Source organism: Herbidospora sakaeratensis (genome assembly GCF_001570525.1).
In the GTDB taxonomy this organism is placed as follows: Bacteria; Actinomycetota; Actinomycetes; order Streptosporangiales; family Streptosporangiaceae; genus Herbidospora; species Herbidospora sakaeratensis.
On the sequence record NZ_BBXC01000007.1, the window covers coordinates 103,085 to 214,618 of the forward strand.

Annotated in this window: 119 protein-coding genes, 1 tRNA gene and 2 pseudogenes (1 of these 122 running past the window's edge); 65 read left to right on the forward strand and 57 right to left on the reverse strand. The window is 70.8% G+C overall.

From position 1 onward, the window contains the following. Positions 1-49 precede the first annotated feature (49 nt). The gene (locus AW271_RS00505) at positions 50-838 is read left to right on the forward strand and encodes a class I SAM-dependent methyltransferase (protein WP_062330225.1); all 789 of its coding nucleotides are present in this window, start codon (positions 50-52) and stop codon (positions 836-838) included. Here AW271_RS00505 and AW271_RS00510 read toward each other — a convergent pair. Then, positions 789-1,400, reverse strand: a complete 612-nt coding sequence (locus tag AW271_RS00510) for a DUF4126 domain-containing protein (RefSeq protein WP_062330227.1) — start codon at positions 1,398-1,400, stop codon at positions 789-791. The two genes, AW271_RS00505 and AW271_RS00510, sit on opposite strands and share 50 nt — an antisense overlap. A 39-nt stretch (positions 1,401-1,439) precedes the next feature. Further along, positions 1,440-2,102 (reverse strand): acyltransferase, encoded by a 663-nt coding sequence (locus AW271_RS00515; RefSeq protein WP_245652875.1) that lies wholly within the window; start codon positions 2,100-2,102, stop codon positions 1,440-1,442. Between the two features lie 142 nt (positions 2,103-2,244). Between AW271_RS00515 and pyrG the strand changes: the two genes are divergently transcribed. The 13 genes from pyrG to AW271_RS00580 all read left to right on the forward strand — a co-directional run bounded on the left by pyrG (position 2,245) and on the right by AW271_RS00580 (position 15,434). Further along, positions 2,245-3,906, forward strand: coding sequence for a CTP synthase (gene pyrG, locus AW271_RS00520; RefSeq protein WP_062330231.1), 1,662 nt, complete (start codon positions 2,245-2,247; stop codon positions 3,904-3,906). Further along, positions 3,903-4,514 carry an NUDIX domain-containing protein gene (locus AW271_RS00525; protein WP_062330233.1) on the forward strand — a complete coding sequence of 204 codons (612 nt, stop codon included), beginning with the start codon at positions 3,903-3,905 and terminating at the stop codon, positions 4,512-4,514. Before pyrG ends, AW271_RS00525 begins: the two co-directional genes overlap by 4 nt. Positions 4,515-4,529: 15 nt before the next feature. Then, positions 4,530-5,447, forward strand: coding sequence for a site-specific tyrosine recombinase XerD (gene xerD / locus AW271_RS00530; protein ID WP_062330234.1), 918 nt, complete (start codon positions 4,530-4,532; stop codon positions 5,445-5,447). 103 nt (positions 5,448-5,550) lie between these two features. Further along, positions 5,551-6,441: a ParA family protein gene (locus tag AW271_RS00535; RefSeq protein WP_062330236.1), complete on the forward strand. Its 891-nt coding sequence runs from the start codon at positions 5,551-5,553 to the stop codon at positions 6,439-6,441. Positions 6,442-6,481: 40 nt separating this feature from the next. Beyond that, positions 6,482-7,306, forward strand: a complete 825-nt coding sequence (locus AW271_RS00540) for a segregation and condensation protein A (RefSeq protein ID WP_062330238.1) — start codon at positions 6,482-6,484, stop codon at positions 7,304-7,306. Continuing rightward, on the forward strand, positions 7,299-7,841 hold the full coding sequence (scpB, locus tag AW271_RS00545) for an SMC-Scp complex subunit ScpB (protein ID WP_062330240.1): 543 nt from the start codon (positions 7,299-7,301) through the stop codon (positions 7,839-7,841). The genes AW271_RS00540 and scpB overlap by 8 nt, the downstream gene beginning before the upstream one ends. Then, a complete protein-coding gene (locus AW271_RS37930; protein ID WP_063817809.1) occupies positions 7,838-9,751 on the forward strand; it encodes a pseudouridine synthase in 1,914 nt (637 codons plus the stop codon). Before scpB ends, AW271_RS37930 begins: the two co-directional genes overlap by 4 nt. A 32-nt stretch (positions 9,752-9,783) precedes the next feature. Continuing rightward, positions 9,784-10,143: a chorismate mutase gene (gene aroH, locus AW271_RS00555; protein ID WP_062330241.1), complete on the forward strand. Its 360-nt coding sequence runs from the start codon at positions 9,784-9,786 to the stop codon at positions 10,141-10,143. 16 nt (positions 10,144-10,159) lie between these two features. Then, the gene (locus tag AW271_RS00560) at positions 10,160-11,248 is read left to right on the forward strand and encodes a prephenate dehydrogenase (RefSeq protein WP_062330243.1); all 1,089 of its coding nucleotides are present in this window, start codon (positions 10,160-10,162) and stop codon (positions 11,246-11,248) included. 65 nt (positions 11,249-11,313) lie between these two features. Continuing rightward, on the forward strand, positions 11,314-11,991 hold the full coding sequence (gene cmk, locus AW271_RS00565; RefSeq protein ID WP_245652876.1) for a (d)CMP kinase: 678 nt from the start codon (positions 11,314-11,316) through the stop codon (positions 11,989-11,991). A 16-nt stretch (positions 11,992-12,007) separates the two neighbouring features. After that, positions 12,008-13,414, forward strand: a complete 1,407-nt coding sequence (gene der / locus AW271_RS00570) for a ribosome biogenesis GTPase Der (protein ID WP_083975875.1) — start codon at positions 12,008-12,010, stop codon at positions 13,412-13,414. A 134-nt stretch (positions 13,415-13,548) separates the two neighbouring features. Beyond that, positions 13,549-14,796 (forward strand): sensor histidine kinase, encoded by a 1,248-nt coding sequence (locus tag AW271_RS00575; RefSeq protein ID WP_062332888.1) that lies wholly within the window; start codon positions 13,549-13,551, stop codon positions 14,794-14,796. After that, complete coding sequence (locus AW271_RS00580) at positions 14,787-15,434, forward strand: response regulator transcription factor (protein ID WP_062330245.1); 648 nt, start codon at positions 14,787-14,789, stop codon at positions 15,432-15,434. Before AW271_RS00575 ends, AW271_RS00580 begins: the two co-directional genes overlap by 10 nt. Here the strand turns inward: AW271_RS00580 and AW271_RS00585 are convergent. The 5 genes from AW271_RS00585 to AW271_RS00605 all read right to left on the reverse strand — a co-directional run bounded on the left by AW271_RS00585 (position 15,431) and on the right by AW271_RS00605 (position 20,501). After that, positions 15,431-17,278: a multicopper oxidase family protein gene (locus AW271_RS00585; RefSeq protein ID WP_062330247.1), complete on the reverse strand. Its 1,848-nt coding sequence runs from the start codon at positions 17,276-17,278 to the stop codon at positions 15,431-15,433. The genes AW271_RS00580 and AW271_RS00585 overlap by 4 nt on opposite strands. After that, entirely contained in the window at positions 17,275-17,727 is a 453-nt protein-coding gene (locus AW271_RS00590; RefSeq protein ID WP_062330249.1) for a DUF6220 domain-containing protein, read from the reverse strand. The genes AW271_RS00585 and AW271_RS00590 overlap by 4 nt, the downstream gene beginning before the upstream one ends. 147 nt (positions 17,728-17,874) lie before the next feature. Further along, a complete protein-coding gene (locus AW271_RS00595; RefSeq protein ID WP_245652877.1) occupies positions 17,875-19,365 on the reverse strand; it encodes an MFS transporter in 1,491 nt (496 codons plus the stop codon). A gap of 16 nt (positions 19,366-19,381) precedes the next feature. Beyond that, positions 19,382-20,020: an LppX_LprAFG lipoprotein gene (locus tag AW271_RS00600; protein WP_062330251.1), complete on the reverse strand. Its 639-nt coding sequence runs from the start codon at positions 20,018-20,020 to the stop codon at positions 19,382-19,384. A 25-nt stretch (positions 20,021-20,045) separates the two neighbouring features. After that, positions 20,046-20,501, reverse strand: a complete 456-nt coding sequence (locus AW271_RS00605; protein WP_062330252.1) for a MarR family winged helix-turn-helix transcriptional regulator — start codon at positions 20,499-20,501, stop codon at positions 20,046-20,048. Between the two features lie 60 nt (positions 20,502-20,561). Between AW271_RS00605 and AW271_RS00610 the strand changes: the two genes are divergently transcribed. Next, on the forward strand, positions 20,562-21,500 hold the full coding sequence (locus AW271_RS00610) for a cation diffusion facilitator family transporter (RefSeq protein WP_083976123.1): 939 nt from the start codon (positions 20,562-20,564) through the stop codon (positions 21,498-21,500). Here the strand turns inward: AW271_RS00610 and AW271_RS00615 are convergent. Beyond that, positions 21,497-22,135: a 4'-phosphopantetheinyl transferase family protein gene (locus tag AW271_RS00615; RefSeq protein ID WP_062330256.1), complete on the reverse strand. Its 639-nt coding sequence runs from the start codon at positions 22,133-22,135 to the stop codon at positions 21,497-21,499. The two genes, AW271_RS00610 and AW271_RS00615, sit on opposite strands and share 4 nt — an antisense overlap. Positions 22,136-22,213: 78 nt before the next feature. On the opposite strand from AW271_RS00615, the gene AW271_RS00620 reads away from it, so the two are divergent. Beyond that, positions 22,214-22,888 carry a L,D-transpeptidase family protein gene (locus tag AW271_RS00620; protein WP_169806253.1) on the forward strand — a complete coding sequence of 225 codons (675 nt, stop codon included), beginning with the start codon at positions 22,214-22,216 and terminating at the stop codon, positions 22,886-22,888. Here AW271_RS00620 and AW271_RS00625 read toward each other — a convergent pair. Continuing rightward, complete coding sequence (locus AW271_RS00625; protein WP_062330260.1) at positions 22,882-24,207, reverse strand: aminopeptidase P family protein; 1,326 nt, start codon at positions 24,205-24,207, stop codon at positions 22,882-22,884. The two genes, AW271_RS00620 and AW271_RS00625, sit on opposite strands and share 7 nt — an antisense overlap. A gap of 134 nt (positions 24,208-24,341) precedes the next feature. Here AW271_RS00625 and AW271_RS00630 point away from each other — a divergent pair, with 134 nt between their 5' ends. Then, positions 24,342-24,770 carry a CBS domain-containing protein gene (locus AW271_RS00630; protein ID WP_062330262.1) on the forward strand — a complete coding sequence of 143 codons (429 nt, stop codon included), beginning with the start codon at positions 24,342-24,344 and terminating at the stop codon, positions 24,768-24,770. A 48-nt stretch (positions 24,771-24,818) separates the two neighbouring features. Here the strand turns inward: AW271_RS00630 and AW271_RS00635 are convergent, their stop codons facing one another. Continuing rightward, positions 24,819-28,124 (reverse strand): S8 family serine peptidase, encoded by a 3,306-nt coding sequence (locus AW271_RS00635; protein WP_245652878.1) that lies wholly within the window; start codon positions 28,122-28,124, stop codon positions 24,819-24,821. 119 nt (positions 28,125-28,243) lie between these two features. On the opposite strand from AW271_RS00635, the gene AW271_RS00640 reads away from it, so the two are divergent. Both AW271_RS00640 and AW271_RS00645 read left to right on the forward strand, forming a co-directional pair. After that, positions 28,244-28,501: a Smr/MutS family protein gene (locus tag AW271_RS00640; RefSeq protein WP_062330266.1), complete on the forward strand. Its 258-nt coding sequence runs from the start codon at positions 28,244-28,246 to the stop codon at positions 28,499-28,501. After that, positions 28,498-28,782 carry a VOC family protein gene (locus AW271_RS00645; RefSeq protein WP_062330268.1) on the forward strand — a complete coding sequence of 95 codons (285 nt, stop codon included), beginning with the start codon at positions 28,498-28,500 and terminating at the stop codon, positions 28,780-28,782. The genes AW271_RS00640 and AW271_RS00645 overlap by 4 nt, the downstream gene beginning before the upstream one ends. Before the next feature lie 11 nt (positions 28,783-28,793). Here the strand turns inward: AW271_RS00645 and AW271_RS39300 are convergent, their stop codons facing one another. The 11 genes from AW271_RS39300 to AW271_RS00695 form a co-directional block, all read right to left on the reverse strand. Continuing rightward, a complete protein-coding gene (locus tag AW271_RS39300; protein ID WP_157553835.1) occupies positions 28,794-28,964 on the reverse strand; it encodes a PIN domain-containing protein in 171 nt (56 codons plus the stop codon). A gap of 160 nt (positions 28,965-29,124) precedes the next feature. After that, positions 29,125-30,099: a hypothetical protein gene (locus AW271_RS00650; RefSeq protein WP_157553836.1), complete on the reverse strand. Its 975-nt coding sequence runs from the start codon at positions 30,097-30,099 to the stop codon at positions 29,125-29,127. Positions 30,100-30,174: 75 nt separating this feature from the next. Continuing rightward, positions 30,175-30,549 (reverse strand): cupin domain-containing protein, encoded by a 375-nt coding sequence (locus tag AW271_RS00655; RefSeq protein WP_062330272.1) that lies wholly within the window; start codon positions 30,547-30,549, stop codon positions 30,175-30,177. Between the two features lie 11 nt (positions 30,550-30,560). Continuing rightward, entirely contained in the window at positions 30,561-30,941 is a 381-nt protein-coding gene (dhaM, locus tag AW271_RS00660) for a dihydroxyacetone kinase phosphoryl donor subunit DhaM (RefSeq protein WP_062330274.1), read from the reverse strand. Continuing rightward, the gene (gene dhaL / locus AW271_RS00665) at positions 30,941-31,528 is read right to left on the reverse strand and encodes a dihydroxyacetone kinase subunit DhaL (RefSeq protein ID WP_157553837.1); all 588 of its coding nucleotides are present in this window, start codon (positions 31,526-31,528) and stop codon (positions 30,941-30,943) included. Before dhaL ends, dhaM begins: the two co-directional genes overlap by 1 nt. Next, complete coding sequence (dhaK, locus tag AW271_RS00670; protein WP_062332894.1) at positions 31,528-32,520, reverse strand: dihydroxyacetone kinase subunit DhaK; 993 nt, start codon at positions 32,518-32,520, stop codon at positions 31,528-31,530. The genes dhaL and dhaK overlap by 1 nt, the downstream gene beginning before the upstream one ends. A 55-nt stretch (positions 32,521-32,575) precedes the next feature. Continuing rightward, positions 32,576-33,133: a class F sortase gene (locus tag AW271_RS00675; RefSeq protein WP_218007902.1), complete on the reverse strand. Its 558-nt coding sequence runs from the start codon at positions 33,131-33,133 to the stop codon at positions 32,576-32,578. Beyond that, the gene (locus AW271_RS00680; RefSeq protein WP_062330275.1) at positions 33,130-33,735 is read right to left on the reverse strand and encodes a hypothetical protein; all 606 of its coding nucleotides are present in this window, start codon (positions 33,733-33,735) and stop codon (positions 33,130-33,132) included. Before AW271_RS00680 ends, AW271_RS00675 begins: the two co-directional genes overlap by 4 nt. A 79-nt stretch (positions 33,736-33,814) precedes the next feature. Then, a complete protein-coding gene (locus tag AW271_RS00685; RefSeq protein ID WP_062330278.1) occupies positions 33,815-34,477 on the reverse strand; it encodes a response regulator transcription factor in 663 nt (220 codons plus the stop codon). Further along, a complete protein-coding gene (locus tag AW271_RS00690) occupies positions 34,474-35,868 on the reverse strand; it encodes a sensor histidine kinase (protein ID WP_062330279.1) in 1,395 nt (464 codons plus the stop codon). The genes AW271_RS00685 and AW271_RS00690 overlap by 4 nt, the downstream gene beginning before the upstream one ends. 12 nt (positions 35,869-35,880) lie before the next feature. Continuing rightward, positions 35,881-36,162 (reverse strand): hypothetical protein, encoded by a 282-nt coding sequence (locus AW271_RS00695; RefSeq protein ID WP_157553838.1) that lies wholly within the window; start codon positions 36,160-36,162, stop codon positions 35,881-35,883. A 120-nt stretch (positions 36,163-36,282) separates the two neighbouring features. Here AW271_RS00695 and AW271_RS00700 point away from each other — a divergent pair, with 120 nt between their 5' ends. The 8 genes and pseudogenes from AW271_RS00700 to AW271_RS00735 form a co-directional block, all read left to right on the forward strand. Next, the gene (locus tag AW271_RS00700; RefSeq protein ID WP_062330283.1) at positions 36,283-37,056 is read left to right on the forward strand and encodes a cyclase family protein; all 774 of its coding nucleotides are present in this window, start codon (positions 36,283-36,285) and stop codon (positions 37,054-37,056) included. A gap of 41 nt (positions 37,057-37,097) precedes the next feature. Continuing rightward, entirely contained in the window at positions 37,098-38,747 is a 1,650-nt protein-coding gene (locus AW271_RS00705) for a thiamine pyrophosphate-binding protein (RefSeq protein ID WP_062330285.1), read from the forward strand. Positions 38,748-38,775: 28 nt separating this feature from the next. After that, positions 38,776-39,525 (forward strand): lysophospholipid acyltransferase family protein, encoded by a 750-nt coding sequence (locus tag AW271_RS00710; RefSeq protein ID WP_062330287.1) that lies wholly within the window; start codon positions 38,776-38,778, stop codon positions 39,523-39,525. A gap of 78 nt (positions 39,526-39,603) precedes the next feature. Continuing rightward, positions 39,604-40,995 carry an FAD-dependent monooxygenase gene (locus AW271_RS00715; protein ID WP_062330289.1) on the forward strand — a complete coding sequence of 464 codons (1,392 nt, stop codon included), beginning with the start codon at positions 39,604-39,606 and terminating at the stop codon, positions 40,993-40,995. Between the two features lie 33 nt (positions 40,996-41,028). Continuing rightward, positions 41,029-41,247, forward strand: coding sequence for a winged helix-turn-helix domain-containing protein (locus AW271_RS00720; RefSeq protein ID WP_062330290.1), 219 nt, complete (start codon positions 41,029-41,031; stop codon positions 41,245-41,247). Between the two features lies 1 nt (position 41,248). Next, on the forward strand, positions 41,249-41,710 hold the full coding sequence (locus AW271_RS00725) for a hypothetical protein (RefSeq protein WP_062330292.1): 462 nt from the start codon (positions 41,249-41,251) through the stop codon (positions 41,708-41,710). Further along, on the forward strand, positions 41,707-42,651 hold the full coding sequence (locus AW271_RS00730) for a serine hydrolase domain-containing protein (protein ID WP_062330295.1): 945 nt from the start codon (positions 41,707-41,709) through the stop codon (positions 42,649-42,651). The genes AW271_RS00725 and AW271_RS00730 overlap by 4 nt, the downstream gene beginning before the upstream one ends. A 189-nt stretch (positions 42,652-42,840) precedes the next feature. Further along, positions 42,841-43,134, forward strand: a pseudogene (locus AW271_RS00735) (alpha/beta hydrolase domain-containing protein); the annotation flags it as partial. A gap of 4 nt (positions 43,135-43,138) precedes the next feature. Here the strand turns inward: AW271_RS00735 and AW271_RS00740 are convergent. Next, a complete protein-coding gene (locus tag AW271_RS00740) occupies positions 43,139-43,885 on the reverse strand; it encodes a hypothetical protein (RefSeq protein WP_157553839.1) in 747 nt (248 codons plus the stop codon). A gap of 260 nt (positions 43,886-44,145) precedes the next feature. Between AW271_RS00740 and AW271_RS43035 the strand changes: the two are divergent. Then, positions 44,146-44,903, forward strand: a pseudogene (locus AW271_RS43035) (transposase); the annotation flags it as partial. A 53-nt stretch (positions 44,904-44,956) separates the two neighbouring features. Here AW271_RS43035 and AW271_RS42085 read toward each other — a convergent pair. Continuing rightward, the gene (locus tag AW271_RS42085; protein ID WP_157553840.1) at positions 44,957-45,793 is read right to left on the reverse strand and encodes a hypothetical protein; all 837 of its coding nucleotides are present in this window, start codon (positions 45,791-45,793) and stop codon (positions 44,957-44,959) included. 454 nt (positions 45,794-46,247) lie between these two features. Between AW271_RS42085 and AW271_RS00755 the strand changes: the two genes are divergently transcribed. Genes AW271_RS00755 through AW271_RS00775 form a run of 5 tightly spaced genes read left to right on the forward strand, consistent with a single transcriptional unit; the run spans position 46,248 to position 52,240 of the window. Next, positions 46,248-48,425: a discoidin domain-containing protein gene (locus AW271_RS00755; protein WP_245652880.1), complete on the forward strand. Its 2,178-nt coding sequence runs from the start codon at positions 46,248-46,250 to the stop codon at positions 48,423-48,425. Positions 48,426-48,483: 58 nt separating this feature from the next. Then, on the forward strand, positions 48,484-49,761 hold the full coding sequence (locus AW271_RS00760) for a DUF1996 domain-containing protein (protein ID WP_218007904.1): 1,278 nt from the start codon (positions 48,484-48,486) through the stop codon (positions 49,759-49,761). After that, a complete protein-coding gene (locus AW271_RS00765; protein WP_063817810.1) occupies positions 49,758-50,303 on the forward strand; it encodes a DUF305 domain-containing protein in 546 nt (181 codons plus the stop codon). Before AW271_RS00760 ends, AW271_RS00765 begins: the two co-directional genes overlap by 4 nt. Positions 50,304-50,322: 19 nt before the next feature. Next, positions 50,323-51,183, forward strand: coding sequence for an LLM class F420-dependent oxidoreductase (locus AW271_RS00770; RefSeq protein ID WP_062330306.1), 861 nt, complete (start codon positions 50,323-50,325; stop codon positions 51,181-51,183). Positions 51,184-51,238: 55 nt separating this feature from the next. After that, complete coding sequence (locus AW271_RS00775; RefSeq protein ID WP_063817811.1) at positions 51,239-52,240, forward strand: YihY/virulence factor BrkB family protein; 1,002 nt, start codon at positions 51,239-51,241, stop codon at positions 52,238-52,240. Here the strand turns inward: AW271_RS00775 and AW271_RS00780 are convergent. Further along, on the reverse strand, positions 52,224-52,655 hold the full coding sequence (locus tag AW271_RS00780) for a DUF3592 domain-containing protein (RefSeq protein ID WP_062330307.1): 432 nt from the start codon (positions 52,653-52,655) through the stop codon (positions 52,224-52,226). The genes AW271_RS00775 and AW271_RS00780 overlap by 17 nt on opposite strands. 9 nt (positions 52,656-52,664) lie before the next feature. After that, positions 52,665-53,717: an aldo/keto reductase gene (locus AW271_RS00785; RefSeq protein ID WP_062330309.1), complete on the reverse strand. Its 1,053-nt coding sequence runs from the start codon at positions 53,715-53,717 to the stop codon at positions 52,665-52,667. Positions 53,718-53,793: 76 nt separating this feature from the next. On the opposite strand from AW271_RS00785, the gene AW271_RS00790 reads away from it, so the two are divergent. Further along, on the forward strand, positions 53,794-54,318 hold the full coding sequence (locus tag AW271_RS00790) for a TetR/AcrR family transcriptional regulator (protein ID WP_062330311.1): 525 nt from the start codon (positions 53,794-53,796) through the stop codon (positions 54,316-54,318). On the opposite strand, the gene AW271_RS00795 is transcribed toward AW271_RS00790, so the two are convergent. Then, the gene (locus AW271_RS00795) at positions 54,315-54,698 is read right to left on the reverse strand and encodes a pyridoxamine 5'-phosphate oxidase family protein (RefSeq protein ID WP_062330313.1); all 384 of its coding nucleotides are present in this window, start codon (positions 54,696-54,698) and stop codon (positions 54,315-54,317) included. The genes AW271_RS00790 and AW271_RS00795 overlap by 4 nt on opposite strands. Before the next feature lie 163 nt (positions 54,699-54,861). Between AW271_RS00795 and AW271_RS00800 the strand changes: the two genes are divergently transcribed. Then, positions 54,862-55,350 carry a DoxX family membrane protein gene (locus AW271_RS00800; protein ID WP_062330315.1) on the forward strand — a complete coding sequence of 163 codons (489 nt, stop codon included), beginning with the start codon at positions 54,862-54,864 and terminating at the stop codon, positions 55,348-55,350. On the opposite strand, the gene AW271_RS00805 is transcribed toward AW271_RS00800, so the two are convergent. Then, the gene (locus AW271_RS00805; protein WP_218007905.1) at positions 55,343-56,188 is read right to left on the reverse strand and encodes an ROK family protein; all 846 of its coding nucleotides are present in this window, start codon (positions 56,186-56,188) and stop codon (positions 55,343-55,345) included. The two genes, AW271_RS00800 and AW271_RS00805, sit on opposite strands and share 8 nt — an antisense overlap. A gap of 15 nt (positions 56,189-56,203) precedes the next feature. Then, a complete protein-coding gene (gene pruA, locus AW271_RS00810) occupies positions 56,204-57,856 on the reverse strand; it encodes an L-glutamate gamma-semialdehyde dehydrogenase (RefSeq protein ID WP_062330317.1) in 1,653 nt (550 codons plus the stop codon). 38 nt (positions 57,857-57,894) lie between these two features. On the opposite strand from pruA, the gene AW271_RS38140 reads away from it, so the two are divergent. Beyond that, a complete protein-coding gene (locus AW271_RS38140; RefSeq protein WP_218007906.1) occupies positions 57,895-59,163 on the forward strand; it encodes an RNA-guided endonuclease InsQ/TnpB family protein in 1,269 nt (422 codons plus the stop codon). Here the strand turns inward: AW271_RS38140 and AW271_RS00815 are convergent. Further along, entirely contained in the window at positions 59,139-60,110 is a 972-nt protein-coding gene (locus AW271_RS00815) for a proline dehydrogenase family protein (protein ID WP_083975889.1), read from the reverse strand. The genes AW271_RS38140 and AW271_RS00815 overlap by 25 nt on opposite strands. Positions 60,111-60,193: 83 nt before the next feature. On the opposite strand from AW271_RS00815, the gene AW271_RS00820 reads away from it, so the two are divergent. Beyond that, on the forward strand, positions 60,194-61,207 hold the full coding sequence (locus tag AW271_RS00820) for a PucR family transcriptional regulator (RefSeq protein ID WP_245652881.1): 1,014 nt from the start codon (positions 60,194-60,196) through the stop codon (positions 61,205-61,207). Positions 61,208-61,442: 235 nt separating this feature from the next. Here AW271_RS00820 and AW271_RS00825 read toward each other — a convergent pair whose 3' ends face one another. From AW271_RS00825 to AW271_RS00835, 3 genes are all read right to left on the reverse strand, one after another. Next, on the reverse strand, positions 61,443-62,486 hold the full coding sequence (locus AW271_RS00825) for a glycosyltransferase (RefSeq protein ID WP_062330320.1): 1,044 nt from the start codon (positions 62,484-62,486) through the stop codon (positions 61,443-61,445). Positions 62,487-62,601: 115 nt separating this feature from the next. Further along, positions 62,602-63,408, reverse strand: a complete 807-nt coding sequence (locus tag AW271_RS00830) for an MEDS domain-containing protein (RefSeq protein WP_062330322.1) — start codon at positions 63,406-63,408, stop codon at positions 62,602-62,604. Positions 63,409-63,417: 9 nt separating this feature from the next. Continuing rightward, on the reverse strand, positions 63,418-65,193 hold the full coding sequence (locus AW271_RS00835) for a SpoIIE family protein phosphatase (protein ID WP_062330324.1): 1,776 nt from the start codon (positions 65,191-65,193) through the stop codon (positions 63,418-63,420). Between the two features lie 68 nt (positions 65,194-65,261). On the opposite strand from AW271_RS00835, the gene AW271_RS00840 reads away from it, so the two are divergent. Then, on the forward strand, positions 65,262-65,972 hold the full coding sequence (locus AW271_RS00840) for a GAF and ANTAR domain-containing protein (protein WP_245652882.1): 711 nt from the start codon (positions 65,262-65,264) through the stop codon (positions 65,970-65,972). Here the strand turns inward: AW271_RS00840 and AW271_RS00845 are convergent. Next, on the reverse strand, positions 65,969-66,310 hold the full coding sequence (locus AW271_RS00845) for an STAS domain-containing protein (protein WP_232320143.1): 342 nt from the start codon (positions 66,308-66,310) through the stop codon (positions 65,969-65,971). The genes AW271_RS00840 and AW271_RS00845 overlap by 4 nt on opposite strands. 185 nt (positions 66,311-66,495) lie before the next feature. On the opposite strand from AW271_RS00845, the gene AW271_RS00850 reads away from it, so the two are divergent. The 3 genes from AW271_RS00850 to AW271_RS00860 all read left to right on the forward strand — a co-directional run bounded on the left by AW271_RS00850 (position 66,496) and on the right by AW271_RS00860 (position 69,140). Then, the gene (locus AW271_RS00850; RefSeq protein ID WP_062330329.1) at positions 66,496-67,263 is read left to right on the forward strand and encodes a SigB/SigF/SigG family RNA polymerase sigma factor; all 768 of its coding nucleotides are present in this window, start codon (positions 66,496-66,498) and stop codon (positions 67,261-67,263) included. 100 nt (positions 67,264-67,363) lie between these two features. Beyond that, the gene (locus AW271_RS00855) at positions 67,364-67,786 is read left to right on the forward strand and encodes an ATP-binding protein (protein WP_062330331.1); all 423 of its coding nucleotides are present in this window, start codon (positions 67,364-67,366) and stop codon (positions 67,784-67,786) included. A 19-nt stretch (positions 67,787-67,805) separates the two neighbouring features. After that, complete coding sequence (locus AW271_RS00860; RefSeq protein WP_062330333.1) at positions 67,806-69,140, forward strand: NAD(P)/FAD-dependent oxidoreductase; 1,335 nt, start codon at positions 67,806-67,808, stop codon at positions 69,138-69,140. Here the strand turns inward: AW271_RS00860 and AW271_RS00865 are convergent. Next, the gene (locus AW271_RS00865; RefSeq protein WP_062330335.1) at positions 69,124-69,675 is read right to left on the reverse strand and encodes a 1,2-dihydroxy-3-keto-5-methylthiopentene dioxygenase; all 552 of its coding nucleotides are present in this window, start codon (positions 69,673-69,675) and stop codon (positions 69,124-69,126) included. The genes AW271_RS00860 and AW271_RS00865 overlap by 17 nt on opposite strands. A gap of 100 nt (positions 69,676-69,775) precedes the next feature. Here AW271_RS00865 and AW271_RS00870 point away from each other — a divergent pair, with 100 nt between their 5' ends. After that, positions 69,776-70,312, forward strand: a complete 537-nt coding sequence (locus AW271_RS00870; protein ID WP_062330337.1) for a GNAT family N-acetyltransferase — start codon at positions 69,776-69,778, stop codon at positions 70,310-70,312. Here AW271_RS00870 and AW271_RS00875 read toward each other — a convergent pair. Further along, complete coding sequence (locus AW271_RS00875; protein ID WP_062330340.1) at positions 70,300-70,908, reverse strand: DNA-3-methyladenine glycosylase family protein; 609 nt, start codon at positions 70,906-70,908, stop codon at positions 70,300-70,302. The two genes, AW271_RS00870 and AW271_RS00875, sit on opposite strands and share 13 nt — an antisense overlap. A gap of 17 nt (positions 70,909-70,925) precedes the next feature. On the opposite strand from AW271_RS00875, the gene AW271_RS00880 reads away from it, so the two are divergent. Continuing rightward, on the forward strand, positions 70,926-71,615 hold the full coding sequence (locus AW271_RS00880) for a GNAT family N-acetyltransferase (RefSeq protein ID WP_063817812.1): 690 nt from the start codon (positions 70,926-70,928) through the stop codon (positions 71,613-71,615). On the opposite strand, the gene AW271_RS00885 is transcribed toward AW271_RS00880, so the two are convergent. Then, positions 71,576-74,299, reverse strand: coding sequence for a hypothetical protein (locus AW271_RS00885; RefSeq protein ID WP_062330342.1), 2,724 nt, complete (start codon positions 74,297-74,299; stop codon positions 71,576-71,578). The genes AW271_RS00880 and AW271_RS00885 overlap by 40 nt on opposite strands. Before the next feature lie 133 nt (positions 74,300-74,432). Between AW271_RS00885 and AW271_RS00890 the strand changes: the two genes are divergently transcribed. Together AW271_RS00890 and AW271_RS00895 are read left to right on the forward strand one after the other, a co-directional pair. Then, positions 74,433-74,927 carry a beta-class carbonic anhydrase gene (locus AW271_RS00890; protein WP_062330344.1) on the forward strand — a complete coding sequence of 165 codons (495 nt, stop codon included), beginning with the start codon at positions 74,433-74,435 and terminating at the stop codon, positions 74,925-74,927. 1 nt (position 74,928) lies between these two features. Further along, positions 74,929-75,300: a hypothetical protein gene (locus AW271_RS00895; RefSeq protein WP_062330346.1), complete on the forward strand. Its 372-nt coding sequence runs from the start codon at positions 74,929-74,931 to the stop codon at positions 75,298-75,300. Here AW271_RS00895 and AW271_RS00900 read toward each other — a convergent pair. Then, positions 75,297-76,136 (reverse strand): LLM class oxidoreductase, encoded by an 840-nt coding sequence (locus tag AW271_RS00900; protein WP_062330348.1) that lies wholly within the window; start codon positions 76,134-76,136, stop codon positions 75,297-75,299. The two genes, AW271_RS00895 and AW271_RS00900, sit on opposite strands and share 4 nt — an antisense overlap. A 129-nt stretch (positions 76,137-76,265) precedes the next feature. On the opposite strand from AW271_RS00900, the gene AW271_RS00905 reads away from it, so the two are divergent. From AW271_RS00905 to AW271_RS00920, 4 genes are read left to right on the forward strand one after another with little or no spacing between them, the layout of a single operon-like run. Continuing rightward, complete coding sequence (locus AW271_RS00905; RefSeq protein ID WP_062330350.1) at positions 76,266-77,120, forward strand: amino acid ABC transporter permease; 855 nt, start codon at positions 76,266-76,268, stop codon at positions 77,118-77,120. Continuing rightward, positions 77,117-77,869: an amino acid ABC transporter ATP-binding protein gene (locus tag AW271_RS00910; RefSeq protein ID WP_062330353.1), complete on the forward strand. Its 753-nt coding sequence runs from the start codon at positions 77,117-77,119 to the stop codon at positions 77,867-77,869. Before AW271_RS00905 ends, AW271_RS00910 begins: the two co-directional genes overlap by 4 nt. A 28-nt stretch (positions 77,870-77,897) precedes the next feature. Next, positions 77,898-78,878, forward strand: coding sequence for an ABC transporter substrate-binding protein (locus AW271_RS00915; RefSeq protein ID WP_062330355.1), 981 nt, complete (start codon positions 77,898-77,900; stop codon positions 78,876-78,878). Continuing rightward, positions 78,878-79,552 carry a GNAT family N-acetyltransferase gene (locus tag AW271_RS00920; protein ID WP_062330357.1) on the forward strand — a complete coding sequence of 225 codons (675 nt, stop codon included), beginning with the start codon at positions 78,878-78,880 and terminating at the stop codon, positions 79,550-79,552. Before AW271_RS00915 ends, AW271_RS00920 begins: the two co-directional genes overlap by 1 nt. On the opposite strand, the gene AW271_RS00925 is transcribed toward AW271_RS00920, so the two are convergent. The 3 genes from AW271_RS00925 to AW271_RS00935 form a co-directional block, all read right to left on the reverse strand. Next, positions 79,503-80,621 carry an AAA family ATPase gene (locus tag AW271_RS00925; protein ID WP_062330360.1) on the reverse strand — a complete coding sequence of 373 codons (1,119 nt, stop codon included), beginning with the start codon at positions 80,619-80,621 and terminating at the stop codon, positions 79,503-79,505. The two genes, AW271_RS00920 and AW271_RS00925, sit on opposite strands and share 50 nt — an antisense overlap. Beyond that, positions 80,618-81,235 (reverse strand): nicotinamide riboside transporter PnuC, encoded by a 618-nt coding sequence (pnuC, locus tag AW271_RS00930; protein WP_062330361.1) that lies wholly within the window; start codon positions 81,233-81,235, stop codon positions 80,618-80,620. The genes AW271_RS00925 and pnuC overlap by 4 nt, the downstream gene beginning before the upstream one ends. A gap of 118 nt (positions 81,236-81,353) precedes the next feature. After that, the gene (locus AW271_RS00935) at positions 81,354-81,698 is read right to left on the reverse strand and encodes a hypothetical protein (RefSeq protein WP_062330363.1); all 345 of its coding nucleotides are present in this window, start codon (positions 81,696-81,698) and stop codon (positions 81,354-81,356) included. Between the two features lie 244 nt (positions 81,699-81,942). Between AW271_RS00935 and AW271_RS00940 the strand changes: the two genes are divergently transcribed. Beyond that, positions 81,943-83,670 (forward strand): ABC transporter ATP-binding protein, encoded by a 1,728-nt coding sequence (locus AW271_RS00940; protein WP_245652883.1) that lies wholly within the window; start codon positions 81,943-81,945, stop codon positions 83,668-83,670. On the opposite strand, the gene AW271_RS00945 is transcribed toward AW271_RS00940, so the two are convergent. The 7 genes from AW271_RS00945 to AW271_RS00975 all read right to left on the reverse strand — a co-directional run bounded on the left by AW271_RS00945 (position 83,645) and on the right by AW271_RS00975 (position 87,990). After that, positions 83,645-84,031, reverse strand: a complete 387-nt coding sequence (locus tag AW271_RS00945; protein ID WP_062330367.1) for a VOC family protein — start codon at positions 84,029-84,031, stop codon at positions 83,645-83,647. The two genes, AW271_RS00940 and AW271_RS00945, sit on opposite strands and share 26 nt — an antisense overlap. Beyond that, positions 84,028-84,309: an ArsR/SmtB family transcription factor gene (locus AW271_RS00950; RefSeq protein WP_218007907.1), complete on the reverse strand. Its 282-nt coding sequence runs from the start codon at positions 84,307-84,309 to the stop codon at positions 84,028-84,030. Before AW271_RS00950 ends, AW271_RS00945 begins: the two co-directional genes overlap by 4 nt. Positions 84,310-84,331: 22 nt before the next feature. Further along, entirely contained in the window at positions 84,332-85,246 is a 915-nt protein-coding gene (locus AW271_RS00955; protein ID WP_062330369.1) for an N-6 DNA methylase, read from the reverse strand. Positions 85,247-85,395: 149 nt separating this feature from the next. Continuing rightward, complete coding sequence (locus AW271_RS00960; RefSeq protein ID WP_063817813.1) at positions 85,396-86,595, reverse strand: exonuclease domain-containing protein; 1,200 nt, start codon at positions 86,593-86,595, stop codon at positions 85,396-85,398. 98 nt (positions 86,596-86,693) lie between these two features. Next, positions 86,694-86,885: a hypothetical protein gene (locus AW271_RS00965; RefSeq protein ID WP_030450147.1), complete on the reverse strand. Its 192-nt coding sequence runs from the start codon at positions 86,883-86,885 to the stop codon at positions 86,694-86,696. Positions 86,886-86,890: 5 nt separating this feature from the next. Beyond that, positions 86,891-87,421, reverse strand: a complete 531-nt coding sequence (locus AW271_RS00970; RefSeq protein ID WP_062330373.1) for a hypothetical protein — start codon at positions 87,419-87,421, stop codon at positions 86,891-86,893. After that, positions 87,421-87,990 (reverse strand): hypothetical protein, encoded by a 570-nt coding sequence (locus tag AW271_RS00975; RefSeq protein ID WP_062330375.1) that lies wholly within the window; start codon positions 87,988-87,990, stop codon positions 87,421-87,423. Before AW271_RS00975 ends, AW271_RS00970 begins: the two co-directional genes overlap by 1 nt. Before the next feature lie 92 nt (positions 87,991-88,082). Between AW271_RS00975 and AW271_RS00980 the strand changes: the two genes are divergently transcribed. Continuing rightward, complete coding sequence (locus tag AW271_RS00980) at positions 88,083-88,316, forward strand: DUF6458 family protein (protein WP_063817814.1); 234 nt, start codon at positions 88,083-88,085, stop codon at positions 88,314-88,316. On the opposite strand, the gene AW271_RS00985 is transcribed toward AW271_RS00980, so the two are convergent. Further along, a complete protein-coding gene (locus AW271_RS00985) occupies positions 88,313-88,729 on the reverse strand; it encodes a hypothetical protein (protein ID WP_062332911.1) in 417 nt (138 codons plus the stop codon). The two genes, AW271_RS00980 and AW271_RS00985, sit on opposite strands and share 4 nt — an antisense overlap. Positions 88,730-88,812: 83 nt before the next feature. Here AW271_RS00985 and AW271_RS00990 point away from each other — a divergent pair. From AW271_RS00990 to AW271_RS42770, 6 genes are all read left to right on the forward strand, one after another. After that, positions 88,813-88,889 (forward strand) — tRNA-Pro (locus AW271_RS00990). A gap of 143 nt (positions 88,890-89,032) precedes the next feature. Continuing rightward, complete coding sequence (locus AW271_RS00995; RefSeq protein ID WP_062330379.1) at positions 89,033-89,326, forward strand: hypothetical protein; 294 nt, start codon at positions 89,033-89,035, stop codon at positions 89,324-89,326. A 125-nt stretch (positions 89,327-89,451) separates the two neighbouring features. Further along, complete coding sequence (locus AW271_RS39310) at positions 89,452-89,595, forward strand: hypothetical protein (RefSeq protein ID WP_157553841.1); 144 nt, start codon at positions 89,452-89,454, stop codon at positions 89,593-89,595. A 232-nt stretch (positions 89,596-89,827) separates the two neighbouring features. Further along, positions 89,828-90,763 carry a phosphotransferase family protein gene (locus AW271_RS01000; protein ID WP_083975894.1) on the forward strand — a complete coding sequence of 312 codons (936 nt, stop codon included), beginning with the start codon at positions 89,828-89,830 and terminating at the stop codon, positions 90,761-90,763. A 469-nt stretch (positions 90,764-91,232) separates the two neighbouring features. Then, a complete protein-coding gene (locus AW271_RS42765; protein ID WP_062330383.1) occupies positions 91,233-91,592 on the forward strand; it encodes a Tn3 family transposase in 360 nt (119 codons plus the stop codon). 13 nt (positions 91,593-91,605) lie between these two features. Then, positions 91,606-91,836 (forward strand): Tn3 family transposase, encoded by a 231-nt coding sequence (locus AW271_RS42770; RefSeq protein ID WP_275935750.1) that lies wholly within the window; start codon positions 91,606-91,608, stop codon positions 91,834-91,836. Between the two features lie 338 nt (positions 91,837-92,174). Here the strand turns inward: AW271_RS42770 and AW271_RS01010 are convergent, their stop codons facing one another. Continuing rightward, positions 92,175-93,062: a hypothetical protein gene (locus AW271_RS01010; RefSeq protein ID WP_157553842.1), complete on the reverse strand. Its 888-nt coding sequence runs from the start codon at positions 93,060-93,062 to the stop codon at positions 92,175-92,177. A 434-nt stretch (positions 93,063-93,496) separates the two neighbouring features. On the opposite strand from AW271_RS01010, the gene AW271_RS39320 reads away from it, so the two are divergent. The 3 genes from AW271_RS39320 (at position 93,497) to AW271_RS01020 (ending at position 95,736) form a co-directional block, all read left to right on the forward strand. Next, positions 93,497-93,931: a hypothetical protein gene (locus AW271_RS39320; RefSeq protein ID WP_157553843.1), complete on the forward strand. Its 435-nt coding sequence runs from the start codon at positions 93,497-93,499 to the stop codon at positions 93,929-93,931. Beyond that, the gene (locus AW271_RS39325) at positions 93,924-94,544 is read left to right on the forward strand and encodes a hypothetical protein (protein ID WP_157553844.1); all 621 of its coding nucleotides are present in this window, start codon (positions 93,924-93,926) and stop codon (positions 94,542-94,544) included. Before AW271_RS39320 ends, AW271_RS39325 begins: the two co-directional genes overlap by 8 nt. Before the next feature lie 694 nt (positions 94,545-95,238). Next, positions 95,239-95,736, forward strand: a complete 498-nt coding sequence (locus AW271_RS01020) for a hypothetical protein (RefSeq protein WP_157553845.1) — start codon at positions 95,239-95,241, stop codon at positions 95,734-95,736. A gap of 178 nt (positions 95,737-95,914) precedes the next feature. Here the strand turns inward: AW271_RS01020 and AW271_RS43040 are convergent, their stop codons facing one another. Then, complete coding sequence (locus AW271_RS43040; RefSeq protein ID WP_083976130.1) at positions 95,915-96,145, reverse strand: tetratricopeptide repeat protein; 231 nt, start codon at positions 96,143-96,145, stop codon at positions 95,915-95,917. A gap of 296 nt (positions 96,146-96,441) precedes the next feature. Between AW271_RS43040 and AW271_RS01025 the strand changes: the two genes are divergently transcribed. Then, positions 96,442-97,743, forward strand: a complete 1,302-nt coding sequence (locus tag AW271_RS01025; protein ID WP_218007908.1) for an MFS transporter — start codon at positions 96,442-96,444, stop codon at positions 97,741-97,743. 217 nt (positions 97,744-97,960) lie between these two features. Here AW271_RS01025 and AW271_RS01030 read toward each other — a convergent pair whose 3' ends face one another. Then, positions 97,961-98,818 carry an SDR family NAD(P)-dependent oxidoreductase gene (locus AW271_RS01030; RefSeq protein ID WP_062330394.1) on the reverse strand — a complete coding sequence of 286 codons (858 nt, stop codon included), beginning with the start codon at positions 98,816-98,818 and terminating at the stop codon, positions 97,961-97,963. 222 nt (positions 98,819-99,040) lie between these two features. Here AW271_RS01030 and AW271_RS01035 point away from each other — a divergent pair, with 222 nt between their 5' ends. Then, complete coding sequence (locus AW271_RS01035; RefSeq protein WP_062330395.1) at positions 99,041-99,931, forward strand: helix-turn-helix domain-containing protein; 891 nt, start codon at positions 99,041-99,043, stop codon at positions 99,929-99,931. A gap of 189 nt (positions 99,932-100,120) precedes the next feature. Here the strand turns inward: AW271_RS01035 and AW271_RS01040 are convergent, their stop codons facing one another. The 6 genes from AW271_RS01040 to AW271_RS01065 form a co-directional block, all read right to left on the reverse strand. Next, complete coding sequence (locus AW271_RS01040) at positions 100,121-103,873, reverse strand: NACHT and WD repeat domain-containing protein (protein ID WP_062330398.1); 3,753 nt, start codon at positions 103,871-103,873, stop codon at positions 100,121-100,123. 27 nt (positions 103,874-103,900) lie between these two features. Beyond that, positions 103,901-104,302 (reverse strand): hypothetical protein, encoded by a 402-nt coding sequence (locus AW271_RS01045; protein ID WP_062330401.1) that lies wholly within the window; start codon positions 104,300-104,302, stop codon positions 103,901-103,903. Positions 104,303-104,568: 266 nt separating this feature from the next. Further along, positions 104,569-104,925 carry a VOC family protein gene (locus AW271_RS01050; protein ID WP_062330403.1) on the reverse strand — a complete coding sequence of 119 codons (357 nt, stop codon included), beginning with the start codon at positions 104,923-104,925 and terminating at the stop codon, positions 104,569-104,571. Between the two features lie 222 nt (positions 104,926-105,147). Beyond that, on the reverse strand, positions 105,148-105,345 hold the full coding sequence (locus AW271_RS01055) for a hypothetical protein (protein WP_062330405.1): 198 nt from the start codon (positions 105,343-105,345) through the stop codon (positions 105,148-105,150). A gap of 160 nt (positions 105,346-105,505) precedes the next feature. Continuing rightward, positions 105,506-105,958 (reverse strand): GNAT family N-acetyltransferase, encoded by a 453-nt coding sequence (locus AW271_RS01060; RefSeq protein WP_062330407.1) that lies wholly within the window; start codon positions 105,956-105,958, stop codon positions 105,506-105,508. Next, positions 105,958-107,325 carry an MFS transporter gene (locus AW271_RS01065; protein WP_062330410.1) on the reverse strand — a complete coding sequence of 456 codons (1,368 nt, stop codon included), beginning with the start codon at positions 107,323-107,325 and terminating at the stop codon, positions 105,958-105,960. The genes AW271_RS01060 and AW271_RS01065 overlap by 1 nt, the downstream gene beginning before the upstream one ends. 113 nt (positions 107,326-107,438) lie before the next feature. Between AW271_RS01065 and AW271_RS01070 the strand changes: the two genes are divergently transcribed. The 3 genes from AW271_RS01070 to AW271_RS01080 form a co-directional block, all read left to right on the forward strand. Next, complete coding sequence (locus AW271_RS01070; RefSeq protein ID WP_157553846.1) at positions 107,439-108,002, forward strand: TetR/AcrR family transcriptional regulator; 564 nt, start codon at positions 107,439-107,441, stop codon at positions 108,000-108,002. Between the two features lie 1,090 nt (positions 108,003-109,092). Then, positions 109,093-109,632, forward strand: a complete 540-nt coding sequence (locus AW271_RS01075) for an RICIN domain-containing protein (RefSeq protein ID WP_062330415.1) — start codon at positions 109,093-109,095, stop codon at positions 109,630-109,632. 331 nt (positions 109,633-109,963) lie between these two features. After that, positions 109,964-111,534, forward strand: the 5' portion of a protein-coding gene (locus AW271_RS01080; protein ID WP_157553847.1) for an FG-GAP-like repeat-containing protein. The gene runs 1,579 nt beyond the window's last position; only the first 1,571 of its 3,150 coding nucleotides appear in the window; the start codon lies at positions 109,964-109,966; its stop codon lies beyond the right edge, outside the window.

A 111,534-nucleotide genomic window follows, 5' to 3' on the forward strand; every position in this document is an offset into this window, starting at 1 on the left:
CGCGTGGCCGGGGGTCGGTGCGTCCGGCCCACCTGATGGGGGAGCTGCGATGAAACGGGTCGACTATGACCGGGAGCAGTACCGCGACTACGCGCGCGGCCGGGCGCTGACCGAGCGGCAGCGGCAGGTGTGGATCAGCGCCTTCGCCGCCGTGCTGCCCGATCGGCGGCCGCTCGACGGGCTTGACGTCGGCTCGGGGACCGGGCGGTTCACGCCCGCGCTGGCCGAGGAGTTCGGGCCGGTCGTCGGGGTCGACCCGTCGGTGCGCATGCGGGAGGTCGCGCAGGAGCAGTCGCGGCATCCCGGGGTGCGTTATCTGGCCGGGTCCGCCGAGGACCTGCCCGTGGAGTCCGAAAGCGCCGACTACGCGCTCATGTTTCTCTCCTGGCACCACGTCCAGGACAAGCGGCGGGCGGCGCGGGAGCTGGCGCGGGTGCTGCGGCCCGGCGGGCGGTTGCTGCTGCGCGCCAACTTCAGCGACCACCACCCCCGGCCGTGGTGGCTGGAGCACTTCACCCGGGGTTTCGAGATCGACGCCGCCCTGTTCCAGCCGCTCCACGAGGTCATCGAGATCTTCACGTCGGCGGGGTGGCGGGTGGCGAGCTTCGGCACGGTGGTGCAGCCGTCGTCCGGCAGCCGTCAGGAGGTGCTCGAACGGTTGCGGCTGCGGACGTTGTCGTTCTTCGCCCAGCTGGGCCCCGAGGAGCTGGAAGAGGGCTTCGAGCGGCTGGAGAGGGCCGTGGCGGCCGATCCGGACGCGCCGGCGCCGGAGTTCGCCGACACGCTGCTCACTCTCGAGCGGTCCTCGACGCCTTCGCCAGGGCCCGCGTCCTCCTGAAGCGCGCGAGTCTGCGCAGCGCCACCCAGCCGATCGCGATCATCCCCGCCAGGAAGACCAGCACCAGCACGGGCGTGAACACCGCCACGAGGCTGAGCGAGAGCGACCCCGCGTCCTCCACGGTGCTCACGACGGGCGCGCCGACGCCGGCCGTGGTGGCGTTCACCACCGGGCGGGCGCCCGACTTGACCAGGTGGACGATCAGCGCCGTCACGATGCCCAGGATCCAGCCGACCGCCGGGTGTTCGGCCATCCACGTCGAGTTGTCGAGCTGCGAGGCCGCCGAGGTCGCGCTGAAGACCACGCCGCCCGCCGCGGGCCGCACCGCGGTCTGGATCATGTCGTTGACGTGGTCGACGACCGGGACCTTGTCCAGGACGAACTCGGCCAGCAGCAGCACGCCGATGACGCCGAGCACCCAGCCGTTCGACAACCACGCGTACTCCGACGGCAGCCGCACGGCGTCGGTCACGTTGGCCAGCACGCCGACGACCATGAGCGGGATGTAGGCGTTCAGGCCGGCCGCCGTGGAGAGCCCTAAGCCGGTCAGTGTCGCGAACACAGCAGATCGACCTCCCTTCGAGGGGACAACGACCCACTATTACGAAATATCCCCGGAACTTCCCGCGATCCGCATCAACCGGACTTCCGGCGCCACCCAGCCCTCCTCGGGGGAGTACCGCCGCACGATCTTGGCGGGCACTCCGGCGATCACGCAGTGGTCGGGGAACTCGCCCCTGACCACCGCCCCACCGGCCACGACGCACTGCCGGCCGATCCTGGTGCCCGGGAGGATGATCGCCCCCGTCCCGAGCCAGGAGCCCTCGCCGATGCTGACCGGATTGTTACGCGGCCACTGCCGCCCGACCGGCACCGAAGGGTCGTCGTAGACGTGGTTCTGGTCGGTGATGTAGACGTACGGGCCGGTGAAGACGTGGTCGCCGATGTCGATCGACTGGTGGCCGACGATGTGGCTGCCCCGGCCGATCGAGCAGGAGCCGCCGATCCGGACGAGGGAGTCGGGGCCGAGGTCGACCCCGGGGCCCATCCCGGCCGAGATCGAGACCCGTTCACCGATCAGGGTGTGGTCGCCGATCTCGATCCACTGCTCGCCGAAGATGGCCCCGACCGGGAACGCGATGCAGACGCCGTCGCCCAGTTTGCGGAACCGGTAACCGGCCGGGGAGAGGGGGGTGAGGGCCCCGGCCTCGCGGATGTACGCCCACATCCGGTGGATCAGACGGCCCATCAACCGTTGCCGCATCGACATAACGGATCAAGTTACCTTCTTGTGAAATCCCCGCCCATGGCGGGTTACCGCACGTGGGTGAGCTGGGGACACCAGGATTTGATAGGCTCGAAGCCCGTGGACATGGCCGACACTTTTTCGGACCACGGGAGACCCCTTGCGCAACGCCGTTAGCACCAAACATCTGTTCGTCACCGGCGGCGTCGCCTCCAGCCTCGGCAAGGGCCTCACGGCCTCGAGTCTCGGCCGGCTGCTCAAGCTCCGTGGCCTTCGCGTGACGATGCAGAAACTCGACCCTTACCTGAACGTCGACCCCGGAACGATGAATCCGTTCCAGCACGGTGAAGTCTTCGTCACCGACGACGGAGCCGAGACCGACCTCGACGTCGGCCATTATGAACGTTTCCTCGACACCGAGTTGCACGGTTCGGCGAACGTCACGACCGGGCAGGTCTACTCCAACGTGATCGCCAAGGAGCGGCGCGGCGAGTACCTCGGCGACACCGTCCAGGTGATCCCGCACATCACCAACGAGATCAAAGACCGCATCCGCGGCATGGCCGGCCCCGACGTCGACGTCGTCATCACCGAGGTCGGCGGGACCGTCGGCGACATCGAGTCGCTGCCCTTCCTCGAAGCGGTGCGCCAGGTGCGCCACGAGGTGGGCCGCGACAACGTCTTCTTCCTGCACGTCTCGCTGCTGCCCTACATCGGGCCGAGCGGCGAGCTGAAGACCAAGCCGACCCAGCACTCCGTCGCCGCCCTGCGCAGCATCGGCATCCAGCCCGACGCGATCGTGTGCCGGTCCGACCGGCCGATCACGACCTCGCTCAAGCGCAAGATCAGCCTGATGTGCGACGTCGACGAGGACGCGGTCGTCTCGGCCGTCGACGCCCCCTCGATCTACGACATCCCGAAGGTGCTGCACGCCGAGGGGCTCGACGCCTACGTCGTGCGCCGCCTGGGCCTGCCGTTCCGCGACGTCGAGTGGACCGAGTGGGACCAGCTCCTCAAGCGGGTGCACAAGCCGTCGAAGGAGGCCACCATCGCGCTGGTCGGCAAGTACGTCGACCTGCCCGACGCCTACCTGTCGGTCACCGAGGCCCTGCGCGCGGGCGGCTTCGCCAACGACGCCCGCGTGAACATCCGGTGGGTGACCAGCGACGACTGCCAGAGCCCCGAAGGGGCGGCCCGCGAGCTCGACGGCGTCGACGGGGTGCTCATCCCCGGCGGCTTCGGCGTGCGCGGCATCGAGGGCAAGATCGGCGCGATCCGGCACGCCCGCGAGAACAAGATCCCGCTGCTCGGCATCTGCCTGGGCATGCAGGGCATGGTCATCGAGGCGGCCCGCAACCTGGCCGGCATCGAGGAGGCCAACAGCGCCGAGTTCGACCCCGACGTCAAGCACCCGGTCATCTCGACGATGGCCGACCAGGAGGACGTCGTCGCCGGCGAGCGCGACATGGGCGGCACGATGCGGCTGGGCATGTACACCGCCAAGCTCGGCGAGGGCTCGCTGGCCCGCCAGCTCTACGGCAAGGCCAAGGCCGACGAGCGCCACCGCCACCGCTACGAGGTCAACAACGCCTACCGCGAGCGCCTGGAGAAGGTCGGCGTGGTCTTCTCGGGCCTGTCGCCCGACGGCCGCCTGGTCGAGTACGCCGAGCTGGCCTCCGACCTGCACCCGTTCTTCATCGGCACGCAGGCGCACCCCGAGTTCCGCTCGCGCCCGACCCGGGCCCATCCGCTGTTCCGCGGCCTGATCGCGGCCTCGATCGCGCACGCCGAGAGCCGCGCGAAGGCGGTGAAGGCCAAGTGACCGTGGCCGACGTGCGCGAGCGGTGGGAGGTCACCGCCTCGCGCGAGCGGTTCTCGGCCCGGATCATCTCGGCCGTGACCGACACGGTCGTCATGCCGGGCGGCGAGACCGCCGACCGCGACTACGTGAAGCACCCCGGCTCGGTGGCCGTGGCCGCGGTCGACGACGCCGGGCGGGTGCTGCTGCTGCGGCAGTACCGCCACCCCGTACAGAGACTGCTGTGGGAGCTCCCGGCGGGCATCCGCGACGTGCCGGGGGAGCCGCTGGTCGACTGCGCGGCGCGCGAGCTGGCCGAGGAGGCCGGATACCGCGCCCGCACGTGGCACACGCTGGTCGACCTCTACACCTCGCCCGGCATGAGCGACGAGCGCATCCGCGTCTTCCTGGCCAGGGATCTGGAAAGGATTCCTGACGAAGAGAACACCTACGTCCGGCATCACGAAGAGATCGACATGCCGGTGGAATGGGTACCTCTGGACGAAGCGGTAGAGAAGGCGCTGGCCGGAATGATCCACAATTCCCCCGCCATCGCCGGTATTCTCGCCGCGTACGCCGCATCCTCCGACGACTACAAGGGCCTGCGGGCCGCGAGCGCGCCGGAGGCCTGAACCAGGGGACCTACGCTGAGCTCGCCGGAAGCCGTACTCACCAGCTACCTCGCCCACCTGGCGGTGGAGCGGGGCCTTTCGGCGAACACGCTGGCCTCATACCGCCGTGACCTGCGTCGTTACGTCGACCACCTGACCTCGCGCGGCCTGGCCTCCATCGGCCAGGTCGCCGAGGCCGACGTGGTGGCGTTCCTGGCCGCGCTGCGGGAGGGCGACGACGAGCATCCGGCCCTGGTCGCCAGTTCGGCGGCCAGGGCCGTCTCGGCCGTCAGGGGGCTCCACCGGTTCGCGCTGCGCGAGGGCGTCTCGGGGCACGACCCGGCCAACCAGGTGCGGCCCCCGCGCACGCTGCGCCGGCTCCCCAAGGCGATCACCGTCGACGACGTGGAGCGCCTCATCGCCGCGTCGGGTCCCGACGAGTCGCCCCTGACGTTCCGGAACCGGGCCCTTCTGGAGGTCCTGTACGGAACCGGCGCCCGCATCTCCGAAGCGGTGGGCCTGGCCGTCGACGACATCGCCACGGCCTCGCAGGTGGTGCTGCGCGGCAAGGGCGGCACGACCAGGATCGTGCCCCTCGGCCGCTACGCCCGGTCGGCCCTCGACGCCTACCTCGTGCGTGCGCGTCCTCAGATCGCCTCTCACGGCCGGGGAACCCCCGCGCTGTTCCTGAACGCCCGGGGCGGCCGGCTGACCCGTCAGGGCGCCTGGGAGGTCCTCCAGTCGGCGGCCGAGCGGGCCGGCCTGTCGGGGGTCTCGCCCCACATGCTGCGCCACTCGTTCGCCACCCACCTGCTCGACGGCGGCGCCGACGTCAGGGTGGTGCAGGAACTGCTCGGCCACGCCTCGGTGACGACCACCCAGGTTTACACCCTCGTGACGGTCGACAAGCTCAGAGAGGTGTACGCCGCCGCCCATCCCCGTGCCCGCAGGTGATTCAGTTCCGTTACCCTGGCTTTGCTTGGGCGCGGCGCCTTGCCGCATACGTGACTACCCTCTAGATTCGGTCCGATTCGGGACCGTCAGGGAGGATCAACAGGTGACTGCGACCACAGACGAGACGTGGACCGCGGGGAGCCCGGGTGCCCTGGGTCCGACCGGGCGCCCCCGTCCCGTCTTCCCCGAGCCGCCCACGCCCGAGAGCCACGGCCCGGCGCGGGTCGTCGCCATGGTGAACCAGAAGGGCGGCGTCGGCAAGACGACCACCACGATCAACCTCGGCGCCGCGTTAGCCGAGGTCGGGCAGAAGGTTCTGCTGGTCGACTTCGACCCGCAGGGCGCCCTGTCGGTGGGCCTGGGCATCGACCCCCGCCCCCTCGAGACGACGATCTACGACCTCCTAATGGAGGAGCCCGACGTCACCGCCGAAGACGTGCTGCTCGGCACCAGCGTCGAGGGCATGGACCTGCTGCCCAGCAACATCTTCCTGTCCGGCGCGGAGATCCGGCTGGTCAACGAGGTCGCCCGGGAATACGCCCTCCAGCGCAGCCTGGAGCCCCTGCTCCCGTACTACGACATCTGCCTGATCGACTGCCAGCCCTCGCTCGGCCTGCTGACGGTCAACGCGCTGACCTGCGCCCACAGCGTCATGATCCCCCTGGAGTGCGAGTTCTTCGCGCTGCGCGGCGTGGCCCTGCTGATGGAGTCGATCTCCAAGGTCCAGGAGCGCCTCAACAAGAACCTCGAGATAGACGGCCTCCTCGCCACCATGTACGACCCCCGCACCCTCCACGCCCGCGAGGTGCTGGCGACGATCATGCAGGGCTTCGGCGACAAGGTCTTCCACACGGTGATCAACCGCACCGTGCGCTTCCCCGACGCCACCCTGGCCGGTGAGCCGATCACCCAGTTCGACCCGGGTTCGATGGGCGCCACCGCCTACCGCGAGCTGGCCCGCGAGGTGCTGGCCCGCTGGCCCGCGCGCTTGTAGTTCACGCGAACCTGCCTCGAATACGCGCGACAATGGCTCGATGACCGAGCCGGAGACCACCGCGCCAGCCGAAGGGTTCCACGTCCACCTCGAGGTGTTCGAGGGGCCCTTCGACCTGCTGCTCGGGCTGATCGCCAAGCACAAGCTCGACATCACCGAGGTCTCGCTCAGCAAGGTCACCGACGAGTTCATCTCCTACATCCGGTCGCGCGGGCCCGAATGGGACCTCGACCAGACCAGCCACTTCCTGCTGGTCGCGGCCACCCTGCTCGACCTCAAGGCGGCCCGGCTGCTGCCGACCGGCGAGGTGGAGGACGAGGAGGACCTCGCCCTCCTGGAGGCCCGTGACCTGCTGTTCGCGCGGTTGCTGCAGTACCGGGCGTACAAGGAGGTCGCGAAGATCTTCTCCGGCCGCATGGCCGAGGAGGCGCTGCGGTTCCCGCGCCTGGTGCCGCTGGAGCCCGCGTTCGCGAACCTGCTGCCGGAGCTGGTGCTCGGGATCGGGCCCGAACGGCTGGCCGAGATCGCCCGCCGGGCGTTCACCCCGAAGTTGCCGCCGACCGTTTCCGTCACCCACATGTACCAACCACTCGCCTCGGTACGCGAACAGGCCGCTATCCTGGTCGAGCGGTTGCGCCGGGCGGGCACCGCGACGTTCCGGGCGCTGACCTCCGACTGCGCCGGCCCTTTCGAAGTGGTGGCGAGGTTCCTCGCCGTTCTGGAGTTGTTCCGCGAGGCGGCGGTCTCCTTCGAGCAGGCCGAGCCGCTGGGAGACCTCTACGTGACCTGGACCGGAACCGCCGACGGCACCGTGCTCGTCGGCGACGACTACGACGAGACCCGACAGGGGGAGAACGATGTCTGAGCTGACCATGGGCCTCGAGGCCATCCTGCTCGTCGTCGACGAACCCGTCGCGGAGATCACCCTCGCGCAGGTGCTCGAACGGCCGACCGCCGAGATCGCGGCCGCCCTGCGCGACCTGTCGGCGGAATACACCTCCGCCGGGAGGGGTTTTGACCTGAGAGAGGTCGCCGGAGGATGGCGCCTCTACACCCGCGCCGAATGCGCCCCCCTGGTGGAGCGGTTCGTGCGCGACGGCCAGCAGGCGCGGCTGACCCAGGCCGCGCTCGAGACCCTCGCCGTGGTCGCCTACCGGCAGCCCGTCAGCCGGGCCCGGGTGGCGGCGATCCGCGGCGTCAACAGCGACGGCGTCATGCGCACGCTCGCCGCCCGCGGCCTCGTCGAAGAGGCCGGGACCGACCCGGAGAGCCAGGCCGTGCTCTACCGGACCACCAGCTACTTCCTGGAGAGGTTGGGCCTGCGGGAGCTGTCGGAGCTCCCCGAACTGGCGCCCTTCCTCCCCGACGACGTTGACACCCTTGAGGAGCAACCCAAGTGAACAAGCGCAGCACCCCGTCCGGTGATGGACGCGGTCGAGGCAACTCCTTCCGCGCGGGCCGATCAGGCTCCCGCGGCACCGGCTCGGGCGGCCCCGCCAAACGCGGCGGGTTCGGCGGCGGCTCGTCGGGCGGCGGCTCCGGCTCCCGCGACGACCGGGGCGGCCGCGACTTCCGCGCCCGCGACGACCGCGCCCCGCGCGGCGACAGGAGTTACGGATCCCGCGACGACCGGGCTTCCCGTGGTCCGCGCGACGACCGAGGCTACGGCTCGCGCGACGACCGCCCGCAGCGTTCCTCCCGCGACGACAACCCGCGCTCCGACCGGCCCTACGGCGACCGGCCCCAGCGCTCCTACGGCGACGACCGCCCCGCCCGCTCCTACGGCGACCGCCCGCAGCGGCCCGGCGGTTCTTACGGTGACCGGCCCCAGCGGTCGGGCGGTTCTTACGGTGACCGCCCGCAGCGGTCCGGTGGTTCTTATGGCGACCGCCCGCAGCGGCCCTCCGGCGATGACCGTCCCGGCCGTTCCTTCGGTGACCGGCCCCAGCGTTCCTACGGCGACGACCGCCCGCAACGTTCTTACGGCGACCGGCCCCAGCGCTCCTACGGCGACGACCGTCCCGCCCGTTCCTACGGCGACCGGCCGCAGCGGCCCTCCGGTGACGACCGTCCCGGTGGCTTCCGCTCGGACCGCCCCTCCGGCGGCGACCGGCCCCAGCGTTCCTACGGCGACGACCGCCCCGCCCGCTCCTACGGCGACCGGCCGCAGCGGTCCGGCGGATCTTACGGCGACCGGCCCCAGCGGTCCGGCGGGTCTTACGGCGACCGGCCGCAGCGGTCCGGTGGTTCCTACGGCGACCGCCCGCAGCGGTCCGGTGGTTCCTACGGCGACCGCCCGCAGCGGTCCTTCCGGGATGACCGGCCCGCTCGTGACGACCGGCCCGAGCGGTCCTTCGAATCCCGTGACGACCGCGGCAACCCGGCCGCCAAGGGCTCCCGGGCGCGGTTCGGCAAGGTCGAGCGGCCGATGCGCGCCGACCGGGGCGGGCGTCGTGACGACGTGCAGACGGTCGGGAAGCCGGTCCGTCCCAAGGCCCAGCCCTTCAAGACGTCCGCCCAGCCGAAGCGGGACCCCGACTTCTGGGAGCCCGGCTACAAGGACGAGCGCGACACCACCGAGATCCCCGGCGGCGAGCGGCTGCAGAAGGTGCTCGCCCAGGCGGGCGTCGCCTCGCGGCGCGCGTGCGAGGACATGATCGGCGAGGGGCGCGTCACCGTCGACGGCCAGGTGGTCCGGCGGTTCGGGGCGCGGGTCGACCCGGCCAAGCAGGTCATCCACGTCGACGGCAAGCGCATCCCGACCGCGCCCGACCTCGTCTACTACGCCCTGAACAAGCCCATCGGCGTCGTCTCCACGATGGAGGACCCGGAGGGGCGGCCGTGCCTGGCCGACTTCGTCCAGGAACTGGCTCCGCGGCTGTTCCACGTCGGGCGGCTCGACACCGAGACCGAGGGGCTGCTGCTGCTCACCAACGACGGCGAGCTGGCTCACCGGCTGACGCACCCGAGCTACGGCGTGCCGAAGAAGTACTGGGCGAAGGTGCCCGGCCCGGTCCCGCGCGACCTGCACCGCACGCTGCGCAAGGGCGTCGAGCTGGAGGACGGGCTGGCCAAGGTCGACTCGTTCACGATCGTGCAGGAGCACGGTCAGCAGGCGCTCGTCGAGGTCGTCCTGCACGAGGGGCGCAAGCACATCGTGCGCCGCCTCCTGGAGGAGACCGGGCACCGCGTGATCGACCTGGCCCGCATCGAGTTCGGGCCGGTCAAGCTCGGCCGGCTCAAGCCCGGGACGATCCGCGCGCTCAGCCTGCACGAAGTCGGCGAACTCTACGCATCGGTCAAGCTGTAGCCTTTGCGGACGATCAGATAGGAGTCAGGCATATGGTCAGGGCGGTCCGCGGCGCGATCCAGGTTGACGGGAACGACCGTGAGTCGATCATCACGGGAACGACCGAGCTGGTCACCGAAGTGATGGAGCGAAACCGGCTCACCACCGACGAGGTGATCAGCGTGATCTTCACCGCGACACCCGACCTGACCGCCGAGTTCCCCGCTCTGGCCGCCCGTAAGCTGGGATTCCACGACGTGCCGCTGCTCTGCGCGTCGGAGATCGGCGTCCCGGGCGCGCTGCCCCGCGTGGTGCGGCTGATGGCCCACGTCGCCGTCGACCGCCCGCGCCAGGAGATCCACCACGTCTACCTGCGCGGCGCGGTCGCGCTGCGGGTCGACATCGCTCAATAGATCACCGAGGAAATCCATGACCGAGGGTGGCTCACTCAGCAGTGCTCTGGTCGTCGGCACGGGCCTCATCGGCACGTCGCTGGCGCTGGCGCTGCGCCGCCGTGACATCAGGGTGCTGCTGACCGACCGCGACCCGGGGGCCGTACGGCTGGCCAGCGAACTGGGCGCCGGCGAACCCTGGGACGGCGGCGAGCGGGCCGACGTCGCGGTCATCGCGGTGCCGCCGCAGTTCGTCGCCGACCAGCTGCTCGAACTGCAGAAGAACGAGGCGGCCCGGTTCTACACCGACGTGGCCAGCGTGAAGGCGCTGCCGATCGCGCAGGCCGCGGTGCTCGGGTGCGACCTGTCGGTCTTCGTCGCGGGCCATCCGCTGGCGGGGCGGGAGAAGTCCGGCCCCGGGGCGGCCCGCCACGACCTGTTCCTCGGCCGCCCGTGGGCGCTGTGCCCGACGATCGAGTCGGGCCCGCGCGCCCGGGAGGCGGTGGCCGAACTGGTCGCCCTCTGCGGGGCGAACGCCGTCACCATCGGGGCCCAGGAGCACGACCGGGCCGTGGCGGTGATCTCCCACGCGCCTCACGTGACGGCGGCGGCGGTGGCCGCCCGGCTGGCCGAGGCCCCCGAGACGGCGCTCGGCCTCAGCGGGCAGGGCGTCCGCGACGTGACCCGCATCGCGGCCAGCGATCCCGCCCTGTGGACGGGCATCCTGTCCGGGAACGCCGCCCCCGTGGCGGAGGTCCTGGAGGCGGTCGCCAACGACCTCAACGTGGCGGCCCGGTCGCTGCGCGAGTTCGCGATCGACGGCACCTCGATGGACGAGGTCATCGACCTGCTCCAGCGGGGCGTGGCCGGCACCGGCCGCATCCCCGGCAAGCACGGCGGCCCCGCGCGCACCTACGCGGTGGTCCAGGTGGTCATCGGCGACCGTCCCGGCGAGCTGGCGCGGTTGTTCCAGGTGGCCGAGCAGGCGGGGGTCAGCATCGAGGACGTGCGGCTGGAGCACGTGCCCGGGCTGCCCCTGGGCGCGGTGGAGCTGTCGGTGCAGCCCGAGGCGGCCGAGATCTTCGCGACCGCGCTGCGGGCGCAGGGCTGGCAGCTGCAGGGCTGAGGCCGGGTCTGAGCCCCGGTAGCCTTTCTGGGGTCGCAACACACACGAGAACAGGGGAGTGGACCGTGCCGGGTCTGGTCGTCGCCATGGACGGGCCTTCGGGGTCGGGCAAGTCGAGCGCGTCCCGCGGGGTGGCCCGCGCGCTGGGCCTGCGTTATCTCGACACGGGGGCGATGTACCGGGCGCTCACCTGGTGGGTGCTCGACCAGGGCATCGACCTGGCCGACGCCGAGACCATCGCGGCGCGGGCCGTCGAGCCGGTGCTGGAGATGTCCACCGACCCGGAGAACTCCGGCGTCACGATCGACGGGATCGACGTCAACGGCCCGATCCGGGAGGCGACCGTGACCGGCGCCGTCTCGGCCGTCGCCGCGGTCCCCGAGGTCCGGGCCCACCTGGTCGCCCTCCAGCGGGCGCTGATCGCCGCGACCCCCGAGGGCATGGTCGTCGAGGGCCGGGACATCGGCACCGTCGTCGCCCCCCACGCCCCCGTCAAGATCTACCTGACCGCCAGCGCCGAGGCCCGCGCGCGCCGGCGCAACGCCGAGCTGACCGGGTCGACCGTCGAGGCGCAGGTGGCCGACATGGCCCGCCGCGACACGCTCGACTCCACCCGCAAGGCCGACCCGCTGACCATGGCCGCCGACGCGGTCGAGGTCGACACCACTGAGCTGGGGCTCGACGAGGTGATCGCCGAGATCCTGCGGCTCGTGAAGGAGCGCGCCCCGATCGAGGCGCGCTGACAGGAGGAATGCCGCGATGAGCGCGGAGTACGACGACGACGGCTGGATCGAGGCCGAACTGGCCACCCTCGACGTCGAGGGAGGCCACGACGACGAGCCCGATTCGGGTCCGCTGCCCGTCGTGGCGGTGGTGGGTCGCCCCAACGTGGGCAAGTCGACCCTGGTCAACCGCATCATCGGCCGCCGGGAGGCGGTCGTCGAAGACGTCCCCGGCGTGACCCGCGACCGGGTCACCTACGACGCCAACTGGCGGGGCCGCCGGTTCACGCTGGTCGACACCGGCGGGTGGGACCCCGACGCCACCGGCATGGCGCTGAAGATCGCCGAGCAGGCGCAGGTGGCGGCCGAGCTGGCCGACGTGATCCTGTTCGTGGTCGACGCCACGGTCGGCATCACCGACTCCGACGAGGCCGTCGGCGGGGTGCTCCGCAAGGCGGGCAAGCCGGTCGTGCTGGCCGCCAACAAGGTCGACAACGCCCTCCAGGAGCTGGAGGCCAACGAACTGTGGTCGCTCGGCCTCGGGCAGCCCTACCCGGTGTCGGCCCTGCACGGCCGCTCCAGCGGCGACCTGCTCGACGTGGTGCTCGACGCGCTGCCCGAGACCCCGCCGCTGAAGTTCGGCGAGCAGCGCGGCCCGCGCCGGGTGGCCCTGCTCGGCAAGCCCAACGTGGGCAAGTCGTCGCTGCTCAACCGGGTCGCCGGCGAGGAGCGGGTGCTGGTCGACCCGATGGCCGGCACCACCCGTGACCCGGTCGACGAGCTGATCGAGCTCGGCGGGGTGCCGTGGCGCTTCATCGACACCGCCGGCATCCGGCGGCGCGACCGCGAGCTCAAGGGCGCCGACTTCTACGCCGCCATGCGCACCCGCGCGGCCCTGGAGCGGGCCGAGGTGGCGATCGTGCTGATCGACGCCTCCGAGGTGCTGACCGAGCAGGACCTGCGCATCATCGGGCTGGTCATCGAGTCGGGCCGGGCCATGGTGGTGGCGTTCAACAAGTGGGACCTGGTCGACGAAGACCGGCGTTACTACCTGGAGAAGGAGATCGAGCGCCAGCTCGTCCGCACCCCGTGGGCGCTGCGGGTGAACATCTCCGCCAAGACCGGGCGTCACGTCGAGAAGCTGGTCCCGGCGCTGGAGCGGGCGATCGACTCGTGGACGACCCGGGTGCCGACCGCCCGGCTCAACCAGTTCCTCACCGAGCTGGTGCAGGCGACGCCGCCGCCCGTGCGGGGCGGCAAGCAGCCAAAGATCCTGTTCGCGACGCAGGCCGCGACCGAGCCGCCGAAGTTCGTGTTGTTCACCTCCGGCTTCCTGGAGGAGACCTACCGGCGCTTCATCGAGCGGCGGCTGCGCGAGGAGTTCGGCTTCGAGGGCTCCCCGATCGAGGTCACCATGAAGATCAGGGAGAAGCGCAAGAAGTAGCACGTTCTCCACGGGCCGCGCCTCCGGGCGCGGCCCGTGGCGGTTCAGGCGCCTGTGATGGTGGTGCCAGCCCTACCATCGGTCGGGTGTACGCGGGATCGTGAGGAAAGCCGCCGATTTCTAAGTTGATGGGCATGAGAACACATCTGCGCCGCCTGGCCGCCGACACCGGCTACCTGATGCTGGGCTTCCCCCTGGCGACGGTCGCGTTCTGCCTGATGGTCGCCGGACTCTCCGCCGGAGCCGGGACCGTCGTCGTCGGAGTCGGGGTGGCCGTCCTGGCGGTCACCCTGCTCATCGCCCGTCTGTTCGGCGACCTCGAACGGGGTCGCATCGCGCTGGTCCTGGAGCGGCCGGTGCAGCGTCCGCGTTATCCGGCGCCGCCGGTGGGCGCGGGCTGGGTCCGGCGGCTGGTCAACCCGATCATGACCCCCCAGTCCTGGCTCGACGTGCTGCACCAGGTGATCGTCTTCCCGATCGCGGTCGCGACGTTCTCGGTGACGATCGCGATGTGGGGGCTGGTGCTGGGCGGGGTGACCTATCCCATCTGGGGCTGGTTCACCAGCCAGATCCCCGGCAACGTCGAGCTGCCCGAACTGCTCGGCTTCAGCGGGACCTACCTGTCCAACACCCTGTTCTACGCGGTGCTGGGCGTGTTCGCGACGGTGGTGCTGTTCCCGGTCATCCGGTTCATGGCGACGCTCCAGGCCAACCTCGGCCGGACGCTGCTCAGCGGCATGGCCGAGCTGCAGGGCCGCATCGACGACCTCACCGAGGGCCGGCACGCCGCCGCCCACGCCGAAGCCGACGCGCTGCGCCGCCTGGAGCGGGACATCCACGACGGCCCGCAACAGCGGCTCGTCCACCTGGCGATGGAGTTGTCGCGGGCCCAGCGGCTGCTGGAGCGCGACGCGGTGGCCGCGTCGACGACGATCGGGCAGGCGATCACCGCCACCCGGGAGACGCTCGACGAGCTGCGGGCCCTGTCGCGGGGCATCGCCCCGCCGATCCTGGCCGACCGGGGGCTCAACCCGGCGCTGTCGGCGCTGGCGGCCCGCTGCACCGTGCCGGTCGAGCTCGACGTCCGGATCGAGGAGCGGTTCGCGGCGCTGGTCGAGAACACCGTCTACTTCGTCACCGCCGAGGCGCTCACCAACGTTGCCAAGCACAGCCGGGCCACCGTGTGCCGGGTCATGCTCGACCGCACGGGCGACTCGCTGCTGCTGACCATCGGCGACGACGGAGTCGGCGGCGCCCATGTCGCCAAGGGCCACGGGTTGTCCGGTCTGGCCGACCGGCTGCGCGCGGTCGACGGCGAGTTGTCCGTTCAGTCCCCCACCGGGGGGCCGACCCTGATCGTGGCGGAGGTTCCGTGCGGGTAGTGGTGGCCGACGACGCCGTGCTCATCCGGGAGGGTCTGGTACGCCTCCTCGAAGAGTTCGGTTGTGAGGTGGTCGCGACGGTGGGGACGGGCGATGAGCTCGTGTCCGCCGTCGCGGCGCATCGGCCTGACGTGTCCGTGGTCGACGTGCGCATGCCGCCGACCTTCACCGACGAGGGCCTGCGCGCCGCCGTGGCGGCCCGCAAGGAGGTGCCCGGGGCGCCGGTCCTCATCCTGTCGCAGTACGTCGAGGTCTCCTACGCCGACGACCTGCTCGCCGACGCCCGGGGCGGGGTCGGCTACCTGCTGAAAGACCGCGTGGTCGACGTCGAGGAGTTCATGGCCGGGCTGCGCGGCGTCGCCTCCGGCGGCACCGTCTTCGACCCGCAGGTGATCTCCCAGCTGATGGTCCGGCGGCGGCGCGACGACCCGGTGGCCCTGCTGACGCCCCGGGAGCGCGAGGTGCTGGCCCTGATGGCCGAGGGCCGCTCCAACCCGGCGATCGGGCGTCACCTCGTGGTGAGCGAGGGCGCGGTGGAGAAGCACATCCGCTCGATCTTCGCCAAGCTCGGCCTGTACGCCGACGACGCCGACCAGCACCGCCGGGTGCTCGCGGTGCTGGCCTTCCTCCGTTCCTAGGCCGGGTGGTTGCCCGCCGGGCCGCCGATGTCGAACGGGGTCGTGATCCCCTCGTACGCCAGATGGAACTCCATGCCCTGGACGGCGTGGGCCAGGTCGTGGCAGTGGGACATCCACAGGCCCGGGTTGTCGGCCGTCAGGGCCACCACCCAGACCTCGCCCGGTTCGACGTCGAAGGTGTCGACGAGCATGCCGTTGGCGGGCCGCCCGTCGCGTGACAGCACCTCGACGTGGTGGCCGTGGGGATGCATCGGGTGCAGGTCGCCCGACCGGTTCACAATCGTGATCTTGACCCGGTCGCCCTCGCGCACGACCGGCGTCGGGATGTTCGGATAGCCCTTCCCGTTGACCGTGTGGGCCAGCCTCGGCACCCCGCCGACCATGGCGAAGGTCTTGTCGAGCACCCAGACGATCTCCCGGTCGAACTCCTCCCGCAGGCCGGGCAGCGTGCCGTAGCGGGTGACGTCGAGCAGGTCGCCGGTCGCGGGCGCGGCCCGGCCGTTCAGGGCCAGGCCCGGATGGCCGTCGACGCTCAGCATGACCGGGCCGTCGGGCATCGTGAAGGTCAGGTCGTACCGGCCGCCGGCGGCGAGCTTGAGGCGGCGGTCGCGCAGCGGCGTGGCGCTGGCGACGTCGCGGGCGTCGACCGACCGCAACCGGAAGTCCACGCCCGACAGGCCCAGGGTCACCGGCAGGCTGTTGGTGTCGGCGATGCGCAGCCGGACCGGCGTGCCGGGCGGGAGGTCGGCCGTGACCAGGCCGTCGGCGGGGGCCCGGTCGTCGAAGGAGAGGGTCTGGACGTCGCCGTAGGAATGGATCGCCACCGTGTGGTCGCCCTCGGCGGGGTCGACGATCAGCAGCCCGAACAGGCCCTTGGCGACGGCGACGCTGGAGTTCTGGTGGGAGTGGTACCAGTACGTGCCGGGATCGTCGGCCCGGAAGCGGTAGACGTGCTCGCCGCCGGGTTTGACCGCGTCCTGGGTGACGCCGGGCACGCCGTCCTCACCGGCGGGCAGGTCGTAGCCGTGCCAGTGGATCGTCACGCCCTGGTCGCCGGGCAGTTCGTTGCGCAGCGTCACCTCGATCGTCTCGCCCTGCTTGACCCGCAGGGTCGGGCCGGGGTTCTGGCCGTTGAACGACCACGTCTCCACCCTCCGGCCGCCGACGGTCAGGCTCGACGCCTTCGCCGTCAGGGTGTACCGGCGCGCGGCGGGGTCGGCCGGGCCGCGCAGGGAGGCCACCGATACGCCCTCGGCGGCGACGCCGTGGCCCGCGTGCATCGGCGGGCCCGAGAAGCTGCCGGTGATCGCCCACACGACGCCGGTCAGCGCCACCGCGAACCCGGCGATCCGCCACCGGTCGCCGCCCTTGCGGGCGACCAGCCGCCACGCCAGGGCCGCCGCGCCGCCCCCGACGAGCATCACGACCAGCGCCGACGACAGGGTCACCGGGTAGGAGACGAGCACGTCGCAGGCCAGCCCGGCGACCGCGCCGATCGCGGTCAGGATCAGCGGGTAGGCCCGTCTCGGGTCCCGGTCACGCCGCAGCAGCGCCGGGACGGTGGTCGTGAGGGCGTACACCATCGGGACCAGCAGCAGCGGCAGGGCCAGCAGCACCTTCTCGGCGGCGAACCACCACCCCGCCTCCAGGAGCCGCACGGTCAGCGCCACCCGCAGCCCGCTCACGACGACCGCCCCGGCGCTCAGCGCCAGGGCGGCCAGGTGGAACCGAGGGTCGTGCGGCGGCCGGAACGCCGCGACGGCGAACCCGGCCGCGGCGGGCCACAACACGGCGGCGACGACCAGGACGATCTGGTCGAGGCCGCCGGCGAGCGCGGTGGTCACGCGACGGCGGCCTGGGGCGCGGGCGCCGCGGCCCTGGTCAGGTCACGGGCCTTCTTCATCAGCACGACCGACGCCCACAGGATCGCCACGCCGTCGAGGGCGTGGAAGCCGAGCACGACCAGGCTCGCGGTGGTGGTCGTGTCCGTTCCGGCGCCCGCCAGCCCGGCCAGCTCGAAGATCACGAACAGCTGCACGACGACCAGCAGCAGCGGCGTGATCGACAGCAGGATGAGCCGCCCCCCGGCCTTCGCGACGGCGGCCACGATCGTGGTCAGGATCGACAGGAGCGGCAGGACCATCGTGCCGTTGAGGATGTGCGGCATGATCGCGGCGTCCTCCGCGCCGAAGGCGGGCGCGGGCCGCTCGAAGGCGCCGAACGTGGCGAAGTAGAACTGGGCGATCACGGAGATGAACATGATCACCGTGAACCCGAAGAAGACCTTACGCATGTGGGATCCCCCAGACAGAGTGGTGTCGCTGGCGCCAACTGTGGGCCAAGGGGTGTCCCGAGCACATGGGACCGGCGTCCTGAACGCCCGGGATCGCGCCCCCTTGCGATGGTCGCCCCGCTCTGTCGAGGTGGCTTGAGTATCCCCCTACTCCATGGCGAGCGCCACCACGGCCCCGATGCCGCAGAGCACCGCGGTGATGAGGAAGATCTCGGAGTACTCGGTGTGCAGGGCCGCCTGCACCGCCTGGGTGTAGACGTCGAGCTGCTTTTGGTACGTCTCGGGCGACACCCCGAACGGCAGAGGGGTGTCGAGGTCGGCGGTGAGGGTCTGGAACCGGTGGAACCCGTAGGCCGACAGCGCCGCCACCCCGAGCAGCATGCCCATCATGCGGGCCACCACGACGGCGGCCGAGGCGACGCCGTGCTGCGCGGCCGGGATGGTCTTCAGGACGGCCGAGCTGACCGGCGCGATGACCAGGCCCAGCCCGAGCCCGGCGACGACGAGGTCGACGTCCATCGACAACCCGCCCGGCGCCACCGGCCACCGGCTGATCAGCACGTAGCCGGCGGTCGCCACGACCATGCCCGCCACGGTGACCGGCCGTTCGCCGAACCGGCGCGCCAGCGCGCCCCCGGCGAACGCGGCGACGGCGAGCGCGACCAGGAACCGCGTGAGCACCAGCGCCCCGCCGGTCGCGTCGGTGCCGAGCAACGTCTGGGCCACCAGCTGCACGTCGACCAGCGTGACCAGCAGCGCCGCCCCGGCCAGGAAGCTGACCGTCAGCGTGGCGAACACCGGCCGTTTGGGGATGCCGGTGAGGTCGAGGATGCGGGTCCGGGTGCGCAGCTCCCAGACGACGAACACGACCAGGACGACCGCCCCCGCGATCACCGCCGGGACGCCCCACGAGGGGAGGACCTGCTTGTCGGGCTCGGGGTTGTAGAGCCCGGCGACGAGCAGCCCCAGCCCCAGGGCCAGCAGCACCCCGCCCGGCACGTCGACCCTGGTGGCGGTCCGGGTTCCGGCCGGGACGTAGCGGTGCACCGCCACCGCCGCCAGCGCGGTCAGCGGGAGGTTGATCCAGAAGATGGTGCGCCAGCCGTCGAGGAAACCGACCTGCACGAGCGCCAGCCCCGCGCCGTAGAGCGGACCCAGGACCGCGCCGAGCTCTTGCGCCGCCCCGACCGCGCCCAGGGCGGTGGGCCGCCTGCGGACGTCCCACAGGTCGCCGATGAGGGCCATGGTGATCGGCAGCAGCGCGCCGCCCGCGATGCCCTGGATCGCCCGCCCGGCGGTCAGCAGGGGGATCGAGGCGGCCAGCGCCGTGATCAGCGACCCGAGGGCGAACCCGGCCAGGCAGACCTGGATGACCGCCCGCCGCCCGAACCGGTCGGAGAACTGCCCGAGCAGGGGCATCGCGGCGACGTAGCCGAGCAGGAACCCGGTGACCACCGGCGTGACCCGCTCCAGCCGGTTGACCGGCACGTTCGCCGACGCCGCGATGTCGACCAGGACGGTGACGACAACATAGGCGTCGAGCGCCGCCAGCAGCACGGCCGCGCCGGTGACCCCGAGCACGACGCGCCGGTTCGACCGTGCCGCCACGACCCGGGGCTCCTGCTCCACGGACTCCACGGGAGACTCCACGGGGTCAGACCGCCGGGGCTTCGATCGTCACCGGGGCGTCGTAGTCGGTGAGGGCCACCTTGACCGTGCCGCCGTTCAGCGGCAGGTCGATGGCCGTCACGCGGCTGGTCGCCTTGTCGATCATCAGGGTGCCGGGCTGGTCGCCCGTCACGCCCGGCACGATCTTCTTCAGCGGGTCGCCCGGCAGGGTCACCTTGACCGTGTAGACGCCGTTTTGCTCGCCCTCGATCGTCGCGCCCTTCGCCGACGACAGCAGGGTCGGCACCGCCGTCACCACCGCGCTCGGGTCGTAGAGCGCCGCCAGCTGGGCCCGGGACATCGACTTCTGGAAGCCGCCCGTCGGGCCCTTGATGTAGACGGCGTCGCCGGCCAGGACGAACTCCAGCTCCTGGAGCGCGCCGATCATGATCTGGAGCTTGCCCTTGGCGTCGCCCTCGCGGGTCAGGTCGCCCTCGGCGGTCTTCACGGGGATCGGCGGGTTGCCCTCGGTCGTCAGGGAGAAGGCCACCGTCTTGACGGCCCCCATGGCCGCCGCCGACTTCTTCAGGACGTCGGGCGCCGCCGGGAGGCCGCCTTCGGTCGTCGCGGAGGAGCAGGCCGTGACAAAGGCCACCAAGGCCGCCAAGCACAGGATTCTTCTCACGCCAGGGATGCTAGCCGCCCGGGCGCTACCTCCCCTGGAGATGTGCCACGACGGGTGTGTAGATCTCTTCGACCTTCTGGATCTGTTCGGGATCGAGCAGGTCGATGAAGTGGGCGCGCACCCCGGCCACGTGGTCGGGGGCCACCCGCTCGATCGTGTGGTAGCCGAGAGAGGTGAGCACCGCGAACGTTCCACGGCGGTCGTCTTCGCACAGTTCCCTGCTCACCAGGCCCGCCTGCTCCATGCGGGAGATCTGGTGGGACAGGCGGCTGCGCGACTGGACGGTCGCGTCGGCCAGGTCGCTCATCCGCATGCGGTGGTCGGGGCTCTCCGACAGGTTGACCAGGATCTCGTAGTCGTTGAACGACAGCCCGTGTTCCTGCAACTCGCGGTCGAGGCGGTGGGTGAGGAGCCGGTGGGCCGTGAGATGGGCCCTCCAGGCTCTCTGCTCGTCGGCCGTCAGCCAGCGGGGGTCTGCCATCCCACCAGTCTAAAGATCGTCTGTCACGGTCGTACACGCGAGCATGACACGATGTCGAACATGAACGACAAAACCGATGGCGGTGACTCCCTCCTTACGGTCATCGTCGCAGGTGGGGCCAATCTCGCCATCGCGGTCGCCAAGTTGGTGGCGGGGTTGGTGAGCGGCTCGGCGTCCATGTTGTCGGAGGCCGCGCACAGCGCCGCCGACACGGTGACCGAGGTTCTGCTCTTCACCGCGATCAAACGCGGCGAGCGGCCCGCCGACCGGCGCCACCCCCTCGGCTACGGCAACGCCGCGTTCCTGTGGGCGCTGATCGCGGCCTGCTTCACCCTGGTGGTCGGGGCCGGGTTCTCCGTCACCCACGGGTTCCACACGATCTTCGACGGCGAGGAGCTGACCGACTTCACCGTCTCCTACGTCGTGCTCGCGGTCTCGTTCGCGCTCGAGAGCGTCTCGATGTTCCAGGGGCTGCGGCAACTGCGCCAGTCGGCCACCCGGTGGGAGACGCGGCCGTTCGCGCTGCTCAGACGCACCTCCGACACCATGCTGAAGGCCGTCGTCCTGGAGGACAGCGCGGCGCTGGCCGGCATCCTGATCGCGTTCGGCGGGCTCGGCCTGACCCAGCTCACCGGCAACACCGCGTGGGACGGCGCGGGGTCGGTCGCGATCGGCCTGCTGCTGCTGTTCGTGGCGGTCACCCTGATCAGGGCCAACGCCAGCCTGCTGCTCAACCGGTCGGCCTCGCCCGGCCTGGAGCGCCGGATCCTCGCCCATCTCCAGGCGTTTCCCGAGGTCGAGCGGGTGGTCGAGCTGCTGACCGTCGTCATCGGGCCCAACCGGATGCTGGTCGCGGCGCGCATCGACTTCGTCGACGAGGCGACCGGGGCCGCGCTCGAAGCGGCCTCGGCCGAGGTCGAGCGGCGGTTGCGGCGGGAGTTCCCGGAGATCCGCGAGGTGTTCCTCGATCCGACCTCCTCGGCCGAAGACCGGTTCTAGCCGCCGATGATCTGCAGGTCGCCGGGCTCGTCGAAGATCGCGGTGGCGATCACGGTCCCGGCGGTCCACTCGACCAGGTGACGGCCCTCCCATTGGTGGGTGCGCCCGTCGAACGGCAACTTCGACAGGTCGGCGTCCCGCAGCCGGTCGAGGGCCAGCTCGCCCCGCTTGACCAGCGCCTCCTTGCGCACCCACTGGCGGATCAGCCGCCGGTTGTCCATGCCGACCAGCCCCGCCTCGGCCGGCGTGAGGGCCAGCGCGACCAGGTTCTCGTCGGCCTGCCCGCCGGTCGCGTGCTCGGCGTCCACGCCGACCTTGCCGGCTCCGGCGGCGGCGGTGACGTAGCCGGCGGTGTGGGCCAGGCTGACCGAGAGCTCGGGGGCCTCGGTGATGAAGGGACGGCCGTGCGGGCGGCCGCAGCGGTCGCAGCGCTGTTCGAGGGTGAGCACGCAGGCCCGCATGTCGAGGATCTTCGCCGCGCAATACCGGACCAGCAGGTGGGCGGCCACGAAGTCGAGCCGGTCCTGCTCCCGGGTGAACCGGTCGGCGCGGGCCCGCTCGGTCTCGGTGAGCGTCCCGCCGACGGCGTCCAGGACTTCGTCGGTGTAACCGGCGACGGCCAGAGGGGCGCGCATCACCTCAGCGTATTGGAGGTATATGTCGATCAAGTGAACTACGGGGGGTAAGCAATGAGCCGTTCGAAATGTCTGGTTGTGCTGGTCGGAGCCGCTGTGGGCGCGGCGCCGGTGGCCGTGGCGCACGCCGAGCGGTGGCCCATCAAGGTGACCCAGCGTCACCAGGCCGACGTGCCGAAACCGGGCACGACGAGCGCGGCGAACCGGCGGCTGCAGAAGGACCTGTCCGCGCTGGGGTACTTCACCGGGCCGTGGAACGGCTACTACGGCCCCGACATGGCGCAGGCGATGTTCGCCGTGCAGAAGGTCAACGGGCTCAGGACCGACGCCCGGTGGAGCGAGGAGGTCGAGCGGAAGATCCGCAGGGGCTTCGTGCCCGTCGCGCGCAGCACCAGCGGCGACCTCGTCGAGGTCGACATCGGGCGGCAGCTGCTCATGGTCGTCAGGAACGGCAAGGTGGTGAAGGTCTTCAACACCTCCAGCGGGAACGGCAAGCCGTACGGCGGCGGCAAGATCGCCAACACGCCCCGGGGCGTGTTCACCGTGCAGCGGCAGGTGAACAAGATGGAGAAGTCGCCGCTGGGCCTGCTCTACCGGCCCAAGTACTTCAGCGGCGGCTACGCCATCCACGGGTCGGGGCGCGTCCCGCCCAAGCCGGCCTCGCACGGGTGCGTGCGGGTGTCGTACGAGGCCATGAACTGGTTGTGGAAGACGAACAGCCTGCCGGTCGGCGGGCGGGTGTGGATCTACTGAAGCCCGTCGAGCCACGCCTCGATCGCGTCGGCCGAGCGGGGCAGCCCGCCGGACATCAGGCGCGCGCCGTCGGCGGTGATCACCAGGTCGTCCTCGATCCGCACCCCGACGCCGCGCAGCTCCGGCGGCAGCGTCAGGTCGTCGGGCTGCAGGTAGAGGCCGGGTTCGACGGTCAGCACCATGCCCTCTTCGAGCACGCCGTCGAGGTAGGTCTCGGCGCGGGCCCTGGCGCAGTCGTGCACGTCGAGGCCCAGCATGTGGCCGCTGCTGCACAAGGTGTAGCGGCGGTAGAGACCCGTCTCGAAGTCGGACTTCAGGCCCCAGCCGGCCAGCCCGTCGGCGATCACCCGCATCGCGGCCAGGTGGAAGTCGCGGAAGCGGGCCCCCGGCCGCAGGGTGGCGATGGCGGCGTTCTGGGCGTCGTACACGAGGTCGTAGACCTGGCGCTGGATCGGCGAGAACCGGCCCGACAGCGGGAAGGTGCGGGTGACGTCGGCGGTGTAGAGGCCGTCGGTCTCCACCCCCGCGTCGAGGAGCAGCAGGTCGGCGGGGTTCAGCGGGCCGTCGTTGCGGATCCAGTGCAGCACGCAGGCGTGCGCGCCCGAGGCCACGATCGAGTCGTAACCGGTCGCGTTGCCCTCCAGCCGCGACCGCAGGCCGAAGATCCCCTCGACGTAGCGCTCGCCCCGGGGGTGCGCGAGCGCCTGGGGGAGGGCCCGGACGACGTCCTCGAAGCCCCGCGCGGTCGCGTCGACGGCGTGCTGGAGCTCGGCGATCTCGTGCTCGTCCTTGATCAGCCGCATCTCCGAGAGGTACGAGGTGAGCTCGGCGTCCTGGTCGAGGGTGCGCCCGCCGGGGCGCAGGTCGTCGATGTGGGCGGTCTCCAGGCCGTACAGGGAGGAAGCCTCCTGGAGGTCGGGGCGGCGGCCCACCCAGAACTCCCCGAACCGCCGGTCGCGGTAGAACTCCTCGCCCTGCGCCCGGGGCGAGCGGGGCCGCAGGTAGAGCACGGCCTCGCCGGACGGCTCGATGACCAGCACGTCGGCGGGCTCCTGCGCGCCGGTCAGATAGGTGTACGCGCTGTGCGCCCGGAACCGGTAGTCGCTGTCGTTGCTGCGGACCTTCAGCTCGCCGGCCGGGATCACCAGCCGCTCACCGGGGAACCGCTGGGCCAGCCGGGCCCGCCTCTTCCGCGTGTACGCCGCCACGGGCAGCTGCGGCAGATCGTCGTGCCGCGTGTCGGCCCAGCCCGTCGTCATGAACGCGGCCAGCTCCGGCGTGATGGGGAGGTCATGGGAACCGGTGTTCTCGGTCGTCATGACCTCGCATGGTATTTCACATTCCATCGCGACATTAAGAGTGATTTCGGAGAAGGGGAAAAATCCGGTCCCGCTCTTGACGCAGCGTCACCACAGGTTGTTGCCTGAGGAGACAAGCAGAAGGGTGGTGTCGATTGCTCATCGGGACGATCGTGCAGGGAAAGGGCGCCCACGTGGTGACCGTTCCCCCGGATGCCAGTGTGACCGACCTGCTCAGCCTGCTGGCCGAGCACAACATCGGCGCCGTGGTCGTCTCCGCCGACGGCCAGACGATCGCGGGCATCGTGTCGGAGCGGGACGTGGTCCGGCACCTGCACATGCGAGGCGGAGCGGTGCTCGGCGAGCCCGTCTCCAGCATCATGACCGTCGAGGTCCGCACCTGCGGCCCCGACGAGAACGTCGACGATCTACGCAAGACCATGACCGTTCACCGATTCCGGCACGTTCCGGTCGTCCAGGACGGACGCCTCATCGGCATCGTCAGCATCGGCGACGTCGTCAAGAGCGCGATCGAGGAACTGGAGACCGAGCGCGCCCACCTCGTCGGCTATCTGCACGGCTGACCTCCTGGGAAGACGGCCCGGCGGCACGCCCGCCGGGCCGTCGCCTTTCTACTGGACGGTGATCTTGTCGACCTCGACGGTCACGCCCTTCACCTTCTCGGTGGAGGTCGCCGTCGTGACCGTGCCCTCACCCGCCGACACGCCCTTGACCTTCAGGGTGTACGTCAGCGACTCGCCGGGCGCCCCCGGCGTGCTGGTGACCCGGTAGTCGGAGGCCGCGCCGGCGCCCGCCGGGATCCGGCCGCCCCGGGTGCCGTCGACGTTCTCAGCCCCGATCGTCAGCCCGTAGGCGTCGCCCGGGTAGGCGATCGGCGACGGGTAGGCGAAGACGACGTCCTCCGGCCCGTTGACCCCGATCCACGACTGGAACGTCTTCAGGTCGCCCGTGCCGAACAGGTTGACCCGCCACTCGACGACGATCCACGACGACACGCCGTCGGTCAGCGTCGCGACGTAGACGCCGGGCGCGCCGGTGCCGTCGAGGTCGGTCCAGAACGGGGCCAGCACCGCGTTCGGCCGCGCCGGGTCGGGCAGGTTCTGTGGCACGAAGGCGACGTCCTGCGTCCCGTCGGTGCCGCCCGCGACCAGATATCCGTTGGACGTGACGCCCAGGCGGGTGAAGGTCTGGCCGGCGAACCGGAAGCCCGGGACGGTGAAGTCGAGCGCCTCCTCGTCGCCGATCGGGACCGGCGTGACGCCGAAGGCGTCGAGCGGGAGGTAGCCGAACAGCGTGTCCGGGGCGATCGACGGCGCGTCCGGCTCGCGGCCGGCCAGCGTCTTCTTGGCGGTGGCGACCTGGGTGCCGACCTTCGTGGCCCCGGTGACCGTGTTGAGCCGCAGCCGCGCGTTGAGCGTGCTCAGCGCGGTGACCTCGGTGTCGTCGAGGGTGTCGTTCCGGACCGTCACCGTGCAGGTCGACTCGCCGGTGTTACGCGGGATCGACGCGGGCGCGCAGGTCTGCTCGACCCCCACGGCGCCCTCGCCGCGGACGAACGCCACCGGCAGGTGCTGCTGCCGGGAGCCGCCGACCTGCTTGAGGTCGACCTGCCCGAAGTACTGCCCGTCGGGCAGGTCGGGGGCGGCGATCACGATCTGCACGGTCTGCGTCTTGCCCGGCTTGACCGTGAACACCGGCGGCACCACCACGATGGACGCCCCGGTGACCGTCTTGCCGGTCGCGGTGTAGGTCAGGGTCGCGTTCGTGACGTTGGTGAAGGTGCGCTTGGCGGTGATGAGGCCCGGCATCGTGGTGGCGTTCACCGACGGCAGGTTCAGGTCGATCCGGTTCAGCGGGTCGGCCGCCGAGGCGGCGAAGTTCTCCGCCGACTCGTCGAGGGTCAGCGCGGCGTCGCCGGCCTTCGTCAGGTCGATGCGGCCGCCGCCCATGTCGAACGCGTCGGCCGGAGTCGTGCCGTTCTGCTTGACGACCGAGGTCTTGGCCGTCGTCTCCAGGGCGGTCTTGACCTGGCCGGGCGTCCACGTCGGGTGCAGCGCGAACAGCAGCGCCGCCGCGCCCGCCACGTGGGGCGAGGACATCGAGGTGCCCGCGATCGACATGTAGAGGTTGCCGGGCGGCCCTTCGAGCGGCGACTCGGGAGTGGGCGTGGTGCCGGCCAGGATGTGCAGGCCCGGCGCGGTCACGTCGGGCTTCAGGAAGTCGCCGCCCGGCCCGCGCGAGGAGAACGTGGTGATCACGTCGCCCTGCCAGGTGGCCTTGGCGCCCCGGGTGAACGACGCCGTGCCCGCCGGGTTGGCCGCCTTCCAGGCGAGCAGCTGGTCGGTGGCCGGCTTGTCGATGTGCACGGTGGGCAGCCAGTGGTTGTCGGTCATCACGTCGAGCGGCTCGGCGTTGTAGAGGATCATGCCGGCGGCGCCGCCCTGACGTACCGAGAAACCCTTCAGCACCCGGTTCGGCCCGCGCTGACAGGCCACGATCTTCCCGGTGAACAGTCCAGGAGGCGCGGGGGTGAGGCACAACGCGTCGCCGTACGGCGGCGCCGACGCCAGCACCACCGGCAGGTTCCCGGCCACCCCCTCGGTCACGCTCGCGCCCTTGAGGGCAGTCCCGCCCGACAGGGAGATCGTCGACTGGTAGGTCCGCGTCTGCGTCGAGGCCGCCACGGTCGTCACCCACGGGCTCAGGTGGTCGGCGGTCGCCGCCCCGGGCCCGGCGTTCCCGGCGGAGGCCGCCACGAACACCCCCGCCGCGTAGGCGTCGAGGAACGCCAGCTCGACCGGGTCGCTGTACGGATCGGCGCCCCCGCTGATCGAGAAGTTGATCACCCGCACCCCGTCGAGGACCGCCTGCGCGACGGCCTGCGCCGAGTCGGACTGGTAACACCCCTCGGCCCCGCACACCTTGTAGACCGCCACGTGCGCGGCCGGCGCGACGCCGTGGATCGGCCCGCGCGAGATGCCGAGCGGGTTGGCGTCGGCCACCGGCCCGCCGGCCGAGGTGGTCGCGGTGTGCGTGCCGTGCCCGTTGGAGTCACGCGCGCTGTCGCCGTAGACCTCGCCGCCGACGACGGCGTTGTAGGTGTCGAGGAAGGGTTGCCCCGAGATCAGCTTGTGGTTGCACACGAACACGTCGGCCGCCGGAGTCAGCGGATTGTCGCCGAAGTCGCAGGTCCGGGCCGTGCCGTCGGCCTTGGCGGGCGGAGCGGGAACGTTCGCGGACGCGGCGAACTGCGGATGCTCCGGCCACGCGCCGGAGTCGAGGACACCGACGACGACCCCCTTGCCGGAGTTCGGCGCCCCGCCCAGCTTCGAGTAGACGGCCGGCGCCCCGATGAAGGCCGGGCTGGAGTCGGTGAGCGGCTGCACCATCTTGTCCTCCTGGACGGCCGCCACCCCCTTGATCTTCAACAACTCGGCGGCCTTGTTCGCCGGCACGGTCAGCGCGACCCCGCCGTAGACGGTCCGCAACCGCTGGCCCACCTTCGCGCCCCCCACCCGCTTGGGCAGCTCGGCGAGGAAGCCGTTCTCGATGCCCTCGATGTGCTTCAGGTAGTTCCTGGCGGCCGTGCTGCGCAGGTCGAGCGCCTTGCCGGTGACGGAGGGGGAGGTGCCCGCCAGCCCGTCGACCCCGCCCTCGTAGGCGGCCAGCGCGTCGTAGTCGAGCTTGACCACGACGTTCACGGGGGTGGACGCCCGCGACCGGATCAGCGCCGGGTCGCTCTGGGCGAGCTGACCGGTGGGAGACTTGGCGCCGGTGACCCGCTCGGGGTTGGTCAGCGGGGTGGCGGTGAGCGTGGGGCTCGGTGAGGGAGAAGGGCTCGCGGTCGCCGGGGGTGAGGCCGCGACCACCAGACTCAGTGCTGCGGCTACGGCGGCTAACCGTGACTTCTTTGACACGTAACCTCCCATAGGGGCTGCGGGGCGGGGTTTGGAACGGTCTAATCTGAGCCGGAGTCTAACTAGAGAGGTTGACGCCGCCTAGTGTCCACATGTGGCCGCGACCTAGACTCCTGACCATGAAGCTGAAGCTGGACCTGCACGACATCTTCAACAAGGGCGACCAGATCGACCGGGCCCTGCGCGGGATCATCCAGGAGGCCATCGACAAGAAGGCGACCGAGGTCGAGATCATCCCGGGGAAGGGATCGGGCCAGCTGAAGAAGAAGGTGCTGCGTTTCCTGGACCAGAAGGAGATCAAGGCGCTCTACCACCGGATCGACAAGGACGCGAAGAACCACGGACGCCTGTTCGTGTACTTCCGGCACAACAAGTGATCGACCTGGTCGTCGTCTACACCGACCGGCTCGACGAGTGCCACGCCTTCTACACGGCCCTCGGCCTGACGTTCACGAAGGAACGGCACGGCGCCGGGCCCGAGCACTTCGCCGCCCAGCTCGGGCCGGCCGTTTTCGAGCTCTATCCGGCGGCCGGCAAACCCCCGACGGGCCGCCTCCGCCTCGGCCTGACCCTCCCGCCGGGCCACGGCCGGGAACCCGGCCTGCACACCGTGACCGACCCCGACGGCCGGACGATCGCCCTCACCGTCACCTCCTGAGCGGGGGATGACTAAAGGTCGGGATGGATCAGCAGCACGCCGAAGTGCTTGGAGATCTTCTGGAAATCGCTGAGGTCCTGGGTCACGATCGGCAGCGGCGGTGATTGGCTCAGGGCGCAGGCGGCGGTCCACAGGTCGTTGGCCCCGCCTGACTTGAGATGGCCCTGAAGCTTCGCGGACATGGCAGCTCGCCGACGGTGGCGAAGCTCATGCAGAGCAGATGGCCTCGCGTGAGCACCTCGAACTCCTCCCATCGGCTTCCCGGCTTGCGGTCCTGGAAGAAGTAGTGGGAGGCGACATTCGTGTCCAGCACCAACGGGCCCGGGGGGACGTCGGCCGGTGTCACTCGTCGGCCCCCGAGAAGAAGTCGTCGATCTCCTCGTCGGTGAAGGTGAGCCGGGTGCGCAGGTCTTCGGTCCGTTGCGGCACGACGACGCCCTGTTCGCGCGCCAGCTGCTCGACTGTCGAGTGATGCCAGAAGGAATCGGCCTCGATGCCGAGCGCGAGGGGTTCGGCCACGCGCAGCTCCTCTACTGCCATCCGGTTGACGGCGGAGGTCGCCGGATCGAGGCTGACCTCGCCGTGCCACTCTCCGACGTGCCGGAGGTTCGCCTGGACGAGATCGGCCATCTCGTCGGGGAAGGTGATCTGCACAGGGGGGCCGGCGACCGGCTGAACCCGGGCCGTGTTCCGCTCGAAATCGGCTTCCACGAGGTTGCCGACGATCACGTCGTCTCTCCGTGGCGGTCGTCTCCGCGCCGTGCGGTTCATCCGGCTCCGGGTTTCGGCGTCGAGGACGCCGGACCGGTGGCCGGACGACGTCAGTTCGAGCCGGCGGCCCCCGACTCCGATGTTCAGGTCGTTCCCCAGACGGGCGATCGCCCTCGCGAGCTCGGGGTCGAGATCGGCCTCGTCGGCGCGCAAGGCGTCGACGAGTCGCCCGAAGGCCAGTTGGCTGAGGTCAGGGGCATCGTCGCGGCCGGCCCCGTCGTCGAGCTGAACCTCGGGCAGGGCGAACACCGCCCTGACACTTCCCGGCTCGACTCCTTGGAAGCGCAGACGCGAGGCGGCCTCGATCGCCGCGGGATGGCGGCCGGTCCCGCTCCGCCGACGCTGCCGCACCACCGTGGAGGCCGCTGCCGCCAATGCGGACTGCAGGCCCAGGATGAGCTTGGCGAGATCCCCGGCAGGGATTTCGCCCAATTCGTCCTGCTCTCCTGTCAGGATCGCTCGGATCACGGTCTCCACCCCGCCAGCGTTACACACCTCGGGCACCGCCATGAAGCCCTCAATGCGGTGACATGCGGTCATTGCCATTTCACGGAGTGTACTTGAATCCTCGTGCTCGGAAACCGCAAGTCATTGCATCGTCACCGTTCGGGAGCGGCGGGTTCAGGTGACGGCGAGCGGAGCCTGGTAGCCCGGCAGCGACGGCCATCTGACCGTCAGCACCACCGACTCCTCCTCGGCCACCCACGAGTGGTCGACCCCGTGACCCCACACCAGGTAGTCGCCCTGCTTCTCCAGGACCACGCTCCGGTCGGGCAGTTCCATGCGGAAGCGGCCGCTGATCAGGACGATCATCGCGGTGCGGGACTCGCCTCTCACCCACTGGGTGCGTTCTTCGCCCGCCGGGTGGACGCCCCACTTGATCTCGACCTCGTCGCTGTGCCGGGCGTCTCCGGACGGCCGGAAGTGGCCGAGCAGCCAGCCTCGGTCGAGCAGCGCGTCGGCGTTCGCGTTGCCTACGTACACCCGTTCTGTCACGAGCGGCGAGGTTAGCAGAGTTTGCCGATCGTCCTGGCCTCCTCCGCGGCCGCCACCACCTCGTCCAGGGCGGCGCCGGTTCCGGCTGTGACCAGGGCGTTCACGGCGCCTTCGACGAAGGGGGCGTCGGCCAGGACCACATCGGCGCGGTCTTCGACGAAGGTGCGGGCGGTGAGGACGGCGCTGCCCAGGTCCATGATGAGGACCACGCCGTCGCCCTGGTCGACCTCGGCGACGGCCTCCTCCAGTTTGGTCAGGCTGGTGCCCAGATCGCCGTCGTCGGTGCCGCCCGCGGGGCGGATGGGGGCGTCTTCGCCGGCGATGCCGACGGCCAGGGCCACCGCCTCCTCGGCCAGGGCGGCGCTGTGGGAGATCAGCACGATGCCGACCATCACGCCGCCCTCAGGGCGTCGATGACCAGGGCCATCGAGGTGGCTCCCGGGTCCTGGTGGCCGATGCTGCGCTCGCCCAGGTAGCTGGCGCGGCCCTTACGGGCGCGCATGGGCGTCGTCGCCCGCGCGCCGTCGTGTGCTGCTTGCGCCGCTGCCTCCAATGAGGCTCTCATCTTCTGGACGGCTGGCGCCAGCGCGTCGATCATCGTCTTGTCGCCTTCCTGGGCCGAGCCCAGCTTCATCACGGCGGCCAGGGCCTGGGCGAACGCCTCGGCCAGAACCTCCTGGCTCACCTCGGCCACGTCGCCGACCGAACGGCCGAGGGTGCGGAACAGGGTGCCGTACAGAGGACCGGAGGCCCCGCCGACCTTGCGGATCAGCGTGTTGCCCGTCGTCGTCAGCACCTCGGCGGGGGTCTGCGGCGGTTTGCCGGCCAGGGCCTCCTCCACGGCGGTGAAGCCTCGGTCGAGGTTGGCTCCGTGGTCGGCGTCGCCGATGGCGCGGTCGAGGTCGGTCAGGTGGTCGCGGTCGGCGCGCACCCGCTCGGTGACGGCGGCGATCCAGCGCAGGAAGAAGGCCGTGTCCATCAGCGTCCCCACCGCAGGCCCGGGGTCTCCACCGGATGGTCCCAGAGCGAGGTCAGCTCGGCGTCGAGCAGGCAGGTCGTGATGGCGAAACCGGCCATGTCGAGGCTGGTCACGTAATTGCCGACCAGGCAGCGGGTGGCGGTCGCGCCCTTCTCGCGCAGGTAGGCGTCGACCTCCCCGTAGGCCACGTAGAGCTCCATGAGGGGGGTCGCGCCCATGCCGTTCACCATCACCAGCACGTCGCCGGAGAACGGGAGGTCGGCGTCGATGGCGTCCATGGCCAGGCGGACGAGCTCCCTGGCCTCGCGGAAACCTCCGCGTGAGCGGCCCGGTTCGCCGTGGATGCCGATGCCGAGTTCGATCTCCGTGGGGCCCAGGTCGAAGGTCGGCTTGCCGACCGCGGGGACCGTACAGGCCGAGAACGCCACGCCGAACGAGCGGCTGCGGTCGTCGACCGTCCGGGCCATCGCGGCGACCGCCTCCAGGGGCGCGCCCTGTTCGGCCAGGGCGCCGGCCATCTTCTCGACGAACAGGGTCGCGCCGGTGCCGCGGCGGCCCGCCGTGTAGGTCGAATCCTGGACGGCGACGTCGTCGTCGACCAGGACGCTCACCACCCGGGCCCCCTCGTCGGCGCACAGTTCGGCGGCCATCTCGAAGTTGAGCACGTCGCCGGTGTAGTTCTTGACGATGTGGAGCACCCCCGCGCCGCCGTCGACGGCCTTGGTGGCCTCGATCATCTGGTCGGGGACGGGGGAGGTGAAGACCTCGCCGGGGCAGGCGGCGTCGAGCATGCCGTAGCCGACGAAGCCCGCGTGCAGCGGTTCGTGGCCCGAGCCGCCGCCCGAGACCAGGCCCACCTTGCCCGGGGTGGGTCCGGCGGCGCGCAGCACGATCCGGTTCTCGACGTCGACGCGCAGCGACGGGTGGGCGGCGGCCATGCCCCTGAGCGTGTCGGGCACGACGTCGCCGACCGCGTTGATGAGTTTCTTCACGTGCGCCTCCACGGCGAAAGGGGAAGCCGTTCTCACGGCTTCCCCTTCCCGGCGATCAGCGGGCGAACACCACGATGTTGTCGCGGTAGGAGCGCCGGCTGCGGTCGAACGTGCCGCCGCAGGTGATCAGCCTGAGCTGGGCGCCGCCGCCGGAGGCGTAGACCAGCTTGTTCGGGACGTTGTTCTTGGGATACCGGGCGACCCGGTAGACCGTGAAGGTCACGCTCGATCCGTCCGCGCGGTTGACGGTGATCTTGTGGCCGGCCCTCAGCTCCCGCAGCCGGTAGAAGACCGCCGGGCCCGACTTCGAGTCGACGTGCGCGGCGATGACCGCGACGCCCTTCTCACCCGGTTCCGGGCCCGACTTGTGCCAGCCCGCGACGTCGAACCGCTTCGGGGCGATGAGCTTGCCCTTCTTGTCGAGCTTCAGCGGGATGATCGCGGAGTTGACCTTGATGGCCGGGATGCGGACCCGCGTCGGGTTCGCGACGTCCTCGCTAGCACTCACGGGGGCGACGGACGCCCGCGCCGGCGGTGCGCCCTCCCCGGCGCACGCCGCGAGCAGCAGCGCGCCGGCCAGAAAAGCTCCGGCTCTCATCGTGTACGTCTTCACGACTCGGCGCCCTGACGACGCCGGGCCAGCACGATCAGACCCGTCACCGCGCCCAGGCCGGCCACCCCGGCGACGCCGAGCGGCACCCACGGGTTCGTGCCCTCCTCGGCCGAGACGAACCGCAGATCGGCCGCGCCGCCCATACCGGTGTCCACGCCCCCGCTGGGCCGGTCGTCATCGTCGTCGTCCTGCGTGCCGCCCGCGCCGGTGTCGACGCCGCCGCGCGGCCGGTCGTCATCGTCGTCGTCGGACGCGCCGCCCTTGCCCGTCTCCACGCCGCCTCGGGGGCGGTCGTCGTCGTCATCGTCGTCGTCGGAGGTGCCGCCGGCCCCGGTCTCGACGCCGCCGCGAGCGCGGTCGTCGTCGTCATCGTCATCGTCCGACGTGCCGCCCTTGCCGGTTTCCACGCCGCCTCGGGGGCGGTCGTCGTCATCGTCGCCGCCCTGGCGGTCGTCATCGTCGTCGTCGCGGGAGTCGTCGTCCGCGACCGTGGCCGTCCACGTCGGGGACGCGTGGGCGGCGGCCGGGAGGGCGGCGGTCGCGCCGCCCACCGTGGCGAAGGCGGCGAGGGCCAGGAGGGCTCGGCGTGCTTCGAGGTTCATCTCAGCTCCCTGTTCGGGTTCGTGTTCCGGTGCTGAGATCAGCCTCCTGAGCGGGGGTTGGGGGTCTCTGAGAGCCGGGTTAGAGGGATCTCATGCGGTAGCCGGTGCCGCGTACCGTCTCGATGCGGTCGGAGCCGATCTTGCGGCGGAGGTAGCGCACGTAGACGTCCACGACGTTCGAGCCCGGGTCGAAGTCGAAGCCCCAGACCTGGCTGAGCAGTTGTTCCCGCGACAGGACCTGCTCGGGATGCCGGAAGAACGCCTCGGCCAGCGCGAACTCCCGGGTCGACAGGTCGATGGAGCGTTCCCCCGCGTGGGCGCGGCGGGTGCGCAGGTCGAGGGCCAGGTCGCCGACGCGGAGCACGGTCGCCTCGGGGGCGCGTTCGCTGCGCAGCCGCAGGCGGACCCGGGCCAGCAGTTCCTCGAACGCGAACGGCTTGGCGATGTAGTCGTCGGCGCCGCCCTCCAGGCCCGCGACGGTGTCGCCGACGCTGTCGCGGGCGGTCAGGATGATCACGGGGATCTCGGCGCGGGCCGCGCGCAACCGCCGTAAGACGGTGAAGCCGTCGCTCAGCGGCAGGCCGATGTCGAGGATCATCAGGTCGTGGTTCCCGGTCCGGGCGTGCTCGTAGGCGGCCAGGCCGTCGGTCACCACCGTGGTGACGAAACCGCTGGCCCGCAGGCCCTTCTCCAGGAACGCGGCGATGCGGTCCTCGTCCTCGGCGATCAGGATGCTGTTCACGCCATCTCCATCTTCTCCGCCACCATCGGGAACGTCAGGACGAACTGGGCGCCCCCGCCGGGGGCGTCCATCACGAAAACGCGGCCGTCGTGCGCCTCGGCGATCGACCGCACGATCGACAGGCCCAGGCCCGAGCCCTCACCCGCGATGCGGGCGCGTTCGAACCGCTGGAAGATGCGTTCGCGGTCTTCCACCGGCACCCCCGGGCCGCTGTCGCGCACCCACAACACGACGTGCCCGTCGCGCACCGCCGAGCCGACCGCGACGAGGTCGCCCTCCCGCGTGTGGCGCACCGCGTTTGCCGTGAGCTGCATCAACGCCTGGGTGAGCCGCTGCTGGTCGGCGACCGCGTACTCCTCGGCGACCTCGTCGACGCGCCACTTGCGGTCGGCCAGGCCGCGGGCGCGGGCCACCACGGCCACCGGGAGCTCGGCCAGCTCGACCGGCTCCAGGGTGAGGAAGTTGGGCTGGCCCGCCTTGGCGAGCGTCAGCAGGTCGTCGACCAGGCGGTTCATCCGGATCAGCTCGTCGTTGACGAGGGCCAGGGTGTCGCGCTGGTCGTGCGGGTCGTCGCCCATCAGCTCCAGGTGGCCCCGGATGACGGTGATGGGGGTGCGCAGTTCGTGGCCGGCGTCGTCGGCGAACTTGCGCTGCGCGGCGAACGCCTGGTCGAGCCGGTCGAGCATGTGGTTGAAGGTGGCCGCCAGCGCCGCCACGTCGTCGTTGCCGGTCACCTCCAGCCGCCGGGTCAGGTCGGAGCTGTCGGAGATGGCCTCGGCCGTCTGGCGCACCAGGCGGATGGGGGCCAGCACCCGTCCGGCGACGAACCACCCGGCCGCGCCCGCGAGCGTCAGCGCCGCCAGGCCGGTGATCGCCAGGACCTGCACCGACGCCACGACCTCCTCGCGGTGGCGGTCGTAGAAGACGGCCACGACGAACTGGCCGATCGCGGGGTCGCCGGTGATCTGGACGGGGATCGCCGCGTAGCGCACCCGTCCGGCCGTGCTGTCGGTCCAGCCGGCCACCGGCCGGTCGGTGACGCCGGCGACCTTCCGCACGAGGTCTTCATCGGCGTCGAGCGCGGCCGGGGGACGGTCGCCGCCGGGGATCGACTCGATGCGGCCGCCGACGACCGTGAAGTAGGTCTCCCACCGGTCGGGCGGGTTCACCGACAACCAGCCGTCGAGCAGCGTCTTCACGCTGGCGGGCGGGCCGCCGGCGGTCTCGTTGGCGACGTGCCGGCGCAGCTTCTCGGTCTCGTTCTCCAGTTCGGCGCTGACGCGGGCGTCCAGGCGGCTGAGCAGGATGCTCCACGTCGCCGACAACGACACCGACAGGGCCAGCGCCACCAGGAAGAGCATCCAGCCCACGATCCGGGCACGGGCGCTCATCGCACCCCGCGATCAGTCGTCGTCACCGTCATCGTCGTCGTCATCTCCGTCGTCGTCGTCCCCGCCCTGCTTCGGGGGTGGCGGTTTGACCGGTTCACCACGAGTCTTCTTCGCCGGGGACGTCGAGGGGCGGGGGCTGGGTTCCTTCGCGGGCGCGGACGGCTCGGCCGTGACGACGACGGGGCCGCCCAGCTGGGGGCCGTCGTCGCCGAACGCCGCGAAGACGCCGGACACGGCCAGCGCGGCGACCACCGCCCCGGCGATCAGCAACAGCACCGACACCCTGCGACCCATGGCCCCAGTCTCGGGCCGTTTCGGGAGAACATCATGGGAGCACGATGAGAAGACTCTCATCTTCCCCGCGCCGCCGAACCTGTAGGAAGATCACCGCAAGCTCATGGAAAGGGTTCTCTCATGTCGGTGCTGCGTGATCTCGTCGAAGGCATCCAGGGCGGTTCGATCGAGGTGATCGACCTGACCGCGCCGCTGGCCGAGTCGACCCCGATCCTGATGCTGCCCGAGCCGTTCGGAAACACCGTGCCGTTCACGCTGCAGGAGATCAGCCGGTACGACGACCGCGGCCCCGGCTGGTACTGGAACAACATCTCGACCGGCGAGCACACCGGCACCCACTTCGACGCGCCGATCCACTGGGTCACCGCCCGCGATGGCGAGGACGTCTCGCAGGTCGCCCCCTCGAAGCTGCTCGCGCCCGCCGTGGTGCTCGACTTCGCCGCCCAGGCCGCCGCCGACCCCGACTTCCTGCTGGAGATCGACCACGTGAAGGCGTGGGAGGCCGAGCACGGGCCGCTGCCCGACGGCGGCTGGCTGCTCTACCGGACCGGCTGGGACGTGCGCGCCCACGACCAGGCCGAGTTCCTCAACGCGAACGAGACCGGCCCGCACACGCCCGGCGTCTCGGTCGAGTGCGCCCGCTACCTGGCCGAGCAGACCCCGATCGTCGGGCTCGGCGTCGAGACGGTGGGCACCGACGCGGGTGCGGCGCACTCCTTCGACCCGGCCTTCCCGTGCCACTCGTTCCTGCTCGGCGCCGGGAAGTACGGCCTGACCCAGCTCCGCAACCTCGACCGGCTGCCGGTCACCGGGGCCGTGGTGGTCGCGCCGCCGCTGCCGATCGCGGGCGGGTCGGGGTCGCCGGTCCGGGTGCTGGCCCTGGTCGAGCGGTGAGGCGAGACGCGGACGGCCGAAGGCCGGTCGTGGCTCGCGCCGTGAACCCGCCCGAAGTCCACGTCGACGAGGCCATCGGGCGGGCGCTGGCGGCAGAAGGCGTCCGTACGGTCTTCGGCGTCGTCGGCTCCGGCAACTTCCACGTGACCAACGCCCTCGTGGCCGGGGGAGCACGCTACGTCGCGGCCCGCCACGAGGGCGGCGCCGCCACCATGGCCGACGCCTACGCCCGCATGTCGGGCGAGGTCGGCGTGGTGACCGTGCACCAGGGTCCGGGGCTGACCAACCTGATCACCGGGCTGGCCGAGGCGGCCAAGAGCCGCACCCCGCTGCTCGTGCTGGCCGGCGAGGTGACCTCGCCCCTGTCCAACTTCTGGGTCGACCAGGCGGCGCTCGCCCAGGCGGTCGGGGCCCTCTCGGGCCGGATCACGTCGGGGGAGACGGCCGTCGCGGAGGCCGTCGCGGCCTATCGCCTGGCCCGGCGGGAGCGGCGGGCCGTGCTGCTGAACCTGCCCCTCGACGTGCAGAGCCACCAGGCCGGGGACCTGCCCGCCGAGGCACTCCCCGCCGGGCCGCCGGAGGACACTCCGGTCGTGGCCGCCGACCTCGGCACGGTCGAGCGGCTGGCCGAGGTGCTCGCCGCCGCCGAGCGGCCGGTCTTCGTGGCCGGACGCGGGGCCCGGCACGCGCGCCGCGAGCTGGAACTGCTGGGCGAGCGCACCGGGGCGCTGCTGGCCACCTCGGCCGTCGCGCGCGGGTTGTTCAAGGGCAACCCCTGGGACCTGGACGTCTCGGGCGGCTTCGCCACGCCGCTCGCGGCCGAGCTCATCCGCGACGCCGACCTCATCGTGGGCTGGGGGTGCGCGCTGAACATGTGGACGATGCGGCACGGCGCGCTCATCGCCCCCACGGCCACCGTGGTGCAGGTCGACCTCGACGCCTCGGCGCTGGGCGCGCACCGGTCGGTGAGCTTCGGGGTCGTCGGGGAGGTGGCGGGGTGTGCGACAGCCGTAACGGAACTGATCGGGGCTCAGCGCGACGGATACCGGAGCGATGAGCTGGCCGCCCGCATCGCGGCCGGACGGCGCTGGCAGGACGTCGCCTACGACGACGAGAGCGGCGCGGGGCGCATCGACCCCCGCACCCTGACGATCCGGCTCGACGAACTGCTGCCGGCCGACCGGATCGTGTCGGTCGACTCGGGCAACTTCATGGGATATCCGGCGATGTTCCTGGACGTGCCCGACGAGCACGGGTTCTGCTTCACCCAGTCGTTCCAGTCGATCGGGCTGGGCCTGGCCACCGCGATCGGCGCGGCGCTCGCCCGGCCCGACCGGCTGCCCGTCGCGGCGCTCGGCGACGGCGGCGCGCTCATGGGCGTCGCGGAGCTCGAAACGGTGGTGCGGCTGGGGCTGCCGATGGTCGTCGTGGTGTACGACGACGAGGGCTACGGCGCGGAGGTCCACCACTTCCACGGGGCTCCGCACGACACCGTCACCTTCCCGCCGGTCGACCTCGCCGCCATCGGGCGCGGGTTCGGCTGCGCGGCCGTCACGGTCACCTCCGCCGCCGATCTCGATGCGGTGCGTGAGTGGCTCGACGGGCCGCGTGACCTGCCGCTTCTCGTGCACGCGAAGGTGACGCGGGAACGCGGCTCGTGGTGGCTGGAGGAGGCGTTCAGAGGGCACTGACCCGGCGTGCGTAGGTTACGGTTCTCGCATGGCTGAGCGCGTGTATCCCCCGGTGATCGGGGCCGCCCTGACGATGTTCAAGGTCCTCGGAATGAAGATCGAGATCGAGGGCGCCGAAAACATCCCGACCACCGGCGGGGCGGTCCTCGTCAGCAACCACATCAGCTATCTCGACTTCATCTTCGCCGGGTTCGCGGCGCGGCCGTCGCGGCGGCTGGTGCGGTTCATGGCCAAGAAGGAGGTCTTCGACCACCGGATCTCCGGGCCGCTGATGCGGGGCATGCACCACATCCCGGTCGACCGCGCAGAGGGCGCCGGGGCCTACATCGCCGCGCTCAAGGCCCTCAAGGCGGGCGAGGTGGTGGGCGTGTTCGCCGAGGCGACCATCAGCCGGTCGTTCACCGTCAAGGACATCAAGAACGGCGCGGTCCGCATGGCCGCCGCCACCAACGTGCCGCTGATCCCGATCTCGTTGTGGGGCACCCAGCGGTTGTGGACGAAGGGCCGCCCGCGCAAGATCATGCAGCGGAACATCCCGGTCACCATCTCGATCGGCGAGCCGATGCGCCCGCAACGCCGCGAGGACATGGACGCCGCCACCGCCGAACTGCACCGCCGTCTGTCGGAGCTGGTCGACAAGGCGCAGCGGTCCTACCGCGACGACGGAACCGGCACCTGGTGGCAGCCCGCCCATCTCGGCGGCACGGCCCCGACCCCCGAAGAGGCGGCGGCGATGGACGAGGCGGAGCGCAAGGAACGCGAGAACCGCGACGACTGAACCTCCCCGCCACTACCAAGCTATAGCGCACCCCGGGTCTTGCCACAAGACCCGGGGTGTGCTGCAAAATCACCGCTCATGATTGACGTCATCATCGTCGGCGCGGGGCCGACCGGAGTCATGCTGGCCGCCGAACTCCGCCTGCACGGCGTCGAGACGGTCGTCGTGGAGCGGCTCGCCGAACCGGTCACCCACTCCAAGGCGCTCGGCCTGCACGTCCGCAGCCTGGAGATCATGGACCAGCGCGGCCTGCTCGACGCGTTCCTCGCGCACGGGCAGAAATACCCCCTCACCAGCCACTTCGCCGGGATCGTCAAGCCCTGGCCGGTCGAGCTCGACACCTCCTGCCCCTACCTGCTGGGCATCCCGCAGGTGGTCACCGAACGCCTGCTGACCGAGCACGCCACCCGCCTCGGCGCCGAGATCCGGCGCGGCGCCGAACTGACCGGCCTCACCCAGGACGACCACGGCGTCACCGCCCAGCTGGCCGACGGCTCCTCCCTGCGGGCCCGCTACCTGGTCGGCTGCGACGGCGGACGCAGCACCGTGCGGAAACTGCTCGGCGTCGCCTTCCCCGGTGAGCCCAGCCGGGTCGACACCCTGCTCGGCGAGATGGAGCTCACCGCGTCGCCCGAGACGATCGCGGCCGTGGTGGCCGAGGTCCGAAAGACGGAGCTGAAGTTCGGCGCGATCCCGCAGGGCGACGGGGTCTACCGGGTCGGCGTCCCGGCCGCCGAGGTCTCCACCACCCCGCCGACCCTCGACGACTTCCGCCGCCAGCTGGTGGCCTACGCCGGCACCGACTTCGGCGCCCGCGAACCGCGCTGGCTCTCCCGCTTCGGCGACGCGACCCGGCTGGCCGAGCGTTACCGCGTCGGCCGGGTGCTGCTCGCGGGCGACGCCGCGCACGTCCACCCGCCGACCGGCGGGCAGGGCCTCAACCTGGGCGTGCAGGACGCGTTCAACCTCGGCTGGAAGCTCGCCGCCGAGGTGACCGGCTGGGCCCCGGCAGGGCTGCTCGACACCTACCACGCCGAACGCCACCCGGTGGCGGCGAACGTGCTGGTCAACACGGCCGCCCAGATGTTGTTGCTGTCGACCGAGCCGGGACCGCAGGCGGTGCGCGCCCTGATGTCGGAGCTGATGGACTTCGAGAACGTGACCCGCTTCCTGCTGGAGAAGATCACCGCGATCGGGGTGCGCTACGACTTCGGCTCCGACCACGAACTGGTCGGCCGCCGGATGCGGAACCACGGGTCGATCTACGCGTCGATGCGCGGCGGCCGGGGCCTGCTGGTCGGCGCTCTCTCGGTGCAGGGCTGGGACGACCGGGTCGAGGTCCTGCGTGAGGACCTCGGCGTTCCCCCGGCGCTGCTGCGCCCCGACGGGCACGTGGCCTGGGTGGGGGAGGACCAGAAGGAGCTCGACGTCCATCTGGAGAGGTGGTTCGGCGCTAGCAACTCGGGTTGACTAATTCAGAATTAGTCAACTACGGTTGCTTGCATGCCGCCCGAACTCAGTGATCCCGCCGACGCCCTGGCCGCCGTGGCCGCGCTCCGCCGGCTCGCCGACCAGCTGGAGGAGGCCGCCGTCGAGCAGGCCATGCGCGACGGATGGAGCTGGCCCGAAGTGGCCGAGGCGTTGGGCATCACCCGCCAGGCGGTCCACAAGAAACACGCCAAACGGCTCATCGAAGCCGGTGTGTCCCTGAGGAGGCGCTGACGTGGCCGCCATCGACCACTACCTGAACTCCGTCATCGAGCAGGCGCGCCTTGCGGCCTTCGACGACGGCTCGGCCACCCTGGAGGCCCACCACCTGCTGCTCGGCATCGCCGTCGCGGGCGAGAACGCCGAGCTCATCGCGGCCGGCCTCGGCCACGACCAGATCCGCGCCGCGCTCCAGGGGGAGTTCGAGCACAGCCTCCAGACGGTGGGGGTGTCGGCGGCGGCCTACCGCCTGCCGAAGCCGACCCGCGTGGGCGACCCGCCGACCACCCTGGGGGCGTCGGCCAAGCTCGCGTTCGACCGCGCCTTCTCCTGGGCGCGCAGGAAGAAGGACCTGCGGCCGGTCCACCTGCTGCTCGGCATCCTGCAGGCCGAGATCGGCACCGTGCCCCGGGCGCTGGCCCTGGCCGGGTTCGACCGGGCCGCCCTGATCGCCCGCTTCTCCGGGGACGCCGCGTGATCCAGGACATCCTCGACCGCGCCGTCGCCGAAGGCGGCCTGCCCGGCATCGCCGCCGAGGTCCGCGACGGCGACGAGCACTGTTTCTTCACCGCCGGCGCGCCGCGCGAGCGCGACCACGAGTTCCGCATCGGCAGCACGACCAAGACCTTCGTCGCGACCCTGATGCTCACCCTCGTCGCCGACGGCCTGGCCGGCCTCGACGACCCGCAACCGGGCGGCACGACCCTGCGCCAGTTGTTGTCGCACACCAGTGGCCTGGCCGACTACCTGCGGTTCCAGGACGAGGTCAACCAGTATGAATGCCCCACCCCCGCCCAGCTGATCGCCATCGGCCTGGCGAAGCCCCCGGCGTTCCCGCCGGGCGAGGGGTGGCACTACTCCCAGACCAACTACGCCCTCATCGGGCGGCTCATCGAGACGATCACCGGCCGGCCGCTGAGCCAGGCGCTCGGCCGGATCACGGAAGCCCTTCCCGGCACCTATCTGCCGGTCGGAGACGACGCGGGCTTCCGCGGCCCGCACGGCCGTCACCACAGCCGTCTCCACGACCCTTCCCCGGAAGCGGAGACCTACGACCTCACGGAACTCAACCCGTCACCCTTCTGGGCGGCGGGCGGGATGATCTCCACCATCCCCGACCTGGCCGACTTCTTCACCTCCTTGCTGCGTGGCGACCTGCTGCCCCCGCACCTCCAGGACGAGATGTTCACGACGGTGCCCACGGCCGATTGGCTGGCGACCGGCCGCTATGGCCTGGGCGTGTCGTCGCTGACGTTGTCGGACGGAGAGACGGTGTGGGGCATGGGCGGCGCGATCTTCGGCTCGTGGACGTACGCCTACGGGAGCCGGGACGGGCGGAGGATCCTGGTGGCGAACACGAACGGCGACTGGTCGGATCCGATCGCGATCTTCACCGAACTCCTGGAAGCGGCCTTTTGATCGTGGAACTAGAGGCTCCCGATGGCGAGTGCTGGAGTCTGCTTTCTTGGATCAGGTGCGGGCCCCACGCGAACCGGCCCCGAGTGGTGTTCCAGGTCAGGTCGGAGACGGACGTGCGCACCCCCGCCCGCCGCACGGGGAGGCCGCCTACTCGGGCGCATCCGCGACTGAGGGCCGCTCGGCCGTGTCCCGTCACGGCACGTGCCGGCCTCGGCCTACGCCCACCTGTCGAAGTGGGTGGCCAGAGGCACCCCGCCCCCGACCGCGCCGCCGCCGCTGTTCAACGCCGATCGGCCTGGCCCAGGGCGGCATCCGCGTGTCGCAGCGCCGACGGCGGTGAAGGACGGCAACAACTCGGACGAGTCGTCCTGCCGGTTGTGCGGCGCCCACATCCCGTTCGAGGAGGTCGCCTACCTGGCCGCCGTGGTAAAGGCCGACACGTCGAACATCCGCAAGGGCTACCTCAACGACGCGACCCGGTGAGCCGTCACAGGTCAGCCGAGTCGATCACCTGGTCAGCCGGCGGCGCGGTGACGACCAGGGGGAACCCCCAGTCGAGGAAGCGGGTGTCGTAGCTGAGGCCCATCTTCGGCTCCCGGCCATAGACGAGGTCCGTGGTCCGGAGCCGGGTGGGCAGGCCCTTGGCGTCGGTCCAGAGGGACCAGTGGATCTCGTCTTTCACGTCACCGGTGGGAGGAAGCCCCAGCCGCTTGTGGCTCACGACGCCGCGATAGACATACCCGCCGGAAACGGCCTTGCCGGTGACCCCGCGCAGCAGAGTGCGCAGAACGCGTTCGTCGAACACGTTGATCGCCTGACTGCCGAAAACCGCGACCTCCGGCGCCTTCCAGTCCCACCGGATCCACGACTTACCGTCGGGGAGACTGCCGGGCGGTTCATGCGTGTACGTGACCCCGCCGACGTACGTGGTGTCGTCCCAGTCGGCGCCGCCAAGAGCGGCCCGCCAGGAGGTTTCCCGGTCGTCGTACGGAACGAGAATGGAGTGACTGGTGGCGTCGTAGGCGACCGGCCCCTTCGGGCTCAGTTCCACCTGACCGCGTATGCGGGCCGCAGCGGTGGAGTGTGTCCCGTCGATCATCGCGGCGAGCTCGGAGATCCGCACCCCGTGCCCCTGACGCAACTGCTTCTGCACGGCCCGCACGGGGTCGGGCGGCCGGGTCTGCGCGCTTGCCGCAGCGGGCTCGGCCACCCCACCGGCCAGCAGCGCGGCCACGAGCAAAGCTGACGATCGCCTCATCACGACTCCGTCCATCCCAGAAGACGTGGCCATCGTCGCAGGCGGCGATAACGAAACCGATCAGCATTGGCCTCGAACCAGCTGGACGATCACCGTATCGGGGAAGACCTTCGTGCATCTGGCCGAGGTGTCCCGGCAGACCATACCCACGATCAGTGACCACCGCCGGCCTGTTCCTCGGACGCCGATCACGTCATGCTGCACCACGGACGGCCAGGTCGCCAACCGGCCGGTCCATGTGGCGATGGCGGTCACTGTCGATGGCGCACATCGACGACCGGCTGAAGACCCGGCGGCGACGTGGACGGCCACCCTGGCTGACCGATGCCGAACTGCTCGCCCTGGCCCGTGGCCCAGGCCATGCCGGGATTCCACGGTGAGGCACGCTGGCTGCGTTTCGCCCACGCCCATCTGCGCGGCATGTTCCCGTACCTGCCTTAGCGGCCGGGCTACAACAAACGCCTGCGCGGCGATCCGGTCGCTGGCGGCCGACACCGACCTGTGGGCCGACCGGTGCTGGATCGTGGACTCCACCCCCGTGGAGCGCGCCCGCTCCCGGCCCGCCGTCCTACGCTCGAACCTGGCCGACTGGGCCGGCTACTGCCACTCCCGCTCACGCTTCTACTGGGGCCTGAAACTCCATCTGATCTGCACCCCGGCCGGACCGCCGATCACCTGGGCCCTGGCCGACCCGAAGGTCGACGAACGCCAGGTGCTGATGGCCATCTGCGACCTGGAACCCGACCTGCTCGCCGCCCGGCCCGGACTGCTGATCCTGGCCGGCAAGGGCTACGTCGCCGCCGAACTCGACAGGTTCCTGGCCGCCCGGGGTGTCAGCCTGCTGCGCCCTTCCTACCGCAACCGCGGCACACCACGTCCAGGAGAATTGCTGCTCAAGACGGTCCGGCAGCTGATCGAGTCCGTCAACGACACCCTCAAAGGCCAGCTCGGTCTCGAACAGCACGGCGGCCGGACCATCGAAGGCGTCGGCGTCGATCGCCCCGCTTCGCCGCGTGCCTGGCATTCGGCGTGGTGGAGTCGATGCGTTCACCGATCTCGGAGGAGCTCCTCGGCGCTGTTGACGTGGAAAACACGTTCCAGCCACGTCTCCGTCAGGTCCGGGTCGGCGCAGTCGAGGATGCGGTCTCGGACGTCGTCGGTCACCGTGAGCCGCCGGTGCGCGAGGATCGCCAGAACGGCTTCCGCTCTGCCCTCCGCGACGTATCCGCGGGCCCACTCGCTGCGGTATTCCCTGGATGCCACACCCATCAGTGTCCTCCACAGCTGGGAGGCGGCTTCGCTCAACGCCTCCGAGAGATAGTCAGTGTACGTTCTGGCTTCTTTTGCGTCTTTTTTCCCGAATGCCAGCACGCCGGCGCTGGTCGCGGCGAGCACCGCTTCACGCTCCGGGCCGTCGGAGTGGGCGAGGGCGGAGAGGGTCGCGAGTTCGGGATTGGCGATGGCCTGCGCCGGATCGGTCACCAATGGGAGGGCGGTCAGCCCGATCACGTAGGGCGTCACGACGGAGGAGGGGCCGAGGACGATCGGCGCGGAGACGCGCTCGGCGCCGCCGGCGCGGGGCCACATCACCAGCAGGATGGTCTGGCACTTGTGGCGGGCCCGGACGGCGGTGAGGTATTTCGGCCAGGTCCACTCCTTGCGCGCGTCATGGTCGCGCTGCACCTCGATGACGCAGGCGAGGACCGGCCGCCCCCTGTTGCGCAGGACGATCACCGAGTCGGCGCGTAGTTCGACGGGCGTGGCCTCGTTCATCACCGGGGTCTCGACGCGGGCCTCCTCGTAGAAGGGCACGTCGACACTGAAGGTCTCGGACAGGAGGTCGGGGGCCAGGCGGGGGTTGTTGGCGAACAGGTCCAGCCACATCTCGTGCTCGGTCGTGGGCGGCATGGCTCTGACATTACGCACCGCGACCGGGAAAACCCGGCGTGTTATCGAAGCGTTATAGGTCTAGTGGACGTACAAGCTGGTTCACGAATCTATGGCGGCCGCCCGTGGGGGCGGTTAAACGATCATGAAGAGAACGTTCCCTCACCAGGGTGACCCGCGCTGGCTGTGCTCGTCAATGGCTCGTACCGGCCCCTGTCAGCGAATCGGCCCGTGACGTCGCCGAAAAGCGTTCCATTGGATATTCAAAGCTCAAACGCTCCTCTTCGATCCCGGGGTCGCTGCGGGAGAGCGCTCTCCGATCCAGTTAACCCTTTCGTATTCGTTACGTCAGAGTTAATTTGATACTTGACAGATATCGGAACAAAAGGAGAACCTCAGGGCCCAGGGAGCGCTCCCCGAACTTCACCCCCCGCCCTCCCGAGGAGACACGTTGAGTTCATCGCGCAGTCCGGGCCGGTTACGCCTGGGCGTGCTCATCGCGGCAGCGCTGGCGCTGCTCGCCTCCTACGTCGCCATCCAGCCGGCCCAGGCCGCCGACGCCCTGCTCTCGCAGGGGAAGACCGCCACCGCCTCCTCGGTCGAGGGGGCCTTCACGGCGTCCGCCGCCGTCGACGGCAGCACCGGCACCCGGTGGGCCAGCGCCTTCTCCGATCCCCAGTGGATCCAGGTCGACCTGGGCGCCTCGGCGGCCATCAGCCAGGTCGTGCTGAACTGGGAGGCCGCCTACGGGCGGGCGTTCCAGATCCAGACCTCCGCCAACGGCACCACCTGGACGACGATCCACACCACCACCGCCGGAACGGGCGGCGTCCAGACGCTCAACGTGACCGGCACCGGGCGCTACGTCCGGATGTACGGCACCCAGAGGGGCACCGCCTGGGGCTACTCCCTCTGGGAGTTCCAGGTTTACGGGTCCACCGGCCCGACCGGCACGTGCGGCGGCAACGCCGCCCTCGGCAAGCCGATCACCGCGACCTCCACCGAGGGGACCTTCGTGGCGGCCAACGCCGTCGACGGCGTCGCCGGCACGCGGTGGGCCAGCGCCTACGGCGAGCCCCAGTCGGTGACGATCGACCTCGGCGCCACCACGTCGATCTGCGGCCTGACGCTGGTCTGGGAGGCCGCGTTCGCGCGGACGTACCAGGTGCAGGTCTCGCCGAACAACACCACGTTCACGCAGATCCACTCGACCACGACCGGCGCGGGCGGCACGGAGAACATCACGCTCAGCGGCAGCGGCCGCTACCTGCGGATCGTGATGTCGAACCGGGCGCTGCCCTTCGGCGTCAGCCTCTTCGAGATCCAGGTGCGCACCGGAACCACGACGACGAGCCCGTCCCCGTCTCCGAGCCCCTCCCCGTCCCCGAGCCCCAGCCCCTCTCCCTCCCCGTCACCTGACCCGGGCGGGGAACGGCTGCTGTCGTACAACAAGCCCGCCGTCGCCTCCACGTCGCAGAGCGACGGGAACTGCTACGAGTGCACGCCGGCCCGCGCCTTCGACCTCGACCCGGCCAGCCGCTGGGCGACGAGCTCGACCACGGGCTGGGTCGACCCGGGCTGGATCTACGTCGACCTCGGCGCGGTGGCCCAGATCCGCAGGGTCGTCCTGCAGTGGGACCCGGCGTTCGCGCGGTCGTTCAACATCCAGACCTCCAACGACGCCACGAACTGGACCAACATCTACTCCACGACCACCGGGACCGGCTTCAAGCAGTCGATCAACGTGACGGGGAGCGGGCGCTACGTCCGGATGTACGGCACCCAGCGCGCCACCCCCTACGGCTACAGCCTGTGGGAGTTCCAGGTGTACGGCACCGGTGGCGCCCCGAACACCCCGCCCGCCGCGCCGCCCGACCCGCGCAACCCCCCGCAGCTGGTCTGGAGCGACGAGTTCAACGGCGCGGCGGGCACCAAGCCCGACGCGGCCAAGTGGCGGCCCGACCCCGGCACCGGCCCGAACAACGAGCTGGAGTACTACACCAACAACAACAACGCCAACATGAACGGCGCCGGGCAGCTGGTCATGGAGGCCCGCCAGGAGGTCACCCCGGGGTCGGCATGCCCCGGCGGCACCTGCCAGTACACCTCCCACCGGATGAACACCGGCACGAAGTTCCACTTCACCTACGGCCGGGTCGAGGCCAGGATCAAGGTGCCCAAGGGCAACGGCCTGTGGCCGGCGTTCTGGATGATGGGCGCCGACTTCCTGACCGGCCGTCCGTGGCCGTACAACGGTGAGATCGACATCGTCGAGGTGCTCGGCAAGGACGTGAAGACGTCGTACACCACGATCCACGCGCCCGCCTACAACGGCGGCGGCGGGATCGGCGCGCCGAACACCCTGCCGAACGGCGCCGACTTCTCCGACGACTACCACGTGTGGGCCCTCGACTGGAACAGCCAGGGCATGACGTGGAGCGTCGACGGCCGCCAGGTCTTCACGCTCAGCAAGGCCCAGGTCGAGGCGACCCGCGGGCCGTGGGTCTACGACCACCCGTTCTACATCATCCTCAACCTCGCCGTCGGCGGCGACTGGCCGGGTCCGCCGGACGCCTCCACCGGCTTCCCCAAGCAGATGCTCGTCGACTACGTGCGCGTGTACCAGTGATCCACCTCTCCGGGGGCTGCACGCCCCCGGGGAGCACCCCCCACCATTGGAGTACGCGATGTCCCTGACCATCACGTGGGCCAGGATCGCCGCGATCGGCGTGCTGATCCTGGCGATGCTCACGATCGTCACCCAACGGGCCGAAGCGGCCCCCATCTCACAGGGCAAGACCGCCACCGCGTCGTCGGTCGAGGGCGGGCACGTCGCCGCCAACGCCGTCGACGGCAACGCCGGCAGCCGGTGGTCGAGCCTGTTCTCCGACCCGCAGTGGCTGCGCGTCGACTTCGGCGCCGCGACCACGATGAACCAGGTCGTGCTGCGCTGGGAGGCGGCCTACGCCACCGCCTACCAGCTCCAGACCTCCTCGAACGGCACGAGCTGGACGACGGTCGCCAACCGCACCGCCCAGACCGGCGGCGTGCAGACGATCTCCTTCACCCAGACCTCCGCCCGCTACATCCGCGTCTACACGACCGCCCGCGCCACCGGCTACGGCGTCTCCCTCTGGGAGTTCGAGGTGTACGGCCCCGGCGGCGGCCCCACCCCGACGCCCACCCCGACCCAGCCGCAGGGCCCGATCGTGCGGGTGTCGGAGTTCCTGGCCGACTGCCCGTTCACCCACCGGCTGCCCGACGACCCGATCATCTACCCGAACCTGCCGGGCGCCTCGCACATGCACTCGTTCTTCGGCAACCTGACGACGAACGCCAGCTCGACCGTGGAGACGCTCCTCGCGGGCGACTCCAACTGCAACCCGCGCATCGACCTGTCGTCGTACTGGGTGCCGACGCTCTACGTCAACGACCAGCCCGTCGAACCGGTCATCACGACCTTCTACTACCTCGGCGAGGGCGTGCGGCCCGACATCACCGCGCAGATCCAGCCGCTGCCGCTGGGCCTGCGCATCGTCGCGGGCAACGCCAAGGCCACCGCGCCCGACAGCACGACGATCGCCCGGTGGTCGTGCCTGCACGCCAACGAGGCGGGGGCGTCGAAGGACTTCGTGAACTGCCCGGCCGGGACGATGCTGGAGTCGTACCTGGACTTCCCGCAGTGCTGGGATGGGGTGAACCTCGACTCGCCCGACCACAAGAGCCACATGGCCTACCCGGTCAACCAGGCGTGCCCGTCGACCCACCCGGTCCCGGTGCCGAAGTTGCGCCAGGTGCTCCGTTACCCGGTGAGCGGCGATCCGTCGCGGATCCGCCTCTCGTCGGGCCGGGGATTCACCATGCACGGTGACTTCTTCAACGCCTGGCCCGAGGCCGAGATGTGGCAGCGGGTGCGCGACTGCATCCGTCCGGTCATCAAGTGCGGGGCCAACGGCCGCCCATGAGAAGACTCGTTCTCGCCGCCCTGATGCTCGCGCTCTGCTCCTGTACGCCGGAAGCGCCGCAAGCGCCGCCCCCGCCGAAGCCGGTGGTGGCCGTGGCCGCGTACAACCCGACGGACGTGGCGTGGGCGCAGCTCATGGCGGCGATGAACGAGCGGGTGCTGAAAGTGCTCGACCTGGCCCCGGGCCGGGCCGCGGACCCCGCGCTCGCCGAACTGGCGGGGTCCGTCGGCCAGGGCCACCGGGCCGAACTGGCCCGTCTTCGCGCGCTCCTGACCAGCGCGAAGGCGGGCCCCAACCCGCACGAGGGGCACGACATGCCGGGCATGCCGACCCCGATCGTGATCGAGGCGGCGGCCAAGGCCAAGGGGAAGGCGTTCGACAGGCTCCTCGTCACGAGCCTGAAGGGCCACCTCGACCAGTCGGCCATGGTGACCGCCAGCGAGCAGAAGGCCGGCGCGGCCGAGGAGGCCCTCGACCTGGCGGCCGACATGACGGCGGCACGGACCGAGCAGCTCGCCGCCCTGTCCGGAATTGCGAGGTAATGGCGGTAAGAATGTAAGCATGAAGGTTGGACTTCAGATCCCGAGTTTCACGTACCCCGGCGACCCGGTGCTCAGTGACCGGCTCGCCCAGATCGTCACCACCGCCGACCAGGCCGGATTCGACGCCGTCGCGGTGATGGACCACTTTTGGCAGATCCACGGCGTGGGGGCGCCCGAGGAGCCGATGCTGGAGGCGTACACCACCCTGGGGTGGATCGCCGCGCACACCTCGCGGGCGCGGCTGCTGGCCCTGATCACCGGGGTGATCTACCGGCAGCCCGGCCTGCTCGCCAAGATCGTCACCACCCTCGACGTGTTGTCGGGGGGCCGCGCCTGGCTGGGCATCGGCGCCGCCTGGAACGAGGAGGAGTCGAAGGGCCTCGGCTTCCCGTTCCCGCCGCTGGCCGAACGTTTCGAGCAGCTCGAAGAGGCGCTGCAGATCTGCCACCGGATGTGGGAGGGCGACGAGAGCCCGTACCGGGGACGGCACTTCCAGCTCGAACGGCCGCTGAACTCCCCGCAGCCGATCACCCGCCCGCACCCGCCGATCATGATCGGCGGCGGCGGCGAGAAGAAGACCCTGCGCCTGGTCGCCCAGTACGGCGACGCCTGCAACCTCTTCCCGTCGGACCAGCTCCAGCACAAGCTCGACGTGCTGCGCGGCCACTGCGAGGCGGTCGGCAGGAACTACGACGACATCCAGAAGACGGTCTACTACGCCTACGACACCACCCACGGCGTCCAGAAGATCGTCGACGACCTCGGCGGCTACGCCGAGATGGGCTTCAGCCTGGCGATCGGCCAGGTCAAGGGGGTGTACGAGCTGACCCCGCTGGAGCAGATCGGCTCAGAGGTGATCCCGGTCGTGCAGCTGATCTGAGATTGGGTAACTTGGCGGCGTGGGCTCAGCGACCCTCGTCCCCCAAACCCAGTCCATGACCGGCGACGACCTGTCGGCCGACGACGCGTGGGCGGCCCTGCGCGCCTACGGCGCGTGGCGGCTGGCCCGCGACTCGTTCGTGCGGTTCCGCTACGGCGACGGCATGAGCCATTCGCGCGCCCTGGCGTTCCAGATGTGCCTGTCGATCATCCCCGGCGCGATCGCCCTGGTCGGGCTCTCCTCGGTGGTGCACACCGAGGAGCTCGGCCAGGTCCTGGCGCTCACCCTGAGCCAGCTGAGCCCGGGAGAGGGCGTCGCGGCCGTGCGCAGCATCCTCGACGGCGGCTCGCGTTCCGACGCCGTGGCGTTGTGGGCGGGCCTCGGCACCTCCGTGTTCGCCCTGGTCAGCACCATGGCCCAGGTCGAACGCGGGGCCAACCGCATCTACGGCATCGAACGCGACCGCCCCTTCCACCGCAAATACCTGCGCGGGCTGGTGCTGGCCACCACCGCCGGCTCGTTCATGGTGGCCGGTTTCGTGATCATGGTCGGCGGCGACGCGCTCAAAGAGGCCCTCACCCGCGTGTACGACTGGGGCCCGGCCCTGCGCTTCGCCTTCGACCTGATGAGATGGCCGCTCGGCTTCCTGCTGGCCCTGGTGGCGACCTCGGTCATCTTCCGCGCCGCGCCCCGCCGCCGCCAGCCCGGCCACACGTGGCTGGCCTTCGGCGCGCTCGTCACCCTGGTGTTGTGGACGACCTTCACCCTCGGCCTGGCCCTCTACACGAGCCTCAACGAGAGCTTCGGCGAGACCTACGGCCCGCTGACGGCGGTGATGGCGCTGCTGCTCTGGTCGTTCCTGACCTCGATCGCGCTGTTCCTCGGCCTGGCCTTCGCGGCCCAGCTCGAAGCCTCCCGCACGCACCGCACCGAACCCGCCCTGCCCGACCCCGGCCCCACGAAGGAGGAGGAGCGCGAACCGATCGTGGGCGCGGTCGGCATGGCCCTCCTGGCGGCCGCGCGGGTGCTGCTGGCGCGGGTCACCAGACGCCGCTGACGACCACGCCGACCGCGACGGCCAGCACCGCCGCCCCGAGGCCCGTGAGCAGCCGCCCGGCCGTCGTGCCGTGGCCGGTGACGTTGTCGATGCGCACGTCACGCGGGTCGGCCGGGTCGTAGAGCACGCCGACCCGGTCGCCCTTCGCGGCCGGTGCCGGGTTGCCGCCGACGGGAGAGCGGGCCTCCACGACCTCGCCCTCGGCGGTGCGGAACCGCAGCACCGGCAGGTAGACGTGGGCCGGCCGGGGCCGCTGCGCCACCCCCGCCCGGCTGACCTGGAGCGCGATCACCTCGCCCTCGGCGCGGACCGCGGTGGCCAGGAAGGCCCGCGCCGCCCGCCGCACCGCCTGCCCCTGGGCCAGCAGGTGAAGGCCGACGAACTCCAGGATCAGCCCCAGGACGATGCGTTCCACCCCCGCAGGCTAACGAGACAACGCCATTCCGGGAACGCGGGCGCGGATGGCGTCCATCGCGGCCTCGTCGGAGACGCCCTGCCAGTCCCAGCGCGGCGTGTAGGGGGCCTCCAGTTCCCGTGCATCCTCGTCGGTGAGCTCGACGTCCAGTGAGGCCACGGCCTCGTCGATCTGGCGGGTCGACCCCGCGCCGACCAGCGGCGCGGTGACCACCGGCTGGCGGCGCAACCAGGCGAGGGCGATCTGCGCCCGGCTCACGCCGCGGGCGTCGGCGACCCGGCCGACGGCGTCGACGATCAGGCGGTTGGCGGCCTCGTCGGACGGCGGGTAGAGCAGGTCGGCGAACGCGCCGTCGGTCTCCGACCGGGCGGTCGTCCGGACGTCGTCCCAGGCGCGGGCGAGGCGGCCCCGGGCCAGCGGCGACCAGACGACGGCGCCGACGCCCTCGTCGAGGCACAACGGGATCATCTCCCGCTCCTCCTCGCGGGCGAGCAGGTTGTAGTGGTCCTGCATCGACGCGAACCGCGCCCAGCCGTGCTGTTTCTGCAGGTGGAGGGCTTTGGCGAACTCCCAGGCGCGCATCGACGACGCGCCGAGGTAGCGCACCTTGCCGGCTCTCACCAGGTCGTCGAGCGCGCCGAGGGTCTCCTCCCACGGCGTCGAGTGGTCGTTGCGGTGGATCTGGTAGAGGTCGATGTAGTCGGTGCCGAGCCGCCGCAGCGAGTGGTCGACCTCGGTCATGATCGCCTTCCGCGACAGGCCCCGGCCGTTCGGCCCCAGGCGCATCGGGTGGCGCAGCTTCGTGGCGATCACCACGGCGTCGCGGTCGGCGTAGTCGTGCAGGGCGCGGCCGAGGATCTCCTCGCTCGACCCGTTGGAGTACATGTTCGCGGTGTCGAAGAAGTTGACGCCCGCTTCCAGCGCGTGCCTGATCAGCGGCCGCGCCTCCGCCTCGCCCTTCGACCACACGGGGTGGCCCCGGCCGGGCTCGCCGTAGGTCATCGCGCCGATCGCGATGGGGGACACGTCGAGGCCGGTCGTGCCGAGTTTGATGTAGCGCATCGGTCCCTCTAAAATATGTGGAGAACTCTCCGTTTAACGTAGTGGAGAGCTCTCCACATAGCAAGGTGGGAGCCCGATGGTCCGTTCCGACGCCCGGGAGAACCGGGTCCGCATCCTCGCGGCCGCGCGCGAGGCGCTCGCCGAAGACGTGGGCGCGTCGATGAACCAGGTCGCCCGGCGGGCGGGCGTCGGCGCGGGCACGCTCTACCGCAACTTCCCCACCCGCGAGGCGCTGCTGCTGGCCGTCTACCAAGATGAGGTCGACCGCATCCTGGGCACGGTGCCCGACCTGCTGGCCGCCCACCCGCCGCTCGAAGCGCTCCGCCACTGGACCCTCGACCTGGTCGAGGCCATGCGCAGAAAGCACGGCCTCGGCGACGCGCTCAGCCCCGGCGCCCACCAGGCGATGACCGAGCGCACCTACGGCCCGGTCGTCGCCGCCATCGCCGAGCTGCTCGACGCGGGCAAGGGCGAGGGCAGCATCCGCGCCGACGCCGATCCCGCCGACTTCCTCCAGCTCAGCGGCGCCCTCTGGCGCGCCGCGCCCGACCGGTCGCCCCACATGCTGGGGCTCGTCCTCGACGGGCTCCGGGCGCGCTAGCCCTCCAGCCGCCGCCCGGTGACCCGCTGCGGCCTGATGGTGATCAGGTGGTCGCGGCCCTCGACCCACGAGCCGCCCGGCGTGCCCTGCGCGTGGTGGCAGGGGCCCTGGACCAGCACGCTCCAGCCCTCCCGGTGCTCCGGGTCGATCGCGTCGACCTCGAAGGCGACCACGATTTCCAGGTCGTCGACGTGGGTGCGCAGGTCGTCGTCCATGGCCCCGCCGGTGCGGACGCTGAAGACGATCACGCCGTCGTCGAGGCGGTAGTTGACCGGGAGGATGGTCGGCCCGTGGGAGCCGCTGAAGGCGATCCGGCCGACGCCGCCGGGGGCGATGAGGGCGAGGCATTCGTCGGCGGTGAGGGTGCGCAGGGTGCTCATGGGTTCCACTGTGGACGACCCGCCGGCCTGCGGACATGGCCGTTGGGCCCCTCGCGGGCGGGCCGAAGGTCCTTCGCGGACGGGTCCTCCTGCCCTGCTGCCCGGCCTGGTGAACGCGTGTGATTGGGGGGCGAGCTCATCCCCCCTATCGAAGGAGCCTCCCATGACCCCTGACGTCCGCGCCGGCCACGTCTGGGCGGTCGCCCGGATCGCCCTCGGCTGGATCTTCCTGTGGGCCTTCCTCGACAAACTGTTCGGGCTCGGCTTCGCCACCCCCGGCGAGCGGTCGTGGCTCAACGGCGGCAGCCCGACGACCGGCTTCCTGAAGGGCGCCGCCGACGGCCCGCTCGGCGGGCTCTACGGCGCCCTCGCGGGGCACTGGTGGGTCGACGTGCTGTTCATGGCCGGGCTGCTCGGCGTCGGCGCGGCCCTGATCCTCGGCATCGGGATGCGGGCCGCGGCCGCCGCCGGGACGGTCATGCTGGTGATGATGTGGGGCGCCGCGCTGCCCCTGACGACCAACCCGTTCCTCGACGACCACATCGTCTACGCGATCGTCCTGATCGGGCTGGCCGCCGCCGACGCGGGCGACACGTGGGGCCTCGGCCGCCGATGGGCCGCGGTCACCGCCGGGTCGCCGGTCCTCAGGTAGCGTTCAGCGCCTGGCGGGCCAGCTCGGCCGCGCCGGTCACCCCCGACAGGTTCCCCAGCCCCGGCGCGCAGATGAGCGTGTCGAGCGCGTAGCCGCCCGCCAGGTCGGCCGCGCGGGCCCGCACCAGGTCGAGCAGCCCCGGCCGCCCGCCGACCCCGCCGCCGATGACGACGGCCTGGGGGGAGAGGGTCGAGGCCAGGTTGTGTACGGCCTTCGCCAGGTATTCGGCCTCCAGCTCCCACGGCTCGCCGTCGCCGAGCTCCTGCGCGGGCCGCCCCCAGCGCTCCCGCATCGACGTCCCGGACGCCAGCCCTTCGAGGCAGTCGCCGTGGAACGGGCACACCCCCGGGAACGGGTCGCGCCCGGTGTCGTGGGGCACCAGCATGTGCCCCGCCTCGGGGTGGGTGCGCCCGTGCAGCGGCCGGCCGTCGACGACGACGCCGACCCCGATGCCGGTGCCGACCGTCATGTAGGCCAGCGTGTGCAGCCCCCGCCCCGCGCCGTAGCGCCACTCGCCGATCGCCGCGCCGTTCACGTCGGTGTCGAGCCCGACCGGGACGCCCAGCCCCTCACGGAACGGCGTCACCACGTCGGCCCCCGACCAGCCCGGCTTGGGCGTGGCGGTGATGTGCCCGGTCGACAGGTCGACCGGGCCGAACGTGGCGACGCCGACCGCCGCCGGGGCGGGATGACGCCGGAAGAAGTCGACGGCGGCCGGGATGGTCTCGTCGGGGGTCGTCGTCGGGACCACTTCGGTGGCCACGATGTTTCCGTCGGTGTCGGCGAGCGCGCACACCCATTTCGTACCGCCCGCTTCGACGGCTCCGTACCTGATCACCCCGACAGTCTGCCGTCAGAGCTCCGGCTGCTGCCAGCCGGACTGGGGGATGTCGCCCCGATAGGGCGGCAGGACGACCGGGGGCACGAAGGTTTCCTTGATCGTCCGGGCGTTCACCCAGCGGATCAGGTTGAGGATCGAGCCGGCCTTGTCATTGGTGCCCGAGGCCCGCGCGCCGCCGAAGGGCTGCTGGCCGACCACCGCGCCGGTCGGCTTGTCGTTCACGTAGAAGTTGCCGGCGGCGTACCGGAGCTTCTCCGAGGCCGCCGCGATGGCGTAGCGGTCACGGGCGATCAGGGCGCCGGTCAGCGCGTACGGCGTGGCCGACTCCAGCTGGGTGAGCGTGGCGTCGAAGTCGTCGTAGACGTGCACGGCGAGGATCGGGCCGAAGTACTCGGTCGTGAAGATCTCGTCGGTCGGGTCGCCGCACTCCAGGACCGTGGGCTTCACGAAGTAGCCGGTGGAGTCGTCGTAGGAGCCCGTCAGCACCGCGATGTTGTCCGCCGCCCGCGCCCGGTCGATGGCCGTCTTGTGCTTGGCGAACGCGCGGGCGTCGATCACGGCGCCCATGAACGTCGACAGGTCGCCCGCCACGTCGCCCACGGTCAGCGACTCGGCCAGGGAGACGAAGTCGTCCTTCATCGTGTTCCACATCGCGCGCGGCACGTAGGCGCGCGAGGCCGCCGAGCACTTCTGGCCCTGGTATTCGAACGCGCCCCTGATCAGCGCCGTCGTCAGCGCGGCCGGGTCGGCCGAGGGGTGGGCGAGCACGAAGTCCTTGCCGCCGGTCTCGCCGACCAGGCGCGGGTAGGCGTGGTAGCGGCCGATGTTGGCCCCGACGGTCGCCCACAGGTGCTGGAAGGTCGAGGTCGAGCCGGTGAAGTGCACGCCGGCCAGCGCCGGGTGGGTCATCGCCGCCTCCGACACCGCCGAGCCGTTGCCGGTCACCAGGTTGATCACGCCCGGGGGCAGGCCGGCCTCCTCCAGCAGCGCCATCGTGAAGTGGGCGGCGAACTGCTGGGTGGGGGAGGGCTTCCAGACGACGACGTTGCCCATCAGCGCCACCGAGGCGGGCAGGTTCCCGGCGATGGCGGTGAAGTTGAACGGCGTGATCGCCAGGACGAAGCCCTCAAGCGGGCGGTACTCCATCCGGTTCCACACGCCGGGGGAGGAGACCGGCTGCTCGGTGAGGAGCTGCCGGGCGAACGCCACGTTGAAGCGCAGGAAGTCGATCAGCTCGCAGGCCGCGTCGATCTCGGCCTGCTGGGCCGACTTCGACTGGCCGAGGATGGTCGCGGCGTTCAGGGTGGCCCGCCAGGGCCCGGCCAGCAGCTCGGCGGCGCGCAGGAAGATCGCCGCCCGCTCGTCGAAGCTCAGCGCCCGCCACGCCGGGGCCGCCGCCAGGGCGGCCGAGACCGCCGCCTGGACGTCGGCGGGGGTGGCGTCGTTGGTCGTGCCGAGCACCGAGGCGTGGTTGTGCGGCTGGACCACGCGGATGGGGGCGCCGCCCGCCATGCGGCGCTCGCCGCCGATCGTCATGGGCAGGTCGATGCTCGTGGCGGCCAGCTCCTTCAGCCGCCCCTCCAGCATCGCGCGGTCGGCGCTGCCGGGGCCGTAGGACCGGACCGGCTCGTTGACCGGAACCGGGACCGTGGAGACGGCGTCCATCATCGAAATCCTCCAGTGTGAATGCCTCGCGGTTCGGGATGCGGGAAGCGCGCGACGCGGAGCAGCGCGTTGTTCTCCGGTTTTTCCCGATGCGCGACGCTAAACTTTTTGCCATGTCCCGCTATCGGCTTCAGCCGACGCAGGCACAGGCGGCTGCGCTGCTGGAACATTGCAGGCACGCACGTTTCGTATGGAACCTTGCGGTCGAGCAGAGCTCGTTTTGGAAGCCGGGAAGAGGACACGCGCCGGGATTCGCGGAGCAGTGCCGCCAACTGACCGAAGCGAGAGCCGAGTACGCCTGGCTTCGCGCCGGATCGGCAATCGTTCAGCAGCAGGCGCTCAAGGATTTCGCGCGTGCCATGGCGCAATTCTTCGCCAGGACCCACCGGATGCCGACTTTCCGGCGGCGTGGACAGAACGAAGGATTTCGAATCGTCGCCTTCAAGAAGGAGGACGTGCGTCGCCTGTCCCGAAATGTGGGAGAGGTCAAGATTCCCAAGGTCGGCTGGGTCCGCTTCCGATGGTCCAGGGCTGTGCCCGCCGGCGCCAAGTCCTTCCGGGTCAGTCGCGATCAATTGGGACGATGGTTCGTTGCCTTTGCCGTCGCCCCGATGCCCATCGCCAGGCCGGGCAATGACGAAGTCGTCGGCGTGGACCGGGGGGTGGCCGTCAGCGCCGCGCTGTCCACGGGTGAACTGCTCAGGGCCCCCACTCTTCGGGCGGTTGAGCGAGCCCGGCTGCTCAAGCTGATCCGACAATTGGCCCGTGCGCGTAAGGGTTCCAAGCGGCGTGACGACGTCAGGACCGCGATTGGCAGGTTGAGGGCCCGTGAGACCGCCAGGCGCAAAGACTGGGTCGAAAAGGTCACCACCAGCCTTGCCCGCCGTTTCGATGTGATCGGCGTCGAAGATCTGAGAATCGGGAATATGACCCGCTCGGCTCGGGGGACCATCGAAGCGCCAGGGCGAAATGTCCGCCGAAAGGCGGGCCTCAACCGGAGTATTCTCTCCGCCTGCTGGGGCCGACTCGTCATGCGGCTGGAGGACAAAGCGCCAGGCCGCGTCATCAAGGTGAATCCCGCGTTCACGAGTCAGCGTTGTTCGGTTTGCGGGGTCGTCGATGGAAAGGCACGCGAGAGCCAAGCTGCCTTCCGCTGCCGATCCTGCGGCCATGCCGGCAACGCAGATGTGAACGCGGCCCAGAACATCGAGGTCATCGCCGCAGGGCATGCGGTGAATGCGCGGGGAGGCGACCGGAAGACCGGGCCTGGGAACCGCGAACCTCAACTCGTCCTCCGTCCAGTGTGAGATGAGTTGGAATCCCGCTTGTTCACTAGCGGGAGGGTGCCAACCCCAAGAGAGCGCAGGAAGAAGGCCACGTTGGCCGGTCGTTCGGCCAGGCGGCGCATGAAGTAGCCGTACCAGTCGTCGCCGTAGGGCACGTACACGCGGACCAGCGCGCCCGAGTTGGCGAGCGCCTGCTGCTTGTCGGTGCGGATGCCGTAGAGCATCTGGTACTCGTAGGTGTCGCGGGCCCGGTCGTGCCGGTCGGCGAGCAGTTCGGCGATCGAGATCAGCCGGTCGTCGTGGGTGGCCACCATCGGGTGCCCGGCGCCGGCCATCAGCACCTTCAGGCAGCGCACGTAGGCCAGGTCGACGTCGTTCTTCTTCTGGTACGCCACCGACGCCGGCTCCCGGTAGGCGCCCTTCACCAGCCTGACCCGCGAGTCGCGCAGGTCGTGGCAGTCGGCCTCGCTCCGGAACAGGTAGGCCTGGATCGCCACCCCGACGTCGGAGAAGTCGGCCCGCAGGTCGCGCAGGATGTCCAGGGTGGAGTCGACCGTGGTGTGGTCCTCCATGTCGAGGGTGACCGTCGCCCCCGCGCTCAGCGCGGCCTCGCAGATCTCCCGGGCGTGTTCGAGGGCCATCGAGTCGTCGAGCGCCTGCCCGACGGCCGACAACTTCACCGACACCTCCGCCCGGTGGCCCAGCCCCAGCGGGGCGAGCGCGTCGAGCAGCTCCACGTACGCCTTCGTGGTCGTCACGGCGGCGTCGGTGTCGCGCACCTCCTCGCCCAGATGGTCGATGGTGACCATGAGCCCCGACCGGGTGAGCCGGTCGACCGCGGCCACGGCGTCGGCGGTGGCCTCTCCGGCGACGAACCGGTCGACGACGCGACGGGTTGGCGGCAGGGCCGTGACGGCCTTGCGCGCGAGCGGATTCCTCGACACGGCGAGGAGCGTGGAACCGAGCATGCACACAGCGTAATTCGCCCGGAAAGTACCCTTCCACGGACATCCGGCCAAGTCTCTTCAGACAAATGCACAATAATGTCTGCATGCAAGACCTGGTGGACGAGATCGCCCGCCTGCTCGACGCGTCGGTCACCGTCGAAGACCGCGCCTTCGAGCTGGTGGCCTACGGCGTGCAGAGCGGCGTGGTCGACGAGGTCCGCCAGGAGTCCATCCTCCGCCGCCGCGCCACCGCCGCGACCAAGGCCCACTTCGAGGCGTACGGGATCGCCGCCGCCGACCGCCCGGTCCGCATCCCCGAGGCCCCCGGCTTCCTCGCCCGCGTCTGCGTCCCGCTGCGGCACAGGGGCGTCACCTACGGCTACCTGTGGCTGCTCGACAACGACCGGCTCTCCGACGCCCTGCTCGACCGGGCCGGCCCCCTGTTCGCCCGCCTGGCCGCCGCCCTCGCCCACGAAGCGCAGATCCGCCGCGCCCCCCTCGACGACCTGTTCTCCCCGAACCCTCAGGCCCGTGCCGAGGCCGCCCGGGGTGTCGAGGGCCCGCTGGTCGCCCTGGCGGTGGCGGCCGGTCCGGCCGAGGTGCCCATCTCGTGGTCACTGCCGAGAGACGTGCTGACCGGCCAGGCCGGCGCCCATCCCGCCTTCCTGGCCCCACCGGTCCGCGCCCGCGAGGCCGCCGCCCGCCTCACGGAGATGTACGGCGTCCCCGTCGGCGCGGGCGACCCCCGCCAGGACCCCGAGGACGCCTGGGAGAGCTGGCGCGAGGCGTTGAACGCGCTGCGGGTGGCGGAGAAGACCGGGCAGCCCGTCGCCCACTGGTCGGAACTGGGCGTCTACCGCTACCTGGTCAGGCTCCCCCATCACGAGCTCGCGGAACTGGCAGGGGAGACCGCCGCGCTTCCGGAGGACCTGGCGGTCACGCTGGAGACCTACCTCGACAGAGCGGGCCACGTGCAGAAGACGGCGGCGGAACTGGGCATCCACCGCCAGACCTTGTACTACCGCCTGGGCCGCGCCGAGGAGTTCACCGGCAAGGACCTCTCGGACGGCCAGGACCGCCTGCTCCTGCACCTGTCACTCAAGGCGCGGAGGTTGTGAAGCGCGAATCGGACCGTGCGCGTCGCCGAAGGCGGAAGGCCGTCGAAACGCCGGTCGAAGGTCTGTCGCGGCGGGTCGCCGAAGCGGTTGCGGGGCGCCGGCTACGGCGGGCGCGGAACGGCGGCGGTCGGTGCCGGCCGGGCGAAGCCGTAACGGAAAAGGATGAAAACGGGCCGAGCGCCCGCGATGGCCGGAGCATCGCGGGCGCTCGGGTGTTTCCCTCAGGGGAGAGGTCTCAGGCGCAGGCGCTCTCGTAGACGCGCAGGAGCTCCTGGCTGACGCGCTCCAGCGAGTAGCGGGAGCGGGCGCGGTCGGCGCCGGCGTAGCCGAGGGCCGAGCGCAGGGTGCGGTCGCCGAGGAGGTCGCGGATGCGGGCCGTCACCTCGGCGGGGCGGCGGACCAGGAAGCCGGTCACGCCGTCGACGACCGAGTCGAGGTGGGCTCCGGACGCGGAGGCGATCACCGGGATGCCGCAGGCCATGATCTCCAGGGCGGCGGTGCCGGTCGGCACGGTCGGCTGGAGCGTCAGGGCGACGTCGACGCTGCGGATCAGCTTCGGCATCGCGTTGTGGGGGACGTCGCCGAGCAGGGTCAGCCGGTCTTCGACGCCCCGGGCGCGGGCCAACATGCGCAGCCGCTCCAGGACCGGGTCGTCGCCGCCGGCCACGACCAGCTCGGCGTCGGGGATCGAGGTCAGCGAGTTGACGACCGCGCCCGCGCCGGTGGCGCCCACGTGGAGCAGGCGCGGACGGCCGTCGCGGGGGAAGGCCGGGCCCTGGCGGCGGAACCGCTCGATGTCGACGCCGCCGGGCACGATCGAGATGTTGCGGCGCGGCACGCCCAGCTGGATCAGCTGCGACTCCTCGCCGGCGCAGGTCGCGATGACCGCGCGGGCCCGGCGGCCGATCGCCCGCTCCAGGCGCAGGACCTGGGCGGAGGGCCGGTCGTCGTGGTGGAAGGTCTGGGTCACCGGGACGTCGAGCCCGTCGGAGCCGGCGATGGCCGCGAGGCCGCCGGTCCACGAGTGGGCGTGGATGACGTCGGGGCGCTCGGCGTGCCAGCGGCGCTTGAGGCCGTCGCTGAAGTCGGAGATGTAGGGGAGCAGGTCGTTCTCGGAGAGGTCCTTGTCGGGCCCGGCGGGCACCCGCTCGACCCGGACGCCCTTGATCTGCGCGTCGTCCCGCGTGTAGACGGTGACCTCGTGACCCCGGCCCAGTTCACGGGCGACGGCGGGGGCGGTGACGGAGAGGTTGTTCGTGGCGACGATGGCGATATGCATGGCACACCTCATGGCGATAAGCGCGATGAAAGGGGTGTGCCTGCGTCTTAGGCACGAACTGTGTTGTGGTCTTTACCGTACACCTAAGAGCTTTAAACGCAAGTTTTCAGATGAATCAGGCGTCAATGCGAAGGCCCGGGGTGGTGTGCCAGCCGATCAGCCGGATCAGGTGGCTGACGTGGTCGGGCACCGGGTCGAGCACGAGTTCGCGCTGGTCACCGAGGTTCTTGGCGGTGTCGACGAGGGCTCGGAGCCCGGCCAGGTCGATGAACGTGACCCCGTGGAGGTCGACGTGAAGATCTCCGGAAACCGCCCCGGTTGCCTGGGAGAGCTCGCGGGCCAGATCGGCCGAGGAGGTCGCGTCGATCTCTCCCTCGACCCGGATGCCGTCGGGGCCGGAGGTCCGCCGGATGCGCAGCAGGGCCGTTTCGAGCAGCAGGTCGCCGTCGTCGGGCCGGTGCAGCCGGAGCAGGTCGGCCAGCACGCCGGGCGCGAACAGCCGCTTGTCGAACTGGCACACCCCGAGCGCCGTGCCGGTGTCGTAGACCTCCTGGATGCCGGTCTCGAACTCGGCCAGCCGGTCGGTGCCGACACGGACGGCCCAGCTCATCTCGCCGGTCACCCGCAGCGCCCGGTAGCCCTCTGACCTGGCCCGCGCCGCCTCGGCGGCGACGTCGGCGACCATGGCGACCGGGTCGAACGCCTCAAGCCGGCGGATGTCGAGCCGCCCGGAGGCGACCGCCCCGTCGGTGTCGACGCCCCAGCCGCGCAGCAGGCCCGTGACGACCGCCGGATGGGTCACGTCGGTCAGGTACAGCACCTTGTCCGCGCCGGCCAGCCCTTCGGCGATGAAGGGGGCCAGCACGGGCTCCAACTCGGCCTCGTCGGAGTAGGCGACGGACCTGTGGTCACCGGGCTGCACCAGGCAAGGCTAGCGGGAACGACGGAGGGTGAGAACCGTGACCTCGTCGACGACCTCGTCGTCGCAGAAGGCGCGGTGGTCCTCCTCGATGGCCTTGACCACCGCCGCGGGGGGCTGGTTGACGCACCGCGCGAGCACCTCGGTGAGCCGCGCCTCGCCGTAGTTCTCCCCGGCCGAGCTGCGGGTGCCGACCAGGCCGTCGGAGTAGAGCACCAGCGTCTCGCCCGAGGCCAGGGTCAGTTCCTCGGCGGCCGGCACGGCCCCCTCCTCGAAGCCGAGCGGCACCCCGCCGCCCTCGGTGAAGCGCACCCCGCCGTCGGGCTGGAGCAGCGCGGCCGGGTGGTGCCCGGCGGAGGCCAGGCGGACCTTGCGGCCCCGGACGAACCCGGCGGCGGCCATCACGAACAGGCCGGTGTGCTGGGCCAGCAGGGCGTCGTTGACCTTGCGGAGGGCCTCTCCGGGGTCGCGTTCGAAGGCGCTGAGCACCCGGATGCCGTTGCGGACCAGCGAGGTCACCGAGGCGGCCTCCTCGCCTCGGCCGGCCGCGCCGCCGATGACGAAGCCCCAGCCGCCCTTCATCGGGAAGACGTCGTAGAACTCCCCGCCGATCGCCCGCATGGCCGAACCGGGATGGTAGATCGCGGCCGTCTCGAACCCGGCCACCTCGGGCAGCGACCGGGGGAGCACGCCGCTGCGCAGCGCGTCGGCGGCGTTGGAACTGCGCTGGAAGCTGCGCTGGGCCCGCAGGGCCAGCCCCAGGTGCGACCCGATCTCCTCCAGGAGCCCCAGGTCGGCCAGGCCGAAGGGCGGGCGGTCTCGCAGCCGTACGAGGGTCAGCACGCCCGCGATCTCGTCGTCGGACTGGATGGGGACCGACAGCAGCGAGCCGGCCTTCATCTGGGTCAGCACGTCGGCGCCGAGCAGGCTGTCGTCGCTGAGCATCTCGTGCACGACCCCGCTGCGGGTGGCCAGCACCCGGGCGACCAGCGGCGCCTCGGCCGGGTCGCGGGACTCGATCGCCCGCTGGAGCTTGGCCACCGGCTGGGTCGAGGGCGCGATCACGGCCGCGCGGTGGAGGCCGCCGTCGCGGACCATGTCGGCGATCACCCAGTCGGCCGTCTCGGCGCCCAGCAGCCGGGCCGCGCGGATCAGCGCGACCGGCTCGCGGAGGCTCTCGTCGTCGAGCAGCAGCCGGGTGAGCTGGGCCGACAGCTCGTGGCGGCGGGCCGCCTCCAGGAACAGCGACTCGTCGGGCGTGTCCTTCCCGTTGTCGGGGCCGGTCAGCTGCACGTCGGTCGGCAGGGCGACGGCGGCGACCATCTCCTGCGGCTCGCCGGGCATGCGCAGGCGGCTCAGCACCAGCCGGACCGTGTGGGCCCGGCCCTGGTGGGCCAGCCGGGTCTCGAAGGTGGTGCTCTCCTCGCTGCGCAGCGCCTCGGCGAACCGGGCGCGGAAGACGGCCCGCCGGGACGACTCGATGAGCAGCGGGAACGCCCGGCCGATCAGGTAGCCGGCCGGGCTGCCGAGCAGCCGGGTGGTCTCGTTGTTGATCCGGCGGACGGTCCCGCCGGTGTCCATCACGATCACCGGGATCGGGAGGGTGCGGAAGATCTGCCGGAGCAGCTTCTGCTCACGCTGGGGGCCGCCGTCGCGCCGCCGCTTCGCCTTGGCCAGCTCGGCCAGGGCGTCGCGGACGAGCCCTTCGGCGGTCTCGAGCTCGTGGCTGCGGGGCAGGTCGGCGACGTGCGCCGCGAACTCGCCCAGCCGCTGCTCCAGGTCGGTCACCGGTGTGTGCTCCCTCTCGCATCCGTCATCGGATGATTAGACCCCAAACTAGGGGAATGGTCTTCCCTGTGATTCCCATTCTCGCCCGTGATCTCGCCGCCCTCGGACGGGTCACCGAGGGAACCTCCGCCGAGAGCGTGCTCCGGGGGGTTACCGAGGCCATCGCCCGGGGCGTGCCCGGCTGCGCGGGGGGCACCGCCGAGCTCTGGATGGACGACCGGGTGCTGCTGGCGTCCTCCCACAGCGAACTCATCGCCGTCAGCGACCGTGAGCGCGACCTGCGCGAAGGCCCCTCACGCGAGGCCCTGCGCAGCGGCCGGCCGATCGTGGTCGGCGACGTCATGCGCGACCAGCGCTGGCCCCGCTACGCCGCCGCGGCCGTCCGCCACGGGGTGCGCTCGATCCTCGTGCTGCCCGTCGAGGTCGACGGCGCGATCGTGGTCATCGGGCTCTACGGGGTGCGGCCGGGCGTGTTCGCCGACCACGTGCCGCTGACCGAGCTGCTGCGCGAGCAGGTCACGGTCGCCCTGGCCAACATCTGGGAGTTCGACGACGTGCTCACCGGCGCGGCCCAGATGCAGGAGGCGATGGCCGGCCGGGCCCTGATCGACCAGGCCAAGGGCATCATCATGCAGGCCAGCGGATGCAGCCCGGAAGAGGCCTTCGACGAGCTGCGCCGCATCTCCCAGCACCACCAGGTGAAGGTCGCCGACCTGGCGAAACTGCTGGTCACCGAGCACCAGCAGAAGAACGCCAAGAGTCAGGCCACGGGGAACTAGACGGCCGCGACGGCCTCGTCGACGGTCTCGAACATGGGCAGCCGCTGCGCGAGGCCGGTCACCCACATCACCTTCGAGGCCGGATATTGCACGTTGACCAGCGCGAAGTGCCCGCCGGCCGCGGTCGCCCGCTGCCAGTGGTGGACGATCAGCCCCAGCGCCCGCGAGTCCATGAACGTCACGCCGCCCAGATCGAGGATCATGTCGGGCCCGTGGTCGTCGGCCACCGCGTCGAGGTGGTCGGAGAACTGCTCGCGTGTGGTGGCGTCGAGGATCCCGTCGATGTGGATCACCACGAAATCCGCCACGGCACTCGATCGCATCGTCAGGGTTGCCACCGCCTCGCCTCCTTCGACGCAACCTTACTGTTCTCCAGGGAGTTGTGTAACGCCCCGATTCGGGGCATTATGGCGGAAGAGGTCCAGCAGAGGGCTTCGTCTCGTTTTCTTGAGCGAGACGTCTGTCTGCGTGGGCCTTGCCGCGTTTTCAGGGGTCTCGCGTTTTCCCCTGAGGAGACAGCGACATGTCTGCCGACCTGATGACCGCCGAGATCACCGCCGAAGACCTGCTGGTCGAGCTCAACGAGCCCGGCACCACCGACGACCGCGCCGCCCGGCTCCGCGAGATCATCGTCGAGATGCACCGCCCGATGGCCCGCGACATCGCCCGGCGTTACCTGCACCGGGGCGAGCCGATGGAGGACCTCCTCCAGGCCGCGTACGTCGGGCTGATGAAGGCCATCAACGGTTTCGACCCCACCCTCGGCCACAGCTTCCGCGGCTACGCCATGGTCACCATGACCGGCGAGGTCAAGCGGCACTTCCGCGACCGCACCTGGGCGGTCCGGGTGCCCCGGATCTACCAGGAGCGCCGGTCGGAGCTCAACCGCCTGGTCGCCGACATGACCCAGGAGAACGGCCGGTTCCCGACGGTGGCCGAGCTGGCCGAGCGGATGGGGATCTCCGAGGAGGACATGCTCCTCACGCTGGACGCCTCGTCGGCGTACAGCACCCTGTCGCTCGACGCGCCGATGGGCGCCGACGACGACGCGGCCGCCCTGGGCGACGTGATCCCCGACAGCGACGACAGCCTCGCCACCCTGATCGACCGCGAGGCGGTCAAGCCGCTCATCGACGAACTGCCGGAGCGGGAGAAGAACATCCTGCTGCTACGGTTCTATGGCAACATGACGCAGGCGGAGATCGCCGCCGAGTTCGACATCTCCCAGATGCATGTGTCGCGGATTCTGCGGAAGGTTCTCGACCAGCTGCGTGCGGAGCTTGTCGCCTAATGGCGGTTTCGACCCGATTCCCCGGGATATCGGGCAACCTGCCGTGATGACCCGGGGTATCTTTTCTCGGAGTGCCGCCACTACTGGAAGGCGTTAGCGGGTGAACGAGGACGGCGTCGCGCCGCCTCCCGCACCGGGTGCCGCGAAGGAGATCACGTTCTCCCTCGCCGATCTGCCCGACGTGCGGGAGTTCGCGGCTGCGCTGGCCCGACGTGGGGGGATGCCGGAAGACCGGGTGAACGACTTCCTCGTCGCCCTCAACGAGGTCACCACCAACGCCGTCACCCACGGCGCCACCAAGGCGCGGCTGAAGGTCTCGTTCGAACCCGGTTTCCTCGTCGCCGACGTCCACGACGAGGGCCGTCACTGGCAGCTGTCGTCGGAGTCGCCCCCGGGCTTCACCCCGCCGCGTGAGAACGCGACGAGCGGGATGGGCCTGTGGGTGGCCCGGCGGCTCAGCAGCGACATGCGCGTGGTGACCGGCGACACCGGCTCGACCGTGGTGATGCGTTTCCCCCTCTGAGGCGGGGTACGGGTCTGGAATGACCCCTTCATCCAGAATTCTGGTGGTCGGCGGGGGGAACGTCGGCATGTACGTCGCCCTCCGGCTCCAGCGCAGGCTGCGCAAGGAGCTCAAGCAGGGCAGCGTCGGCATCACCATCGCCGACCTCGACTCGTACATGACCTATCAGCCGTTCCTCCCCGAGGCGGCGGCGGGCAACCTGGAGCCCCGGCACGTGGTGGTGTCGTTGCGCCGGGTGCTGCCCCGCTGCCGGATCCTGAGCGGCCGGATCTGCGACCTCGACCTGGCCGCCAGATCGGCCCGGTTCGCGCCCATGGAAGGGCCCGAACGGGTGCTCGACTACGACTACCTGGTGTTCTGTCCCGGGTCGATCACCAAGACGCTGCCGATCCCCGGCCTGGCCGAGAACGGCATCGGCTTCAAGACCGTCGAAGAGGCCACCCACCTGCGCAACCACATCCTCGGCAAGCTCGACACGGCCGCCTCGACCGACGACCCGGAGGTGCGGGCCCGCGCGCTCACCTTCGTCTTCGTCGGGGCCGGCTACGCCGGGGTCGAGGCGCTGGCCGAGCTGGAGGACATGACGGCCGACGCCTGCCGCTACTTCCACGGCATCAACCGCGACTCGATGCGCTGGATCCTCGTCGAGGCCAGCGACCACATCCTGCCCGAGGTGGGCCCGGAACTGGGTGTGTGGACCACCGACGAGCTGCGCAAGCGCGGCATCGACGTGCGGCTCAACACCCGGGTCAAGTCGGTCGAGCACGACGTCGTGGTGCTCGACGACGGCGAGTCGATCCCGTGCGAGACGCTGGTGTGGACGGCCGGGGTGAAGGCCAACCCCCTGGTCGAGCACCTGCCGAAGGGCGACCGGGGCCGGGTGGCCACCTCGGCCGAGCTGCTGATCGACGGCACCGACTTCGCCTTCGCGGCCGGGGACTCCGCAGCGGTCCCCGACCTGACCCGGCCCGGCGAGTACTGCCCGCCCAACGCCCAGCACGCCGTCAGGCAGAGCAAGCGCCTCGCCGACAACCTGATCGCCACCATGCGCGGCCGTAAGCGCACGCCCTACCGGCACAAGAACGCCGGCTCGGTCGCCTCGCTCGGCCTCCACAAGGGGGTCGCGAACGTCTACGGCGTGCAGGTGCGCGGCTTCCCGGCCTGGTTCATGCACCGGACCTACCACCTGACCCGGATGCCGACCCTCAACCGGAAGGCCCGCATCCTGATGGACTGGACGCTGGCCCTGTTCTTCAAGCGCGAGGTCGTCGCCCTGGGCGCGCTGGCCCGGCCGCGCGAGGAGTTCGAGTTCGCCACCCGCAGCCAGGAGCAGACCGCTACCGCGCGGCGGTGATCGCGTCGAAGTCGGGGATGCGCGAGGAGATGCCGTCGCCGGTGAAGTCGCCGACCCAGCCGTCGTCGTCGTGGAAGAAGCGGATCGCGCAGAAGTCGGGGCGGGTGCCCATGTCGAACCAGTGGGTGGTCTTGGCCGGCACGCTCAGCAGGTCGCCCGCCTCGCAGAGCACGGCGTGCACCCTCCCGTTCACGTGCAGGTAGAAGATGCCGGCGCCGCGGGCGAAGAAGCGCACTTCGTCGTCGTCATGGGTGTGCTCGTCGAGGAACTTCCCGCGCGCCCCGGCCGCGACCTCGGGGTCGGCGTCGGGGCCGAGCTGGACGACGTCGACGAACGTGTAGCTCTCGTCGGCGTTGACCTTGGCGATCTGCTCGGCGTACGCCGCGAGCACGTCGTCGGCCGACGGGCCGGTGGGCACGACGTCCCAGTGGCGCAGGCGGACGCCGATCTCGCCCAGGGCGGCGGCGATCTCGGCCGGGTTCTCGGTGCGTCGCAGCAGTTCGGCGTCTTCGCCGTAGACGGTGAGGTAGGTCATGCCTCCCAGGGAACCACCGCGGCCCGGTGATCGCCATAGCATGATCACGTCATTTGCTACGCTCCGTGATCATGACGACACACTTCGGAAGACGTCCGCGATGATCGATCTGCACGGACGCGACGTACGACTCCGCAGCCTGCGGCCCGCCGACCTCAAGGTCTACACGCAGGTCTACACCAGCGCCGTCCTCACCCGTTATCTGGGCGTCGACCGCATGGACGAGGACCGGGCGCGGGCCACCTTCCTGGCCGGGCTGCGCTCCGACCGGCGTATCACCCTGGCCGTCACCGAGCCCGACGGCGAGGCCGTCCACGGGCTGATCGGGCTGCTGCTGGAGGACTACGGCAGCAACGCCATGATCACCGGGCTGGTGCTGCTGCCCGGCTCGCCGATCCAGGGGCGCGGCGCGCAGGCCGGCCGCCTGCTCATCGAGTACGCCTTCACCCACCTCGGCATCCACCGGATCTGGGCCTGCCACCGTCACGACCAGCCGCTGATGGAGCGCATCATGCTCGACGCCGGGCTCCGTCGCGAGGCCACGGTACGGCAGCTGTTCCAGACGCAGGGCCGCTGGCACGACGTGACCACCTACGCCGCCCTGTCACACGAGTGGGGCCTGGTTCACGCCCCGTAGAAGAACCGCCACAACAGGGCGGCGGCGTACGTCCGGTGAGGAGCCCACGGCAGCCCTCTGGCCTGCACCTCCGCGATGGAGGGCAGCCCCTCCAGCTGCCAGGCCCGCTCGACGGCCCGCCTGATGCCCTGGTCGCCGGCCGGCAGCACGTCGGGCCGGTGGAGCTGGGCGATGAGGAACGACTGCGCCGTCCAGACGCCGACCCCCTTCACCTGTGTCAGCGCCGTGATCACCTCGGCGTCGCCGAGGCCGGCCAGGCCGTCGAGGTCGAGCAGGCCCCCGGCCTGCCGGTGGGCCAGGTCGAGCAGGTAGGCCGCCTTCGCGCCGGACAGGCCGCACTCCCGCAGGCGTTCGGTCCCCATGGCCAGGATCGCCTCCGGCGTGGGGAAACCGCCGGCCACGGCCTTGATCCGGTCGAAGAAGGCGAACGCCACGGCCGTGGAGATCTGCTGGCTGACGATGTGCAGGACCAGGCCGGAGAAGTTGGTCGGGCCGAACCGCTCGGGGCTGAACCACGCGAACGGGTCGGGTTCGCCCACCTCACCGATCAGGCGCGCGAGCACGGGGTCGCCCGCCAGCTGGTCGTACGGCCTCATCAGGCCATTATGGTGCGGTGGAAACCGACATCCTCGCCAACCCCGTCTGGGCCGCGCTGACCGGCCCGCACGCCCACTTCGCCGTCGTCGGCGGCCGGACCAGGCGTTATCCCCTCGACGTGTCGCCCTTCGCGGCGGTGCCCGACGCCTTCCGGCCCGGCGACTGGGCCGGCCTCGACGGCCAGGTGCTGACGATCAACACCGGCGAGGTCCCGGGCGACTGGGAGACGCTCTTCGAGCTCCCGGGTGTCCAGATGGAGGGATCGGGTGTGAAGGGGGCAGCCGACCCCGGGCTGAGCGTGCTGGGGCCGGCCGACGTGCCGGAGATGCTCGATCTGGTGGCCCGCACCCAGCCGGGGCCGTTCGCCCCCCGCACCATCGAGATGGGGTCCTACCTTGGCCTTCGTGAAGACGGGCGGCTGATCGCGATGGCGGGGGAGCGGCTGCGGGTGCCCGGGTGGACCGAGATCAGCGCCGTGTGCACCGACCCCGCCCACCGGGGGCGGGGTCTGGCGTCACGGCTGGTGTCGGCGGTGGTGGCGGGCATCCGGGCCCGGGGCGACCGGCCGTTCCTGCACGCCGCCACCGTCAACGTCAACGCCGTTCGGCTCTATGAATCACTCGGGTTCACCGTCACCCGGAACGTGACGTTCCGGGTGCTGCGGCCTCAGGAGGCCCTGACCCGCGACACCGCCGAGGCGGTGTAGCCCGACCCCGCGCCGACGGCGCTGATCGTGACCTTCCCGGCGGGGACGCCCGCCGGGATCGCGACGGTGAAGGCGACCCGGCCCGACGCGTCGGCGACCGCCCGGCCGAGAACCGTCCCGTCCAGGGTGAACTGCACGCTCTCCCCGGCCCGGTAGCCGCTCGCCGTGACCGGGTTCGAGCCGCCCGCGACGACCGCGTTCGTCACGATGAGGTTGCCCGGCTTCAGCGAGGCGAGGTACTCGGCGCACGCGTCGCCCGGCGTGCCGTAGGCGGGGGTGGTGACGTTCCCGTCGTCCTCGCGGACGGTGAGGGTGCCGAAGCCGCCGTCGCCCATGACCGCGCCGGCCGTGTTGGTGACCGAGACCTTGAACGACGTGGACGCCGTCCCGGTCGCGACCGTGTCGCCGAGGGTGCCCGCCGGGACGGTCACGCAGGTCTGGCCGGGGGCGAAGGTGACCTTCTTCATCGAGATCCCGGCGCGGCCGGTGGCCGAGCCGAAGACGCTGACGTATCCGGTCACCTCGTGGCCGGCGGGGGCCGAGAGCGCCACGGCGATCGACGCCGTGCCCGGGCCGGAACCTTCGTCGACCCGGGCGGGCGCGACGTCCACCGCGATCTGCTGCTCGGGGACCCGGGCGCCGACCGCCCGGTTCTCCGCCGACAGGTCGGACAGGTAGACGCCCGTACCGGTGAAGGAGACCTGGCGGACGTCCTTCAGGTTCAGGCCCGTCGTGCTGAGCGGGATGGTGACCTGCTGGAGGATGATCTTCTTCAGCCAGGCCGAGGTGGAGCCGGGCAGCCGGGTGACGGCCCGGGAGTTGAGCGCCGAGACCGGCGACGACCAGGTCGCGCCGGCGCCGTCGGTGACGGTGATCGTGACGTCGGTGGAGGTCGCCACGGTCTCGTCGGCCGCGACCTTGACCGAGAGCTGCTCGTACCCGGACAGATCGGCGCTGTTCGCCACGGTGACGGTGCCCGACTTCAGGCGCATCATCGGCGACGACGGGATGTTGAACGCCCACGTCGCGGGCGACCAGTGGGGGAGCGCGGCCTGGTTGGTCGCGGTGGCGCAGAACGGCTGGTCCTGCGGGATCTGCAGACCGCCCGTGCCGCCCATGCTGGAGCAGAGCGCGGCCTCACCCGAGACCGAGACGTTCGCCTCGGGCTTCTCGAAGGTCGCCAGGTCCGTGCGCGAGGCGGCGGGCTGGGTGGCCGCGCTGGTCACGTCGGCGAAGGCGATCGACGGGACCGAGACGGACGAGCCGTCGAACAGCGGCAGGAACCGCTTCTCGTCGCCGAGCACGAGGCGGAAGAAGCCCGCCATGTAGACGGCGCCGACCTTCTCCTGCTGCGGCGCGGTCAGGCGCAGGGTCGTGGCCGCGGCCGGGTTGCAGACCGGGTCGTTGGCGCCGCTGCCGCCGACCGACCAGTCGTCGCCGGTGCTCGCCGGGAACAGGCCCGGCGTCCAGATCGTGTTGAAGAAGTTGTGGTTGGCGCCCTGGGCCAGCACGGCCGAGCGCAGCACGTCGTCGTCGAAGCCGTGCCGGGAGTCGTCCACGATGTGCTGGCCCATGAGGTTCTCCACGTCGCCGTCGCAGTACGGGAGGATCGTGGCCGTCACGGTGTTGGGCAGCGAGATGCGGTCGTAGTCGACCGGCGCCAGCGGCAGCACCGCCTTGATGCCGAACTGCTTGTAGAGCGGCAGCGCGTCGTTCAGCGTGGCCGCCGCGACCACGCCCTCGCCGCCCCGCGAGTGGCCCATGATGCCGACGTTCTGGAAGTCGAAGGCGCGCTTCAGGTCGGCCGGGGTGACCGCGCCCGTCAGCGCCTGGGCCAGCGTGACGTCGCGGCCGGTGAAGGCGTCGTGGTACTCGACCGGGTCGCCGTCGTCGGCGTTCTCCAGCATGGTCAGCGTGTCGAGGATCAGCTGGCCGCGCGCCTGCGCGCCGTAGTCGGCGGCGAGCTGGTTGTCGTTGGAGTTGATCGCGTTGGCCGAGATCGACACGACGGCGTAGCCGTTGCCGGCCAGGGCGCGGGCCGGCAGGTCGTAGCCGATGTAGCTGGGGATCGTGGCGCGCTGCGAGGGGCTGTCGGGAGACGGCTTGCAGGGCCAGCGGTTGGGGTTGGTCGCCCCGGTGCCGTAGCACGAGGTGTGCCGTCCGTGCAGGAAGATCACCAGCGGCTTCCGCTCGCGGGAGACCGGCAGGTAGATCTTGCCGGTGAGCTCGCCGCGGATGCCGCCGATGTTGAGCAGCGGGACCGCCTGGTCGCCGAAGTCGTACACACCCTCCTTGACCTGGAACGTTCCCGGGGTCGAGGGGTCGTCGGGGAGGACGGTCTTCTGGACCTCGGCGAGGGTGGCCGCCGCCCGCGCCGTCGCGGCCGGGGCCGCGTCGAGCACGTCGGTGGTGATCTCGCCGGCCGAGGCGACGGCCGGGTCGGCGGTGACGAGGAAGAGGGAGGTCCCGTCGGCCGACTCGGTGGCCGGGCCGAGCACCTTCCCGTCGGCGAGCAGCGAGGGGGCGCTCGAGTCGACCGGGAGCTTCTCGTCCAGGTTGAGGGTGACCTTGTAGCCGCCGGCCACCCGGTCGACGGTCCAGTCGTCCTCGGCCGAGGCGGACGCGGGGGCGGTGGTGAAGGTGGCCACGAGGGCCAGTGACAGTAACGCGGCGGTGTTGCGCAAGAGGGAGCCTTACTCGTACGAGCCGGGTGTTGCGATTCGGACGGTATGGGCGGTTTGTTACCGGAGCCTCCTGATCATGTTTCGCCGGAATTTCCTATTGACTCTGTAGGAAATGTGGGTAACTGTGACTCCCATGAGTGTCACCGACCGGCTCCTGGCCAACGCCGAGACCTACGCCGCCGGCTTCGACAAGGGCGCGCTCCCGCTGCCCCCCGCGCTGGGCGTCGCCGTGCTGGCCTGCATGGACGCCCGCCTCAACGTCTACGGGCTCCTCGGCCTGACCGAGGGCGACGCCCACGTCATCCGCAACGCCGGGGGAGTGGTGACCGCCGACGAACGGCGCTCGCTGGCCATCTCCCAGCGCCTTCTCGGCACCACCGAGATCATCCTCATTCACCACACCGACTGCGGCATGGTCACCTTCACCGACGACGGCTTCAAGGAGTCGATCCGCGCCGAGACGGGCCTGCGGCCCGACTGGCCGGCCGAGGCGTTCCCCGACGCGGAGGAGGACGTGCGGCAGTCGATCGGCCGCATCCTCGCCGACCCCTTCATCCCCCGGAAGGATTCGGTCCGGGGTTTCGTGTACGAGGTCGAGACCGGCCGCCTGCGTGAGGTGAAGGCCTGAGATGTCCCCCACGACCCGGACCCTGACGCGTGAGCTGCGCCTCCTCGCCGCCGCCGACCCCGCGGAGGCGCGAAACCGCAGGGCGCGGCTGCTGGCGGAGTGGCGCGGCGCGTCGGCCGGGCTGCTCGCCCAGGTGCTGTCGGCGGCCATCGAGCTCGGCACGGCCGAAGGCCGCCTGGCCTCCCTCGGGCGGCAGAGCGGGGTACTGCGGGCCCGGCTGCGGGAAGCGGGGTTGTCGCTGTCGGAGGCCGCGGGCGCGGTCGACGGCGACGCTCCCACTTCGGCCGTGGCCGAGGCCCGCGCCCGCATCGTCGGCGTCGCCGCCGAGGTGGGGCGGCTGCCGATGGCGCCGCCCCGCCAGGAGTTCGTCTAGGACACCCGGGCGTACCGGCGGGTGAAGCGGTCACGCAGGCCGCCCGCCGGGTAGGCCGCGCGGAACGCGCCCCGGGCCCGTAGCGCCGGCACCAGGTGCCGCGTGATGGCCCGCAGGTCCTGAGGGAGCACGCCCGGCCGGAGCCGGAAGCCGTCGACGCCCGCCGCCTGCCAGTCGAGCAGCAGGTGGGCCAGCCCGGTCGCCGAGCCCGAGTAGACGTGCGCGTCGCTGTCGAACGCGACGCCGTCGAGGTCGTCGAGGCGCTCCTTCAGGCCGGTGCCGTCCAGGAACACGACCAGGTCGGCCAGCACCGTCACACCCGGGGCCGCCCGCCGGGCCCGGTCGGCCAGCGCGGCGGCCTCCCTGCGGTCGTGCGGGGTGACGAACACGACGTCGGCGGCGCGGGCCGCCACCTCCACCGGCAGGCCGGGGCCGGCCAGGGTGGTCACCAGGGGGCGTCCGGACAGCCGGGGGCGCAGTTCGCCGGAGGTGTGCCAGCCCGCGCGGCCGGGGCCGGCCCGGTCGAGGGCGGCCAGCCCGGCCGCCGCCTCGGCGCCGCTCGCCGCCGGGACGAGTCCGATCCGGGACGTCAGCGGCGCGGTCGCCGTGGCCAGGAGCAGAGCGTCGAGCGGGCCGGTCACCTCGTCGCCCGGACAGCTCCGCAGCCGGATGACGTCCTCGAAGGTGACGAAGTCGAGCAGCCCTCGTTCGGCCTCCTGGACCAGGTAGGTCCAGTAGGCGGCGGTGAACAGGGCGTCCGGGCTCGCGCCCTCGGCACGCCAGGCGGCGGGATGCCACCCGGCGCCGTCGAGGGCGGCGGCCAGATGCAGTGTCATGTGGTCTCCTCGAACGGACTTTTCCTACAGGAATAGTAGGGAATAATTACCCACTTAACAAGTAGGACTTGACGGAAATGTGCATGGCGTGCTGAGCTTTAGCCAGCTCAAAGAGGAGGCACACCCCCCATGACCACGACCGCGCCGGCCGTCCGGCAAGCCACCGGGCCGAAGGTGGCGCCCACCCGGCACCCGTTCCGGTGGCTGGCCGCCGCCGGGGTGGTGCTGCTGCTCGCCATGGCCGCCAACTCGCTGGTCACCAACCCGGCCTGGGAGTGGGAGGTGGTCGGCCAGTACCTCTTCGCACCCTCGGTCCTGCGCGCGGTGCTGCTCACGCTGGAGCTGACCGCCCTCGGCACCGTCTTCGGCTTCGCGCTCGGCGGGGTGCTCGCGGTCATGCGGCTGTCGCCCAACCCGCTGCTGTCGTCGGTCGCGTGGGGGTACGTCTGGGTGTTCCGGGCCGTGCCGCTGATCCTGCAGCTGCTGTTCTGGTACAACCTGGCGCTGCTCTATCCGCGCCTGTCGTTCGGGATCCCGTTCGGGCCCTCGTTCTTCTCCGTCGGCACGATGGACCTGATCGGCCCGGTCACCGCCGCCGCGCTCGGGCTGGCGCTGCACCAGGCCGCCTACGCCGCCGAGATCGTGCGCGGCGGGCTGCTCGCGGTCGACCCGGGTCAGCGCGAGGCCGCCGCCGCGCTGGGCATCCCCCGGGTGCGGCGGTTCTTCCGGATCATCCTGCCGCAGGCCATGCGGAGCATCGTGCCGAACGCCGGCAACGAGATCATCGGCCTGGTCAAGGGCACCTCGGTGGTCTACATCATGGCCCTGCCCGAGCTCTTCTACCAGGTCCAGGTCATCTACATGCGCAACGGCCGGGTGGTCGCGCTGCTGCTGGTCGCCGCCATCTGGTACCTCGCGCTGACCACGGTCATGTCGGTGGTCCAGCACTACGTCGAACGCCACTACGGACGAGGCCGGTCATGATCGAGATCGACGGGGTGCACAAGAGCTTCGGCGCCCTGCACGTGCTGCGCGGCGTCAGCCTGAAGGTCGCCCCCGGCGAGGTCGCCGTCGTGCTCGGCCCGTCGGGGTCGGGCAAGTCGACCCTGCTGCGCACCATCAACCACCTGGAGAAGGTCGACGCCGGCACGGTCGCCGTCGACGGAGAGCTCGTCGGCTACCGCCGCTCCGGCGACGTGCTGCACGAGCTGCCCGAACGCGAGATCCTGCGGCAGCGGACGAAGATCGGCTTCGTCTTCCAGAACTTCAACCTGTTCCCCCACCTGACCGTACGGGAGAACGTCGCCGAGGCCCCGATCTCGGCCCAGCGCCGCCCGAAGGCCGAGGTCGCCGAGACCGTGAACCGCCTGCTGCTGCGGGTGGGCCTGTCCGACAAGGCCGACGCCTACCCGGGCACGCTGTCCGGCGGCCAGCGCCAGCGGGTCGCCATCGCCCGCGCCCTGGCCCTCGACCCGAAGGTCGTGCTCTTCGACGAGCCCACCTCCGCCCTCGACCCCGAACTGGTCGGCGAGGTCCTCGACGTCATGCGCGACCTGGCGAAGACCGGCACGACCATGGTCGTCGTCACGCACGAGATCGGCTTCGCCCGCGAGGCCGCCGACACCGTCGTCTTCCTCGACGAGGGCCTCGTCGTCGAACAGGGCCCGCCCGACCAGGTCATCGACCACCCCCAGCACGAACGCACCCGCGCGTTCATCAGCCGCGTCCTCTAATAGCGCGTCCTCAAAGGAGAAACCCCCCATGCGCCGATTCGCCGTGCCCGCAGCCCTGTTGATCTTCCTGGCGGCCTGCGGCGCCGAACCCGGATCCGAGAACGCCGCCGCGCCACCCGCGACGGCGGCCGGGTCGGCCGCCCCGTCCAGCGGTGGCGTCAACACCAGCCCCGACCAGCAGCGCATCCGCGCCCAGAAGGTCGACGCCATCGCCGCCCAGGTGCCCCCGGCCGTCGCCGCCGACGGCAAGCTGCTCGTCGGGCACAGCGGTGAGGGCGCGCCGCCGCTCGGCTTCCTGGCCGACGACGACACCACCTACATCGGCGTCGAGACCGACCTGGCCCAGCTGGTCGCCGACGTGCTCGGCCTGGAGTACGCCAGCGAGATCAGCTCGTGGGAGAACCTCTTCGTCGGCGCCAAGTCGGGCAAGCTCGAGGCGGTCTTCAACAACGTGACCGTCACCGAGGAACGCAAGGACATCTACGACTTCGCGACCTACCGCGTCGACCAGCTCGCCTGGCAGGTCGCCGCGACCAGCCCGATCACGGCCATCGCCAAGCCCGCCGACATCGCCGGGCTGAAGGTCTCGGTCGGCTCCGGCACCAACCAGGAGAAGATCCTGCTCGACTGGGACGAGCAGAACAAGGACGCCGGCCTCAAGCCCGCCGAGATCTCCTACTACAACCTCTACGGCGACGCCCTGCTGGCCCTGAAGTCGGGCCGCATCCAGGCGTACTTCGGCCCTAACCCGAACATCGCCTACAACGTCGCCGTCGGCAAGGACACCAAGATCGTCGGCACCGCCTCCGGCGCCGGGCCCGACCTCCAGGGCCTCATCGCCGCCATGACCCTGAAGGACAACGGCCTGGTCAAGCCGCTCAACGAGGCCCTCAACACGGTCATCAAGGACGGCAGCTACCAGAAGGTGCTCGACCGCTGGGGCCTGGGCAACGAGGCCATCCCCGAGTCGCAGATCAACCCGCCCGGCCTGCCGCGGCAGGAGGGCTGATGGCGCACGTCCTCGACAACCCCGGCTGGGCGGCGCTGACCGGCCCGCACGCCCACCTCGCCGAGGTGCGCGGCGAGGTGCGCCGCTACCAGCCCGACGTGTCGGTCTTCCTCGGGGTCGCCGGCGACCCGAACCCGGGGGAGTGGGCGGCCATCGCCTCCTTCGCCGGCCCCGGCGGCACCATCAGCCTGACCTTCGACGCGCCGCTGCCGGACGGCTGGGAGATCGTGCAGAACATCGAGGGCGTGCAGCTCGACGGCAGCGCCGTGTGGGGCGAGCCCTTCGACGGGGCCGTGGTGCTCACCCCCGACGACGTGCCCGACATGCTCGACCTGGTGGCCCGCACCGAACCGGGGCCGTTCCTGCCCCGGACCATCGAAATGGGCGTCTACCTGGGCGTGCGCCACGAGGGCAAGCTCGTCGCGATGGCGGGGGAGCGGCTGCACCCGCCCGGCTGGACCGAGATCAGCGCGGTCTGCACCGACGCTTCCTTCCGCGGGCAGGGGCTGGCCACCCGGCTGGTCCTCGCCGTGGCGGCTGGCATCCGGGCACGCGGCGAGACCCCGTTCATGCACGCCTCGGCGTCGAACGTGACCGCCATCCGCCTGTACGAGAAGCTCGGCTTCACCCTCCGGGCGCGGCGGCTGTTCCGCCAGGTCCGGGTGCCGGGCTGAACAGCGCGTCCACCGCCCGCACCGCGGCCTCCAGCCGCCGGGCGGGCGGGCCGGACACCACCAGGTGCGGCATGGCGCGCGCGGCCAGCAGTTCGCGGAAACGCGCGTCCATGGCGTGCCGGAGGTGCTCGCCGTCGCGCCAGCCGTCCTGTTCGAAGGGCACGCCCTCGACGCTGGTGTGGATCCACAGGTCGTGGCGGGATCGGTCGGCGATCCGCCACACCTCGTCGGTGGTGGTCCCGGCGTAGCGCTCCTGCCACAGGGCGGTCGCGAAGGGGTCGGTGTCGCAGAACAACACCGGGGAGCCCACCCGCGCCGCGGCGTCCTCCCAGGCCAGCTGGCGTTCGGAGACGACGGTGAACTCCTCCGGCCGCCACCGCAGGTCGTCCATCCACGGCTCCGGCTCGCCGGCGAGCTTGGCCGCCCGGCGGGCCAGGGCCAGCTTCTCCTCACAGTAGGTGCGGCCGTATTCGGGCACCCAGCGGGTGGCCGCCCACACCCCGCCGCGCGCGGCGTAGTGGGCGGTCAGCGCGCGGGTGAGCGTGGTGGTGCCGGTCGACTCCGCGCCGACGACGACCACCCGCCGGGCCAGGTGGGCCCGGACCGCCGGGCGCAACCACGGCCAGGCCGCGACCGGGTCCTCCCGGGCCAGGGTGCCGCTGACCGGGTGGCGCTCGCGCGCCGGGTCGACCGGCACGTGCACCGCGTCGAAGCGGCGGGCCAGTTCGTCGCCGTAGTCCTCCGAGCTGAACACCGCGTCGACCGTCACGCCGGGGCCGTGCGCCAGGGCGAGGGCGAACCGGAAGACGTCCACGTGGGCGGTCCAGATCTCCGGGTCGTCGTAGTCGATCGCGATGTCGTCCACGACCGGCGCGATCACCACGTTGGGCTGGGGGTGCGCCTCGCGCAACCACGCCGCGCGGTCGGCGAGCGGGATCGTCTCGACCGCGTTGGCCGCCACGACCACCGTGACCAGGTCGCAGCGCTCGGCCGCCGTGTCGATGAGGTGGTGGTGGCCGGCGTGCGGGGGATAGAACTTCCCGATGACGAGTCCGTGCGGGTAGCTCATCGGGCCACCGCCACCGGCCGCCAGGCCCGCAGGCCCATGACGCACAGCGCCAGGAACAGCACGTAGAGGGCGCTGGTCAGATACAGGTTCTTGTACGCGTACAGCGGGATGTAGACCAGATCGGCCGCGATCCAGAGCCACCACGACTCCACCCGCTTGCGGGTCTGCCCGTAGGTCGCCATCAGCGACAACGACGTGGTGAGCGCGTCCCAGAACGGCACCGACGAGTCGGTGTAGACCGACAGGACCGCCGTGAGCAGGGCCGTGAGGGCGATGCCGGCGAGCCCCAGCCAGGCCCATTCGACCACGCCGGTCCGGGAGACCCGCAGGGTGGTGCGGCCGGCGCCGCCGTAGGCCCACTGCCACCAGCCGTAGAGGCCGAGCACGACGTAGACGATCTGCAGGGCCGCGTCCGCGTAGAGCCCGGCGGTCAGGAAGACCAGCCCGAGGAGGATGACGTTGGCCACGCCGAGCGGCCAGTTCCAGATGTTCTGCCTGGCCACCATCCACACGGTCAGCAGGCCGGTGGCGAATCCGAGAAGTTCCGCCCAGCTGGTGGGCACCCCGCCCAGGGTGAAGGCGGGATCGAGTAACGGTCCGAGCAGATCGGTCATAGCGCCCAAACACTCCTAATCGTCGGCAGGACGATATCAATTCGGACCGCCGAATCGGAGTGCGGGCCGCCACGGCCCCGGACCGGGACCGTGGCGGATCCTGCGAGATCGTGCTGGATCAGGCGTTCGCGCAGATGGCGAACACGCTGATGCCGACGGTCGCGTTGCCGGGCTGGCGGCCGAGGCCGATCCAGCCGTTGCCGGTCGGGGTCGGGAACGAGCCGACGAGGACCGCCTCGTTGCCCTGGGCCTCGGCGCCGCCGCCGATCACGCGCTTGCCCGCCGGGCAGAGCGCGGTGCGCCGCTGGAAGTTCGGCACGTTGGCGTTGGGCAGCGTGACGACCTGGTAGCCGTCGACGACCGCCGGGGCCGAGACCGGCGTGGACGTCGCGCCGGCCGGGGTGGACATGGTGAGGCAGGCTCCCGCCGCGAGGACGGCGAAGGGGATGCTCAGGTAGCGCATCGTTACTCCTGTAGAGAGGGTTTCCGGGGGGAGCGCGTCGAGTATTCAACCTGTGACGGTCCGTGTCCAAGATCGACACGACGAAAACCGTTGGCCCTCCGTTCACCCGCTGCGAAACGATGGTGGCGGAGCGAATTGGGGGATCCACTTCATGACGGAATCAGGTGACACACCGGAACCACCGAAATCAGCAGTACGACTCGTACTCCGCTACTACTTAACGCAACTGCGCCTCAAGTGGCCCGTGGCCACACCCGCCCTGTTCCTGCCGGCACTGGGCAACATCTGTCTCTTCTACCTGGCCCCGCTCGTGGTGGCCTCCCTGGTCGGCCGCCTTGCCGCCGGGGAGAGCGAGGCCGGCACCCTCATCCCGTACGTCCTCGGGTTCGGCGCGATCCTGCTGCTCGGCGAGATCGTCTGGCGGGGCGGGCTGCACTTCCTCAACCGCATCGACGCACGCGGCATGGAGGACCTCGGCGTCATCGGCATGGACGAACTGCTGGCCAAGGACGCGGCGTTCTTCCATGACAACTTCGCCGGCTCGCTCACCAAGCGGGTGCTCGCCTTCTCCCGCCAGTTCGAGGACTTCGTCGACACCCTGATCTTCGGGGTCATCGCCAAGCTGCTGCCGCTGATCTTCGCCTCGGTCGTGTTGTGGCGCTACCACCCGATCCTGGTGGTGGTGCTGGTCGGCCTGATCGTGGTCACCGGCTTCGTGGTCGCGCCGCTGATCGCGCGCCGCCAGCGGCTGGTCAACGTCCGGGAGGCGGCCAGCGTCCGGATGTCGGGGCACGTCGCCGACGTGTTGTCGAACATGGACACGGTCCGCGCCTTCGCGGCCGAGGGCCGGGAGGCCGCCGAGACCCGGGTGCGGCTGGCCGAGGTGCGCCGCGCCCAGCTGCGGTCGTGGGACTACGGCAACCTGCGCGTCGACATGGTCGTCGCGCCGATGTCGATCATCACCAGCACGGTCGGCGTGCTCCTCGCCGTGCTGCTGCGCGGCGGTCTCGGCATCGAGGCGCTCATGGTGACCTTCACCTACTACTCGCACGCCACCGGCATCATGTTCGAGTTCAACCAGGTCTACCGCCGGATGGAGAGCGTGCTCACCGAGGCGGGGCAGTTCACCGAGCTGCTGCTCGACCCGCCGAAGGTGGTCGACCCGCCGCAGCCGCAACCGCTGCGGGCGGCCGACGCCGGCGTCCGGTTCGAGCGGGTGCTCTTCGCCCACGAGGGCAACCCGCCGCTGTTCGACGGGCTCGACCTCGACGTGCCGGCCAGCACGAAGATCGGCCTGGTCGGCCGGTCGGGCGGCGGCAAGACCACGCTGACCCGGCTGCTGCTGCGGCTGATGGACATCCAGGGTGGCCGGATCCTCGTCGGCGGCCAGGACATCAGCCGGATGCGGCAGGCCGACCTGCGCGGCCTGATCGCCTACGTGCCGCAGGAGCCGGCGATGTTCCACCGCACGCTGCGGGAGAACATCGCCTTCGCCCGGCCGGGGGCGACCGAGGCCGAGGTCCTGGAGGCGGCCCGCGCCGCCCACGTGACCGAGTTCGTCGAGGGCCTGCCGATGGGCTTCGACACCCTCGTCGGCGAACGCGGCGTGAAGTTGTCGGGCGGACAGCGGCAGCGGGTCGCGCTCGCGCGGGCGATCCTGCGCGACGCGCCGATCCTGCTGCTCGACGAGGCCACCAGCGCGCTCGACTCCGAGAGCGAACTCCTCGTGCAGGAGGCGCTCTGGCGGCTCATGGCCGACCGGACCGCGCTGGTGGTCGCCCACCGGCTCAGCACGGTCGTGCGGATGGACCGCCTGGTCGTGCTCGACCGGGGCGAGATCGCCGAACAGGGCTCCCACGCCGAACTGCTGGCGGCCGAGGGCCCCTACTCGCGGCTCTGGCACCACCAGTCGGGCGGCTTCCTCGTCGAGGAGGAGCAGGAGACCGTCAGTTCATCGCCGCGATCTGGATGAGGTTGCCGCAGGTGTCGTCGAACACGGCGGTCGTCACCGGCCCCATGTTCGCCGGCTCCTGGGTGAACCGCACACCGAGCGCCTTCAGGCGCTCGTACTCCTTCTGCACGTCGTCGACGGCGAAGGAGGTGTACGGGATGCCGTCGGCGACCAGGGCGGCCTTCCACGGTTTGGCGGCCGGGTGGGCGTCGGGCTCCAGCACGAGCTCGACCCCGTCCGGCTGCTCGGGCGACACGACGGTCAGCCAGGCGTGCTCGCCCATCGGGATCTCGGTCTTCTTCACGAAGCCCAGCACGTCGGTGTAGAACGCCAGGGCCTTCTGCTGGTCGTCGACCAGGATGCTGGCCAGGTTGACTTTCACGGAGACTCCTCCGGTGGTATCCACCGTGCGGCGATCCGCCGCAACGGCGTGGGGTCGATGAAGTGGAACTTGTACCGGCCCTCCCGGCGGCTCTCGACGAGCCCGGCCGCCTCCAGCACGTCGAGGTGCTGGGAGACGGCCTGGCGCGTGGAGGCGAGCTGGTGCTTGGCGGCCAGCCGGGCGCAGATCTCGAACAACGTCTGACCGTTCCGGTCGGTCAGCTCGTCGAGGATCTTCCGGCGGGTGGGGTCGGCGAGGGCTTTGTAGATGTCACCCACCCGCAGGAGTATAGGCAAGTCGCTACTTGCCTATCAAGGCGACGACGATACGCGGGTGCCTCCCGGCGACGGTCAGCGTGTACTCCGCGACCGTCGTCCACCGCCGGTCGAGCCGCTGCTCCGGCCCCAGGATCGCGACCAGCCGCCCGGCCTCCGGCCACTCGCGCGAGGGGACCGCGTCGCCCGGGAGGCGCACGCCCCACGGAGGATTGGCCAGCACCCGGTCGGGTCCATCAGGTCGTGTACGCCAGGCGATCGCCGGATCGTTGAGCCGCGCGGCCCTGATGGCGGCCGGATCGAGGTCGGCGCCGTGGTAGTGCGCGCCGGGCACCTGGATCCGCGCCTCGACGAGCAGCGTACCGGCCCCGCAACACGGGTCGAAGACCACCTGACCTGGGCGGATGTCGGCCAGCCTGGCCATCGCGGCGGCGACCGGCGGGTGCAGGCTGCCGACCACCGTGGCCCTCCGCCACGCCCGCCGGTGCAGCGGGACCGGATGGGGACGCGCCCCCAGCCACATCGCCTTCCCGTCGAGGGTCACCCGCAGATCCGGGGTCCCCGGCGGCGGGGCGATGCCGTGGCGGCGGGAGAAGTAGGGCGCGCCGAGGCGCGCGCCCACGGCGTCCTCGACGTCGAACCGGCTGAAGTTCCGGCTGCCGGTGAACGACGCGGTGACACCGACCGGGCCGTCGGGCGCGAGATCGGCGGTGAGCCGGGCGACGGCCTGCCGGAGGCCGGCCCGGGTGCGGCCGGGGTCGGGGACCACCGCCCTGACGGCGAACAGGTCGTCGGCCAGCCGGGTCGTGACCGGCCCGGCGGCCTCCACGACGAGCTGCCGTTTGGTGACGTCGACGACGCGGTGACCGGCCTCGGTGATCTCGGCGGCGGTCAGGTCTTCCAGGCCGGTGACGGTACGGACGAGGAACTCTGCGGGCATGACGTAACTCCGGGTCGGCGCCCGGGAACGGCAGGATGGCCGGTTCCCGCTTCGCCAGCCGCGGGCTATGCCTCAGAGTGGCCGGCGGAGCGCTAGCCGACTCGGAAGAACGTCGTGAACATGCGCAGGATGGTGCCACGGCCCGCCGGTCAGGGGCGACCGGTTTTCCCCGCCGTCAGGATCCGTTCGAAGGACTCGGGGGTCACGATCGGGATCCCGTACTCGCGGGCCTTCCTGGCCTTCCCCGACAGGCTGTCGGGGTCGGCCGCGACCAGCAGGCGGACCTTCCTGGTGATGTTCCCGTGGGGCACCATCGACGCCTGCCTGGCCCGCTCCTCCCAGTAGTCGCGGCCCCCGTCCATCTCCCCGGTGAAGACCACCAGGTCACCGGGCCGGAGCCGGAAGCGGTCCCGCACCTCCTCCGGGGCGGCGGTGCTCGCGAGCAGCACGTCGACCCGGGCCCGCGGCAGGTGCAGGAGGTCGGCGACCAGGTCGAGTTCGTGGCGCTCCTCGGGCGTCACCGCCCCGTCGGCGCGGGCCGTGCGCGCCAGGGCCGCCAGGTAGTCGTTGTGGAGCCGGTCGACGTCGGCCCGCGACAGGTCGAGCCGGCCGGCCAGGTCGACCAGGGAGTCGGCCTCGGACGCGGAGATCCGGTGGTCGAGCAGCGCCCGGTCGAGCAGGGCCAGATAGGTGTCCGCCTCGGCCTTCGCGACCGCGCGGGGAAGCCGGTCGACCAGGCGGCCGAGGAAGTGCACGTTCCGCCGCGCCGCCACACCCCGCCGCGCCAGAGCCGCCTCGGTGACGGGCAGGTCGGGCCAGGTCAGCGTGGGGTCGGCGGACCACGGGCCGCCGCCCGCGCGTAAGAAGTGGCGGAGCAGGCCGGCGGCGGCGCGGGCGTCCGAGAGGGCCTCGTGGTGGTCGCCGAGCGCGATTCCCGCCATTTCGCAGCAGCCCGCCAGGGTGCGGGGAGGGCCGGGGAGATGATGGGCCGATTCGCGCATCGTGCAGACGCCGTCGGCGTAGGGGAGAAAGGCGCCCAGGCGCTCGAATTCCGACCGGAGGAAATCCCAGTCGAAACGCAGGTTGTGGGCGACCGGGACCCGGTCTTTCAACAGGGTCACGAGGGTGCCCGCGACGGCGGAGAAAGCGGGGGCGTGCCGGACGTCGGCCGAGGTGATGCCGTGGATGTGCTGGGGCCCCAGATCGCGCTCGGGGTTGACCAACGTGGTCCATTCTGCGGTCATGTCGCCATTTGGAGAGAGGTGGACGACGCCTATTTCCACCACCCGGTCGTGCCAGGACGGGCGCAGTCCCGTGGTCTCCACATCGATGACGGCATATCCGCGCATATGGCAGAGCGTTTCATGGCCGCAGGGCAGGCGGAGCCGTAAAGAAAAAAGAAAGCCGCGCGGCCCTGAGCGGCCGCGCGGCGATTCTTCCGGACGGGTTACCTGCGGACCCGGCCCCGGCGCCAGGAGCCGCCGTTGCCGACGCTCGCGGTGCCGATGCCGGCCTGGTGGAGGGCGAGCAGGCAGAGCCCGAGCGCGATGAGGGCGGTGAGCCCGATGCCGATGTCGGCGTTGAGCAGGTCGAGCAGGAAGGCGATCCCGAAGACGACCGCCGCGGCGATGGCCAGCATGTGACTTATCCCTTCAGCCGGTCGAACAGGTTGCGGTACTCGCGCAGGGCGAGCCGGAGCTGCTCGGTGTCGTTGGTTCCGGAGTTCTTCCACTGGTCGACCAGCGACTGGCGCTGGGCGGCCAGGGCCGAGACGGCCTCGTCGATCAGGGCGTCGGCCTTCTCGACCGACTCGCGCGGGTCGTCGACGAACGCGGCCTTGATGTCGCGCCAGCGGTCGTCGAAGTCGATGTCGTCGACGGTGGTCGCCTCGGCGTCCGACAGGTCGCCCGCGGTGTCGCGGTGGGCCTCGTCGACGGCGTCGGGCGAGGTGACCGAGGCGCTGCCGGCCACGCCCACGGGCGCGCTCTCGGCGTTGCGGTCCTCGGTCGTCATGTCGTCGGCGACGTCGTCGGTGTGCCGGGGCTCCGGCACCAGGTCGGAGGCGACCAGCTTGTCGTCGTGCGGGTTGTCGTCGTGGTGGTGGTCGTCCGCGAGGACGTCGTCTCTGTCGGTCTCGGCCGTCTTGTCACGGTCGTAGGGGTTGTACGTGGTCATCAGTGATCGGCCTCCTTGCGGGGAGAGTGGGCGTGCACGTCGGCGTCGAGAAGCTCGTCGAACAGGGCGCGGTAGTGGACCATGGCCTGGCGGAGATCCTCGGTGGTGGCCTCCTGCCGGGCGGCCCGGCCGCTGATCTCGTGGGCCTGGCGGTAGCGGTCGAGGGTCCCGGCGTGCCCGACCGACAGGACGTTCACCCGCTCCTCGAACTCGTCGGTCGGGTAGCCGCGATCGGCCATGACGGCGGTGACCAGGGCGTCCGCCTCGGTGACGGCGAAACTCGGCGCGTCGACGAACCGCTCCTGCACCTCCCGCCACTTCTTCGCGTACGTGTCCCGGGCCTCGGCGTCGAGGGGACGGAGGTCGAGGTCGGCGTAGCGGGCCTCGCGGGCCAGCAACTCCTGCTCGGCGTCCCTGCGGTTGTCGGTCTCCTGGACGACGCGGTCGTATTCGGGGCCGAATCGGTCCTGCAGGTGGCGCCGCCGAGTCTGGCCCGCCACGACGTACCCGATGGCTCCCAGCGCCACGACGACGGCTACGACCACGACCACCCATGCGATGGCGCTCATGTCTGCCTCCGGCTGTCTGCTTGTCTTCGACACTCCGGACTGCCCCTGAAATGAGGGCGTAACCCATGAATTGCCGGGTAGGCGGCGTCCTTATGGGATTTGGTGCCAGTTTGGCGTTCTTCGTGGTGGGGGCGGTGCTGGCCTTCGCCGTCAAATGGGAAGCCCCCGGCTTCGACCTGCAGGCGATCGGCTGGATCATGATGTGCGTCGGCGTGATCAGCGGCGTGGTGACCACCCTGCTCGCCCGCCGGCGCCGCACGCCATCGGATCAGGTGGTCGAGGACGACCTGGTCAACACGGTCGACATGCGAGACCAGACGCTCTAGCCGAGCTTCTCCCGCGCTGAGCGGAGGACCTGGGCGATGTGCGAGACCTCGTGGGCCTCGATCTCGTGGAAGCCCTGCTCCTGGTCGTAGGCGATGTCTCGACCTGTCTCCACGAGCCGCGTCGCCCAGCGGATCGCGGTGTTGATCTTTTCCTTCCGCACCGGTCTGCCCTGAGCGGCGGCCGAGAGGTTGCGCAGGTTGGTGGCGGGACCCGACTGGGAGTGGGGGCGGGCGAGCTTCCACGGGATGGCCGTGGAGTGGTCGGTCATGGGCTTCGACAGGCCGGCTGATCGCTTGGCCTGGAGGATGCCGGATTCCGTCACGCCGAAGTGGGCTGCCAGGTCGGCGTTGGACCAGCCGGTGGCGGAGAGCCTGGCCAGTTCCTCGTGATCGACCTGCGGACGCCTTCCCATGATCGCCACACTACGCGTCGGTGCACGCGGGGCGCGAATCTGCGCTAAGGTTGTTCCGTGCCTGAGGGGCACGAAGCAGGGAACGGGACGTAGCGCAGCTTGGTAGCGCACTTGACTGGGGGTCAAGGGGTCGCAGGTTCAAATCCTGTCGTCCCGACCAGTTTTGGCTGGTCGTAAGGGGTTTCGGAGATTATCCGGAGCCCCTTTTCCGATTTCGGGAGCCAAACGGGGAGCCGAGTGACCGTACGGCGGTGACGAGCACGTGGATCTCTCGCCTACGGGACTTCGCACCGAGTGTCTGACGTGGACCTCGTCATCGGAGTCGAGCCTGCGCAGTTCTCCGCCCACGCCGCCGGACTCGACACCCTGATCCGGGTCGAGCTGGGCGCGATCCTGCCCGGTTGGCTGGACCGGATCGTCCCCGCGATGGGCGGGCTCGGCACCGTCCATCGCGTCGAGCACGAAGGTCACCTGCAGCAGCTCGACCTCTACCTGGCCCCCAGCGACCGAGTTCCCGGCGTCGCCGGACTGACCCGCGGCTTCCTGGTCCACACCCGTCCCGACCGGGCGTGGACATGTTCATCCACGATCGGCTGACTGCCGCCCCCACCTGTGCCGAGGCCCTCGTCGAAGCCCTGGTGCTGGCGTTCAACGTCTGCCGATCTGTACCAACTCCTCGGCCTATCTGATCGCATATCCGCGGTACGCTCCAGCCGGAACGCGTGACCTACGGCTGGTATCACCTCGACACCGAACTCGGCGCCTCCAGCCTCGGCCAGGCCTGCCTGAACGACCTCGCCGAACCTATCGACGCGCCGCCGGTACCCAACCCGGCTTCGCTGGCTCATGCGTTGAGATCATCCTGACGATCGCCAACCGGATCGCCCCACCGTCGTGGACGGCCTGACCCTCGACCTCGACGCCTACCGGCACCACATGCGGACGACGACCTGATCTCACGCACGCCGATGTCGGGAGGCTCTGAGATAACGTCCCCCCATGAGCTGTGATCGGCGAGCTACCGGCACCGGACGGATCCAGGCTGCGGCGTGAATCCGTCCGGTGCCCGGCCATGTCCCCGATCACGGAAGCGCACTCATGTCTCCTGCCGTCCGCCCTTCCTGGAATGACCTGCCTCAGGGCCTTCGTGAGGCGCTGACCCGACGCCTCGGCACCGTTCACGAGGTCGCTATGCAGTCCGGCGGTTTCACCCCCGGCCTGGCGGCCCGCGTCGTCGCCGAAACCGGCCGCGCCTTCGTCAAGGCGGTACCCGCCGACCATGTGCTCGCCCCCAAGTACCGCGCGGAGGCTGCGGTCGCGGAGCTGATGCCGGTGACCACGTCGGCGCCGCGGCTTCGCTGGAGCGGTGATCTGGCTGGCTGGGCCGTGCTGGTCTTCGAGGATGTCGAAGGTCGGCACCCTGATCTGGCTCCCGGTTCGGCCGACGTGGCGGTCGCCGTCGCCGGGGTCGCGGCCCTGGCCGAGACGTTGACACCGAGTCCTGCGAACGTCGCCCTCTCGTCCGAGGCGAGGGGCGGCTTCCTGCACGGCTGGGGTGACCTGCTCCGGTCCGGCGCTGACGGTCTGGGTCCATGGGAACGCGACCGTCTCGGCCTGCTGGCCGAACTCGAACGCGTCTGGGTGCCCCACTCCGCCGGGCTCTCGCTCGTCCACGGCGACATCCGTCCCGACAACCTGCTCATCGGTTCCCGCCAGAGCGACGACGATGAAGTGCTGCTGGTCGTCGACTGGGCCCAACCCTCGATCGGCGCCGCCTGGCAGGACGTCGTCGACCTCATCCCTCACATGATCATGGCCGGCCACGCACCGGTCGAGGCTGAGGACGCGCTCTCCCATCTGAGAGCGTGGCAGGAGCTCCCGGACATCGTGATCACCAGCTATTGCGTCGCCTACGCAGGTTACTGGGCCCGCATGAGTATGCAGCCACCGCCGCCGGGTGTGCCCCACTTGAGGGCCTACCAGGCTGGCGCGGCGAAGGCTGCGCTTGCTTGGGCTCGCGCCCGAATTGATTGAGACCAGGTTGGTCCCACTACTCGTTCCGCACTGCGGGGCACCACAGCGGCCCTTTCGTCGTACACCGCTGCCAGTATCGGTGGAGATGGTGGTAAGCAGACGGAGAGAACAGATCGCGTTGTCCGGCGCTGGGTGGGAGTGATGGGCGGGGTCACGATCGCGCCGACCTTCGGAGGCTGGCGAAGGGGGAGCACCTGATGTCGGCAGCGACAGGGACTGACCCGCACCACGCCTCGACCGACGCGGGCGCCCGCCCGGACTCCGAGACCCAGCAGGTCATCAACCGGGGTCGACGCGTCCTGCTACCGTCCATCCACCCGCGCCATCACACCTTGGGCTCGGGCTGGTAGGTCTGCGGTGGCTGGCGTGACCGGCGTTTCTGAGCCACACGTGTCGCCTCTACAACCAGGAAAGCAGCTCACCGGACTCGGCGCTGATCGGTAACCGGGCGACGTCGCCGAGAGCGATAATGGTCGAAGGCGCGATCCGGCACGGCACCACCATGCGGGTGGAGGGCAACTACGTCGACTTCCACGGCCAGTCGGAGATCGGGTTCGGCGTCACCCGGCTGCTCAACATCGATCTGCTGCCGCAGGTGCGCCTCTACCAGGCCGCCCAGGGAGATCTGGCCCGCTATCCCCACATGGCGGCGGCGATGACCCGCCCGATCCGCTTTGACGTCGTCGCCGCCGGCTACGACCAGGTCATCAAGTACGCCACCGCGATTCGCACCGGCAGCGCCTCCACCGAGGCCATCTTGTCCCGCTTCACCCGCGCCGCCTCCCACCCAGCGCACCGTCTTCGTAGCCCGCTACCTGCGCGGCCGTGACCTGCAACGCCAGATCGAGGAAGGGCTGAACGTGGTGGAAGCCTGGAACCGCGCCAACGCGGTGCTCTGCTACGGCAGGGCTGGGGAGATCTCCACCAACCGGCGCGAGGAGGTCGAGCTGACCGCGCTGTGCCCGCGCATCCCGCAGGCCGCCCTGGTGTACGTCAACACCTCATGCTGCAAGAGGTCCTGGCCGAACCCGGCTGGGCCGCCCTGCTCACCCCCGCCGACCGGCGCGGCCTGACCCCGCTGTTCTGGCAGCATGTCCGTCCCTACGGCGAGGTCCGGCTGAACCTGGGGAGCACGCCTGAACATCGCGACACCCGATGAACACCCACCGCCGCACCAACCGCCGTATCGCCCGCGTCATCGCGGTGGCCGCACTGTCGCTGTCGGTTGCCGTGTCGGGCGACCAGATCCTCAACGGCGGCATCGACTTCCAGCCGCTCTGGCTGATCATCGGCCTGGGGCTTTCGAATCGGCGCCGGGCCTCGATGAGGATGCGGTGGGGGTGGGCGACGAAGGAGCCGTGGCCACCCGCATCCGGGTTTCGAGCAGGCCAGCGTGGGTCGAGGCGGCCTGCTACTCACCCGTCTCTATGCATCCCCGGGTGCCTTCGGTCAGGACGTGAACCTGATCGGCTGGGGGAGCGACGATGTTCATGGGCGCGCCCCACGCGGCGAAGGTCACCTCGGTCACCGCCGTCGCCGGAGCGTCGTCCTGGAAAACGGGCGGGACCGGCGTGGACAGGGTCATCCGGCGCGGCAGCTGATCCGGTCCGACCGACAGTTTCCACGAGACGGTGATCGTCTTGTCCGCCCTCTCGTACATGTCCAGGTTCATGGGGTCGGAGAACGACACGGTTCCTCCCAGTTTCCGGATCGGGGCCGTCCCCGCGTACACGGTCGTGGGGACACCGTCCAGCTCCTCACCCGGGACCGGAGGGGCGGCGAGCGTGACCATATTCTTGATCAGTTCAGCCTGGACGAGTTCCGACAGCGAAAAGGAGCCGAGTGCTGATTGCATCACGCAGTCGTAGTCACGCTCGTCCCGGTACCACGTCTTTCCCGCCGGCAGTCGCTCGGTGCTCGCCGGCCGCACGTATTCGGCGTCCTCGCCGGTCTTGATGATCCGGCTCCTCTCGTCGGCGAGTTCCTCGCTCACGATGTCACGCATGTCTTCGGGGACGTCGGTCCGATGAAAGGTGGTGGTGAGGTCGGATGCGGTCACGCCCATCCAGTTGCTCTGGCCGTGCTCGCCTAGGCGGACCACTCCCTCGGTCCGGCTCTCGTTGAATCCCCCCGTATCCAGGACTATGACTTCGTCTCCCTGCCGGGAGATGTCGACCGAGCTCTCATCGGACTCGTTGCGCAGCACCTTGCGGACCTGGACGGTCACGCCGCGTTCAAGCTGGAGTTTCATCGCGTCGTCCGGCGTACCCGAGAACGGAATCACGGCCGGCGCTGTCACGGAATGTTCCGCCACCGATGGTGCCGCCACGGATGGTGCCGTCACATTCCCGCAACCCGACAGGGAGACGACCGCTCCCACCGCCATCAAGGCGCCGCAGACCCTCATGCCACCCCCGCCCGACCATCAACCGCGCGATCATGACAGACACACCGGATCACCGCAATGGCGACGAACGCGCGGCCGCCCTGCACGCACGAGCAGGCCGGCGCCGAGCTGGATCCGGGGCACATCAGGTCACAGACTCCGATGCCGGCCGTCGCCGGGATACGATCGCGCGCATCCTCGGGGAGACACATACAGGGGAGGAGCATTGGCAGAGTCGGACAGCTCCACCCCCTCGCTCCCCCCGGCAGGGCCTGTGCCCGGTGAGATGTCCATCTCGGGGGTCCAGCATCAGCCGGGACGCCATCCAGATCCAGACGGCGCACGTGGTGAACATCGGCACGGCACCAGCTGACACGCAGGCGGGGGTGGGTGAGGCTGCGCGCCCGGTGCCGGGCCGGTTGCCGGCCGAGGTGACCGATCCGTTCGAGCATCAGCTGGAGATCCACCGCGCCATCGACACTGGCTCCGGCGCTGCGGGCTTCGCCGCGCCGGCGGATCTGGCGGCGCTTCCGGTGTATGTGCCACGTGCGCATGACCAGGCGCTGGCGCAGGTGTTCTTCCAGGCCGCTGATGGAGGTAGCCGGATCGCGGTGCTGGTGGGCGGTCCTCCACCGGTAAGACCCGTGCCTGCTGGGAAGCACTGCACCTGTTACGCGACCGACCGCGGCCGTGGCGGTTGTGGCAGCCCATCGACCCCACCCGGCCAGATGCGGCGCTGGCCGATCTGGCGCGAATCGGGCCGTACACGGTGGTGTGGCTGAACGAGGCCCAGGAGGCCCGCGCGTCGCGGCCGGATTGCGGGAGCTGCTACGCGACCCCGCCCGGGCGCCGGTTCTGGTGCTGGCGACCCTGTGGCCCGCCCACTGGAACACCCTGACCACACGCACCACTCCCAATGTCCACGCTCAGGCACGGGTCCTGCTGGACGGGCACGCCATCCCCGTCCCCGGCGCCTTCACCGGCGCCGACCTGGCCGCCCTGACAGAGCTGGCCGCCGGCGACCCTCGCCTGGAGGAGGCGGCCGAGCGGGCCGGTGATGGGCAGGTCACCCAGTATCTGGCGGGGGTGCCGGTGCTGATGGACCGCTACCGGCAAGCCTCGACCGTACCCGCCACCCAGGCCCTCATCCACGCTGCGATGGACGCCCGACGGCTGGGCTGCGGCCCTCCCCCTGGCGCTGCTGGCCACGGCCGCCCCGGCTACCTCACCGGCGTCGAATGGGAGCAGGCCGGTCAGGACTGGCTGAAGCAGGCTCCCCCGCAACCAGCGCGGCGCCCGCACCACCGCTGGGGGCCCGCAGGTCGGCGCCGGGCCGGCCTACTACCTCGACCAGCACGGCCGTCACCACCGCGCCGACCAGGTCCCGCCCATTGACTTCTGGACCGCTGCCGCCGCCCACGCACACACCGGCGACTTCAACGTGCTTGGGAACGCCGCGTGGGACCGGGGCTTGTACCGCGATGCCGTCCAACTCCTGAAGACGGCCTCGTCCCATGGCAACCACGAGGCCGCCCTCAGCCTCCTCCACAAACTGCACCGCCCGTTGGACAGCCGCACACGCCGACTTCGACAATCCGATGGGCGTGGCTGCTCTGCTGCGCTCCCTGCAGTGGGTGGGTGCTGACGACCAGGTCATCGCGCTGGCCGAACGGGCCGCCGCGCATGTTGACCTCGGCTCCCCATACGACATGGCGCACCTACTCAGCAGCCTGCACAGTGTGAGGGCCACCGCCGAGGCTGACATCCTGCTGGCCCGCCATCCCGTGGCCGACGCAGACGCCACCCGCCCGGGAGCCGTGGCCGCACTGCTACGAGTCCTCCGTAGTACAGGGGCCGATGACTATGTGACGGCTCTGGCCGAACGGGCCACCCTGCATACCGACCTCCACCCGACGGAGAGCTTGGTCGATCTCATCGACACGCTGCAGGAGGTGGGGCCCACGACCCGATCGTCATCCTGCTGGCCCGCCACCCCGGAGCAACCGCTGACGTCACCCACGCCGACGACCAGGTCACCGTGCTGGCAGAACGGGTCGTCGCGGGCGTTGACCTCTGCTTCCCTGCCCGCGTGGCAAGGCTGCTGGACCACTTGCAGGAGTTGGGGTTTCGCAACCAGGCCACCGTCCTGGCCCAACGAGTCGCCCCCAACGTTGACGTCACCCACCCGTTCGGCCTGGCCGAGCTGCTGGACAGCCTGCACAGCCTCGGGGCCGATGACCAAGTGGCCGTGCTGGCCGAACGGGCCGCCGCGCATACCGACATCACCCGGGTCACTGGCGTGGACAGGCTGCTGGCCAGCATGCGAAAGGCCGGGGCCGCTGATCAAGGCACCGCTCTGGGCGAACGGTATGCCGCGTTCCTGGAGGTCTTGATCACCTCGGACTCCGCGGCCAGGTTCGTACAGGAGATGGAGCGGAGGATGGCGACCGCCGGCCAGGTTGATGAGTTGCCGGCCCTGGGCCTATTCGATCACTTCCTCAAGCATGATGACCACGGGGATCGGTTCCGGTTCGGCCGAGAACCCGACGGGAGCCCCGCCGACCCTTGGTCATGGGACGAGCTGTAGTCCGCTTACGCAGACGCCCCGACTGATCGGGCACGTCCGGTGACGGTCTCTCTAGCGCTGCGAGTTTTGTCCCCCGGTCCACCGAGCGTCCCCTGCGGCATCCAGGAGACGTCCCGCTGACCCGACAACACCGCCCTGGACACCCGGGGCGCCCGCACGAGCTGAAACAGGATGGCGGTCACGGGACGTCTCGCTGAGCAGGGTCGGTATGGGCCTGCCGACAGGCGGGCAACACGTTGCCGCGTACTGCCCTTGGCGTGGGGTGCTCGGCTCCTAGGACGCGTTCGCAGTCGGCCAGGGTCTGTTCACACAGCGGGATGGCCCGGCCCAGATCTCCCGCCGCCCGGTGGGCGCCGGCGAGGTTGTTGCAGGAGGACAGAGAGTCGGGGACCGACTCGCCCGCACCCAGAGCAAGGCCGGACGGTCAGCCGATACCTGACCGCAGGGACTCCGACGGCCTTCATCTGCGCATCTCGGACCGAGCTGCCCGTCGCGAACGGATCATCGTTGCGGAGGAGGGCGTCCGAGGTGACAATGCGTGGAGGTGCCGGGTGGTCATCCCGGCGAAGTGTTGGAGGCGCTGCTTGTGAACACCACATTGCGGTGCGCCTCGTTGTGCGCGCCAGACGCTGACCACTTCGCTACGCCCACCGGCTGACCTGCTTCGTTCGCGGTGGGCGCTTCCCCTCATGGGAGACCACCGTAGTGCCCGAAGATTTCGGGACGGTTGATCGCCGTCCTTTGACAACGGTTCTTGCCGCCAACCTTCTTTCGATCACCGGGAATTGCCTCACATACATGGGCGTGCCGTGGTTCGTGCTGCAGAGCACGGGCAGCGCCGCCAAGGCCGGGATCGTCGCGTTCTGCACACTGCTGCCCGCGGTACTCGCCGCACTCGTCACCGGTCCGGTCATCGACCGGATCGGGCGACGGCGAGTGAGTGTCGCCTCGGATCTCGCCTGCGGAATCGCAGTCGCGGCGATCCCGCTGCTGCACTTCGCCGGCGTCCTGCATTTCTGGATGCTGTGCGTGCTCATGGCGATAACCGGGCTGTTCCGTGCACCGGGTGAAACTGCGCGCGGCGTGCTGTTGCCCACGCTCGCCGAACGCGCCGGAATACCGCTGACCAGGGCTGCCGGGTTGTACGACGGTGCGGCACGCTGTGCGGCGCTGACTGGAGCGGCTCTCGGAGGTGTGCTGATCGCCGTACTCGGAGCCGAGAACGTCCTGTGGGTGGATGCCGCGACCTTTGCCGTGTCCGCGCCGCTGTTCGCGTTCGGAGTGCGCGACCTGCCTGAGGCACAAGCCCAGCGGCGGGTCGAGCCGACATCGTTGCACGCCTACCGTCGTGAACTCGCGGAAGGCTATCGCTTCCTGGCAGCCACTCCGTTGCTGCTGAGCCTGTGCCTGATGACGCTGGTCACCAGGGGCCTCGACCAAGGATGGAGCGCCGTGCTCCTCCCCGTTGATGCCCGTGTGGAGCTTGATGGTTCCATCGATCTCGGTCTGTTGAACGCGGCGTTCGGGGTGTGCGCACTCGCGGGGGCGCTGGTCTTCGGGGCGGTGGGCAGCCACTTTCGGCGGTGGCCAGTGTTCACGATCGCCTTTCTCATCGGGGGCCTGCCGCGCTTCGTGGTCGCCGCCTTCACCGACACCTTCGCGCCACTGGCCGTGATCATGGCGGTTGAGGGTCTCGCCTTCGGTGTACTCAACCCCATCATGGCCACAGTGACGTACGAGAAGGTGCCGGAGGAACTGCGCAGCCGCGTGTTGAGCGCGACGACGGCCTCGGTCCAGCTGGTCACTCCGATGGGCGGACTGGCTGCGGGCTTCCTCGTGGATTCGGCCGGCCTGCCGTGCGCGCTGCTGATGGCCGGCGGTGTGTATCTGCTCGCCACGCTGTGCCCGTTGATCTTCCCGGTCTGGAGGCAGATGGACGGTACTGACTCTCCCCACGACAGGGCGGAGGGCTCGCCGCCGCGTGCCTCGGGATCGAAGCAGGTGTAGAGGCGCGGGCCGCTTGTGCCTGGGCCGTCTTCCACCTGCGGGCCACCGCCCGGAGTTGCCCGGCCGCCGCGACGATTGACAAGACGGGCGGCATCGTGGTCATGATGCCGCCCTTACCGGTGAGTCCGGCTGCCCCCCGCATCACCAGCCAGGGCAAGCCGGATCGCGGCTCGTCGTCGGTGTCCAGGCGGGTGCCGACATCGCGCCGGCTTCCGCGTCAGGCCTGCGGGAAGTCGGTGCTGTGGGCCAGCTCGCGCCCGGCTTCGATGTCCGCCTGGAGCGCCTGCACCTTGCCGGTGGCGTAGGAGTAGGCGTCGGACCCCAGAAGCCGGCGGAGCGGGCCGTCCCCCGTCGCCACCAGCGAGATGATCGCGGCGGCGCCCTTCACCGGGTCGCCGAGCTGGTTGCCCTGGAGGTTCAGGTGGTCGTCGGTCATCTGGCGGATGGCCTCGTAACCCTGCGTCGTCGAAGTCGGCAGGGCCAGTGAGTCGGTGGTCAGGAAGCTGGTACGGAAGTAGCCGGGCTCCACGAGGGTGACCTTGACGCCGAACTCCGCGACCTCGCCCGCGAGCGCCTCGCTCAGGCCCTCCAGGGCGAACTTGCCCGCGCAGTACAGACCCCATCCCGGAACCGAGACCAGGCCCAGTACGGACGAGACGTTCACGACGTGGCCGCCCTTCTGCGTCCGGAAGATCGGCAGCACGGCCCGCAGGACGTTCCAGACGCCGAAGACCTGGACGTCGAACATCCGCCTGGCCTCGGCGTCGGCCGTATCCTCGACCGAGGCCAGGAAGCCGTAGCCGGCGTTGTTGACCACGACGTCCAGGCCCGAGAAGCGCTCGGTGGTGCGGCGGACCGCGTCAGCGACGGCGGCCTCGTCCGCGAGATCGACCTCCAGGGCCAGCAGCCGCGTGGTGTCCACGCCGGCCAGGGCCTGGGTGAGGCGCTCGGTGGAGCGGGTCGTCGCGGTGACGTTGTGACCGGCTTGGAGCAGTTGGCGTACGAGCTCCAGACCCAGGCCACGGGACGTGCCGGTGACGAACCAGGTCGCAGGGGTGCCGGTGAGTGTGATCATGTGGAGTCCGTCCTTCATTCGGTGCCGAAGCCGACCGGCCCTGCCACGCCAGGTGATGGAGGCCGAAGACGCAGGTCATCCCGCAGATCTCAGGCCCAGATGGTGGCTGGGACGTGATTCCAGTCTTCGGCACGGCAGTGCCCCGGCCGCCGCCATATCCGGCCCTCTGGATCCTGGGACGCCGCGTCCTAGGAAGGGCGCGGTTCTTGGCAGGATGAGACCATGGCGGCCGACAACAGGGAACTCGCGGATTTCCTCCGGCGCGCCCGGAGCAAAGTCGACCCGTCCCGCGCGGGCCTGCCGGCCGATGACCGCATCCGCCGGGTCCCGGGCCTGCGCCGCGAGGAGGTCGCGCTGCTGGCGGGCGTGTCGACCGACTACTACACCCGGCTGGAGCAGGGGCGGCGCATCACCCCGTCCGCCGGGGTCCTGGACGCGATCGCCCGCGCGCTCGGCCTCGACGCGGCCGGGCGCGAACATCTCGGCCACCTGATCGGACCGGCCTCCGGAACCCGCCGCCGCGTCCCGAGCGTGCAAAGGGTGCGCCCCGGACTGCACCAGTTCCTCGACGCCCTTGAGGGCACCCCCGCCCTCATCCTCGGCCGCAGGACCGACGTCCTGGCCACCAACCGCATGGCCAGAGCCCTGATCAGCGACTTCGACGCGCTCCGGCCCCGCGAGCGCAACTACGCCCGGTGGATGTTCCTCACGGACCAAGCGCGCGACCTGTTCCTCGACTGGGACGTGCAGGCAGGCGCGGCCGTGGAAAGCCTGCGTCTCGACGTCGGCCACGACCCCGGTGATCAGCTCGCCCGGGATCTGGTGGCCGAGTTGTCCGAGCGCAGTCCCGAGTTCCGGCGATGGTGGGAGGAGCACGGCGTCTACCAGCGCACCTTCGGCTCCAAACACCTGCGCCACCCCGTCGTCGGAGAGCTCACAGTCGATTACGAGACGCTCACGATGCCCGGCGACCCTGACCAGACCCTCTTCGTCTACACCACCGAGGCCGGAACCGCCTCACGCCAGGCCATACAGCTCCTGGCCAGCTGGGTCCTGTCCGGCGGTCGCGCCGAGGACGTATCAGGGCGAGCCGCGGGAAACGGCACACCATGAACACGCCGCGAACATGCCGCGGCTCACGAGCAGCTGAGCCGGCGCCGACTTCGCTTAGCGCCGGTTTCCTGGATCACGTACGCAGCCGATCAATCAGTGAAGACGACCGGCTGATCCGCGTCGGCGGCGATGTGCCTTCGGGAGCCAGTGGGCCAGGCGGACGATCGGTCCGCTTCTTGAAGATCTCGGTCAGCGTTTCCGGCAGACCGGCTCGTACGGCAGGCCGGGCACATACTGGGCCCATTCGGCCGGGGTCACCTCGCGGTCGAGCATCGCGCAGACGGAGGTGAAGGCGTCCGGGGACAGGGCGACGTCCCACACGCGGATCAGGTAGTCCTCGCTGCCGACGGCCAGGCGGCGTCCGTCCGGGCTGAAGGCCAGCGACCAGATCATTTCGCCGCCGACGAGGGGGACGCCGAGCAACCGGCCGATCCTGGCGTCCCACACGCGCACGGTCGCGTCCATCCCGCCGCTGACCAGGGTCGTGCCGTTGGGATTGAAGGCCACCGCCTCCACCGAGTCGGTGTGTCCGATCAGCGGGGTGCCGGTCTGCCGGCCCGTACGCGCGTCCCACAGCCGCACGGTTCCGTCGCGTCCGCCGCTGGCGATGCGGGTGCCGTCGGGGGCGAAGTCCACCGACATCACCCAGCCGGTGTGCCCCGCCGACGGCCCGCCGATCCGGTCGCCGGTCCGGACGTTCCACACGTTGACCAGCGAGTCGTATCCGCCGCTCACCAGGCGGGTGCCGTCCCGGCTGTAGGCCAGCGACGACACCTCCGACGCGTGCGCGGCGATCAGGGCGCCTGTCTGCCGGCGGGTCCGCAGATCCCAGAAGCGGATCGTGCCGTCGTCTCCGCCGCTCGCCAGCTGGGTGTCGTCCGGGCTCATCGCCAGGGAGACGACCCGCGTGGGCGTTCGGATCGGGCCGCCGATCCGTTGGCCGGTGCGCGGATCCCACACCCAGATCCTGCCGCCGAGCTCGGCGCCGGCCAGGAGGCTGCCCCGGCGGCCGAAGGCAACGGAGATCACGTGGTTGAACGGCTCCGACTCCAAAGACTCGGTGTGTTCGAGCAGCGGCGCGCCGATTCGGCCGCGTGTGCGGACGTCCCACAGGCGGACCGCGTCGTCTGGGCCGTCATCGCTGCTGGCCAGGCGCGAGCCGTCCGGGCTGAAGGCCACCGACTCCACCCGGTGGGGGTGCCCAGTGAACGGTTCGCCGTCCATCCGGCCGACGCGGACGTCCCACAGCCGCACGGTCGAGTCCCGGCCGACACTGGCCAGGCGCCCGTCATCGCCGCTGAACGCCATGTCGAACGCGCCGCCCGTGTGGCCGATGAGCGGGGCGCCCAGGCGTCTGCCGCGCCGCACGTCCCACAGCCGGATCGTCCCGTCGTCGCCGGTGCTGGCCAGCCGCGCGCCGTCGTGCGCGAACACCACCTTGCGCACCATCTGGGAGTGCCCCGACATTTCGTCGATCTTCTGGCCTGTCCGCACGTCCCACAGGCGCACGATCGCGTCGGTGTCCCCGGTGGCCAATCGGGCGCCGTCCGGGCTGAACGCCACCGACAGCACGGTGGTCTCCTCGCCCAGGTCGAGGACTCGGGCGGCGCGTCCGGTCCGCGCGTCCCACAGGTGGAGGTCGCCGTTCTGCCCGCCGCTGGCCAAGAGGGTGCCGTCGTGGTTGAAGGCCACCGACCAGACGTTCTCCAGGCCGCCGATGAACGGACGGCCGATCTGCTCGCGGGTGCGCACGTCCCACAACCGGATGGTCCCGTCGAAGCCGCCGCCGGCCACGCGCGTGCCGTCGGGGCTGAAGGTCACCGACGGAATCGACGAGTGCTCCTCGCCGGTGAAGAGCGGGGCGCCGAGCTGTCCGCCGGAGCGGGCGTCCCACAGCCGCACCGTACCGTCTTCGCTCGTGCTCACCAGGGTGCGGCCGTCCGGGCTGTACGCCACTGCGCCGACAGCCTTGGTGGGCCCGGTCATCAGGGCGCCGATCCGCTTTCCCGTGCGGGCGTCCCACCGGATGACGCCGTCCTCGCCGCCGGTGGCCAGCTGGGCGCCGTCCGGGCTGTAGGCCACCGCGTACGACCCGCCGGTGTGGCCGGTCAGGACCGCGCGGCCCGGGTTGGCCAGGACGTTCAGCAGGCTCGCGCGCGCCTCGTCCGTCGGGCTGATCCGCCAGGACGTCGCGGCCAGCAGCGCGGACAGGGGCGGATCGTTGGTGATCAGCGCGCTCTGCACCGACAGCTGCCGGGACAGCGCGGTGTCGCGTTGCGCGTCGATCGCGTTGCGGGCGGCGGCGGCCAGGACGGCGGCGGCCGACGCGGCCACCAGTAACGTGACCAGCAGGCTCACCAGAGCCCGCCGCGTCCACCTGGCCCGGCGATCCGATCGGAGCCCGGCGGCGAGGAAGCCCGCGGCGGTCGCGGAGATCGGCTGGCCCGCGTCGCGCAGGTTCGCCAGCCGCGCCAGCCGCTCACCCCGGTACAGGTAGGCCGCGCCGTGCTGCCGCTGGTCCCACAGCCGGGCGTCGACTTCCAGCTGCTGCACCGCCAGCAGCCCGGTCCTGTCCTCCTCGATCCACCCGTGCAGCCGCGGCCAGCTCCGGATGAGCGCCTCATGAGTGAACTGGACGGAGTCGGCGTCGACGGTCACCAGCCGGGCCCGGACGAAATGGTCGAGTACCCGCCCGGCGCCGGTCGCCTCCTCCAGCGGCAGTTTGCGCGCGGTGTCGGGGCCGTCGCCGCCCAGGCGGACCAGCCGGGTCAGCAGGTCCCTGGCGGCCCGCTGTTCGTCGGCGTCGAGCGCGTCGAAGGCGGCGTCGGCGGTTTGGGCGAGGGAGCGCATGATGCCGCCGGTCCGCCGGTAGCCGGCCAGGGTCAGGGTCGCGCCCTGCCGGTGGTTCCACGTCTCGCGGAGGGCGTGCGACAGCAGGGGCAGCACGCCGGCCGGTTCGGCGTCGGCCCTGCCGCCGCTCAGGTCCTCCATCAGCAGGTCGACCAGGCCTTCCTGGAAGGTCAGGCCGGTCGTCCTGGCGGGGCCTTCGATGGCTTCGCGTAATCCGTCCCGGTTCATCGGCGTGACCACCAGGGGGCGGCGCAAGGCGGGGACGAGGGCGGGGTGGCGGGTGCAGTGGCCGAAGAAGTCCGCGCGCACCACCACGATCACCGGGCGGCCGTCCGCCTCCAGTGTGGTCAGCAGGTCGACGAACTGGACCCGTTTCGCCTCGTCGGGGCAGGCGGTGAACAGCTCCTCGAACTGGTCGACGATGATCGGCGCGGTCGGGCCCTCCTGCGCCAGCCGCCGCAACAGGGCGGCGACCGGTTCCGGGCCGGGCCGGGTCAGCACGGGTTCGATGCCGTGCAGCCGGGACAACGAGGCGATCAGCCCGGCCCTGACCAGCGACGACTTGCCAGCCCCCGACGGACCGGTCACCACCAGCAGCCCCCCTTCGCCGGTCCGGGCGAGGAGTTCGGCGGTCATGGCGTCCCGTCCGAAGAACAGGTCGGCGTCGGCCGCGCCGTACGCCTCCAGCCCGCGATACGGGCACGGGCCGGAGGACTGCGGCCGCCCGGTGGTGCGCAGCGCCGCCCGCGCGTACTCGAACTCCTCGCTCTGGCGGCGCAGCCGTTCGTAGGCGTCGTCCCACGCCTCGCGCGTGTCCAGCCCTTCCGGCAGGGTGAGCTTGGCCTCGGCGGCCACGCGCAGGCAGGCGTCGACGAACGCCTCGAAGTTGGGCCGCTCGGGACGGCTCGGCTTGCGCTGGCTGGTCATCCCGTCGATCGTGCTGCGCGCCAGCCGCACCGGCGCGGCGCCCGGACGCCGCGACGGCGTCCGGGCGCTGGCCACCGTCAGTTCGCGCACCGACAATCCGGCGGCGAGCCGCAGCCGCCGCAAGCGGGCCGCGAACTCGACCCGCGGATCAATCGGCTCGCTCACGAATACGTTCCTCTCAGGGGATACGGCTCACCGGCACTGGGGATTGTCCGTCGAAACCGCCGCGAACCTGACCGGAAAGACGAAACCCAGCTGCGCCTTGACGACGAAGCAGCCGCCCATCGCGGCCGCCTCGGAAAGCCGGCTCCTGGCCTTGTTGTACGGCAGCAGCAGCGCCCCCGCGCAGGCGACCGCGACGAGCTTGTTGGGGATGCGCATGCAGATGATGTTGGACGTCGGGCCGGCCAGCCAGTCGGACCGGTCGGCGGCCCTCTTCATGGCGGCCGTCGTCCGGGTGGAGAAGTAGAACGTGCAGCTGAGGTCGGCGCACGAGGCCCGCTGGTGCGCCGACGACGCGCTCGCCGGTACGGAGGCGGTCGTGGTGAGCAGCGCGGCTGCGATGAGGATCGGGGCGAGGGGGCGAATGCGCATGGGGTGCTCCGGCAGGTGAGGATGTGGTGTCACGCCACCGTGCGATCCCCGCCGGCCGTCCGGCCAGGAGGGCCGGACGCACTGGTCCCCCAAATCACCTTCTCCGCCAGGTCAGGCCCGCCGTCCGCAGGCGCCGGATGTCCGGCGGCACCGGACACCCCGGCTGGTTCCCCGCAGCGGGGGTGGGGCGCCGGCCGGGGAATCGAGAGGTCGTTGTCCGCCAGGCTTCCCAGCCGCAGGGCGGTCGCCGCCTTCTGCGGTCGGCGTCATGAGAGGGACTGTCCGAGCCGCACCCGGATGCCCGACGGGTCGAGCACCAGCGACACCCGCTCGCCCCACGGTTGGTCGACCGGCTCCTCCACCACCGTGAACCCCCGTTCCGCCAGGTCGGCGGTGCTCGCGTCGACGTCGTCGACGTAGAACCAGAGCAGCACGGGACCGGGGGCGGGTGCCGGGCCGGGGGTCACCCCCAGGCCCAGGGCGGCCTCGCCCAGCCGAAGGGTCACGTAGGCGGCGTCGCCCTCGGGCGGGAACCGGTAGTCGATCACGCCGCCCAGGCCGTCGCGGTAGAAGGACAGGGCCTGGTCGAGGTCGACGACCTCGATGATGGGGAATCCGTCCATGAGCCGATGCTATGTGCGTGGTCTTTCCGAGGTCCCGCGATCACAGGGCATCTCCACTGTGGTCGATCAGAACGGCACGCCTTGCGCGTCCCGCCGCGTCGGCCGGCCACCGGCCCTCTCCCGTGAGGCCGGTCGCTCAGATCTCGCAGTTCTCTTCGGTCTCGCCGGTGCAGGTGTCGGTGTCGGCGCCGCCGTCGGTCGTGTCGTTGCCCCCACGGCCGTTCAGGAAGTCGTCGCCGGAGCGCCGCCGGCGCCCTCGGCGAGAGTGATCAGGTCGGACCCGGTCGTGCCGGTGACCGACATGCTGCCCAGGCTCACGGTCACGGTGATCGGTGAGGCCGCGTGGGCGGGAGCGGACAGGGACGCCGTGCCGGCTAAACCGGCGACGGTGAGGGCGAGGGCGGTGATGTGACGACGCATGTCGGTTGTCCTTCGGATCGGTGGTTCCGGCCCGGTCGGGCCGGTGACCCAAGGAAAGCGGCCCCATCCCCCTTGGGTCTGCGGCGAATTGCGCGTCCACAACCGGCTCAAGTACCTTCACGGACGGCGGCCGATCACCGCTGCCGATCTTCTCTGGACGTCATCGCGGTTGCCAGCGGCAGATCTGTTTGGTGACGAGTCGTGCGCCGATGCGCTCGTAGAACCGTCGCGCCGCGACGTTGCCCTCGGCCACCTCCCACCGGATGACCTTGCCCTTCGCCGCGTCGGCCACCGCACGCATCAGTCGTTCTCCGACGCCGCCGCCGCGTTCGGCCTCGGCGACGAACAGGTCGTCCAGGGCGAAGTACTCCTCGCCGGACCAGAAGCTCGTGCGCTCCAGCCAGGAGACGTACCCGACGGCCCGGCCCGCACGTTCGGCGATCAGATAGGCGATCTCCGGTCGGGCGAGCATGCGCTCGAGGTCGGGAACGCCGACGGTGACGGCGTCGCCTTGGTTCTGGTGTACGGCCAGAGCCAGGATCAGCCCGTGCACGACGGCGGCGTCATCGACTTCCGCACGGCGGATCGTGACGGCGGTGGTGCCTGCTCTCATCACGAGAAAGTGTCCCTCCTGTTGTGATCTGGGCGCGGGCCGGGCAGCCGGGACGACGGAACGATGAGCAGGGCCAGCACCGCCGACAGGGCGGCCGTGCCGGCGGCGACCATGAAGGCCTGGGAGAAGCCGGCGTCGGTGCTTCCCGCGATGCTCGCGGCGGCGATGCTGGACACCACCGCGACGCCGAGCGCGGCGCCGAACTCGTGGAAGGTGCTCAGCAGACCGGAGGCCACTCCGGCTTCGTGCTGGGCGACCTGCGCGAGGGCTGTCGTCGAGGACGCGACGAAGGCGGCGCCGATGCCCGCCGCGCCGGCGCTGACCCCGAGGATCACCGGCGCCGGCCCCTGGAGGAACGCCGGGACCGCGATGCCGGCCGCGGCGACCAGCATGCTCGCGACGGCGATCGGGCGGGCGCCGACGCCGCCGACGAGCCGTCCGGCGACCTGGGCGCCGATGATCGTGGCCACCGCCACCGGCAGGAACGCCAACCCCGTCGCCAGGGCGCCGAAGTCCTGGTGATGCTGCAGGTAGAAGGAGCCGAGGAAGAAGACCGAGATCATCAACGCGGTGGCGACCATGATGAGGAAGATGCCGAAGACGACCGGACGCCTGCTGAGGATCCGCAGATCCATCAGAGGTGAACGGCTGGTGCGCTGGACGACGACGAAGACGGCGTACAGGACGATCGCCCCGGCCAGCAGGCCGAGGCTGGGTGCCGACGCCCAGCCCCGGTCGCCGGCGTCGATCAGCGCGTAGATCGCGGCGCCGGTGCCGGCCGTGACCAGCAGCGCTCCGGGAATGTCCAGGCGCGCGCCCGGACCGGCCGCGAGTCCGGCGGGCAGGCTCCGGGTGAGCGCGACGAGGACGACCACGCCGATCGGGACGTTGACGTAGAAGACCCACTGCCATCCCGGCCCGCCGGTCAGCACACCACCGAGGAGGACACCGACCGCCGAGCCGCCACCGCCGAGCGCCGACCAGACGCCCAGCGCCTTGTTGAGCTCCTCGCCCTGGAACGTGCGCGTCACCACCGACAGGGCGGCGGGTGACAGCAACGCGGCGCCGAGCCCCTGGGCGATCCGCCCGCCGATGAGCATCGGCGCGTGCTGCGCCAGGCCGGTGACCAGCGACGCGGCCGTGAAGAGTAACAGCCCGGCCAGCACCACCCGCCGCGCGCCGACGAGGTCGGCCAGCCTGCCGCCGAGCAGCATGAACCCGCCGAACATCAGCGTGTACGCGCTCACCACCCACGTCAGCGTGTCGCGGGCGAGACCCAGATCCTCCCCGATGTGCGGCAACGCGATCGCCACCACGGTGACGTCGAGGATGAGCATGAACTGCGCGACCCCCAGCAGGGCCAGCATGCGCCATCGTCCTTCCACCACGAGCGCATCTCCTAACTTGAACACATTTGTACGAGTTGCTGCCCGGTAGGCTAACTCGTACAGATGTGTACGACAAGAAGGAGACGCCGGCCGTGAAACGAGCGGACGCGCAGCGCAGCATCGCCGCGATCCTGCAAGCGGCGGTCGACGCGCTGAGCCGGGACCCCGACGCCAGCGTCAGTGAGATCGCCAAGGTCGCGGGGGTCGGACGCGTCACCGTCTACGGGCACTTCCCCAACCGGGCCGACCTGGTCGACGCCGCCCTCGCCCACGCCATCGAACAAGCTCACCCCGGTCTCGACGACGTCGACCTCACGGGCGACCCCGGCGCCGCCCTCACCCGGCTGATCGAGTCGAGCTGGCAACTGGTCGACCGGTCGAGGTCGCTGCTGATCGCCGCGCAGAACGTGCTGCCGCCCAGCCGCATCCTCGACCTGCACGCGGGACCGGCCGAGCGCGTCAGGAAGCTCGTCGAGCGCGGCCGCGACGAGGGGGTCTTCCGGACCGACCTGCCGACCGAATGGCTGGTCGGCGTGATGCACAGCGTCATGCATCACGCGGCCGACGAACTCAACGCGGGACGCCTGGCCGCCGACCAGGCGGCGACGTACATCGCGGCCACCGTGCTCGCGGCGTTCCGCCCGCTCGCCGGGTGAACCCGCACCCGGGACGCCTGGCCACCGACCAGGCGGCGACGTACGTCGCGGCCACCGTGCTCGCGGCGTTCCGTCCGCTCGCCGGGTGAACCCGCCCCCGGGGCGACGGCGGTCGGTCAGCCGCGTGCCGTCGAAGGGTGAGCCACCTCGGGACCTTTTCCATAGCCTCGGTCACTGGCGGAGACCACTCCGTCATGGACGACGGCAAGATTCACGGCCGCACTCTGAGCCGTCTCGTCGACGTCACTGCCGAGCGGTTCCCGGTCATCGCCGCTCCCGTCGACGCCAGGGCCGGCCGAACATGTGGTGGTCAAGCGAAAGGGCCTGCCGCTGACCTGTGGGCCCGCCCCGGGACTGGCGAATCAGGCGCGAGAGACCCTTCGGCCGCGTGCAACGAGGACTCGACCCAGCCGGTATCACTCGGTGAAGACATGCCACCACCCATCGGCGGAGCGGACGCGTGACTCCTGATCGATCTTGACGCGGCGCGGCTTTCGCCCGGAAGAAGTCCCGCTCATCTTGTGAACGTGCAGAAAGCGGAAGGACCGCGATCGTTCATCTGGTCGACTGATTCTTCTTCTTGGGTATGAACAAAATTCGGGTGCGAGAGCGTGGCGTATACACCTCACTCGATGTGAGGGGCGTTGATGTCATTAAGCGATGGCGATCTCGATTTTGGGCGTTTGTCGAGTTTGACGCCGCGTCGCAGCACTTTCTTTCCACCGCCTGTCGCCGTTTGGTGAGGCGATCCGCAGGTGGAAGCCGTCGTCCGACCGCGGGTTGCGTCTGGTGATTGTTCTCACACTTTCCGGGAAGGTGATGAGAATCTCATCCGCGGGAGTGATTCTCAGGTTGACAGGGCCGGAGCTTCCGGTTCGTGTCGACAAACGTCTCTTAATATGCCGGAAACATGATCACCGAGTGCGCGCGCAGGATGACTCGCCGCCGTTTGCGCCTTTACCGTCATCCCGATAAGAGGGATTGTTCACCCGTCATACACCACGCGGTTCTGCGCCCCTACTTGTATGCGCGTTTAGGGATTCCACGGCGCCCGAACGAAGGTGCCTCCCTAGAGGACGGCGAGGACAAGATGTTCGACAACACTGTCAACCCCGCACCGGTCCGGCGGCGTACGGCCGCCATGACGGCGGTCGCGGCGCTGGCCGTGAGCCTCACGGTGACCGCGCCCGCTGAGGCGGCGGACTACGTCGGCACGGCCAACCTGCGCAACATCGAGACCGGGCTGTGCCTGGACAGCGACTTCAACGGCGCCGTCTACGCGAGGGGGTGCAGCGCCCGTAACACCAACGACCACCAGCTCTGGCAGCCGATCCTGCTCATCCGCGGCAACGGCGTTCCCGGGTCCAACCTGCAGTACGACCTCGTGGCGCTGAAGAACAAGGCCACGAAACGCTGCCTCGCGCTCACCGGCTCGAACACCCTCCGGACGACCCTCGACTGCGAGGAGGACGCCCAGGAATGGTCGGCGCAGGGCTTGGGCTGGAACGACGTCCTGTTCTGGAAGTGGTCGGGGTCGACCCGTTACGCCGTCGACGGCAACCGCAGCGGCTCCGTCTACGCGCACCCGTGGAACGGCGGGCGCTACCAGCGGTGGAACTTCGACGCGTAGGCCCCCGCAGGTGAGAGCCGCGGTCGCCGACCGGCACGGGAGTGCGGCCGCACCGGGTTGTCTCCTGTTCCATCCCATCGCACTTCCGGAACGCGCCCCTGATCAGCGGGCATCAACCGCGAAGTGAGGCCCGGACAGACCTGAGAGCGTGCCGGGTTCCGGCTTCGCCGGCCGGTGGATCGTACGTGCGTCTCCCCATCCGCCGCCGGCGAGGCCTGCAGTCTTCGATGACCTCCGACCACATCATGGAGCTCCGACTCTCGTGACAATTCCTTACTTATCCCTCCGTCGACGGCGGCGGTCCGAGGTGTTCGGCCGGAAGCGCAGGGTCGTGATCGCCCTGCTCGTCATCCTGACCCTGGTCCTGCGGCCCGGTCTGGAGCCGCTGGCCCACGCCGCGACCACCCAGGTCACCTTCACCGTCGCGTTGCCCGCCGGCTTCGACCGGGCCGAGACACAGGCTTATGTGTCGGAGCTGAACGGGCGCAACGATCTGCTCAGCGACACGATCAGGCAGGAGCTCACCCGTCATCCGATGCAGGGCGCGCCGAATCGGAACTGGGGCGACTTCGACGGTCAGCTGACCGTGACGGGCACGGGGATCTCCCTGACGATCGAATCCGACCAGGTGCGCGCCAACGGCTCCTGGTGGTCGGACGCGCTCATCGCCCTGGCGGCGCTCGCCGCCGGGCTGGTGATCCGGGCCGGGTGCATGCTGGCCATGAACAGCACGGGCGTCGGGCTGGTCATCTCCAAACCGGCCTGCGCCGGGCTCGCGGCCGCCCTGGGCACCTTCTTCATGCAGGCCATCTGGATGTACCGCGACAACGCGCTGGGCGACAAGGACAGGTGGAGGAGGGCCGCCTGCCTGGCGGCGGCGGCGGCCATCGCCGCCGCGGCGTGGGAGGCCGGGATCGCCGACTACGTGAACGCCCGGACCCTGGGTCAGTTCGGCGCCGACGTCAAGGCGGTGTTCGACTCGGCCGCGGCGGCGATCCGGGGCTGGTGGGCCTCGCTCGCGACGGCGATGATGGACGCCGGCGCCTGGATCTCAAGCCAGATGGGCGCGCTCGGCAGGGGCATCCAGGACGCCGCCATGGACCTCGGCCGCTACCGTCCGTCGAACCTGCGGGTGATGCCGCTCGGCGACTCGATCACCGTGGGCTACGGCGGGATCGGCGACAGCACCGAGAAGTACGTCGGCTACCGGCGCGAGCTGCTGGCCCGGCTCCAGGCGGCGGGCCACTCGGTGGACTTCGTCGGCACCCAGGACTCGGGCGCGGGCACCATCTCCGACACCGACCACGAAGGCCACGGCGGCTGGCGCATCGACCAGATCGACGACATCGCCGAATGCACCGTGCGCCGCCACCGGCCCAACGTCGTCCTGCTGCACATCGGGACCAACGACATGAACCGGAACTTCGACGTCGGGAACGCCCACCATCGGCTCGCCGCCCTGATCCGCAAGATCACCAACGCCGCTCCCGAGACGACGGTGCTGGTCAGCGGGCTCGTGCCGTCGCAGGACGACGCCATCAACGGGCGCATCGCGGCGTACAACTCCCGGATCCCGGACCTGGCCAGGACGCTCGCCGGGGAAGGGCGGCGCGTGCGGTCGCTCACCATGGGCGCCGTCACCGAGGCCGACCTGAGAGACAAGCTGCACCCCGGCCAGGGCGGCTACGACACGATGGGCAGGGTCTTCAACACCGCGATCATCGGGGCGATCCGCGACCGCGTCATCACCGGCCCGGCCGCCGGGAACCCGTCGGCGTGCGAGATGCCGCGGCCCGTGAGCCCGTCGCAGGGCTGGCACGCCGTCGAACAGATCTCGGCGGGTTACGGCTACCCCCGCGACTGGGTGCGGTTCGCCGACATGGACGGCGACGACCGGGACGA

Coding starts and splice junctions, on each gene's coding strand:
- AW271_RS00505 (WP_062330225.1), top strand. CDS start 50: ATGAAACGGGTCGACTATGACCGGGAGCAGTACCGCGACTACGCGCGC.
- AW271_RS00515 (WP_245652875.1), bottom strand. CDS start 2,102: ATGCGGCAACGGTTGATGGGCCGTCTGATCCACCGGATGTGGGCGTAC.
- AW271_RS00540 (WP_062330238.1), top strand. CDS start 6,482: ATGACCGAGCCGGAGACCACCGCGCCAGCCGAAGGGTTCCACGTCCAC.
- scpB (WP_062330240.1), top strand. CDS start 7,299: ATGTCTGAGCTGACCATGGGCCTCGAGGCCATCCTGCTCGTCGTCGAC.
- aroH (WP_062330241.1), top strand. CDS start 9,784: ATGGTCAGGGCGGTCCGCGGCGCGATCCAGGTTGACGGGAACGACCGT.
- AW271_RS00560 (WP_062330243.1), top strand. CDS start 10,160: ATGACCGAGGGTGGCTCACTCAGCAGTGCTCTGGTCGTCGGCACGGGC.
- der (WP_083975875.1), top strand. CDS start 12,008: ATGAGCGCGGAGTACGACGACGACGGCTGGATCGAGGCCGAACTGGCC.
- AW271_RS00575 (WP_062332888.1), top strand. CDS start 13,549: ATGAGAACACATCTGCGCCGCCTGGCCGCCGACACCGGCTACCTGATG.
- AW271_RS00590 (WP_062330249.1), bottom strand. CDS start 17,727: ATGCGTAAGGTCTTCTTCGGGTTCACGGTGATCATGTTCATCTCCGTG.
- AW271_RS00605 (WP_062330252.1), bottom strand. CDS start 20,501: ATGGCAGACCCCCGCTGGCTGACGGCCGACGAGCAGAGAGCCTGGAGG.
- AW271_RS00610 (WP_083976123.1), top strand. CDS start 20,562: ATGAACGACAAAACCGATGGCGGTGACTCCCTCCTTACGGTCATCGTC.
- AW271_RS00615 (WP_062330256.1), bottom strand. CDS start 22,135: ATGCGCGCCCCTCTGGCCGTCGCCGGTTACACCGACGAAGTCCTGGAC.
- AW271_RS00625 (WP_062330260.1), bottom strand. CDS start 24,207: ATGACGACCGAGAACACCGGTTCCCATGACCTCCCCATCACGCCGGAG.
- AW271_RS00640 (WP_062330266.1), top strand. CDS start 28,244: ATGAAGCTGAAGCTGGACCTGCACGACATCTTCAACAAGGGCGACCAG.
- AW271_RS39300 (WP_157553835.1), bottom strand. CDS start 28,964: ATGTCCGCGAAGCTTCAGGGCCATCTCAAGTCAGGCGGGGCCAACGAC.
- AW271_RS00650 (WP_157553836.1), bottom strand. CDS start 30,099: ATGGCAATGACCGCATGTCACCGCATTGAGGGCTTCATGGCGGTGCCC.
- dhaM (WP_062330274.1), bottom strand. CDS start 30,941: ATGGTCGGCATCGTGCTGATCTCCCACAGCGCCGCCCTGGCCGAGGAG.
- dhaL (WP_157553837.1), bottom strand. CDS start 31,528: ATGGACACGGCCTTCTTCCTGCGCTGGATCGCCGCCGTCACCGAGCGG.
- AW271_RS00680 (WP_062330275.1), bottom strand. CDS start 33,735: ATGAACCTCGAAGCACGCCGAGCCCTCCTGGCCCTCGCCGCCTTCGCC.
- AW271_RS00690 (WP_062330279.1), bottom strand. CDS start 35,868: ATGAGCGCCCGTGCCCGGATCGTGGGCTGGATGCTCTTCCTGGTGGCG.
- AW271_RS00695 (WP_157553838.1), bottom strand. CDS start 36,162: ATGGGTCGCAGGGTGTCGGTGCTGTTGCTGATCGCCGGGGCGGTGGTC.
- AW271_RS00700 (WP_062330283.1), top strand. CDS start 36,283: ATGTCGGTGCTGCGTGATCTCGTCGAAGGCATCCAGGGCGGTTCGATC.
- AW271_RS00710 (WP_062330287.1), top strand. CDS start 38,776: ATGGCTGAGCGCGTGTATCCCCCGGTGATCGGGGCCGCCCTGACGATG.
- AW271_RS00715 (WP_062330289.1), top strand. CDS start 39,604: ATGATTGACGTCATCATCGTCGGCGCGGGGCCGACCGGAGTCATGCTG.
- AW271_RS00720 (WP_062330290.1), top strand. CDS start 41,029: ATGCCGCCCGAACTCAGTGATCCCGCCGACGCCCTGGCCGCCGTGGCC.
- AW271_RS42085 (WP_157553840.1), bottom strand. CDS start 45,793: ATGTGGCTGGACCTGTTCGCCAACAACCCCCGCCTGGCCCCCGACCTC.
- AW271_RS00760 (WP_218007904.1), top strand. CDS start 48,484: ATGTCCCTGACCATCACGTGGGCCAGGATCGCCGCGATCGGCGTGCTG.
- AW271_RS00765 (WP_063817810.1), top strand. CDS start 49,758: ATGAGAAGACTCGTTCTCGCCGCCCTGATGCTCGCGCTCTGCTCCTGT.
- AW271_RS00770 (WP_062330306.1), top strand. CDS start 50,323: ATGAAGGTTGGACTTCAGATCCCGAGTTTCACGTACCCCGGCGACCCG.
- AW271_RS00775 (WP_063817811.1), top strand. CDS start 51,239: ATGACCGGCGACGACCTGTCGGCCGACGACGCGTGGGCGGCCCTGCGC.
- AW271_RS00785 (WP_062330309.1), bottom strand. CDS start 53,717: ATGCGCTACATCAAACTCGGCACGACCGGCCTCGACGTGTCCCCCATC.
- AW271_RS00790 (WP_062330311.1), top strand. CDS start 53,794: ATGGTCCGTTCCGACGCCCGGGAGAACCGGGTCCGCATCCTCGCGGCC.
- AW271_RS00795 (WP_062330313.1), bottom strand. CDS start 54,698: ATGAGCACCCTGCGCACCCTCACCGCCGACGAATGCCTCGCCCTCATC.
- AW271_RS00800 (WP_062330315.1), top strand. CDS start 54,862: ATGACCCCTGACGTCCGCGCCGGCCACGTCTGGGCGGTCGCCCGGATC.
- pruA (WP_062330317.1), bottom strand. CDS start 57,856: ATGGACGCCGTCTCCACGGTCCCGGTTCCGGTCAACGAGCCGGTCCGG.
- AW271_RS38140 (WP_218007906.1), top strand. CDS start 57,895: ATGCGGGAAGCGCGCGACGCGGAGCAGCGCGTTGTTCTCCGGTTTTTC.
- AW271_RS00815 (WP_083975889.1), bottom strand. CDS start 60,110: ATGCTCGGTTCCACGCTCCTCGCCGTGTCGAGGAATCCGCTCGCGCGC.
- AW271_RS00820 (WP_245652881.1), top strand. CDS start 60,194: ATGCAAGACCTGGTGGACGAGATCGCCCGCCTGCTCGACGCGTCGGTC.
- AW271_RS00825 (WP_062330320.1), bottom strand. CDS start 62,486: ATGCATATCGCCATCGTCGCCACGAACAACCTCTCCGTCACCGCCCCC.
- AW271_RS00850 (WP_062330329.1), top strand. CDS start 66,496: ATGTCTGCCGACCTGATGACCGCCGAGATCACCGCCGAAGACCTGCTG.
- AW271_RS00860 (WP_062330333.1), top strand. CDS start 67,806: ATGACCCCTTCATCCAGAATTCTGGTGGTCGGCGGGGGGAACGTCGGC.
- AW271_RS00865 (WP_062330335.1), bottom strand. CDS start 69,675: ATGACCTACCTCACCGTCTACGGCGAAGACGCCGAACTGCTGCGACGC.
- AW271_RS00870 (WP_062330337.1), top strand. CDS start 69,776: ATGATCGATCTGCACGGACGCGACGTACGACTCCGCAGCCTGCGGCCC.
- AW271_RS00875 (WP_062330340.1), bottom strand. CDS start 70,908: ATGAGGCCGTACGACCAGCTGGCGGGCGACCCCGTGCTCGCGCGCCTG.
- AW271_RS00890 (WP_062330344.1), top strand. CDS start 74,433: ATGAGTGTCACCGACCGGCTCCTGGCCAACGCCGAGACCTACGCCGCC.
- AW271_RS00895 (WP_062330346.1), top strand. CDS start 74,929: ATGTCCCCCACGACCCGGACCCTGACGCGTGAGCTGCGCCTCCTCGCC.
- AW271_RS00900 (WP_062330348.1), bottom strand. CDS start 76,136: ATGACACTGCATCTGGCCGCCGCCCTCGACGGCGCCGGGTGGCATCCC.
- AW271_RS00905 (WP_062330350.1), top strand. CDS start 76,266: ATGACCACGACCGCGCCGGCCGTCCGGCAAGCCACCGGGCCGAAGGTG.
- AW271_RS00910 (WP_062330353.1), top strand. CDS start 77,117: ATGATCGAGATCGACGGGGTGCACAAGAGCTTCGGCGCCCTGCACGTG.
- AW271_RS00915 (WP_062330355.1), top strand. CDS start 77,898: ATGCGCCGATTCGCCGTGCCCGCAGCCCTGTTGATCTTCCTGGCGGCC.
- AW271_RS00920 (WP_062330357.1), top strand. CDS start 78,878: ATGGCGCACGTCCTCGACAACCCCGGCTGGGCGGCGCTGACCGGCCCG.
- AW271_RS00925 (WP_062330360.1), bottom strand. CDS start 80,621: ATGAGCTACCCGCACGGACTCGTCATCGGGAAGTTCTATCCCCCGCAC.
- pnuC (WP_062330361.1), bottom strand. CDS start 81,235: ATGACCGATCTGCTCGGACCGTTACTCGATCCCGCCTTCACCCTGGGC.
- AW271_RS00935 (WP_062330363.1), bottom strand. CDS start 81,698: ATGCGCTACCTGAGCATCCCCTTCGCCGTCCTCGCGGCGGGAGCCTGC.
- AW271_RS00955 (WP_062330369.1), bottom strand. CDS start 85,246: ATGCCCGCAGAGTTCCTCGTCCGTACCGTCACCGGCCTGGAAGACCTG.
- AW271_RS00960 (WP_063817813.1), bottom strand. CDS start 86,595: ATGCGCGGATATGCCGTCATCGATGTGGAGACCACGGGACTGCGCCCG.
- AW271_RS00965 (WP_030450147.1), bottom strand. CDS start 86,885: ATGCTGGCCATCGCCGCGGCGGTCGTCTTCGGGATCGCCTTCCTGCTC.
- AW271_RS00970 (WP_062330373.1), bottom strand. CDS start 87,421: ATGACCACGTACAACCCCTACGACCGTGACAAGACGGCCGAGACCGAC.
- AW271_RS00975 (WP_062330375.1), bottom strand. CDS start 87,990: ATGAGCGCCATCGCATGGGTGGTCGTGGTCGTAGCCGTCGTCGTGGCG.
- AW271_RS00980 (WP_063817814.1), top strand. CDS start 88,083: ATGGGATTTGGTGCCAGTTTGGCGTTCTTCGTGGTGGGGGCGGTGCTG.
- AW271_RS00985 (WP_062332911.1), bottom strand. CDS start 88,729: ATGGGAAGGCGTCCGCAGGTCGATCACGAGGAACTGGCCAGGCTCTCC.
- AW271_RS01000 (WP_083975894.1), top strand. CDS start 89,828: ATGTCTCCTGCCGTCCGCCCTTCCTGGAATGACCTGCCTCAGGGCCTT.
- AW271_RS42765 (WP_062330383.1), top strand. CDS start 91,233: ATGGTCGAAGGCGCGATCCGGCACGGCACCACCATGCGGGTGGAGGGC.
- AW271_RS01030 (WP_062330394.1), bottom strand. CDS start 98,818: ATGATCACACTCACCGGCACCCCTGCGACCTGGTTCGTCACCGGCACG.
- AW271_RS01035 (WP_062330395.1), top strand. CDS start 99,041: ATGGCGGCCGACAACAGGGAACTCGCGGATTTCCTCCGGCGCGCCCGG.
- AW271_RS01045 (WP_062330401.1), bottom strand. CDS start 104,302: ATGCGCATTCGCCCCCTCGCCCCGATCCTCATCGCAGCCGCGCTGCTC.
- AW271_RS01050 (WP_062330403.1), bottom strand. CDS start 104,925: ATGGACGGATTCCCCATCATCGAGGTCGTCGACCTCGACCAGGCCCTG.
- AW271_RS01055 (WP_062330405.1), bottom strand. CDS start 105,345: ATGCGTCGTCACATCACCGCCCTCGCCCTCACCGTCGCCGGTTTAGCC.
- AW271_RS01060 (WP_062330407.1), bottom strand. CDS start 105,958: ATGAGAGCAGGCACCACCGCCGTCACGATCCGCCGTGCGGAAGTCGAT.
- AW271_RS01065 (WP_062330410.1), bottom strand. CDS start 107,325: ATGCTGGCCCTGCTGGGGGTCGCGCAGTTCATGCTCATCCTCGACGTC.
- AW271_RS01075 (WP_062330415.1), top strand. CDS start 109,093: ATGTTCGACAACACTGTCAACCCCGCACCGGTCCGGCGGCGTACGGCC.